General features: G+C 57.7%; 82 protein-coding genes and 26 pseudogenes (1 of these 108 only partly in view). 66 read left to right on the top strand and 42 right to left on the bottom strand.

Annotation, left to right across the window (positions count from 1 at the left end):
* Nucleotides 1-313: 313 nt before the first annotated feature.
* The 4 genes from QEN71_RS40560 to tnpC all read left to right on the top strand — a co-directional run bounded on the left by QEN71_RS40560 (nucleotide 314) and on the right by tnpC (nucleotide 5,060).
* A complete protein-coding gene (locus tag QEN71_RS40560) occupies nucleotides 314-2,002 on the top strand; it encodes an NAD(P)/FAD-dependent oxidoreductase (protein WP_201662560.1) in 1,689 nt (562 codons plus the stop codon).
* A 617-nt stretch (nucleotides 2,003-2,619) separates the two neighbouring features.
* Complete coding sequence (tnpA, locus tag QEN71_RS40555; RefSeq protein ID WP_233472249.1) at nucleotides 2,620-3,102, top strand: IS66-like element accessory protein TnpA; 483 nt, start codon at nucleotides 2,620-2,622, stop codon at nucleotides 3,100-3,102.
* The gene (tnpB, locus tag QEN71_RS40550) at nucleotides 3,099-3,443 is read left to right on the top strand and encodes an IS66 family insertion sequence element accessory protein TnpB (protein ID WP_201662951.1); all 345 of its coding nucleotides are present in this window, start codon (nucleotides 3,099-3,101) and stop codon (nucleotides 3,441-3,443) included. The genes tnpA (QEN71_RS40555) and tnpB overlap by 4 nt, the downstream gene beginning before the upstream one ends.
* A gap of 30 nt (nucleotides 3,444-3,473) precedes the next feature.
* On the top strand, nucleotides 3,474-5,060 hold the full coding sequence (gene tnpC / locus QEN71_RS40545; RefSeq protein ID WP_201662954.1) for an IS66 family transposase: 1,587 nt from the start codon (nucleotides 3,474-3,476) through the stop codon (nucleotides 5,058-5,060).
* On the opposite strand, the gene QEN71_RS40540 is transcribed toward tnpC, so the two are convergent.
* The gene (locus QEN71_RS40540) at nucleotides 4,979-5,332 is read right to left on the bottom strand and encodes a transposase (protein ID WP_290468302.1); all 354 of its coding nucleotides are present in this window, start codon (nucleotides 5,330-5,332) and stop codon (nucleotides 4,979-4,981) included. The genes tnpC and QEN71_RS40540 overlap by 82 nt on opposite strands.
* Nucleotides 5,333-5,363: 31 nt before the next feature.
* Between QEN71_RS40540 and QEN71_RS40535 the strand changes: the two are divergent.
* Nucleotides 5,364-6,150 (top strand): annotated as a pseudogene (locus tag QEN71_RS40535) (transposase); the annotation flags it as partial.
* Between the two features lie 823 nt (nucleotides 6,151-6,973).
* Here QEN71_RS40535 and QEN71_RS40530 read toward each other — a convergent pair.
* The 6 genes and pseudogenes from QEN71_RS40530 to QEN71_RS40505 all read right to left on the bottom strand — a co-directional run.
* Nucleotides 6,974-7,783: pseudogene (locus tag QEN71_RS40530) on the bottom strand (IS5 family transposase).
* A gap of 718 nt (nucleotides 7,784-8,501) precedes the next feature.
* On the bottom strand, nucleotides 8,502-9,536 hold the full coding sequence (locus QEN71_RS40525; protein ID WP_201663012.1) for an IS630 family transposase: 1,035 nt from the start codon (nucleotides 9,534-9,536) through the stop codon (nucleotides 8,502-8,504).
* A gap of 67 nt (nucleotides 9,537-9,603) precedes the next feature.
* A pseudogene (locus tag QEN71_RS40520) lies at nucleotides 9,604-10,877 on the bottom strand (IS5 family transposase).
* Nucleotides 10,878-11,036: 159 nt separating this feature from the next.
* Nucleotides 11,037-12,449 carry an IS1182 family transposase gene (locus tag QEN71_RS40515; protein ID WP_201662893.1) on the bottom strand — a complete coding sequence of 471 codons (1,413 nt, stop codon included), beginning with the start codon at nucleotides 12,447-12,449 and terminating at the stop codon, nucleotides 11,037-11,039.
* A gap of 404 nt (nucleotides 12,450-12,853) precedes the next feature.
* Nucleotides 12,854-13,867: an IS110 family RNA-guided transposase gene (locus QEN71_RS40510; protein ID WP_290468301.1), complete on the bottom strand. Its 1,014-nt coding sequence runs from the start codon at nucleotides 13,865-13,867 to the stop codon at nucleotides 12,854-12,856.
* Nucleotides 13,868-14,105: 238 nt separating this feature from the next.
* Nucleotides 14,106-14,855: pseudogene (locus QEN71_RS40505) on the bottom strand (IS110 family RNA-guided transposase); the annotation flags it as partial.
* 70 nt (nucleotides 14,856-14,925) lie between these two features.
* Between QEN71_RS40505 and QEN71_RS40500 the strand changes: the two are divergent.
* Nucleotides 14,926-15,126: pseudogene (locus QEN71_RS40500) on the top strand (IS5/IS1182 family transposase); the annotation flags it as partial.
* A gap of 331 nt (nucleotides 15,127-15,457) precedes the next feature.
* On the opposite strand, the gene QEN71_RS40495 reads toward QEN71_RS40500, so the two are convergent.
* Nucleotides 15,458-16,471, bottom strand: a complete 1,014-nt coding sequence (locus QEN71_RS40495; RefSeq protein ID WP_201663009.1) for an IS110 family RNA-guided transposase — start codon at nucleotides 16,469-16,471, stop codon at nucleotides 15,458-15,460.
* A 254-nt stretch (nucleotides 16,472-16,725) separates the two neighbouring features.
* Entirely contained in the window at nucleotides 16,726-17,757 is a 1,032-nt protein-coding gene (locus QEN71_RS40490; protein ID WP_201662581.1) for an IS110 family RNA-guided transposase, read from the bottom strand.
* A gap of 154 nt (nucleotides 17,758-17,911) precedes the next feature.
* Here QEN71_RS40490 and QEN71_RS40485 point away from each other — a divergent pair.
* Nucleotides 17,912-18,449: pseudogene (locus QEN71_RS40485) on the top strand (transposase); the annotation flags it as partial.
* Nucleotides 18,450-18,606: 157 nt separating this feature from the next.
* Here the strand turns inward: QEN71_RS40485 and QEN71_RS40480 are convergent.
* The 8 genes and pseudogenes from QEN71_RS40480 to QEN71_RS40445 all read right to left on the bottom strand — a co-directional run.
* Nucleotides 18,607-18,866: pseudogene (locus tag QEN71_RS40480) on the bottom strand (IS110 family transposase); the annotation flags it as partial.
* A 269-nt stretch (nucleotides 18,867-19,135) separates the two neighbouring features.
* Nucleotides 19,136-19,276 carry a hypothetical protein gene (locus QEN71_RS44900; RefSeq protein WP_377792174.1) on the bottom strand — a complete coding sequence of 47 codons (141 nt, stop codon included), beginning with the start codon at nucleotides 19,274-19,276 and terminating at the stop codon, nucleotides 19,136-19,138.
* 258 nt (nucleotides 19,277-19,534) lie between these two features.
* Nucleotides 19,535-19,729 (bottom strand): annotated as a pseudogene (locus tag QEN71_RS40470) (hypothetical protein); the annotation flags it as partial.
* Nucleotides 19,730-19,814: 85 nt separating this feature from the next.
* A complete protein-coding gene (locus tag QEN71_RS40465; RefSeq protein WP_201662583.1) occupies nucleotides 19,815-20,573 on the bottom strand; it encodes a GntR family transcriptional regulator in 759 nt (252 codons plus the stop codon).
* A 739-nt stretch (nucleotides 20,574-21,312) separates the two neighbouring features.
* Entirely contained in the window at nucleotides 21,313-22,938 is a 1,626-nt protein-coding gene (locus QEN71_RS40460; RefSeq protein WP_201662586.1) for a pyridoxal-phosphate dependent enzyme, read from the bottom strand.
* A gap of 337 nt (nucleotides 22,939-23,275) precedes the next feature.
* Nucleotides 23,276-24,211 carry a GHMP family kinase ATP-binding protein gene (locus QEN71_RS40455; RefSeq protein ID WP_201662589.1) on the bottom strand — a complete coding sequence of 312 codons (936 nt, stop codon included), beginning with the start codon at nucleotides 24,209-24,211 and terminating at the stop codon, nucleotides 23,276-23,278.
* Between the two features lie 595 nt (nucleotides 24,212-24,806).
* Nucleotides 24,807-25,630: pseudogene (locus QEN71_RS40450) on the bottom strand (IS110 family RNA-guided transposase); the annotation flags it as partial.
* Between the two features lie 25 nt (nucleotides 25,631-25,655).
* Nucleotides 25,656-26,131, bottom strand: a pseudogene (locus QEN71_RS40445) (ATP-binding protein); the annotation flags it as partial.
* 294 nt (nucleotides 26,132-26,425) lie between these two features.
* Here QEN71_RS40445 and QEN71_RS40440 point away from each other — a divergent pair.
* The 3 genes from QEN71_RS40440 (at nucleotide 26,426) to QEN71_RS40430 (ending at nucleotide 28,631) form a co-directional block, all read left to right on the top strand.
* Nucleotides 26,426-26,593 (top strand): hypothetical protein, encoded by a 168-nt coding sequence (locus QEN71_RS40440; RefSeq protein WP_201662478.1) that lies wholly within the window; start codon nucleotides 26,426-26,428, stop codon nucleotides 26,591-26,593.
* Nucleotides 26,574-27,983, top strand: coding sequence for a recombinase family protein (locus QEN71_RS40435; protein WP_290468300.1), 1,410 nt, complete (start codon nucleotides 26,574-26,576; stop codon nucleotides 27,981-27,983). The genes QEN71_RS40440 and QEN71_RS40435 overlap by 20 nt, the downstream gene beginning before the upstream one ends.
* Nucleotides 27,984-28,187: 204 nt before the next feature.
* Nucleotides 28,188-28,631 carry a helix-turn-helix domain-containing protein gene (locus tag QEN71_RS40430; protein ID WP_290468299.1) on the top strand — a complete coding sequence of 148 codons (444 nt, stop codon included), beginning with the start codon at nucleotides 28,188-28,190 and terminating at the stop codon, nucleotides 28,629-28,631.
* A gap of 31 nt (nucleotides 28,632-28,662) precedes the next feature.
* Here QEN71_RS40430 and QEN71_RS40425 read toward each other — a convergent pair.
* Together QEN71_RS40425 and QEN71_RS40420 are read right to left on the bottom strand one after the other, a co-directional pair.
* A pseudogene (locus QEN71_RS40425) lies at nucleotides 28,663-28,878 on the bottom strand (ATP-binding protein); the annotation flags it as partial.
* Nucleotides 28,868-29,164: pseudogene (locus tag QEN71_RS40420) on the bottom strand (Mu transposase domain-containing protein); the annotation flags it as partial. The pseudogenes QEN71_RS40425 and QEN71_RS40420, both read right to left, overlap by 11 nt.
* A gap of 50 nt (nucleotides 29,165-29,214) precedes the next feature.
* Between QEN71_RS40420 and QEN71_RS40415 the strand changes: the two are divergent.
* The 5 genes and pseudogenes from QEN71_RS40415 (at nucleotide 29,215) to QEN71_RS40395 (ending at nucleotide 31,359) form a co-directional block, all read left to right on the top strand.
* Nucleotides 29,215-29,484 (top strand): DUF5372 family protein, encoded by a 270-nt coding sequence (locus tag QEN71_RS40415; RefSeq protein ID WP_155996125.1) that lies wholly within the window; start codon nucleotides 29,215-29,217, stop codon nucleotides 29,482-29,484.
* A gap of 175 nt (nucleotides 29,485-29,659) precedes the next feature.
* Nucleotides 29,660-29,875, top strand: coding sequence for a hypothetical protein (locus QEN71_RS40410; protein WP_233472209.1), 216 nt, complete (start codon nucleotides 29,660-29,662; stop codon nucleotides 29,873-29,875).
* Nucleotides 29,838-30,101, top strand: a complete 264-nt coding sequence (locus QEN71_RS40405; RefSeq protein ID WP_322791195.1) for a helix-turn-helix domain-containing protein — start codon at nucleotides 29,838-29,840, stop codon at nucleotides 30,099-30,101. Before QEN71_RS40410 ends, QEN71_RS40405 begins: the two co-directional genes overlap by 38 nt.
* A 109-nt stretch (nucleotides 30,102-30,210) precedes the next feature.
* On the top strand, nucleotides 30,211-30,399 hold the full coding sequence (locus QEN71_RS40400) for a hypothetical protein (protein ID WP_201662445.1): 189 nt from the start codon (nucleotides 30,211-30,213) through the stop codon (nucleotides 30,397-30,399).
* Nucleotides 30,389-31,359 (top strand): annotated as a pseudogene (locus tag QEN71_RS40395) (recombinase family protein). The gene QEN71_RS40400 and the pseudogene QEN71_RS40395 overlap by 11 nt, the downstream one beginning before the upstream one ends.
* Before the next feature lie 6 nt (nucleotides 31,360-31,365).
* Here the strand turns inward: QEN71_RS40395 and istA (QEN71_RS40390) are convergent.
* Nucleotides 31,366-32,048 (bottom strand): annotated as a pseudogene (gene istA, locus QEN71_RS40390) (IS21 family transposase); the annotation flags it as partial.
* On the opposite strand from istA (QEN71_RS40390), the pseudogene QEN71_RS40385 reads away from it, so the two are divergent.
* Nucleotides 32,038-32,414: pseudogene (locus QEN71_RS40385) on the top strand (DDE-type integrase/transposase/recombinase); the annotation flags it as partial. The pseudogenes istA (QEN71_RS40390) and QEN71_RS40385 overlap by 11 nt on opposite strands.
* 11 nt (nucleotides 32,415-32,425) lie before the next feature.
* On the opposite strand, the pseudogene QEN71_RS44895 reads toward QEN71_RS40385, so the two are convergent.
* From QEN71_RS44895 to QEN71_RS40360, 3 genes and pseudogenes are all read right to left on the bottom strand, one after another.
* A pseudogene (locus QEN71_RS44895) lies at nucleotides 32,426-34,356 on the bottom strand (recombinase family protein).
* A 301-nt stretch (nucleotides 34,357-34,657) separates the two neighbouring features.
* Nucleotides 34,658-35,119 (bottom strand): helix-turn-helix domain-containing protein, encoded by a 462-nt coding sequence (locus tag QEN71_RS40365; RefSeq protein ID WP_201662447.1) that lies wholly within the window; start codon nucleotides 35,117-35,119, stop codon nucleotides 34,658-34,660.
* Between the two features lie 211 nt (nucleotides 35,120-35,330).
* Nucleotides 35,331-35,567: a DUF5372 family protein gene (locus tag QEN71_RS40360; RefSeq protein ID WP_267909750.1), complete on the bottom strand. Its 237-nt coding sequence runs from the start codon at nucleotides 35,565-35,567 to the stop codon at nucleotides 35,331-35,333.
* On the opposite strand from QEN71_RS40360, the gene QEN71_RS40355 reads away from it, so the two are divergent.
* Complete coding sequence (locus QEN71_RS40355) at nucleotides 35,534-35,839, top strand: IS3 family transposase (RefSeq protein WP_267909751.1); 306 nt, start codon at nucleotides 35,534-35,536, stop codon at nucleotides 35,837-35,839. The genes QEN71_RS40360 and QEN71_RS40355 overlap by 34 nt on opposite strands.
* 176 nt (nucleotides 35,840-36,015) lie before the next feature.
* Here the strand turns inward: QEN71_RS40355 and QEN71_RS40350 are convergent, their stop codons facing one another.
* From QEN71_RS40350 to QEN71_RS40340, 3 genes are all read right to left on the bottom strand, one after another.
* The gene (locus tag QEN71_RS40350) at nucleotides 36,016-37,743 is read right to left on the bottom strand and encodes an MFS transporter (protein WP_201662452.1); all 1,728 of its coding nucleotides are present in this window, start codon (nucleotides 37,741-37,743) and stop codon (nucleotides 36,016-36,018) included.
* Nucleotides 37,744-38,242: 499 nt separating this feature from the next.
* Nucleotides 38,243-39,499, bottom strand: coding sequence for an ATP-grasp domain-containing protein (locus QEN71_RS40345; RefSeq protein WP_201662455.1), 1,257 nt, complete (start codon nucleotides 39,497-39,499; stop codon nucleotides 38,243-38,245).
* The gene (locus QEN71_RS40340; protein ID WP_201662458.1) at nucleotides 39,489-40,574 is read right to left on the bottom strand and encodes a saccharopine dehydrogenase; all 1,086 of its coding nucleotides are present in this window, start codon (nucleotides 40,572-40,574) and stop codon (nucleotides 39,489-39,491) included. Before QEN71_RS40340 ends, QEN71_RS40345 begins: the two co-directional genes overlap by 11 nt.
* A 604-nt stretch (nucleotides 40,575-41,178) precedes the next feature.
* Here QEN71_RS40340 and QEN71_RS40335 point away from each other — a divergent pair.
* Nucleotides 41,179-41,989 (top strand): annotated as a pseudogene (locus tag QEN71_RS40335) (IS5 family transposase).
* A 184-nt stretch (nucleotides 41,990-42,173) separates the two neighbouring features.
* Nucleotides 42,174-42,652, top strand: a pseudogene (locus QEN71_RS40330) (HTH-type transcriptional regulator ArgP); the annotation flags it as partial.
* A 317-nt stretch (nucleotides 42,653-42,969) separates the two neighbouring features.
* Here the strand turns inward: QEN71_RS40330 and ehuB (QEN71_RS40325) are convergent.
* The gene (gene ehuB, locus QEN71_RS40325) at nucleotides 42,970-43,812 is read right to left on the bottom strand and encodes an ectoine/hydroxyectoine ABC transporter substrate-binding protein EhuB (protein WP_290468298.1); all 843 of its coding nucleotides are present in this window, start codon (nucleotides 43,810-43,812) and stop codon (nucleotides 42,970-42,972) included.
* A 681-nt stretch (nucleotides 43,813-44,493) separates the two neighbouring features.
* On the opposite strand from ehuB (QEN71_RS40325), the gene QEN71_RS40320 reads away from it, so the two are divergent.
* Complete coding sequence (locus tag QEN71_RS40320) at nucleotides 44,494-45,255, top strand: GntR family transcriptional regulator (protein WP_201662842.1); 762 nt, start codon at nucleotides 44,494-44,496, stop codon at nucleotides 45,253-45,255.
* A 185-nt stretch (nucleotides 45,256-45,440) separates the two neighbouring features.
* Nucleotides 45,441-45,725, top strand: a complete 285-nt coding sequence (locus QEN71_RS40315; RefSeq protein ID WP_201662845.1) for a hypothetical protein — start codon at nucleotides 45,441-45,443, stop codon at nucleotides 45,723-45,725.
* Between the two features lie 31 nt (nucleotides 45,726-45,756).
* Here QEN71_RS40315 and QEN71_RS40310 read toward each other — a convergent pair whose 3' ends face one another.
* Nucleotides 45,757-46,059 (bottom strand): hypothetical protein, encoded by a 303-nt coding sequence (locus QEN71_RS40310; RefSeq protein WP_201662848.1) that lies wholly within the window; start codon nucleotides 46,057-46,059, stop codon nucleotides 45,757-45,759.
* Nucleotides 46,060-46,390: 331 nt separating this feature from the next.
* On the opposite strand from QEN71_RS40310, the gene QEN71_RS40305 reads away from it, so the two are divergent.
* The 23 genes from QEN71_RS40305 to QEN71_RS40200 all read left to right on the top strand — a co-directional run bounded on the left by QEN71_RS40305 (nucleotide 46,391) and on the right by QEN71_RS40200 (nucleotide 75,486).
* On the top strand, nucleotides 46,391-47,587 hold the full coding sequence (locus QEN71_RS40305) for a M24 family metallopeptidase (protein WP_201662851.1): 1,197 nt from the start codon (nucleotides 46,391-46,393) through the stop codon (nucleotides 47,585-47,587).
* Between the two features lie 20 nt (nucleotides 47,588-47,607).
* Complete coding sequence (locus tag QEN71_RS40300) at nucleotides 47,608-48,624, top strand: succinylglutamate desuccinylase/aspartoacylase family protein (protein ID WP_201662780.1); 1,017 nt, start codon at nucleotides 47,608-47,610, stop codon at nucleotides 48,622-48,624.
* Nucleotides 48,621-49,799 (top strand): threonine synthase, encoded by a 1,179-nt coding sequence (locus QEN71_RS40295; protein ID WP_201662783.1) that lies wholly within the window; start codon nucleotides 48,621-48,623, stop codon nucleotides 49,797-49,799. The genes QEN71_RS40300 and QEN71_RS40295 overlap by 4 nt, the downstream gene beginning before the upstream one ends.
* Nucleotides 49,800-50,468: 669 nt before the next feature.
* Nucleotides 50,469-51,128: an amino acid ABC transporter permease gene (locus QEN71_RS40290; RefSeq protein WP_201662787.1), complete on the top strand. Its 660-nt coding sequence runs from the start codon at nucleotides 50,469-50,471 to the stop codon at nucleotides 51,126-51,128.
* Nucleotides 51,118-51,777 (top strand): ectoine/hydroxyectoine ABC transporter permease subunit EhuD, encoded by a 660-nt coding sequence (gene ehuD, locus QEN71_RS40285; protein WP_201662790.1) that lies wholly within the window; start codon nucleotides 51,118-51,120, stop codon nucleotides 51,775-51,777. The genes QEN71_RS40290 and ehuD (QEN71_RS40285) overlap by 11 nt, the downstream gene beginning before the upstream one ends.
* Nucleotides 51,778-51,796: 19 nt before the next feature.
* Nucleotides 51,797-52,585 carry an amino acid ABC transporter ATP-binding protein gene (locus QEN71_RS40280; protein WP_407675476.1) on the top strand — a complete coding sequence of 263 codons (789 nt, stop codon included), beginning with the start codon at nucleotides 51,797-51,799 and terminating at the stop codon, nucleotides 52,583-52,585.
* 617 nt (nucleotides 52,586-53,202) lie between these two features.
* On the top strand, nucleotides 53,203-54,036 hold the full coding sequence (locus QEN71_RS40275; RefSeq protein ID WP_201662731.1) for a transporter substrate-binding domain-containing protein: 834 nt from the start codon (nucleotides 53,203-53,205) through the stop codon (nucleotides 54,034-54,036).
* A gap of 96 nt (nucleotides 54,037-54,132) precedes the next feature.
* Nucleotides 54,133-54,519, top strand: a complete 387-nt coding sequence (locus QEN71_RS44890) for an FAD-dependent oxidoreductase (protein ID WP_377792055.1) — start codon at nucleotides 54,133-54,135, stop codon at nucleotides 54,517-54,519.
* Between the two features lie 37 nt (nucleotides 54,520-54,556).
* Complete coding sequence (locus QEN71_RS40270; RefSeq protein ID WP_407675477.1) at nucleotides 54,557-55,528, top strand: amino acid ABC transporter permease; 972 nt, start codon at nucleotides 54,557-54,559, stop codon at nucleotides 55,526-55,528.
* 39 nt (nucleotides 55,529-55,567) lie between these two features.
* The gene (locus QEN71_RS40265; protein ID WP_201662738.1) at nucleotides 55,568-56,293 is read left to right on the top strand and encodes an amino acid ABC transporter ATP-binding protein; all 726 of its coding nucleotides are present in this window, start codon (nucleotides 55,568-55,570) and stop codon (nucleotides 56,291-56,293) included.
* Between the two features lie 555 nt (nucleotides 56,294-56,848).
* The gene (locus QEN71_RS40260) at nucleotides 56,849-58,000 is read left to right on the top strand and encodes a porin (protein ID WP_201662740.1); all 1,152 of its coding nucleotides are present in this window, start codon (nucleotides 56,849-56,851) and stop codon (nucleotides 57,998-58,000) included.
* A gap of 439 nt (nucleotides 58,001-58,439) precedes the next feature.
* Entirely contained in the window at nucleotides 58,440-59,282 is an 843-nt protein-coding gene (ehuB, locus tag QEN71_RS40255; RefSeq protein ID WP_290468297.1) for an ectoine/hydroxyectoine ABC transporter substrate-binding protein EhuB, read from the top strand.
* A 91-nt stretch (nucleotides 59,283-59,373) separates the two neighbouring features.
* Nucleotides 59,374-60,390: a succinylglutamate desuccinylase/aspartoacylase family protein gene (locus QEN71_RS40250; protein WP_201662780.1), complete on the top strand. Its 1,017-nt coding sequence runs from the start codon at nucleotides 59,374-59,376 to the stop codon at nucleotides 60,388-60,390.
* Nucleotides 60,387-61,565, top strand: coding sequence for a threonine synthase (locus QEN71_RS40245; protein ID WP_201662783.1), 1,179 nt, complete (start codon nucleotides 60,387-60,389; stop codon nucleotides 61,563-61,565). Before QEN71_RS40250 ends, QEN71_RS40245 begins: the two co-directional genes overlap by 4 nt.
* 669 nt (nucleotides 61,566-62,234) lie before the next feature.
* The gene (locus QEN71_RS40240) at nucleotides 62,235-62,894 is read left to right on the top strand and encodes an amino acid ABC transporter permease (RefSeq protein WP_201662787.1); all 660 of its coding nucleotides are present in this window, start codon (nucleotides 62,235-62,237) and stop codon (nucleotides 62,892-62,894) included.
* Nucleotides 62,884-63,543, top strand: a complete 660-nt coding sequence (gene ehuD / locus QEN71_RS40235; protein WP_201662790.1) for an ectoine/hydroxyectoine ABC transporter permease subunit EhuD — start codon at nucleotides 62,884-62,886, stop codon at nucleotides 63,541-63,543. Before QEN71_RS40240 ends, ehuD (QEN71_RS40235) begins: the two co-directional genes overlap by 11 nt.
* A 19-nt stretch (nucleotides 63,544-63,562) precedes the next feature.
* Nucleotides 63,563-64,351 carry an amino acid ABC transporter ATP-binding protein gene (locus QEN71_RS40230; protein ID WP_407675476.1) on the top strand — a complete coding sequence of 263 codons (789 nt, stop codon included), beginning with the start codon at nucleotides 63,563-63,565 and terminating at the stop codon, nucleotides 64,349-64,351.
* Nucleotides 64,352-64,760: 409 nt separating this feature from the next.
* Nucleotides 64,761-67,475 (top strand): alpha-ketoglutarate dehydrogenase, encoded by a 2,715-nt coding sequence (gene mdeB, locus QEN71_RS40225; protein WP_201661856.1) that lies wholly within the window; start codon nucleotides 64,761-64,763, stop codon nucleotides 67,473-67,475.
* A gap of 26 nt (nucleotides 67,476-67,501) precedes the next feature.
* A complete protein-coding gene (ilvB, locus tag QEN71_RS40220; RefSeq protein ID WP_233472170.1) occupies nucleotides 67,502-69,277 on the top strand; it encodes a biosynthetic-type acetolactate synthase large subunit in 1,776 nt (591 codons plus the stop codon).
* 125 nt (nucleotides 69,278-69,402) lie between these two features.
* Nucleotides 69,403-70,704 (top strand): dihydrolipoyllysine-residue acetyltransferase, encoded by a 1,302-nt coding sequence (gene aceF, locus QEN71_RS40215; protein ID WP_201661854.1) that lies wholly within the window; start codon nucleotides 69,403-69,405, stop codon nucleotides 70,702-70,704.
* A gap of 43 nt (nucleotides 70,705-70,747) precedes the next feature.
* Nucleotides 70,748-72,517, top strand: coding sequence for a dihydrolipoyl dehydrogenase (gene lpdA, locus QEN71_RS40210; protein ID WP_201661852.1), 1,770 nt, complete (start codon nucleotides 70,748-70,750; stop codon nucleotides 72,515-72,517).
* A 30-nt stretch (nucleotides 72,518-72,547) separates the two neighbouring features.
* Entirely contained in the window at nucleotides 72,548-73,897 is a 1,350-nt protein-coding gene (locus QEN71_RS40205) for an NAD(P)/FAD-dependent oxidoreductase (RefSeq protein WP_201661850.1), read from the top strand.
* 326 nt (nucleotides 73,898-74,223) lie between these two features.
* Nucleotides 74,224-75,486 carry an NAD(P)/FAD-dependent oxidoreductase gene (locus QEN71_RS40200; RefSeq protein WP_201661848.1) on the top strand — a complete coding sequence of 421 codons (1,263 nt, stop codon included), beginning with the start codon at nucleotides 74,224-74,226 and terminating at the stop codon, nucleotides 75,484-75,486.
* 604 nt (nucleotides 75,487-76,090) lie between these two features.
* Here QEN71_RS40200 and QEN71_RS40195 read toward each other — a convergent pair.
* Nucleotides 76,091-77,002, bottom strand: a complete 912-nt coding sequence (locus QEN71_RS40195) for a LysR substrate-binding domain-containing protein (RefSeq protein WP_201661846.1) — start codon at nucleotides 77,000-77,002, stop codon at nucleotides 76,091-76,093.
* A gap of 156 nt (nucleotides 77,003-77,158) precedes the next feature.
* On the opposite strand from QEN71_RS40195, the gene QEN71_RS40190 reads away from it, so the two are divergent.
* From QEN71_RS40190 to QEN71_RS40140, 11 genes and pseudogenes are all read left to right on the top strand, one after another.
* Nucleotides 77,159-78,187 carry a DUF1338 domain-containing protein gene (locus QEN71_RS40190; RefSeq protein ID WP_201661844.1) on the top strand — a complete coding sequence of 343 codons (1,029 nt, stop codon included), beginning with the start codon at nucleotides 77,159-77,161 and terminating at the stop codon, nucleotides 78,185-78,187.
* A 1-nt stretch (nucleotide 78,188) separates the two neighbouring features.
* Nucleotides 78,189-81,170 (top strand): FAD-binding and (Fe-S)-binding domain-containing protein, encoded by a 2,982-nt coding sequence (locus QEN71_RS40185; protein WP_233472169.1) that lies wholly within the window; start codon nucleotides 78,189-78,191, stop codon nucleotides 81,168-81,170.
* A 191-nt stretch (nucleotides 81,171-81,361) separates the two neighbouring features.
* Nucleotides 81,362-82,861 (top strand): L-piperidine-6-carboxylate dehydrogenase, encoded by a 1,500-nt coding sequence (gene amaB, locus QEN71_RS40180; protein ID WP_201661864.1) that lies wholly within the window; start codon nucleotides 81,362-81,364, stop codon nucleotides 82,859-82,861.
* 16 nt (nucleotides 82,862-82,877) lie between these two features.
* Nucleotides 82,878-84,098: an aminotransferase-like domain-containing protein gene (locus tag QEN71_RS40175; protein WP_201661840.1), complete on the top strand. Its 1,221-nt coding sequence runs from the start codon at nucleotides 82,878-82,880 to the stop codon at nucleotides 84,096-84,098.
* A gap of 504 nt (nucleotides 84,099-84,602) precedes the next feature.
* Nucleotides 84,603-85,475 (top strand): ectoine/hydroxyectoine ABC transporter substrate-binding protein EhuB, encoded by an 873-nt coding sequence (gene ehuB, locus QEN71_RS40170; RefSeq protein WP_201661838.1) that lies wholly within the window; start codon nucleotides 84,603-84,605, stop codon nucleotides 85,473-85,475.
* A gap of 28 nt (nucleotides 85,476-85,503) precedes the next feature.
* Nucleotides 85,504-86,229 carry an aspartate/glutamate racemase family protein gene (locus QEN71_RS40165; protein WP_201661836.1) on the top strand — a complete coding sequence of 242 codons (726 nt, stop codon included), beginning with the start codon at nucleotides 85,504-85,506 and terminating at the stop codon, nucleotides 86,227-86,229.
* A gap of 62 nt (nucleotides 86,230-86,291) precedes the next feature.
* On the top strand, nucleotides 86,292-87,659 hold the full coding sequence (locus QEN71_RS40160; protein WP_201661834.1) for an MmgE/PrpD family protein: 1,368 nt from the start codon (nucleotides 86,292-86,294) through the stop codon (nucleotides 87,657-87,659).
* A gap of 195 nt (nucleotides 87,660-87,854) precedes the next feature.
* Nucleotides 87,855-88,550 carry an aspartate/glutamate racemase family protein gene (locus QEN71_RS40155; RefSeq protein ID WP_233472168.1) on the top strand — a complete coding sequence of 232 codons (696 nt, stop codon included), beginning with the start codon at nucleotides 87,855-87,857 and terminating at the stop codon, nucleotides 88,548-88,550.
* A 789-nt stretch (nucleotides 88,551-89,339) separates the two neighbouring features.
* Nucleotides 89,340-90,263 carry an HTH-type transcriptional regulator ArgP gene (locus QEN71_RS40145; RefSeq protein WP_201661859.1) on the top strand — a complete coding sequence of 308 codons (924 nt, stop codon included), beginning with the start codon at nucleotides 89,340-89,342 and terminating at the stop codon, nucleotides 90,261-90,263.
* Between the two features lie 812 nt (nucleotides 90,264-91,075).
* A pseudogene (locus tag QEN71_RS44885) lies at nucleotides 91,076-91,182 on the top strand (HTH-type transcriptional regulator ArgP); the annotation flags it as partial.
* 161 nt (nucleotides 91,183-91,343) lie between these two features.
* On the top strand, nucleotides 91,344-92,363 hold the full coding sequence (locus QEN71_RS40140; protein WP_201661832.1) for an IS110 family RNA-guided transposase: 1,020 nt from the start codon (nucleotides 91,344-91,346) through the stop codon (nucleotides 92,361-92,363).
* Between the two features lie 310 nt (nucleotides 92,364-92,673).
* On the opposite strand, the pseudogene QEN71_RS40135 reads toward QEN71_RS40140, so the two are convergent.
* Nucleotides 92,674-92,997: pseudogene (locus QEN71_RS40135) on the bottom strand (ATP-binding protein); the annotation flags it as partial.
* Between the two features lie 182 nt (nucleotides 92,998-93,179).
* Between QEN71_RS40135 and QEN71_RS40130 the strand changes: the two are divergent.
* The 4 genes and pseudogenes from QEN71_RS40130 to QEN71_RS44710 all read left to right on the top strand — a co-directional run.
* Nucleotides 93,180-93,288: pseudogene (locus tag QEN71_RS40130) on the top strand (integrase); the annotation flags it as partial.
* 504 nt (nucleotides 93,289-93,792) lie between these two features.
* A complete protein-coding gene (locus QEN71_RS40125; RefSeq protein WP_201661830.1) occupies nucleotides 93,793-94,881 on the top strand; it encodes a tyrosine-type recombinase/integrase in 1,089 nt (362 codons plus the stop codon).
* Nucleotides 94,882-95,012: 131 nt separating this feature from the next.
* Nucleotides 95,013-95,990: a tyrosine-type recombinase/integrase gene (locus QEN71_RS40120; RefSeq protein WP_290468296.1), complete on the top strand. Its 978-nt coding sequence runs from the start codon at nucleotides 95,013-95,015 to the stop codon at nucleotides 95,988-95,990.
* Entirely contained in the window at nucleotides 95,987-96,151 is a 165-nt protein-coding gene (locus tag QEN71_RS44710; RefSeq protein WP_322791194.1) for a site-specific integrase, read from the top strand. The genes QEN71_RS40120 and QEN71_RS44710 overlap by 4 nt, the downstream gene beginning before the upstream one ends.
* Here the strand turns inward: QEN71_RS44710 and QEN71_RS40110 are convergent.
* Entirely contained in the window at nucleotides 96,126-96,422 is a 297-nt protein-coding gene (locus QEN71_RS40110) for a hypothetical protein (RefSeq protein ID WP_290468295.1), read from the bottom strand. The genes QEN71_RS44710 and QEN71_RS40110 overlap by 26 nt on opposite strands.
* Between QEN71_RS40110 and QEN71_RS40105 the strand changes: the two genes are divergently transcribed.
* Nucleotides 96,338-97,012 carry a tyrosine-type recombinase/integrase gene (locus tag QEN71_RS40105; RefSeq protein WP_322791196.1) on the top strand — a complete coding sequence of 225 codons (675 nt, stop codon included), beginning with the start codon at nucleotides 96,338-96,340 and terminating at the stop codon, nucleotides 97,010-97,012. The genes QEN71_RS40110 and QEN71_RS40105 overlap by 85 nt on opposite strands.
* A gap of 85 nt (nucleotides 97,013-97,097) precedes the next feature.
* On the opposite strand, the pseudogene QEN71_RS40100 reads toward QEN71_RS40105, so the two are convergent.
* A pseudogene (locus tag QEN71_RS40100) lies at nucleotides 97,098-97,283 on the bottom strand (ATP-binding protein); the annotation flags it as partial.
* A 300-nt stretch (nucleotides 97,284-97,583) separates the two neighbouring features.
* Between QEN71_RS40100 and QEN71_RS40095 the strand changes: the two are divergent.
* Nucleotides 97,584-97,751: a hypothetical protein gene (locus QEN71_RS40095; protein WP_201662478.1), complete on the top strand. Its 168-nt coding sequence runs from the start codon at nucleotides 97,584-97,586 to the stop codon at nucleotides 97,749-97,751.
* Nucleotides 97,732-99,789, top strand: a complete 2,058-nt coding sequence (locus QEN71_RS40090; protein WP_290468294.1) for a recombinase family protein — start codon at nucleotides 97,732-97,734, stop codon at nucleotides 99,787-99,789. Before QEN71_RS40095 ends, QEN71_RS40090 begins: the two co-directional genes overlap by 20 nt.
* A 31-nt stretch (nucleotides 99,790-99,820) precedes the next feature.
* Here QEN71_RS40090 and QEN71_RS40085 read toward each other — a convergent pair.
* Both QEN71_RS40085 and istA (QEN71_RS40080) read right to left on the bottom strand, forming a co-directional pair.
* Nucleotides 99,821-100,161, bottom strand: a pseudogene (locus QEN71_RS40085) (ATP-binding protein); the annotation flags it as partial.
* On the bottom strand, nucleotides 100,158-101,609 hold the full coding sequence (istA, locus tag QEN71_RS40080) for an IS21 family transposase (RefSeq protein WP_201662984.1): 1,452 nt from the start codon (nucleotides 101,607-101,609) through the stop codon (nucleotides 100,158-100,160). The gene istA (QEN71_RS40080) and the pseudogene QEN71_RS40085, both read right to left, overlap by 4 nt.
* Nucleotides 101,610-101,867: 258 nt before the next feature.
* Here istA (QEN71_RS40080) and QEN71_RS40075 point away from each other — a divergent pair, with 258 nt between their 5' ends.
* Nucleotides 101,868-103,199: an IS110 family RNA-guided transposase gene (locus QEN71_RS40075; RefSeq protein WP_201663004.1), complete on the top strand. Its 1,332-nt coding sequence runs from the start codon at nucleotides 101,868-101,870 to the stop codon at nucleotides 103,197-103,199.
* A 502-nt stretch (nucleotides 103,200-103,701) separates the two neighbouring features.
* Here QEN71_RS40075 and QEN71_RS40070 read toward each other — a convergent pair.
* Entirely contained in the window at nucleotides 103,702-104,721 is a 1,020-nt protein-coding gene (locus QEN71_RS40070; RefSeq protein ID WP_290468293.1) for an IS110 family RNA-guided transposase, read from the bottom strand.
* Between the two features lie 729 nt (nucleotides 104,722-105,450).
* Here QEN71_RS40070 and QEN71_RS40065 point away from each other — a divergent pair.
* Nucleotides 105,451-106,481 (top strand): annotated as a pseudogene (locus QEN71_RS40065) (IS110 family transposase).
* Nucleotides 106,482-107,395: 914 nt separating this feature from the next.
* On the opposite strand, the gene QEN71_RS40060 reads toward QEN71_RS40065, so the two are convergent.
* The 7 genes and pseudogenes from QEN71_RS40060 to QEN71_RS40035 form a co-directional block, all read right to left on the bottom strand.
* Nucleotides 107,396-107,971, bottom strand: a complete 576-nt coding sequence (locus QEN71_RS40060; RefSeq protein ID WP_201662719.1) for a shikimate kinase — start codon at nucleotides 107,969-107,971, stop codon at nucleotides 107,396-107,398.
* 777 nt (nucleotides 107,972-108,748) lie between these two features.
* A pseudogene (locus QEN71_RS44995) lies at nucleotides 108,749-109,088 on the bottom strand (transposase); the annotation flags it as partial.
* 210 nt (nucleotides 109,089-109,298) lie between these two features.
* Nucleotides 109,299-110,285, bottom strand: coding sequence for an aromatic/alkene monooxygenase hydroxylase subunit beta (locus QEN71_RS40055; RefSeq protein ID WP_201662716.1), 987 nt, complete (start codon nucleotides 110,283-110,285; stop codon nucleotides 109,299-109,301).
* A 12-nt stretch (nucleotides 110,286-110,297) separates the two neighbouring features.
* Nucleotides 110,298-110,612: an MmoB/DmpM family protein gene (locus QEN71_RS40050; protein WP_201662713.1), complete on the bottom strand. Its 315-nt coding sequence runs from the start codon at nucleotides 110,610-110,612 to the stop codon at nucleotides 110,298-110,300.
* A 19-nt stretch (nucleotides 110,613-110,631) separates the two neighbouring features.
* Nucleotides 110,632-110,958 carry a Rieske 2Fe-2S domain-containing protein gene (locus QEN71_RS40045; RefSeq protein WP_201662711.1) on the bottom strand — a complete coding sequence of 109 codons (327 nt, stop codon included), beginning with the start codon at nucleotides 110,956-110,958 and terminating at the stop codon, nucleotides 110,632-110,634.
* A 7-nt stretch (nucleotides 110,959-110,965) separates the two neighbouring features.
* Nucleotides 110,966-111,226: a toluene-4-monooxygenase system B family protein gene (locus QEN71_RS40040; protein WP_015004451.1), complete on the bottom strand. Its 261-nt coding sequence runs from the start codon at nucleotides 111,224-111,226 to the stop codon at nucleotides 110,966-110,968.
* A 24-nt stretch (nucleotides 111,227-111,250) separates the two neighbouring features.
* The gene (locus QEN71_RS40035; protein WP_201662721.1) at nucleotides 111,251-112,753 is read right to left on the bottom strand and encodes a ferritin family protein; all 1,503 of its coding nucleotides are present in this window, start codon (nucleotides 112,751-112,753) and stop codon (nucleotides 111,251-111,253) included.
* Between the two features lie 866 nt (nucleotides 112,754-113,619).
* Between QEN71_RS40035 and QEN71_RS40030 the strand changes: the two are divergent.
* Together QEN71_RS40030 and tnpA (QEN71_RS40025) are read left to right on the top strand one after the other, a co-directional pair.
* Nucleotides 113,620-114,561 (top strand): annotated as a pseudogene (locus tag QEN71_RS40030) (IS5 family transposase).
* A 548-nt stretch (nucleotides 114,562-115,109) separates the two neighbouring features.
* Nucleotides 115,110-115,343, top strand: the 5' portion of a protein-coding gene (gene tnpA, locus QEN71_RS40025) for an IS66-like element accessory protein TnpA (protein WP_290468292.1). It continues 159 nt past the right edge of the window; only the first 234 of its 393 coding nucleotides appear in the window; its start codon is at nucleotides 115,110-115,112; its stop codon lies beyond the right edge, outside the window.

The raw sequence follows: 115,343 nt of genomic DNA, 5'->3' as shown, positions 1-115,343 counted from the left end.
ATCCACGCCTGATTTATGCAACAACGCCGCTTGCATGCCATAGGATAGGCCAACTTACCTTAACGCTGGGCTTTTGCAGAGATTCCTAGTGCTTCTAATCACGCTATACCTCGCATTGGCTTGCTACGAATATCAATTTTATTTGTTTGATATGGCCTCGCCCGGTTTGATAGGGTACGTATTCGGGCTATTCAAGATGAGCATTAGTGTTGCCGACGAGTAATACAGTCATCCATCTCTTCTGTCAACGATCACCACCTATTTACGACGATCTTCCGTTCCAAAGCATACTCAATGCAACAGGAGATAATCCATGCAGGACTGCATCGCATCTTCACAAATCTCATCACCAACTATTGACCTGTTGTATGACTACGCCCCCTTCCTCGATCGTTGCGAGTCTGAAGGGAGCATCGGCTCATTGTCGCCACGCACCTCCTCTCCGCGTGTTGCCATCGTTGGCGCAGGGATCAGCGGTCTAGTGGCTGCCACGGAACTGATGCGGGCAGGTGTGGACGATGTTACGCTATTTGAAGCCCGTGATCGAATTGGAGGAAGAATATGGTCGCAGTCATTCGATCCGCGGAATCCGCATCTTATCGCTGAAATGGGCGCAATGCGTTTTCCCCCGAGTGCGACCGGCCTATTCCATTACCTGAACAAACATCGCATTTCCACGGCAGAGACTTTCCCGGATCCAGGAATAGTCGATACCGATTTACATTATCGCGGTACTCGCCATACGTGGCTCGCAGGCGAGCCCCCGCCGCCATTATTCGCAGTCGTTTACGAAGGCTGGAGAGCATTTTTGCATGAAGGATGCGTGCTCAACGACAGATCCCTTGTTGCGCCGCTAGCGATCACGAGCATGTTGAAGTCACATCGGCTCGAGGAGGCGCGTGCAGCATGGCAGGCGTGGCTAGACGTGTTTCGTGACAGTTCTTTCTACGCATCCATTGTTGCGATCTTCACCGGTTCTCACCCTCCAGGAGGTATCCGTTGGGAGAGGCCCTATGACTTTGAGCTGTTTGGTTCTTTGGGCATCGGATCCGGGGGGTTCCTGCCTGTTTATCAAGCGGGATTCACTGAAATACTGCGCTTGGTCATCAACGGCTACCTGGATGATCAGCGCCTCATTTCCTGCGGAATCTCGACGTTAGCCGAGCGACTTGCCGCACAAAAGATCGGTGAAAGCACCGTCGGTGAACGCGTTCGCTTCAGTAGCGTCGGCCGCATTCACAAAGAAGATGGAAAGATAAAGCTGATAACCGATCAAGACGAATCGTTGGCTTTTGACCGCGTGATCGTCACCAGCAACACGAGGGCAATGCAAATGGTCCACTGCCTGACCGACGACGAAACTTTTCTAAATCGCGACGTGTCACGCGCCGTCAGGGAATCACATCTTACCGGATCATCGAAGTTGTTCATGCTCACGCGCGACAAGTTCTGGATCAAAAATGATCTGCCGGTCACCATTCAGTCAGACGGTTTTGCTCGAGGGGTGTATTGTCTTGATTACGAACCCAACAAGCCGGACGGTCAAGGGGTGGTTCTACTCAGCTACACGTGGGAAGATGACGCCCACAAGCTACTGACCGTCCCTGACAAAAGGCAGCGGTGCGGGTATTTTATCGACGACCTTGCCACATTTCATCCAGAACTTGCGCGCCATCTAGTTCCTGCCGATGGTGACTATGAGCGTAATGTCCTGCACCATGACTGGCTGACTGACCCGCACTCATCGGGTGCCTTTAAGCTCAACTATCCAGGCGAGGATGTTTATTCGCAGCGCCTCTTCTTCCAGTTCAGGACCGCCAATGATCCGGCAACTGATAGCGGCCTCTATCTGGCCGGATGTGGCTGTTCTTTCACTGGCGGGTGGATTGAGGGAGCCGTGCAGACAGCCGTGAACAGCGCCTGTGCCGTAATACGCAGCACGGGAGGAAGGCTTGTGTCGGGCAATCCTCTTGATGAAGTCTGCAGCGCGTATAGCTATTGATATCGCGCCTGATGAATCTTTAGGAGAATCACGTGCATGAAGCGTCAACCGCTAGATGACCCGATCACAACCTTACGCCGTTCTGCAGTCGATAGAACCGTAACCCGATCCCCCACCGGCGTACAAGGCCCAAGACCGCAACTCACAGCCTAACTTGCCCTGCGGATAAAGAGGAATCGCCATTCGGTACCGCGAAAGGTATCGTCCGAATTTCGTTTTGTGGATAAAGCTCTCGTCTGCGCGTGGAAGTTTTATGAAACTTATATTTATCGCTCTCGCAGTTCTCGCAATCGCTGCCTATCTTACTGGACATTTTCCAATTTCGACAAACTCATACTCCCTAAATGGAATCGACATAAACGGAGATCAACTACATGAATAAGCATGACAGATATTCTTAAAACGCGCCTTCCGTGAGCATGTACGCCACACTGACTTAAGTATCGATCTCCCTCCAGCGTCTTGCGGCGCTTACCTCGCGCACCTTAAGCAGCGCCGACGGCGTATGATCTGCCGCCTTAGCGACAATAACATCCACGGGCAACAGCGACGACACCTCCCGTGCCCGCTTCGGCGATGCGCCCTCAGGGTAAGCGTCTCGCAGTGGCCGTTCTGGCGTGCTGATTGAGGTTTTGGGTAGTTTGGTATCCACCAATTTAATGGTGGATACCAAAGTGGACAAGACGTGGGGCGTTGGCGCCGCAGACGGCGCACATAAGCGGCCGAACTTTCCGACCGAGTTCAAACGGCAACTGGTTGAACAATCTTTTGAGCCGGGCGCGTCGGTGGCATTGATCGCGCGCAGCAACGACATCAATGCGAACCTGTTGTTCAAATGGCGACGGCATTATCTGGAAGGAGAGTACGGTTTGCCAACGCTTCCGGAGGGCGTAACGCCGAAGCGCGCATCGGAGGTGCCGTCGCTGTTGCCTGTGGATGTCGTCGCTGAGGCGGCAGAACATAAGCCACCGATGGCAGTCGATATAGCACGGTCGCCAGAGGATCTTTGCGAGATCGAGTTCGACCGTGCACGCTTGAGGGTTCGCGGCAACGTGTCACCGGATATGCTGCGGCTGCTGATCCGGGAGCTATCCCGATGATCGGCCTGCCGGCAGGCACTCGCATCTGGATCGCCGCAGGCGTCACCGACATGCGTAGTGGTTTCCCGGCTCTTGCCGCGAAGGTGCAAGCGGCACTCGAAGAGAATCCGCTCGGCGGCGACGTGTTCATTTTTCGGGGACGTCGCGGCGATCTGGTAAAAATTCTCTGGGCAACCGATGACGGACTATGGCTTCTGGCGAAGCGGATTACCCGTGGGCGTTTTGTCTGGCCCCAGGCTGATGGTGGCAAGATCTATCTCACGTCGGCGCAGCTGTCGATGTTGCTGGAAGGCATCGATTGGCGACAACCCCGTCGTACGGCCGCATTGTCGATGTTGTAAACCGCATCGAAGGCTCGTAAACTGCAGCGCATGCCCGATCATGCGCCACTTCCGGACACCGTTGCCGAGCTCCAGGCCCTGGTGCTCGAGCAGCAGGCGTCGATGGCAAAGATGCTGCAGGAGATTGCCGACCGCGACCGGGAGATTGTCGAACGGGACCAGGAGATCGAGCGCCTGACGGCCCAGATCGACAAGCTCAGGCGTATGCACTTCGGTCGCAAATCCGAGCAACTTGAGCGGCAGATCGATCGGCTCGAAACCCAACTCGAGGATCTGGCAGCGGGCAGCGGCGTCGCCGATGTCCGCCGTGCGCGCGCTCGTGCATCAAGTTCAGGCGTGTCTGCGCCATCCCCGCAGGAAGCCTTGCCGCCCCACCTGCCGCGCGAGGAGCGCGTGCTCGAGCCCGCCTCGATCTGCCCGAAGTGCGACAACGCCATGGAACTGCTCGGCGAGGACGTGTCCGAGCAGCTCGCACGCGTCACGGCGATGTTCAAGGTCATCCGCACGATCCGTCGCAAGCGGATCTGCACCGGTTGTGGACATATCGTGCAACTACCCATGCCGGGGCTGCCGATCGAGCGCAGCATCGCGCATCCGAGCTTGCTGGCTGAGATCATCGTTGCGAAGTATGCGAACCACACGCCGCTGTATCGGCAATCCGAGATCGCGGCGCGCGACGGCGTACGTCTCGATCGGGCCACCATGGCACGCTGGGTCGGGCAATGCGAAGAACTCTGCCGACTGCTGACTGAAGCGCTGCGTCGCTACACAATGGCGAGTGCGAAGCTCCACGCGGACGACACGCCGATCCCGGTGCTCGCACCCGGGAACAAGAAGACCAGGACCGGTCGGTTGTGGGTCTACGTGCGCGATGATCGCCGCTCAGGTTCGAGCGAACCCGCTGCTGTCTGGTTCGCGTATTCGCCGGACCGAAAAGGCATCCACCCCCAGACCCATCTCGCCGGATTCGAAGGCGTCCTTCAAGGGGACGGCTATGCCGGCTTCAACGAACTGACCGAAAGCGGCAAAGTTCGCCTGGCTTCTTGCTGGGATCACGCGCGTCGATATCTCTTCGACGTCCATGAGACAGCGCCGTCGGAAACCACGAAGCAATGGCTCGACATGATTGGCGATCTCTACGAAATCGAGGCTGCTATCCGCGGCAGACCACCTGATGAGCGGCGACGCGTCAGGCGAGAAAAGACCAGCCCGTTGCTCGTGGCTCTCGAGAAGTCGATGAAGGAGAAACTCGCCACTCTCTGGCCAAAGGCACCACTGGTCGAAGCGATCAACTACTCTCTGAACCGATGGGATGGCCTCACACTGTTCTGTGACGACGGCCGTGTCGAAATCAGCAACGTGCTTGCCGAAAATGCCTTGCGCTGTGTGGCCCTTGGTCGGCGCAATTTTATGTTCGCGGGCTCCGACAGCGGTGGTGAGCGAGCCGCCGCCATGTATGGCCTGATCGGCTCGTGCAAGTTGAATGGCATCAACCCACGCTCCTATCTGGAATACGTGCTTACGCACATCGCCGATCACCAGGCCAACCGCATCGACGAATTGTTGCCCTGGAACGTCGCGAAGCATCTCCCCCTATCTACACCTGCCTCGCTTTGATCCCTGCTGGCAGCAGCGCGATACGCCTGCCGCGTCCTTCGACGCTTGTCCAGAGAATTCTCAACGGCTCCCACGCGACGCTTACCCCTCAGGGGGCGTGGCAAACCGTTCTCTCCTGCCAGATAAAGCCGTCTCCATTTGAACAACAGGTTCGCATTGACGTCGTTGCAGCGGGCGATCAACGTCACCGACGCGCCCGGCTCGAACGGCTGTTCAACAAGTTGCCGTCTGAACCCCGGTCCAGCGTGTGTGAAAAAGCGTTGTTCGCCCAAACTGAATCAACGCATTGAGCGCGGGTGACTCATGAAGCGATTCGTTGAAGGCGACGACCGCAAGCAGGTCGCACTACTTCCAGAATGCGTCGATGAATATATCGGAAGGACAACCCGGTCCGGGTCATAGACGCCTTCGTCGACCAACTGGATCTTGCAGAACTCGGTTTCGACGGTGCCACGCCGGCGGTGACGGGCCGCCCGTCCTACCATCCGGGTGTGATGCTGAAGATCTATATCTACAGCCGGCGTCTTGAGCGTGAATGCCAGCGCAACGTCGAGTTGATGTGGCTAACGGGACGTCTGGCTCCGGACTTCAAGGCGATCGCTGACTTTCGCCGTGATAGCGGCGCAGCCATTCGCAATGTATGCCGGCTTTCGTCGAACTGTGTCGTGGGTTGAAACTGCTGTCCAGTGACATGGCGGCCATTGATGGTAGCAAGTTCAAGGCGTCAAACAGCCGCGACAGGAACTACACGGCTAGCAAGATTGACAAGCGTCAGGAGCAGATCGAAGATAGCGTGCAGCGGTATCTCGACCTGATTGCAACCGCAGACCGGACCAGTCCAACAGGTTTCGATGTGAAGACCGTTCGCCTGTACGAGAAGATCGCCCGCTTGCGCCAGCAGATGCGTGAGCTTGCAAAGATCAGAAAGCAATTAGAGAAGCAACCGGACAAACAGCTGTTGATGACGGATCCCGATGCACGCTCCATGGCAACAAGCGGAAGAGGCTCCGGCATAGTGGGCTACAACGTTCAGCCAGCCGTAGACACGAAACATCATCTGCTCGTTGAGCACGAGGTAACCAATGTCGGCATTGCGGGGACGTTGAAGGCCATGAAGATGGTCGGAAGCTAAAGCCCCGAGGAGCTTTGTTGGGCTCGTGATGTTCGATTAGTGCAAACTTGCCGTATCAACCTCGATCAACCTGTCCGGTAATCACCCGCTTAGCGGTAGCAATGGAGTTTCCACACACTCTGGACCGGAAAGTTCCGGCTCGACTAGGTCGTCCTGACAGTCACTTTAATGTCGGGCTCCATGCTACTAACCTCGCCGCGGCACTGCTTCATTCTGACAGAGCTTTCGATAAACTTTCTTTTCGAAGTATTCTTTTGTCGGGCTGGACAGCAACACAGGAAAAGACTTCCTGGTCAGGGAACGGAATGGAACTGCTGATCCAGAGCGCCGGTTCAGTAATAACGCGTAGCGCGACACCTTCAGTAGACGCCGCGATAACGTGTCGACTGTCATTTCTTGCGGATCTTGCCTGTGGTTCGTGAGGGTTTGGTTTCGTGTTCACGCTTCATTACCTTCCGCTTCGATTGCCTCTCGACAGTTGATGCAATAGTTGCGCCAACGCCACGAGACACAGGATAGGTATCTTCCGACACATTGTACATCGGGCTGGTTGATGGCCGTCCACCCTCCGAAACGCGATTGTGGGATCTTCTGCCAAGTATCTTTTGTGGGATTGTTGATGTTGCATATCCGACAATGTTGGATGTGCAACACCTCGGATTGCCGCGACGATGGCGGATTAAGCGGCGAATTTGACTGTGTTGCAACGACCGGTTAGATCCGCCCAATCCGTATCAATTCGATACGCGAGCCGTTTGGTCGAAGCAGGCACTGACAAGCCTTAACAAAATGACGTTTTCAGTCTTCTCCAGCAGATGATGCAGCATGCGATTTTCATGAAGGCATTCATGAATGCAAGACATTCGAAGCGAATGCGCAGCCGTCGGAAGTTGTGAAGCCAGGAGATGTTGCGCTCGACGACCCAGCGGGTTTTGCCCAGTCCGCTGCCGTGAGGTTCGCCTCGTCGGGCGATTTCAGTGTCGATGCCGGGCAGCGTGTAGTGGACGGCGATATTTGTCGTGATCGTAACCTCGGTCGCCTTGAACGATCCGGGGTTTCGAAAGCGGGCGGCCAGGTTTGCCGGCGATGCGCGGGATGGCGTCAACCAGCGCGTGAAGCTGGGTGACATCGTGGTGGTTGGCGCCAGTGAGGATTACCGCGAGCGAGATGCCTTGCGCTTCGGTGATGAGGCGGTGCTTTGAACCTGGTCGCGCACGATCGGTGGGATCGGGTCCCGTTTTTGACCCGCACCAACCGCGCGGATCGAGGAGGAGTCGACGATCACGCGCGACCAGTCTGTGCGGTCAGCTTCGCGTAGCTTTGCAAGAAGCTGTTCGTGCAGTCGGTCCCAGACGCCGGCGGCCTGCCAGTCGCGCAGACGGCGCCAGCAGCTCATGCCGCTGCCGCAACCCATCTCGCGCGGCAACAGGTTCCAGCGCAGGCCAGTCTGCAGGATGAACAGAATGCCGGTGAGCACTGCCCGGTCATCGAGTGGTTTGCGTCCGGGGTAGCGTGAACGGCGTGGTTTGGGTGGGGGCAGCAAGGGTTCAATGAGTGCCCACAACTCATCATCGAGTATCGGCTTGGCCATGTCCTTTCCGTTACCGAAACAACGATGAAGTTAACATCAATCACCGCGAGTTAACAGCCCCGGTTCATGATTAGAGGGTAGCCACGTTCCCTTCCGGAAACGCGGCCCTCGAAGAACCGTACGTGCGAGTTTCCCCGCATACGGGTCAAGCACGGCAAGAAGCATCTCACTGATGCCGGTTGTACCTGCAGCAACACAACCTTTCGCTGACTTCGCATCATCGATTCATCCCGCTGACGCGAGACAAGGGCGCTGAACCGTAGTGCCGCCGGTCTCTCTCAAGCTTCCCTTCGCGAACCTTTGATGCAGGCTGGCGACTGCCGCACCGCGCGCACGTCAGCACCCTTTCAAGTTGGGGCAAATTTTGAACCCCTATGTCACCCATTACAGGCAACCATTCGCTTCTTGCGCATTCTCAATCCCGCGTCCTCGTCAGTGTCCCTTGCGGTTCACCTGCCAGCATCCCATTGAATCGGGCGTTGGCGAAGAATCGGGGTTCCCGCGTTCCCATCTCTACCGACCCGCATACTCCCGGGCCTATCCGTTTAGCACCTGCCTATCCTCCGACGGCGCTTCGACGATGTGCATCCGTAACAAAGAGATGCAACCGGCCGTTCTCCATTTTGGTCAGAGCCTTTCAGCAGCTTTGGCCCAATCGTCATAACGAGGGTTACAACAGTTCACATACTGACCAGTGCATCAAATAGTGCGTAGTTCGTCAGGCAGCGTAACGGACATGTTTTTCCTGGAACAGATTGCGAATCACATGAGGTTCCTTTTGCCTACGATGCAGGTGTCGACGAACGTTGCCAATCAGTTCCGCCTTGCTGGTCGGTCGACTCTTGCCGAGCGCATTGGTCTTCACGTCCTGATTGAGCAGTTCGTCCGGGTTCAGTTCGGGGCAATATCCCGGCAGCCGAATCAGACGCAGGTGTTCGGCATTGTCAGCCACGAAGCGCCTGACGGCCACGGACCGATGTACCGGATGCCCGTCGACGATCAGGTATATCTTGCGGGTAGCCTGTTTGAGCAGGCGTTTCATGAATTCGATGAACGTCGCGTTTTTGAACGTTCCCTCGAACACCATGAAACTCAACGTCCCACGATTGGATATCGCCGAGATCATGTTGCAGCCGAAGCGCTTTCCCGTCGAGCGTACCAGCGGCGTTTGCCCTTTGAGGGCGAAACTCGTTCCGCTGACGTGATCGCTGCGCAGCCCCGTTTCGTCACCCCAGAGGATGGTTGCCTCTTCCTGCTTCGCCTCTTTTGCAATCTTTGGATAATCCTCGTCCAGCCATCGCGCAATCGCCGTGTCGTTCCTCTCATAGGTACGACTCACCGGCTTCTGGGCACTCATACCCCACGCCTTGAGATATCGGCCGGCCGTCGTTGCCGACACCGTGATGCCGTATTCCCGCTCGATCAGTTGCACGACCGATTCGCGTGTCCACAGGTGGAACGGCAATGCCAGTTGATCCGGCATCCGTTCGATGATCAATTTGCGGATTCTCACGGCCTGCGTGTGATTCAGCCGGCCACTTCCCGGCTGGCGACCTCGCTTGCCAGGCTTCAGCGCTCTCCATCCGCCTTCCCGCGACAGCTTCATCCATTTGCTCACCGCTCGCAGGCTGACACTGTAGATGTTTGCCGCCGCAGTCTGCGTCATCCCGCCGCGCACCGCTTGCACGACCATCTTCCTCACGTGCACCTGCGTGGCTCCATCCAACTTTCGGGCATCGTTTTTTCTCTTCATGCTCGCATAACGCATCACGCACTATTTGGTGCACACGTCAGTAACACCTCTTAGTCGGCCACTCAACTCATGCTGTTGGCACGGCGGCGACGATATGGTTTAGCAAGGCGATGAGGACGAGGGCGTAAAAAAGCTTCAGCTTCCTGAGGATCATCCGCAGATTGCGGCCTGCGCCGCACAACACTGCCTGCATCGCGTCACCGAGCGCGCCTTTGAGCCAGTTCCGATCGAGTTTTCCGTCTGTTTTCATGTGACCGGTGGCAGGCTCGATTGCGCTTCGCCGCTTGATCATCGCGCGTAGTCCGCGCGTGATACCGCGCCGCAAACCCGGGTGGTAGATCTTCACGCCGTCGATGGCGACACCCTTGTAGCCGCGATCCACGACGGCGACTTCTGGCGTGACGTCGCTGAGGATCGCCGCCTGCTCCAATGCTTCGGCCAGCGTGTGACCATCGTACGGACTGCCCGGCATCGAGCGCATGCCAACTACCAGTCCTTCCTTGTGCGTCGTCGTGATCGACACTTTCACGCCGAACTCATAGGGCGTACGCGGCTTGCCTTTGGCCAGACATTCAACTTCCGGTGCATGCAGCGCGTAGAGCTTGCTTTTGTCCTTCGGCTTCTGCGAGAGAATCCGCTTCGTGCGGTCAATCAGTTCTTGCAAGGCAACGCGGCCTGACTCTGTCACCTGGGTGACCTGTCGCTCCACATCACGCATCACCCGTCCAACGCGCGAGCGCAGCGTGCGCAACGCCTTCCTCATACGCTTGTACTGCTTCGCGCGAGCGTAGCGGCCAATCTGCAGTCCCAGACGCGGCGCCTCGCGGTTGTAGTTCTGGCGCAGCTTCAGCCCGTTGTGGGCCGCAGCCTTCACCAGATGTTCGCGACACCGTTCGAGCAATCGCGAATCGGTGGGATGGGCAATCGCCTTCGGCATAACCGTCGTGTCTACAATCACGCGCTTCACGCTCGAGGCCTTGATCACACCGGCGCGTCTGGCGGCTTCGATCGTCTCGGCCAGCAGTTCTTCAACGCCGGCTTCGCCCAGCCGCTTGCGCCAGCGCGTCAGGCTCGACGGGTCGATCGGCGGCTCGGTCTGCAAATACGTCTCGCCCGTGAACACCTGCCAATACGGGTTCTCCACCCATTGCCAGACGACCTCTTCGTCCGACAGATCGAACGCGTGCTGCAAATACAGAAGCCCGGCAATCAGACGCGGCGAACTCGCGGGTCGACCTTTGCTGGACACGAAGCTCACGCTCATCAACATGCCCAGCCGTTCCCAGTTGATGAGTTCGCCCAGTCGCACCAACGGATGCTTCAGATTGATCTGTCGCGCAGCGGGTGCCGGAAGAAATCTTATTCTGACACAGGCGTCTTCGGACCCATCTGCACCTCATCAGGAATTGCAGGATTCACGCATCAATATGCCAGGTCCCTGCAATTCCCACAACACCATTTCCGACTCAAAGCCCCACTGTAGAAGGCTCCGCTGATTGTTCAGGGTCGACCAAGTATCTTCATGACGCGCTTCAGGTTATACGCCAATACCTGGAGACTCATTTCGGTGCTCACCCGTCCGAGCGTCCGGGTCAAGAAGTGTGTCGCACCCATCCAGTGTTTGAGGGTACCGAATACATGCTCAACGGTGCTTCTTCGGATTGTCATTGCTTCAGGCTTGCGGTCGAGTCGACGCTGCATGGCTTCGAGTACATGTTCGTGCTCCCATCGTCGGATGGGGCGATAGTCGCTGGGCGAACATCGATCCTTGAGATGACAACGCGGGCATGCGCTGGGCCAGTACACGTTCAGATTCATGCCTTTCTCAACGGTCCTGAATCGAAGAATTGCGCGCTCGCCGGCGGGGCATCGATACTCATCGTTCCTGGCAACGTAGATGAAGTCGCGTTTGGTAAAAAGCCCTTTCTTCCTTGATGCTGAGATGAGTGGTTTCGGGACATATGTGGTGATCCCGGCCAGTTCACACGCGCGGATGTCCGGACCACTGAAGTAGCCGCGGTCAGCCAGCACTTTCAGCTTCTGCTTGCCCATCGCGCTCTTCGCCGACAGAGCCATCCTGCTGAGTTGGCCGTGGTCGCCTCCGATATTCTCCACCTCGTGTTCGACAATCAGATGATGCTTCGTATCCACGGCAGTCTGGACGTTGTAGCCGACGGTGCCGGTTCTCTTGCCACCGCTGGTCATGGACCGGGAGTCCGGATCAGTAAGCGACAACTGTTTGTCCGGCCCCTTCTTCAGTTGCTCCCTGATCTGCTTGAGCTCACGCATCCGCTGACGTAAGAGCGCGATCTTCTCGTACAGACGAACGGTTTTCACATCGAAGCCTGTCGGGCTGATCCGGTCTGCGGTTTCAATCATGTCGAGATAGCGCTGAACGCTTTCTTCGATCTGCTGCTGACGCTTGTCGATCTTGCCTGCCGTGTAGTTCCTGTCACGGCTGTTCACAGCCTTGAACTTGCTGCCGTCGATTGCCACCATATCGCCGGATAGCAGCTTCAGCCCGCGACATAGTTCGACGAAACGACGGCACACGTTGCGAATAGCCGGCCCGTTGTCGCGGCGAAAGTCAGCGATCGTCTTGAAGTCTGGCGCCAGACGTCCTGTTAGCCACATCAACTCCACATTGCGTTGGCATTCACGCTCAAGACGCCTGCTTGACGGCACCCGGTTCAAATACCCGTAGATATAGATCTTGAGCATTACGCCCGGATGATAGGGCGGGCGGCCTGCGAGCGCCGGCGTGGTACCGTTGAAGCCGAGTTCCGCAAGGTTCAGTTCGTCGGCGAAGGCATCTATCGCCCTTACGGGGTTATCCTGCCCGATGTAGTCATCGACGCATTCGGGAAGTGGTGCAACCTGTTTGCGGTCATCGCCTTCAACGAATCGCTTCATGAGTCACCCGCTCTCAATGCGTTGATTCAGTTTAGGCGATAAATGCGTTTTCACACGCCCTTATATGGACACCGCCCGGTTTGCCAAGTTGATTCTTAATGTGATGCCGTAACGAGGTATCGGCTGCGGTCTTATATCCGTACATGGACTCCCGGCTATGAGCAAGATCGGTGTGCATTTTGAAGGTCTCGACTGCGTCCGTGCATTCGGCTTTTTGTGTGCCGGCCATCGGCACGAGCCATCATGGAAGTTTGCGCGCTTGTCCCTCATCGGCCTCCTGGCTTCTTGATGCAGCCGCCGGATATATCAGGATCTACAAGCGCCGGTCCGACCGGTTCGCCATGCTTGCCACTTCTTGCGCAATCGTTGATGGAGTGAAGTTACTTCGATGCGTTACAAGCGAGCTACGCCAGCCTGAAGCTGTCATTGTTCGTCAATATTGCCCACGCAATTCGCGCCGTCTTGTTCGCCAGCGCGATCGCAGCGATGCTCACGTGGCGGCGCTGCATCACAGCTTTGATCCAGCGACTATGTCGGTCGTCACGACGTTCTACAAAGCGCATCACAGCGCGCGCGCCCTGGACCAGCAGGGTGCGGAGATAGGTGTCGCCACGCTTTGCGATGCCGCCCAGCTTTGACTTGCCACCGCTTGATCGCTGCCTGGGCGTCAGACCCAACCACGCTGCGAACTGCCGCCCGTTCCTGAACTGCTGTGGATCTCCGACCCCGCTGAACAATGCGGTTGCTACGAGCGGTCCGATCCCGGGTATGGTAGCGAGGCGCTGGCAGCTTTCATTCCGTTTGAATATCTCAGCAATCTCGGAAGCGAGTTCGTCGATCCATCGCTGTAACGCTGCCAACTGTTCGATGTACATTGAGCCAAGCCGTCGAAGCAGGATCGTGATGCGGGCATCAGCATCACTCACGAGTGCCACGACACCCTGTCTTAAATGAACGATACCCACTGGGAAGATGAACCCCTCTTCGGCAAACATGCTTCGTATCTGGTTTGATTTCGCTGTTCGCTCGTGAACGAGCCGCTCGCGCATACGATGAACCGACTGCAGTGACTGCTGTTCAGCGCTTTTGATCGGGACCGGATGAATGCCAGGTCGTGACACCGCCGCGCAGATGGCCGAAGCGTCATTCGTATCGTTCTTGCCACCGACCAGAAAGGGTTTCACATATTGCGTTGGCAGAAGGCGCACCGTATGCCCCTGTGAGGTCAATTCACGAGCCCAGAAGTGCGAACCGTGACACGCTTCGATGCCGATCACGCTTCGTTCCAGTTTTGAGAAGAACTTCAACACGTCCGCTCGACGGAGCTTCCGTTGTATGACAGGTCTGCCACCGTGATCGACGCCATAAACCTGGAATACGTTCTTCGCAATATCGAGACCAATGGTGAGCGCAGGCATTGATGTTCTCCCGGAAATTGGTGAGATCAGTGTCGCCCCGAAGGGGGCGGGAGTCCATACCATCAGCTTTACGCGAGCCGAAGCCGCGAGCCCTGATGGAATGCGCCAGGAACGTCCTCATCTCGGCCACGTGCTTCAGGCACAAGGGCGTGTTCAGGTTTGCGTTCCTGCGGTCCGACCTGTTTTGCCATCACGAAGAATCAACCATAGCAACCTACCGGTTCAGAGTCTCATACAGTTAAGCTGGTCTTACGCTGACGTGGTGCGCTTCGTAACTGCTGTCATGGGCCAGTATTGCCCAGGCCGTTCGAGCAATCTTGTTCGCCAGAGCAACGGCTGCCACGTTGGCGGGCCGCCGCTCCTGAATTCCTTTCTGCCATGCCGTTGGTAACTTCGTGTGACACAGGACTGAGCGGGCTCCATGAATCAGCAGTGTGCGCAGGTACGGGTCACCTCGCTTCGAGATGGAGCCCAATCGAACCTTGCCGCCCGTACCGGTTTGTCGGGGAACTAAGCCGAGGAATGCAGCGAACTCCCGACCTGACCTGAAGGTCTTCGCATCTCCGATTGTTGCTACCAGGGCCGTTGCAGTCAGTCTGCCGATGCCGGGCACCTCGGAAATGGCGCGACATGCCGCTTCCTCTTTCTGCCAAGCACCAATGCGCTTCTCGAGCTGGTCGATATCATCTTCGAACGCGTTGATACGACGCAACTGGTCCTGGAGATTGCGCATGATCGACGCTGGAATTGCATCTTCTAGTTCCGCCATGCGCTGCCTTACTTCCGCAAGCCCTGCCGCACGTCCGGTACGAAATGTCACGCCAAATTCGTAGAGAAACCCGCGGAGCTGGTTCACCTGCATCGTTCGAAACTTGATGAGTTGCGAGCGCATGCGGTGCAAGCTCAGCATCGCTTGTTGGTCTTCTGTCTTCGCTGCGACAGTCCGCATTCCAGGTTGATGAACGGCAGTCCATATTGCCTTGGAATCTCTGCAAAAGTCCTGGCACTGACGTGAGCGTGAACTATCCTGGGATGGGGATACTTCAAGGAGCGGCGAGATGACACAGCTTGGTCTTGGTCTGGATCTGTCGACGAAGCGCACGCGCAAGCGCGAGTTTCTAGATGAGATGACCCGTGTGGTGCCGTGGCAGCAACTGATCGCGCTCATCGAGCCGCACTACCCCAAGGGCAGGACAGGCCGCCCACCGTTTCCGGTCGCGACGATGCTGCGCATTCACTTCATGCAGCAGTTATATGGACGCCTCCTGTTTGCCAAGGGCCGGCATCGATGCTGTCAAACGTGATCAGATTGCGGTTTTATATCCGTACATGGACTCCCGCCTATGAGCAAGATCGGTGTGCATTTTGAAGGTCTCGACTGCGTCCGTACATTCGGCTTTTTATGTGCCGGCCATCGGCACGAGCCATCATGGACGTTTGCGCGCTTGTCCCTCATCGGCCTCCTGGCTTCTTGATGCAGCCGCCGGATATATCAGGATCTACAAGCGCCGGTCCGACCGGTTCGCCATGCTTGCCGCTTCTTGCGCAATCGTGGATGGAGTGAAATTACTTCGATGCGTTACAAGCGAGCTACGCCAGCCTGAAGCTGTCATTGCTCGTCAGTATTGCCCACGCAATTCGCGCCGTCTTGTTCGCGAGCGCGATTGCAGCGATGCTCACGTGGCGGCGCTGCATCACAGCTTTGATCCAGCGACTATGTCGGTCGTCACGACGGTCTACAAAGCGCATTACAGCGCGCGCGCCCTGGACCAGCAGGGTGCGGAGATAGGTGTCGCCATGCTTTGTGATGCTGCCCAGCTTTGACTTGCCACCGCTTGATCGCTGCCTGGGCGTCAGACCCAACCACGCTGCGAACTGCCGCCCGTTCCTGAACTGCTGTGGATCTCCGACGCCGCTGAACAATGCGGTTGCTACGAGCGGTCCAATCCCGGGTACCGTAGCGAGACGCTGGCAGCTTTCATTGCGTTTGAATATCTCGGCAATCTCGGAAGCGAGTTCGTCGATCCATCGCTGTAACGCTGCCAACTGTTCGATGTACATTGAGCCAAGCCGTCGAAGCAGGATCGTGATGCGGGCATCAGCATCATTCACGAGTGCCACGACACCCTGTCTTAAATGAACGATACCCATTGGAAAGATGAACCCCTCTTCGGCAAACATGCTTCGTATCTGGTTTGATTTCGCTGTTCGCTCGTGAACGAGCCGCTCACGCATACGATGAACCGACTGCAGTGACTGCTGTTCAGCGCTTTTGATCGGTACCGGATGAATGCCAGGTCGTGACACCGCCGCGCAGATGGCCGAAGCGTCATTCGCATCGTTCTTGCCACCGACCAGAAAGGGTTTCACATATTGCGTTGGCAGAAGGCGCACCGTATGCCCTTGCGAGCTCAGTTCACGGGCCCAGAAGTGCGAACCATGACACGCTTCGATGCCGATCAGGCTTCGTTCCAGTTTCGAGAAGAACTTCAACACATCTGCTCGACGGAGCTTCCGCTGTATGACAGGTCTGCCACCACGATCGACGCCATAAACCTGGAATACGTTCTTCGCAATATCGAGACCAATGGTGAGCGCAGGCATAGATGTTCTCCCGGAAATTGGTGAGATCAGTGTCGCCCCGAAGGGGGCGGGAGTCCATACCATCAGCCTGTTGTCGAGGCATATGCCTGTTGGCCCTGATGGGATTCGCTGACTCGCGCCTCATTTGGTTCATGGACTCGGAGTCCTCTGCTGCATGCAGGCTTGGCGTGTCACGGTCTGACCTGTTTGCCATCATTCGTTGTCGTACCTTGCGCAACTGTTGAGATTGAATACGGATACCGAATCGGGTTTATTTAGGGAACGGTCGGCTTACTGACAAAGTCCCGTTGATACCTTCGCTCGTGTGCCAGCAGTGCCCAGATCGTACGGGCCATCTTGTTGGCCAGCGCAACAATCGCGACATTCTGTGGTCGGCGTTGCGCCAGTTTCGTTGCCCACGTGGGTGGCGCCTTGCTATGGGTGAGTACCGACCTCGCGCCGTGGATTAACAGAGTTCGCAAGTAGGTGTCGCCATGCTTGCTGATGCCTAGCAAGCGTAGCCGACCGCCTGTTCCACTTTGCCGTGGAACAAGGCCCAGCCATGCTGCAAGTTCGCGGCCGGAGTTGAACGCCCTGGGATCACCGATCGATGCAATGGCGGCAGTCGCCGTCAGTAATCCGACGCCGGGAATCTCGGCGATGCGACGACTTGATGCGTCATTTCTATGCCACACCTGAAGTCGTCGTTCAATTTCGTTGATCTGGTCGTCGAGCGTCGCGATGCGTGACCACTGCTCGCGGAAGGTGTCGATTAACACTGCGGGGAGTCGCTCGGCGATCCGCTCGAAGGCGGCAACCACACCCTTCGCCAAAGCGGCCCGGCCGAGCGGCATGATTTCACCGTACTCAGTAAGCAAGCCTCGAAGCCCATTTATCTGGGCTGTACGAAACTTGACCAGCTGTTGACGGATGCGGTGAAGCGCCAGCACTGCCTGCTGCGCCTCAGTTTTTACCGCGACAGTCTTGGCTCCGGGCTGCTGTACCGCGGACCAGATCGCTCGCGCATCCTGCGCATCACTTTTGTTGCTGCCACAGAATGGTTTCACCCAGCAGGCGGGCATCAACTTGACTTCGTGACCGAGCGCCGTGAGCTGCCTCGCCCAGTGCTGCGACCCTCCGCAAGCTTCCATACCGATCAGACACGGGGATCGGTTGGTGAAGTATTCCAGGAATCTATCGCGTTTGAGCTGGCGGCTTACGACTTCTCCAGTGTCGGGCTCGACCCAGTGCAGTTGAAAGACGCGCTTCGCGATGTCAACACCAACAACGGTTTTGCTGGAAATCATCGCAATCTCCTCGTTGTCTTCGATGAACCCCTTGATCTTCCGCCTTTCATGACCAGGCCGTCGTGCTTCACGAAATCCATGGAGCTGGATTGAGAAAGTCGGGCATTCGACCTTCCCTGGTCAACGGCCGTCAGGGGGAGGCGTCCATACCATTTGGTTCATTCTGTCGGACCCGGCGATGGAGGAGGCGCTACACGACATACCGCTGTATCGGGAGTTCGCCCTGCTGGGCACGGGCATGACGCGGCTGCCTGACGAGAGCACGCCCAATTCGACGAAGAAGCCCGGCACGCGAGACCCCGAGATGCGCATCAGCCCCTTCGCCTGCGGCCAACGTGCACGACATCACGGTGGCGCATGAGCTGCTGCATGGCAAGGAGCAGGTTGCGTTTGCCGATGCGGGCTATGTGGGCATCGAGAAACGGGGCGAAACGGGTGCGGTCCAATGGCACGTCGCGATGCGCCCGAGCAAGCGACGCAAGCTGGACAGAAGCAAACGGATCGACAGGATCTACGACGAGATCGAGCGGCTCAAGGCGGGCGTGAGAGCGAAGGTTGAGCACCCGTTTCGGGTGCTCAAATGTCAGTTTGGATATCTGAAAGCACGGTATCGGGGATTGGCGAAAAACATGGCGCAGATCGAAACGCAATTCGCGCTGGCCAATCTCTGGATGGCGCGCCGGAAGCTGTGAGATGCAGTGAATGAGGAAAAAGCCGCGTACGGATGTCGAGCCGCTGGGCAAAAGACGCGACCAGTAGCGGCCCGACGCCGTGCCAGTGATGCCGCGATCCCTGTCTCGGGCGCTCGGCAGAAGTCCGATGCAAAAAACGGGTTGTTCAGACCTTTCCCTTCGCATCCGCCGCATCGGTCTTGTTCGTTTGCACAAACGGTCGGATAAACTGTGCATGCAATAACACGACCTCGTGTCCCAGCGCCTGAATTTGCGCGCCCACCAGTGAGCGCTTCCACACGCTTCAAGAGCGACACGTCCGGCCGGACGCTGAGCCAGAAACGCGATCAGATCGTCGCGGGCAAACCGCCGATTTGCAATCTCGCCGGTTTCGGCATCGACCCAGTACAACTGGAACACCCGCTTTGCAACATCCAGTCCGTATGTCTAGCATTCATTTGGGGCCTCCGTTCCTCAAGTGGTTGTGTCTCTGGGCCTGGACGAATTGGTGCGACACGGAGCGCGGCAAGTGATTCAGCAGGCAATCGAAGCGGAGCTGTCGGCGCTGCTGGAGCGATTCGAGAACGTTAAGACCTTGCATGGACAACGCGCCGTGGTACGCAACGGCTATCTGCCGGAGCGAGAAGTGTTGACGGCAGCCGGGGCAATTCCAGGAAGGTCCCCACGCCGGGCTGCGCAGCGAGAACTCAGACGGCCAGTGCCTGCTGGTGATCATCGGCGTGAGGCTCGATGGGCGCGAGGAACGAGTCGCAATCGGCGACGGTTATCGCGAATCGAAGGCGTGCTGGCAGCAGTTGCTGCTCGTTCTCAGGCCAGCTTTTGGCCATGCCATGCAGCTGTGGCTGTTGAGCTCGGTCGTGACGTCGTTAGACATGACGATCCTCCGGTGGGTTGGTGCGCAAGCTCTCGTAGCGATCCACATCAGCGGCAGGTTCCTCGACGAGTTGGAGCTTCGTTGCTGCGATGTTATGGTTCGCGACTGGCCCCTGAGCCGGCTCAGTACGTTGAACACATGGTCAATACTTTGACGGCCCGGATCCAGCGCGGCCTGCACGGCGATTCGACATTGCTTGATAAGGTTCCGGCTATTCCGGGCTCACGAGTTGCCGCGCGAGCGCAACTTCGAAGCTCTCTCCGCGCTGATTGAGCATGTCCTGACCGGATTCGGGCAAATCGCCGAGGTGCACTGAGAGACGGCGAGCGATCTCCTGTGCCATTAGCTTCTGACATTGCATCTGGGTGGATCTCTCGTACCCGAGAAAACGCACCGTGACGTGAAGAAGCTACGGTATAGCAAATCATTGCGTTTCTGAAGCAAGTTCAGTTCGGGAATAGTCTTGGTTCGGGATGATGTTCGCAAAGGGCTTATTTTTTTTTATTCATCTTCGAAATTCGCCCGCTGCCGGGACGGACCGAGCAAGCTAGCCGATCGAAGGGCGATTCAATTATTCCAACAATCGACATAGTCGGAGCGCTTGTTTTTAGGTTATAGAGTCGGCGCAGCGTTGGATAGCTATTGGGAACTGAGAACACCCGCTGAGCTTCCTGCGAGGCCGGCGCTGCATCAATGATAAACGACATCTCCTTGACTGCAACCTTATATCGCTTGAGAGCATCGATGATGAAACGCTTCCCGAACTCGTCGACGATTTTGTCGGACATATTGGTGGGAACAAATGACGACTCGTACACGATGGGCACCTCGTCGGCATAAATCACCTTGCGAACGCAGAGTAGCAATCGGTCTGGCGGATTGAAGACACTTAAGGTCACGTCTTCGATTCTTTCCTTCGTAACCGAAATTCGCTGCACCTTTGGCTGAAAGCCAAGCGACCGGATATTGCCTAATGCGGACATGCCAACATCCAATTCGCAAACCAAGCGAAACCGATCTTTCACATATATCCCCTTGCCTGGTATGGATGTCAGCAGCCCAGTTGACTGGAGGTCACTCAGGGCTCGTTTTACGGTAATGGAACTCACGCCGAATTCTTCGGCAAGTCGGGCGATCGACGTTATCGCATCACCGGGTTTATACATTCCTGTGGTAATACGTCTTGAGATCTCAGCGCGCACAATCTCGTGAAGAGTTGAGCCATTACTTGTCGAGGCACTGTTATTCATCGTATCCGAGCTTTCTAAGATAACTGGGCTCGTGGCAGAACCACGACTTGGCTAACCACGATGCGCCCGCCGCGTAGAGGGTCGCGGCCGGTCCGTGCTTCTCGATCGGGGGACATAGAGCGCAGACCTCGTGCTCAGCGACTCACGGTTTCGGAAGCGATAGGGAAGCCGTCATAACACCGCCGCCGATTGCGCTATGCAACTGCCACCGTGCCGCATTTCTAAGAAAGTTACTTCGTTTTACGGATAATGAGTCGATGCAAGTGGCTTGACTGCATCTACCACAGAAGCGAGGAATGTTCCGGAGGACGTAAGTACGATCCCGCGCATAGTCGGCCTGTTTGGAAGGTGAGAAAGCTGATTAGGATATTTATAAAAATTCGTCAACGAATTCGAAAGATGCACGAAATGATATTGACTGACATGCTCATGGGTGCCTCTTTGGGACCGGTTGCGTCGAACTACGGTTGATCCTTCGCGAGCGTATGCGCGCGGCGTTAGTTCAGGCGACTTTGATACGCCCCGAAAAAAATACTGTGACATGTCGTTTTGTCAGATCAGGTTGATCTTGGCTGTGCATGCCATCCACTCAAACGGGGATTCCGTGACGAAAAAAACTGACCGCGAACGATGACCAGTGGTATGCTTCCGCGAAGCAGCAGCGTTTTTTCTGGTAACAATTGATGCTCTATTGGCCAGTTCAAGATCTCAGATCAGAAGTACGGCGCAAACGCGGAAGTCACATTAGTTTATATTCCAAAATATCTTGATATCCTGTAGCTCCACAATAATTGATGCCGGTTTCGTAAAAGCCAGAACTCAGATAGGTTTGCTTGGCTATAACATTGCTTCGATTGACGGCGAGCATAAGACGATTAACATGGCGTCGATTCGACAGAACCCAATCAGCTATTAATCCAGCTGCCGCCTTACCATATCCATTGCCCTGATATAGTTGATCAATCCGGAAGCTATGCACCGTAACAGAGTCTGACGGCGCCCAGTCCGGCAAGGCGGCCTTTTCACGCAAGACAAAGAAGCCGACGATCTTATCGCCGACTGCAACCGAGCAGGGGTGCTCGTTCTCGTCAAGAGAACTAGTTTGAAGCTCGCGAAACACCGTATACAGCGAATCCACGAAGTGTGTCTGTTCGGCCTTCAGCTGAAGGTGGGCAACCGATGCGCTATCAAAGCGCGTCAAGAATATCAGCTTTGCGTCTTGCCTTTCTGCGATAAGGGGGTGACTCTTGCGTGGTGCGTTCAAGTTGCGCTCAGGCGAGGCTGGGTCAGACATCTGTTGTTGAGACGTATGCAAAATAATAGGGGGCTTATGGATTAGGCTAGATAGGACCTGGTCGAGCGTTCGCCTGCGCCAAGCGTAGGTAGACCATGCGGTCATCTCTTGGTCAGGCGCATCTACAACCACAGGTTCGCGGGACCCCGATGTAGGCCATCCAGGTAAGGAGGAAAGCCAGTTCTCGTCATAGACCGTCTCGACGTAACGATGGCCCTCATCGGGAAAGATTGCGACGACTTTTTTCCCGGGGTTTTTTCTTGACCACCAGTCGGCCACTTTGTACGCCGCACCGCTAGTGGGACCCAAAAACAATCCGTGATGCAGATGCAATTGATGAGTTGCGTGGAACACCTCCACAGGCGTTAGCCAGTGAATTTCATCAAACTGAGTGTGATCAACATTGGATGGAACAACCGCGCCGCCAAGTCCGCTAAGGGGAACCGATTTTCCGATAGGTTGCCCAAACAGAACAGAGGTCGGAGTGTCAACACCAACCGCGTGCAACTCAGGAAACAGCGTCCGAAGAAACGTGGTCGTACCGGACATCGAGCCACCTGATCCAACAGGGCCCACTAAGCAATCGACCTTTCCGAATCTTTGAATCAGGAACTCTGCAAATTTGCCGTACGCCAACGGATTATCGGTATTGGAATATTGTGAAGGCCAATAGCTGCCAGTTATTTCATTCAGATATTTGGCGAGCCTGTTTAACCGCGCTTGCTGAAGTCCGCCGGTGCGGGCGGGTTTCTCCACAATTTCGATTTGCACTCCCAACTCTAAAAGTCTTTTATGAAGGTGCCTGTCGATCGACCAGTCGCTCACTAGTATTAATTTGTATCCATATTGTACGGAAAGCATAGCCAAAGCAAGACCAAAAGTGCCGGATGACGACTCGCAGATAGTCGCCCCGGGCCTTAATAACCCTTCTTCTGTAGCCCGCTCTAACATGAATCTGGCTGGTAGGAGCTTCATGAGAAAGAAGCTGGCGCCATATAAATCATCAGTCAGTCTGACGATTCGAGGATTTTCAAAATCCTCTAAATTTCGCATTTGAATTCGATCAAACATCAGTTCTTCCACCAAGTAGTGTTTGGTTCTGTCGTTAGGGAAAGTCCACAAAAATGATTTTCAGTTCGATAACGAGACCGTACGTGCGACCTGCAAGCGACTGAACATTGCACTGTACCGTCGACAATTACGGTAGTCGCAAGCATCTGGAGGTCAGTTGTTTGGCTGCGAATGCTTTTTCTCGTTGACCACTGGTAAAACAATCGGCGGAGACTCTGTCAAGTCAAGCAACTGATAGAGCGAATTCATCGATGTGTCTCCTCACAAAAAGAAAAGTGCAAACTGTTCGAGCGGACCGCATCGATCTGGAAAATCTACCCAAGTCCTTATTCGAGAATCAACGGCACGAAACACTGGTTGTGTGTAAGATAGACTGCTCAAAACCTGAACGCCTCAGATCACGCGTAGCCAGTTCCATATGAGCTGCGTTCTTCTCGTCCTCCGGGTCGAACATCAAACCAACGACGGTTCCGCTGTGTGCAACTTGCATACCGATCGCGCCATGTCGAACACCGATTTCTTCGATGCGATCCAAGTGCGGTTTTGGCAAAAATCTTTGATTGATTCGGGCGCTCGCCGTCGCAACACGGCCGAGCAATTTGAGATTCGAAGTCTTAATCGCGTGGCGCAGGAGAGCCAGTAATGAACGAAACGTTTCGATCTCTATGTGGCTATACTCAGCCGGTTTAAACGTGACGGTATCTACGGACTGCGCCGGAGCTGCATCGATGCTAATGATGTCAACGTTGGGCAGTGAGTTTGTGAACGCTTCAATTACAAGCCCCTCGCGTTGTGCAAAGAGCACGGCATGCTGAGAAAACAGCGTGGAATCACATGCCGTCTCGGCCTCCACGGCAATCTGCATTACACGATCAATTGAGGTTTGGACGTTCAAGTAGTCTAGCACCGCTAAGATTGTGGCCACAACGTCGGCAGTAGATGACCCCATACCGCGGCCGATGGCGATATTGCTATTAATCGTCACATTTCCGCCGATTCCTGTTTGTGCGAACGTATTGAGCGTAAGCGCGGCTGCGCGCTTCGCCTTTTCGCAACTCTGTGGGCTAACGGATACCTGCATTTCGCCATTGGCTAAAAATCTTGCTTTTGACCTTAGGTTAGGGCAAGGCAGCGAAACCAAGCCCCGACGCAAGCGACCTCCGTCGCTCTCAAAGACACCCTGTAGAAGCTCACCATGATGCCCAATCGCTTCACCAAATCCTTCTCTGCAGTGCATAAACGAACCTACCGGTGCGAGTTTCAGCTCTTTCATGAGCGGAGAGCGGGCGTCTCACTACTCGGCCGCGAAGAGGAGAGCGGTCCTCCGTTAGCCAACCGCGACGAAGCTGTAGCCGGTCTTAGGAGCGGAATCCCGTCGTGTCTCAGTGTTAGGTATTGCGAGATTCATGCCGGCTTGCTTGAAGTCCGTCAGTACGCCAGTTCGGGTAGGTCGGGGGTGATATTTTTCCTTGGTGGACGGGCAATCAATGCCGACAACCCCGCCAATTTGTGTCGCGGTTGCGACAAGCTTGCGTACACCCCTCGACGATGCGCAGGTATATTACCTTGCTAGATGCTGATATGACTTCCGTGTCAGTGCGGGATCGGTTTTATTAGTTTCTCTGAAGACATGTTGCTTGAATTTCCTGAGGGCGACGTAGCAGTAAATCTCGACGGTGGAGCACGCTGATATTCGCGGGCTGGGTACCGCATTACAGGGGTCCGTCCAACGAGCCTGCCGCTACCTATGGTCGCACATTGGATGACATTCCTTGCGTAGTATCTTCGGGGGTTACTCGCGTGCCCGCGCTACGCCGCCCTCAGGAAGCTCCTGCAGGTGGGTTATAGCTGGTTGATGAAGTGCTGTGTTACACCGCGTGCGCCTCTGCCGGTACGGCCAGCGACATGGCCAGCCGGCTGATGTCCCAAATGAAGCCGCTGAGTTCGCGAGCGACTGCGACCACTGCGATGTTCTTCTCCTTGCCGCGCGCGGTGAGTTTCCGATAGCGACGGCACAAGCGCACCTGCGCGTCCCAGGCACGGTCCACGATGGGCTTCGGGATGCCTTCGTGCCTGCGCTGGATCTCAGGACTTAAGCGGGCCGGGTGCCGGTAGCTCCACGCCGCTTCGGCGAGCAGCTTCCTTCCATAGCTGTTGCCGGTCTTGGTGATACTGCCCTGCCCAGACGGCGCTTGTCTCCCGAGGAGTGTTCGGATGGCGTTACGCCGAGCCAGGCCATCAGCTGGCGTGGATGCACGAAGCGCGACAGATCACTGAGCTCGGCCAGCATGCCCACCGCCGTGGTGAACTGCACACCGCGCATCGTCTGTAGGCCGAGGACGGCCGGATAAAAGTGCCAGTCGACGACCGCCTCGCGTAGCGCGACCTCGAGTCGCTCACATTGTGCGAGCCGGTCCTCGATCATGCGCCGAAGCTCCTCGAAGGCGAGCTGCTGCCACGCGCTGTCGAACGCGTACGCGCTCAGCCAGCGCCGGTGCGCCTTTCCCCAATCGGCTCGGCCCGTATAGCACACCCCGTGCGAGAGCAGACAACCCTTCAGCCGTTGCCGCGCACGCTTCAGATCGTCCTCGGCGCGCGCCAGGTCCCGAAATGCTTCATCCTCCACGCTGGGTGTCACGGATCGGCATAATCGAGCCGGGGATGATCGGTGTAATGAGGCCGCCTGGAGTGGCCCCGAAACGCGATTTCGAAGGGACTCAAGAATGCGTTTTTTTGCCTGATTTTGCAACGGCGTTTTCGCCGTTTTCGGGCATCGGTTTCGGCTTGCGGAAGCTCTCACCCTCAATGACGACACGGTAGGCGCTATGCCGTAGCCCATCGAGCGTGGCAGCACCGAGGATGCGGTTGTCGGGGAACGCGTCGCCCCATTCGCTGAAGTGGAGATCTGACTTCAGGATCGTCGCCGCGCGCTCATACCTGGCGGCGATCAGGCCGTGGAAGTCTTCGCCGTGGGGCGCACGCAGGGGTTTGAGTGCGAAGTCATCGACGATCAGCACCGGAACGCGCACGAACTGCTGCGACTTGCGTTCATAGAGCTCAGTCGCCCGTGCTGCATGCAGCTTCTTGAGCAATTCGGTTTGCGCGATGAACAGGACATTGCGGCCCTGGCGTGCGGCGCAGTGGCCAAGGCCTGCGCGAGATGCGACTTGCCCACACCGGACGAACCCGCTACACACTGCCCATCGTCATTGCGATGATGTGATCATCCGCTATCCGTTTCACCCTCGCTGCGGTGAACGGATAACCGTCATCGGGATGAACAATTACCGGGGCGAGTCGTATCTGACTATCCGGCAGCCCGATGGCACCCTGACGCATCTTCCGCCGTGGATGACAGGCGAGGATGCTGCCCGCATGTCTGTCGTCGTCCAGCCGGAATTGCCTCATGCGGTGCTGATTGAACTTCTGCGCCTGGTCGACACGGCGTTATCGTGCTTTGCGGCGGTAACACCTGAGGGAGGCAAAGATGCGCAACCAGATGACGAGGCAGAAGGATCTGTTCGAGGAAACCGTGCCGGAGGCGTTAGTATCAGAGGAGATTCAAGCCGAGCTGGTGACGCAACTGGCGCTGCTGATGTTCGCGTTGATCGACGTCATCGAAGCGGAGGCGCGTGATGAGCAAGATCGGCGCTGAACACCTTTCCCGTCGTGCATACGTGTACGTCCGTCAGTCAACGCTGGATCAGGTCCACCACAATCGCGAGAGCCAGTTGCGCCAATACGGGCTTGCCGATCGCGCACGCGGACTTGGCTGGCCAGATGCGACGGTTATCGATGACGACCTGGGTCGCTCCGGCTCTGGCAATCATCGTCCTGGATTCGAGCGCCTGTTGGTGGCACTGTGCAGCGGCGAAGTGGGTGCCGTATTCTGCATCGAAGCGTCACGTCTCGCGCGCAATGGTCGTGACTGGCACACGCTTCTGGAATTCTGTCGTCTTGTAGGATGCCTGCTGATTGACGAAGATGGAATTTACGATCCGAGACAGCCTAACGATCGCCTTCTATTAGGCATGAAGGGCACGCTTTCCGAGATGGAGCTTTCGACGTTTCGCCAACGCTCACAGGCGGCTCTTGATCAGAAAGCCAAACGCGGTGAACTGTTCACGTCGGTGCCAATCGGTTATGTGCGTGCACAAGGAAACCGTATCGAGATGGATCCTGACGCCCGCGTCCGGGAAGCGCTCGATCTGGCGTTCCGGAAGTTTCGCGAGTTTGGTAGCGTCAGGCAGGTGCTTCTATGGATTCGACAGGAATGCATTGAGCTGCCCGCGGTGAACTACGGCCCGGACGGGCGCCACATTGTATGGAAGCTTCCCGTCTATAACACCCTTCTGCACATCCTGACGAATCCGACGTATGGCGGCGCATACGCGTTTGGCAAGACCCGGACTATTGCTCGCATTGTGAACGGACGCAAGCGAGTGTTTGCGGGCAACCCCCTCCAGCGCGAGGAATGGCAGGCCTTGATCATCGAGCACCACGCGGGCTACATTAGCTGGGACGAGTATGAGGCGAATCGCAAATTGATTACCCATAACGCGAACATGAAGGGCAACATGGTCCGCGGCGCTGTCAAGCGCGGGAGCTCGCTTCTGGCGGGACTGCTTCGTTGCGGTCACTGCGGGCGCAAGCTGCACGTTGCGTATTCCGGCACCAAAGGCACCGTCGCGCGGTACAACTGTCAGGGCAGCATGATCAACCATGGTGGCCCGCGCTGCATTTCGTTTGGTGCGGTTCGTGTTGATCAACGCGTTACTGAAGAAGTTTTGCGCCAGCTTCAACCGTTAGGTATTCGTGCATCACTCGAGGCCATCGAGCGTGCGCGAACAGAGCAGGACGAACGCGTGCGGCACAAGGAGCTGGCGCTTGAACAGGCACGATATGAAGCTGCGCGAGCACGTCGGCAATACGATGCGATTGATCCTGAGAACCGGCTGGTTGCGGCGGAACTTGAGCGACGGTGGAATGAAACGCTGAAGACACAGGCACAAATACAGACCGAGCTGGACCTCCTGCGCGAATAGTCATCGAGGGCGCTGAGTGTAGGCGCGCGCGATGAACTTCTGCGACTCGGTGAAGACCTGCCCCGGCTATGGCATCACCCGGCCAGTTCGGTCGAGATCAAGAAACGCATTCTTAGGACGGTCGTCAAGGAGATCGTTGCCACAAAGCAGGACGACACGATTCGTGCACTCGTGCATTGGCAAGGAGGCGATCACACCGAGATCGTGTTCGAGAAGAGCCACACAGGTGAGCATCGCTGGGCCACCGATGTCGCAACGATAGACATTGTTCGCGCGTTGGCGAGAACGTTGGCAGATCAAGGCGTAGCGGCGGTCATCAATCGACTGGGCAAACGGACGGCGAAGGGCCACACCTGGACCGCTGCGCGAATCTGCACGCTGCGGAAAGACCGTCGCATCCCTGCATATCGCGAGGGCGAACGGCAGGAGCGCCGCGAACTGACGGTTACAGAAGTAGCGACCCTGCTGGGTATCAGTGCGCCAACCGTCATCCGCCTGATTCGAGTCGGGAGGTTGCCGGCGTCACAGGCTTGTCTGGGCGCGCCATGGATCACCCAGCAGGTGGACGTCGACAATTATCTGGTGCGACGGGCTGCGGACCATCCGCAATCAGATAACTCAAATCAGTTATCCATTGATCTTCAATGACATAGGGAGGTGAGCATTATGTCTCGTGCACGGTTTGGCCGACCATCAGGACGGAGACCTTCTCGTCGATGTAGCGGCCGGTGGCGAGATCATGGATGTGAGCGCGGTTGAGTTTGGGCACGCGGTCGAAGTCGAAGTTCTCGAGCGTTTTGCCCAGGGAGAAGCCAGCGCGGGCGAGCCGCACGCCGAGCTTCTTCTGCTCTCGCCGCGCGACCTCGTCGTGCAGAAGCGTGGCGAGGAACGCTGTAGCGATGTTTATCGATCTCGATGTGGTAGTCGATGTGGACCGTCATTGCCTTGAACCGCGCGAGCTCATACGGCTGCACCGGCAGTGGCTGTAGGGCCGGCGCGTTTAATTCGGTGAGCGCGCTGGCGCGGCATCCAGGCAGCTTCTGAAACGGGCGCTCGTTCAAGTTCTTCAGTAGCGGGCGGATCGCGTCGTCCACCGACTGGACCGACTCGAACGGGCGATGAGGCAGGCGCGCCATGATCCAACGTTCGACCACCTGAACCGCCACTTCAACCTTCGGCTTCCCGTAAGTCCACAAATGCAGATCGTACAGGTGCTCAAGCGCGTGTAGAGATCGAGGTCACTCACCCGTTCCATCCATGGCGGGGCAGGCGCTTTGTGCTGGCCACCCGCAAGCAGAACTGGGGCGAGGACCGTGTGATGTTTTATGACGCACATGGGCGGCTGCGTTCATTGCTTGCGTCTTGGACGAATGTCGACGAGCAGGACGTGTTCGCTCAGGTCGCGGGCGGCAAGTCGTTCCTGCGCCCCGATGACCTCGCGGATCTTGCGGTCCTAATTGACGAGATTAGGAGCCGCCATCGCCGCGCGCGCGTAAAGTAAACTATGCCGCGCGGATTAGGCAAATTTCGCCGCAACGTTTTGGCTGAGCGCACGTCTCGTCGCGCGTTCGTGTCAATTAACGCTGCTTATTCGGCTTTGTTCACGTGGCGAATTCGCCTTGACACGTTACCATTTGCGGCATATTTGTATTTACACAGTCAAACGATGGATCACGATGCCCAAGAACGCCAAGCTTGATCGCCTGCGCCAGTTCGGCGTGCTGAACCCAAGGCCCGAACCCGTGCGCGCGCCGCGGTTCCAGAACTCGCCGTTCTTCGATCCCAACGATCTCGTGCAGGTGAAGGCTGCGCCACGCCCGCCAGGACGGCATCAACAAGGCCGAGGCAGCCGCCTTGTTTGGTTTGTCGCGGCCGACGTACTACCAGGCTGAAGCTGCCTTCGAGCGTGAAGGCCTCGCCGGTCTGTTACCCCGCGCACGCGGTCCGAAGTCAGCACACAAGGTCACCGACGAAGTTATGCGATTCATCGAGCAGCACCGACACGCTGGTAGTCCCCTTCAAGCGCATGCACTGGCTGCGCTAGTGCAGACCAATCTCGGCGTCAGCGTCCACCCACGCAGTATCGAACGCGCGATGGCGCGTAAAAAAAAACGATGAGTCATGTGTTCGCGTCGATGCCGGTGAGGCAATGTTGCCTGGCGATGCGCTTGAGCTCTATGAAGGCTTGCGCGTCGCAGCGCCTTGTGCGCGTCGGGGCATGGACGGTATGGGCGCGATCGTCTTCCACGGCATGTGGCGCGGGCTTGTTGTGTTGACCACGACCCGGACCGCGCCAACAGTGAAGGTGCAGCCGGCATCGACCGCGCTGCCTGCGGTGGCGCACGATCGCCAGCTCGTGCGCCTGCTCGCCAACATGGTGCTGGCAGCTGAATCACAGGTGCGCCATGCCTACTGACGTTGCTATGAAGGTCTGCGCCGATCGTTTGCGGCGCGACGCCTTTCTCTACGTACGACAGTCGTCGCTGCGACAGGTGTTCGAGAACACCGAGAGCACGAAGCGACAGTACGCATTGCGTGATCGCGCGGTGGCCTTGGGTTGGCCAATTGAGCGAGTCCACGTTATCGACAGTGACCTCGGGATCTCAGGCGCACAGTCGCAAGACCGTGATGGCTTCCAGCACCTCGTGACCGAGGTGGCAATGGGGCATGCCGGAATCGTGCTCGGGCTCGAAGTATCGCGGCTGGCACGCAACAATGCTGACTGGCACCGTCTCATCGAACTGGCGGCACTATCTCACACGCTCATTCTCGACGAGGATGGTATCTACGATCCGGCACACTTCAACGACCGCCTGCTGCTCGGCCTGAAAGGTACGGATTACTCATCGAAGACGTGACGCTCATCGTCGGTCAGCGGGTCGATGTCCATGTACGTTGGCGCGGTGGACGTACACAGAGCCTGGCCGTCGAACGGCCACAGCCGATGTCCAGGGTGCGCAAGACACGACCCGAAGTTGTTTCCCTTATCGACGAGCTGTTGGAGACTTCCACGGACCGGCAGATCGCAGGACGACTGAACGAACTTGACCATCGGAATTGGCGTGGAGAGTGCTCCACGACGAAGAAGGTCATCCTCATTCGCCAGACTTACTCCTTGAAGAGTCGGTTTGACCGGTTGCGCCAGCGCGGTATGCTCACCGGCGAGGAGGTGGCCAAGCTACTCGACGTATCAACGACAACCATCCACCAACTCGGTCGTCAAGGTGTTCTCAAGCGGCATCTATACGGCAACAACTGCCGGTTCCTGTACGAGCCGCCCGGTGATGTCAAACTGATCAAAGGCGCAGGCAGTCGATACGGCGGCAGGCCGCCCCGTCTAATTCCCGCTCAACAAACCGAACAAGGTGCATTATGAAGTCAACGCCTTATCCTGCGGGCGATAAACGCGTGCAGGTAGAAATGAGGTGCCGTAGTGACGCGCGAAGTCCAGCACGGTGTCGCCGGCGCGAGGCTCATAGCGATCGGGATCGGCGATCATCGCGCGCGGATTGTCTATGACGATCAGCTGGGGAACGCCGCCGTAGAAGGTCAGCGCGCGGGCGATACCACTCAGCCAGTCCTCCATCGTCTCGGCCGGCGTGGCGCATATGAATGTATAGCTCGATGCGCCCATGGCGGCCACGAAGATGTGCGCGCGGCGCCCTGTGGTCAACGGCAACGTGGGACCGGCGAAGTCGACGAATAGCTTCTCGCCAGCACGGTGGATCTGCCGCATGGAACGCTTCAGCCGTTTCGCGAACGCACTTATAGTGCTCGCAGAACTGCGTGTAACGGTAAGTCTTCCGATTCGCGAACTCCGCCTGATATTCCTCCCACAACAACGTCAGCGTCACCTCCTTGCGGCGCAGTTCCTTGATGAATGCGACCGTAGTCGGGCTGTGCATAGGCCGCGGGTCCGGTCGGCTTGCCAAGAAGCCGTCGCTCGAGCTCGCCTTCGTCCATATCACAGGCGATCGCCCAATCCAGCCCGGCGGCACCCGCCAGTCCGACGTACTTCGTGACCACGCCCTTGGAAATGCCCAGCGACGCGGCGATCCGGACGATTCATGCCGAGTTCAAAGGCGCCTACGGCTCGCCGCGCATGACCGAAGAGGTTCGTTCTCGCGGCTTTCCGGCCAGCAAAGCACGGGTGGAGCGGTAGATGAGCGCCAATTGTATCCGCGCCCGCCATAAGCGCCGGTATCGCGTGACAACGGATTCAGGCACAAGTTGCCGGTGGCGCCGACCGTGTTGAACCGCAACTTCACGCCGGCCGAGCCCAATCAGGTGCTCACCTCGGACATCACGTACATCTGGACCGACGAAGGCTGGCTGTATCTGGCGGTCACGCTGGACCTGTTCAATCGGGAGGTCGTGGGCTGGTCGGTCAAGCCGCGTATGACTGCAGACCTCGTAACCGATGCGTTGACTTGCGTTTCATACTACACCTCCTTGCGGCGATCGGAAACGACGTCGGGATGGCGACGTCGGCAGGATAGCTTGATGCCCATCGCCTTTCGGGGCGCGTCATTGCCCGGCGGGTCGTACAGGCACTCGTTCTTGTCGCTGTAGGCGTGACCGCGGATGAGTCCGCGACGGTTCCATATCTTCACGCTCGTCGGCGTGACGTGCAGCGCGTCGGCCATCTCCTGCAGCGTCAGGAGGCCCGCTTCGCGCAACCGATCATAGCGTGGCTTCAGACAGTAATTGCGCTGCAGGCGTGCGACCATTTTGGCATGGAAGGGTCTACCCGTGCCCGACGGAAAGCCACGTTCGTTCAGGATATTGGCGATCTGCGGGACAGTATGGTGATTGAGCAGCGCGTCGATCTCCTCAATCACTGCGGCGTGGGTGACCCATCGCTGCCACGATTTCAGCGGCATGGGCAGCTTGAGGGTCCGGTGAGTGCCGCCCTTGAAGCGAATGTGTGCGGTAACCTGCTGGTCGCGGTTCAGGGTGACGTCTTCCAAAAGAGCCTCATCATGCGTTTGCGTGCCCGGTCGGGCGTGGCGGGATCGCGCCATAACCGGGGGAAGTTGGACGCCAGCGAGATGGTGACGGCGCGCTGCTCGTCCGTCAGAATGCGTGCGTCCTGCTCGCGGCGCCGCTGTTATTCCTCGCTGGCCTCAGTCAGCGCTCGAAGCTTATGGTTCCAGTCTGCTTCGAGTGAGTCGACAACCAGCCGGTTCTCCGGATCGACGCGCATGTAGCGACGCTGCGCCAGATCGGCTTCATACCGGACGCGTTCTACCTGCTTGTGACGCAGACAGTCGGCTTCTTCGATACGTGACTGGAGTTCATGCTGAACCGCCAGGCTCACCTCAATGGCAAGCGGATTGAGCGCTTCGACGAGCAGTTCGCCTATGGCCTCGTCGATGGCCGCGCCGTGGATGCGCTGGCAGACCGGTTCGGCCTGCTCGATACCTTCGCGCTGGCAGATGTACTCGGGACACAATCCGCCCTGGCGGCTGTGGTAATGAACCGTCATGCGGCTACCGCACCGGCCACAGGCCACGAGTCCCTGAAGAAGTGCTGGACCCTCACGTGGCGCGCCACGACGCCGGTCAGCCCCGATCACCTGTGCGCTCTCATGCAAACGCTTCTGGTTCTGCTCGTACTCTTCCCAGGACAGGTAACCGGCATGGGCACCCGGAATCAGCGTATCCCACTGGTCCCAAGGGGCGCGAATCACACGGGTGCGTCCGTCGACCGTCCTGCGCGTATGAGTGCGACCGTAGACAAACGCGCCGGCATACCTCGGAAGGTGTCGAACAGCCACCTCAGGCAGTGCTGGACCTGCTGGTCCGGATCGAGAACGACCGCGCCCGCGGCGTTGTACACGAAGCCGACGGGCAGGCGCATCTGCAGTTCACCGCGCTTCGCTTTGCTTACGATTCCTCCTTGAAGGCGTGCCCGCAGCACGTGCAATTCGGACTCGCTCATTGGTGCCCTTGAGCCCCAATAACAGGCGGTCGTTGAAGTGAGCAGGATCGTATACGCCCTCCTCATCAAGGATCAATGTGTCGGTAATTGCGCAGATCTCGAGCAGCCGATGCCAGTCGGTAGAGTTGCGCGCCAGGCGCGACACCTCCAGGCCGAGCACGATGCCGGCATGACCCACGCCAACCTCGGCGACCAGGCGCTGGAATCCTTCGCGGTCCGATGACGCGCCGGACTGGCCGAGGTCGCTATCGATCGCAATAATGCGGTCCTCGGACCAACCCAGGGCGACCGCCCGTTGGCGCAGCGCATATTGACGCTTGGTGCTCTCGGTGTTCTCGAACACCTGACGCAATGTGGATTGCCGGATATACAAAAAGGCGTTGCTCTTCAGGTGACTCGCCTGGACCTTCTGATGAGGATCGCTCTTCATGCTGTTGCCTCCTGACGCCGGTGTAAAAGCATTGAAGCCAGAATCAACGTCGCCTCCTGATGCAGAGTGAAGGGAACGATCTCTGCCTCACCAGGCGGCGGCTGCCGCCGTATAACCGTGGTCGCGCACTGGGCCCATGCCTGCATCCAAGCTCTCATGCCGCTCCGCATCAATAGCATGAGGCCCTGACCGCGAGGAATCTCGCACGGCAGTCCAAGTGCCTGTTGTCTCAGAACTTCATAACGCGAGAGAAGTCCGCCATTGCTCAGCGCGCGGTCAGGCATGGACACGGGCGGTTTCGTTACGGTTTTTTTTGGCGCAGAAGCTGCCGTTCGATACTGCGGGGATGAACCTGTACGCCAAAGTTCTGGTGCACCAGGCCGGCCAGTCGCTCCGCTCGCACAGTCGGCTCGGCAACCCGCGCCTGGTTCAGAAACTCCATCACCTCCGGCGTCAATTTGTGACCGCTGCGCGGCCCTGTCTTCTGTGGAATCAAAGCGGCCAGTCCGCGCTGCTTGAAGGCCGCCTGGGCCTGATAGAACGACGGCCGGGAGAAACCAAATGATTTGGCCGCTTCGCTGATCGGTCGCTTGTCCACGCGCACCGCGCGCAGCAACTCGTACTTGACCTGCAGCAAATCATAGGGATCGAAGAACTCTTCGTCCCGAAACAGCGGATGCGTCACGGCATCGGGGCGCGGATTGAGGCTTGCCTGCTGCCGCAGCGCGCGGCGCTTGTCCTCTTTGCGTCGGTCTGTCGCCATGCACGAGCTCCAGAGAAACTGGCCAATTCGTGTAAGTATACTTATGTACCATATTTCCGAATATGCAAGTCATAACTATGTGAATATCGCGAAAAGCGCGCCGCGCTGTTAACAGCGGTCAACTTATAACGCAGGGTGAACGCGGAAATGAAATAAGACATATTTAGCTTTACATTATTGGCGTATTTGGCTTTACACGGAATTGCCCTGTTCACGGCTCCAGCGCGGCGACCAAACGCCCCAGTTCAAGCAACTCTTCCACGCGGAATAAGGCGCGCCCGGCAGCGACGACGTTGAATGGGTCCTCGGCCACGACGCTCGTCCAGTTGGCGGGCAGCGCCCGCAGTCGGCCATTCGCGTCGTGAAACCAGGCCCTGTCCTCATGCCAGTTCCGGGCGTGAAGGACCAGTTCGAATTCCTGCAAATGAAGGGGGTGGTACGGATGAATTACCTGAAAACGTCGGCGTCCAGCGTCACTTACGGGCGCAGTTGTCTGCGCATTCCAACGCGCAGACGGAAAGCTTCTTCAACAGCCTGAAGAACGAGCGGGTACACGGCACGAGATATCGCACGCATCACGAAGCCGTCGCGGACTTGTTCGAATACATCGAGGTGTTTTATAACCGCAGTCGTCGTCATTCATCGCTTGGCTTCATGTCGCCAACTCAGTTCATGCAACACTGGCTTGCGTCTCAGCAGACAAAGGATACGGCTGCATAACGCGAGGCCTCTGGAAGGCGAGAAATCGAGGGAACCTCAGGACATGTCGTTCACGACATGTCTCACAATGCGTACCTTTCTGCCATCAGTGGAGAGGTTGGTTCACTGCATCAAGTCTTGAACTCTCAACATCGGTTGTGCTAACTTCGCGTCTCACGATGTCAATAGATCCCTTGTCAATCGTATGCATCAGGTTTCGTTATGTCCGTCGGCGGCGTCTCGTTTGACATCGGCTGCACCGAGGCACCTGTGACAAGGTCGCGAGAGGCAATGATCGGCATCGATTGATCGAGCGGTCCGCGCGCGTTTGTCGGTTGCTCAACTGAGAATTTCATCTGCGGCGGAAGTTCACCTCCGTGTAACTTGAGAACGCGCTCGCCAAGCTCCAGATCTTCTGAGGGAAGGCGATGGTGCAAGCGAAGGTAATCTGCCCAGGTTGGCGTGCGAAAAGATTCAGTCCACTTCGCAGGCTGACGAAGATCGCGCGCGAGCGTCCAGTACCGAGCGCCGAAACGACTGCGTATCTGTCGTCGTTCATGCATCACGGCCACGAAAGCCTTAATGTTTTCCTCAGGTATCAGATAGTCGATACGGACAATGATCGGGCCACGTCGCAGTTGCAGTTTGACGTTAACCGCCGGCGCGCATAGCTCTTCGGGCTCCTCTTGGTCGCATGCACGTTGTTCGCGAACGGGGAACAGGAAGCCGGCGAGGGCGACGAGCAATAGTGCACCTGAGGAGGACACAAGCGCAATTGTTACGGAGCAGTTCTCAGCCACGGTGCCCCATAGCCAACTTCCCGCCGCAATGCCGCCGTATGTAAATGCGTAGTAGATAGACAGGGTGCGACCGACAATCCAACGTGGGCTCGCCAATTGGACGATAACGCCGAACCCCGACCATGCGATCACCCAACCGGCGCCCCCGATCGCGAGAATGACGGTCGCTACTCGGAGGGCAGGAGCCGTTGCGAGCAGTACGCAGCATGCGGCGCACGCCAGACAGGCTAGGATGACCAGACGTTCCGGTGACAGAACGCGTCTTAAGACGCTGGTTGATATGCCGCCAAGGAAAGCACCTGCGCCGAAGCCACCCATCAAGACGCCATAAGCGACTGGTCCGGCGCCCAATCGGTCCCGAACAACCAAGGGCAGCAGTGCGAGGATGGAGATGCTCGCCACTCCAAAAAGTGCTCCTCTCGCAATTGCTGCCTTGATTTCTGCTGACATAGCTGTGAAACGCAATCCGTCGAAGATTGACGTGACCATTGATTCGCGCGGTAGATACGAATGACGTATTTCCCATCTGCAGCGCCGGGTTGCGTCGAGTGGTAGCAGGTAGCTAAGCGTATTGAAAACGAAAGCGGCCAGCGGTCCGAAGACAGCCACGATGACACCGCCCAGCGCCGGGCCTATGCTTCGCATGGTGTTGAAGCCGGCGGAACCAAGAGTAACCGCTGCCGGGAGGTCTAATGTCCCCACAATATCGCCGACTGACGCCTGCCAAGCCGGATTGTAGAAAGCCGAACCGCAACCAACCAAAAAAGTAAAGCCGAGGATGAGCCACGGATCGGTACAACCCAGTGCGATGAGAACCGTCATCATCGCAGACGCTAGCGTCATCAGCCACAGTGAAGCAAGCATGACCACGCGACGATCGAAATTATCAGCGACGGACCCGGCAAAGATCGATAGAGCAAACACCGGCAGCGTCGACGACGCCTGGACAAGTGCAACCATCAGGTCGGAACTTGAGATCGTGGTCATTAACCAGCCAATGGCCACCGTTTGCATCAGAGAACCGAGGCTCGACATCTGCGTCGCTACCCAGATTCGACGAAAGGCTGTATTCCTGAGTGGAGCAAGCAGTGTTTGGAGATTTGCATCCGTGTCTGGCCGCGCCATGTTTCCTTCTCTGATGTCGTTGCTCTTCGTTCAGCGGCGCCGAGGAAAGCTAGGTTCGCCCAAAAGGAGTCGCCAGCAATTGTGCGTTTCAATATTCCACGCAGTTCCGACGCGTGGTCCTTACGGCGCCTTTTCTCTTGATCCTGCCAAAGCGCTGAGCAAGCATATGATAACGCTATCCGAGGTGGTTTAATGCAGAATAGAGAGGAACCACAAATGCGGCTCATGCGAAAATGCACCGCGACGCGAATCGCTCGTGTAGGGGCCGACTCGTTGAATCGTCCCTGGGTTGGGAAAGGCTCAAACAGATTCAGAGAATAAGGTCAGGTGTGGAACTGACAAGGCTTGCCGCATAGTTTGACCGTCCTCGACTCATGGAACCGTTCGGCTATATTCAGCCCGCTGCAGCTGAGGCAAACTAATGCCGGTAACTCCGTAATGCCGTTGCGGAGCTGATGTCAATTTAAACCAACCACCTTTCACAATTTCAGATGGTCGTCTATGCATCGAGTGCATCTTGAAACATCTTCGACTCCAGTTCTCGGAAGCGCAAGTAATCCATATCCAATGCTTGATTATCGTCAGATAAGAGAAACGCATAGCCAGGTCGCCCTACAGTGTCGTGTGTTTTCGGCAGATACTCACCAATCCTCGGGAATACGATCATCCTCTCCAGTGTCGCTAGTTGGTCAAACTGACTAAGATCGAGGTCATTAACTAGATATCCATCTGACTTGGAACACATGTAGACAAACCGTAGGTTTCTTTGGTTTGACTTACGCAATGCGTCCGCTCGAATTCGAAACTGTCCAGGATTCAATACAGTTTCAACTGTCATCGAAAGCTGACTGTATCCCTGTGCCTCCTCTACAGCCGCGAAGAGTTGGGCGCCAGTAAGGCGTGCGCCACACTCAATAAGCCGCGGCCCATTGACCGTGAGCATTACTTCGCTGTGTGCTGCGCCGTTGCGAACTCCGATCGCATCAAGCATATCAATGACATATCTTTCCACGGTTTCGAAAATTTCCGTCCCTCGCATTATCAATTCTGCATACTCGTCTGTCGAGATCCTATTCTTTATGCCACCGACACCTATCCACATATCAGTGACAAAATGATCGCCGCCGCAACTGACACTATTGACCATCAGCTCGATACCTTCCAGACGTTCTTGGATTACAAATTCCGTATTGACAACCCCCATCACATTCAATTTCCCGTGGTTACTAACTAAGGTGCTTTCTATCTCCGCGGCGTTCGAACAAAGTGCGACACCATCGGACCTACACCCCATCGTTGGCTTGACTATGACCGTTTTCAACTCCGATGCAGTGTACCAGGCGAGGATCTCGCTAATAGATTCTGAAGCAAACTGTTTCATACTAGACACCCCAGCTTTCCGGAGCGCCTCAATCATGTGATACTTGTTCCTGCGAGCCTGCGTTGTTGTGGCGTCATTTCGCGGGACATCAAAATTATTTGCTAATAAGTCAGCGAGAACAACGCCCGATTCGCAGCCGGGCACGATTGCTTTGATCGAATATCCACGCAGCCTTTCCAATATTGCTGACGGCGTGCTCGATTCAAGTTCAAAATTATCAATGTAATCGCTCTTCCTGTAACCAGCGTGTGATGTTTTATCAGTTGAGCTAACATGTATACAATCATACCCACGGCCGACAAAAGCAGGCGCTAAATATCGCCCAGACGCCCAGCCGTCAACAATCACAATAACGTTCTTGCTTCTAGTTTGCATTTTTTGGTCTCGCAAGGTTATCAACGAAGTTTTGATAAGCAACTCCCCACGCGGAGTCTGCCAAGCAGCCACTACTTATAAAAAGTTCACAAAGAAAGGGGAATAATTCGCTGCTTATAGCTGAACTAGCTTCCACCGGTAGAAGAGACGCAACATTGTCTATGGCAACCACGTCAATGGCGTTTAATCCTGAACCGCACCTATGTACGGGTTTAGAGAAATCCGTCGATTCCTGATAAATAGGTAACGGGTTGAATGGGCTGGCAGCATCGCAACTTATGTCACCAATTATGGAAAGTCGATGTGGAATTTCAAGCATTTTTGAGTTAATCAGTACCGGTGTCGCATCGTCTGATCGAATGCAGTTAAAAAGAACATCGAAATCTAATATCTGGCTACGTAAGTTTGACGAAGTCTCGGCTCTTCCCCAACATTCGCTGTGCAGGCCGAGCACATTCAGTAGATGACGCACTCCTGAGCCGGTCATTCCTCGTGCGCCAGCTATGAGAATCCTCACATTGCGAATCTTTTCGATCTTCATTTCCAGAATCTCGACGAGATCTGCAAAGCGATTGTAGAACTGTTTTTTGAGTGACACCCTTTCGTCACCACTCGTCTTTCCTTGCATAATTTCGAGCGTTACGGCTGCACCACACACGCCCGCCCAGAAGCTCAGTCCTGGGCTGACGAGCTCCCTACCGCGAAAATTGCGAAGGTACTCAAGATCGAGCAGAACGCCACCACCTCGTCGGAATCGATCAAGAACCGCAGTCGCGCCCATCTGTTGTTTGAAAGCGTGAGCGAAGTAAACGTGGGTGTGGCGGAGTTCCTCGACATCCTCGGTTAGCTCCTTCAATCCCAGAATGTAGGTATCCGGGGGCGCGTGTTGCCAAGAATGTGGCCCGGTGATTTCACAGCCGACTGCCTTGTATTGTTCATCCTGGATGCACCGCATAGGCGAACGCTCAACAGTCACTCTAACCCCTTTCTTGAGTAACATCGCGGCATGGACCGGCATAAGCGGCGTGCGGCGCTCAAAAGCTTTTGTTTCCGATCGTAGCCAGATGTGATTCATAGTTCACTCTTCAGTCAGTAGTAAACATACGGCTACAGTGCCGGTGTCAATCGATTGACGACTCTCGCGCCATCCCGTTGAAGACTGCCACCGACCTATTGAGATGCAAGGAGCAGAGCAGTACCGTTTCAATGGACCAATGCCTTCGTAAACGAAGACATCAAGCGGCAGACATGGGAGGTCTTCCGCAAATAGCGCAAAACGCTTGACTGAAGGACATGGGATGTTTACTTGGTTTCTTCAGTACCGTTTCTCACTATCGCAACATCCACGCCAACCCTTTCCAGTGGCGGGCGGAAACACGCTCCTGTGTAAGACGAAACAATATGGAGGCCACAATCCTGACAATTGCTACAAACGCTTCAGTCCATAGATCGTTGGGAGTGGAGTCATCCAAAGGTTGACCTGTCCCCAGAAAACGGGGTTGGTGAGAGTCGTGCGCGCGCCAGTTTTCGACCCCACTGAGGTTGACCCGGTTCGACGGACCGATTTGCGGTCAGCGATTTGATGCGATCTAAGAGACGGAATCAAAAAGACCCATTGGGGGCTGTTAACCTTTTCGGCAAGCTGTTAACCTTGGCCATCTGAACAACTGGAACCAAGGATGGGTGCGCCAACTGTTGATGACGAACTGTGGACACTGGTCGAGCCATTACTACCGACGCCAAAACCACGGCGCAAGAAGTATCCAGGTCGGTTGCCGGTTGCGAACCGAGCCGCACTGAACGGCATCCTGTTCGTACTCAAGACCGGTATTCGCTGACGCGACCTATCGACAAAGTTGGGATTTGGCTCAGGTTCAACCTGCTGGAGACGGTTGCGCGACTGGCAGAAGGCCAGCGTGTGGAAGCGATTGCACGAGCTACTTCTGGCAAAGTTACGCGAGGCAGGCGAACTAGATTTCTCACGAGCAGCCGTCGACTCTTCATCTGTGCGAGCCGTTGGGGCGGGCGAAAAACTGGTCCGAACCCCACGGATCGCGCGCGACCGGGTTCCAAGCACCACATCCTCGTAGACGCCAACGGCGTTCCTGTCAGTGCGATCCTGACAGGCGCGAATCGCAACGACGCGTCACCCAACTGCTGCCACTGGTCGACGCCATTCCACCGATTCGCGGCGTACGTGGCCGGCCGCTTCAAAAACCCAAGGTTATCTACGCAGACCGTGGCTATGACTCCGAGGCGCATCGCCAGAAACTTCGCGAGCGCGGCATCAAGCCGGTGATTGCCAGGCGCCGGACAGAACACGGCAGTGGTCTGGGAAAATTCCGCTGGGTTGTCGAACGTACTCATGCGTGGCTTCACAACTTCCGTCGTCTTCGCATTCGCTTCGAACGTCGGGCCGACATTCACGAAGCATTTCTCAAACTCGGTTTCTCCCTCGTCTGCTGGAACATCTTCAGACGGACCGAGTAGCCTTTTTGAATCCGTCTCTTACAACGAAGGTCTAGCAAACCACGTTGTCCCCGAGTCATGCGCAGTAAAGCGGCTACGATGTCAACAACGGAAAACTCGCGCAGGGGGGCTTGATGTTCGGGCGGCAGGCCTACGTTGGCGTCGCCAGTGATAGCGAGGGTGAAAGTGGACGATGCTGAACACGCCGGACCATACGCTTGAGGCGCTCGCGCGCCGCGACGTCAAGGGCTTTCTGTCCACGCAACCGGAGCCGGTTGTCGACCGTTTCGTGGCGGCGCCGGTCGGGCAGATGCGCTGCGCACTGGAGGCTACGGCTATCCTGTTTGACCGGAAGGACGCGCTGCACGATGCGTTTTTCGCCTCGCATTTCGGTGCGACGGGCGGCCGGTACCCGAGGCACCATTTTCCTACGCCGGTGGCGTTGCTCAATGCGATCCTGGACGATCTCGGCTACGGGCTGGTGCCTGCGATGCAGGCTGAGCCGCTGATCGGCAGCGGCCGGGCTGGTCGCACTCGCGTCTCAGAGTGATCTGTTGATCGGATCTGTACTGGCATCACTGGGAGCAGGAGCTCGAACCGCTCGCGACGATCAGCGCACTGGTCATCGCTGCGGCGCGGCGGAGCCGGTTTCACCGGGTGCCGACGGGCGAAAGCGAGAGCTGATGCTCGCGCGCCGCGCCGCGGTGATGCCTGGGCGTCGAACGCGTTATTGTGCCAATTGCAGGCACACTCAACACGCTTCGATCGCCTAACGGCGCAAAAAAGATGTATGCGCGACTATTTAAAGCATTGAAACTGGAAAGTAAGGTGGCAGCGATTTCAATCGGGCGTGATACAACCTTGCGGGACTTGCCGCAGGGTGCGACTGCCGTCGGGTGAAAAAACGAGGCCTGGGTCGTCTGAGGAACCCTTGTTCGAGGTGAACCTTTGGCAGGCAGTCGTCAATCTGTCACCTGCGTTAGAAAAAGTGCGAGCGCAGATCACCGGTAATAATCGGGAGAGCACAATTCCTTGGCCGTCAGATCGGCCGGCGCTTCCGTAAAACCGTACTTGGCAAGGATGCCTTTTATCGTCCCGCCCGCTCTTAGCTTTTCAAAGCTCGCGTTATAGGCATCCCTGAGCTGCGTATCGTCAGGTCGGAATACCATGGCACCATAAGTAGCCGCTTCCCGGCCATTCTTCAGTACCCGTCCTTTGAAGGGCGTTGCACGCTCGAGCCGATCGCCAAGCATCGGTTGACCGAGCAGTCTGTCGACGGTCGAGGCACTAAGCGTGAGGGCGTCGACGCGTCCGGCCACGAGTGCACTGACACCAGAGTCGAGATCCTGGAACAACTGCATCTGCCCCTGGGGTATCCCTGCTGCTAGCGCGTTATCGGTATTTGCGCTGCCGCGATTGCCGGACATCCGGATCGCCGGATTCTTGACCACATCTTCATAACTGTGAATTTTTAGCGGATTGCCTTTTTTCACCAGCACGGCATCGACGCTTGCAAGATCGGGATCGCCGAATATCACCTGCCTGCAGCGGGCTGGCGTAATCCCCATACCGGACGCGACGACATCAACGCGCTTCACAAGCAGGCTGGGGATCAGCGCAGGGAAATCGAGAACAACAAAATCAAACTGCTTGATTCCAAGCGGCCGCAAAACCGCCTTGATCAGGTCCGGGTGAACGCCGGAGACGCTGCCGTCTGCGGCCTTGAACGCCCAGGGCGCAGCGTTGCTTATGCCGATCGTGATACGACCTTCGCGCAGGACGCGATCCCTGGCTTGCTCAGCCGATGCCGGTGCGGTGGCAACGAAACCGGCAGCCACGACCATGCACGCAAATATTTTCCGAAATGAAAGCAGAATTTGTCTCCTTTATCTTGATAGCGCTTTCCGCACGTGCGCGCGGTGGCCGATGGAAATCATGCCCGCCGCTACACTCTACTACCTAGAAAAACATGATATGTCAACAGGGCTCGGCGCGGCATTTGCATGAAGTGCTTCACTACCCCGCGCGGCTCTTAACCGGACCAAGCAGTTAGGGGTTCTCCCAACTAAAACGTTTGGATATACCTAGTATTATTTGCAGTGTGCAGGCGAATGTCTCGCCGGCACGGGAGCCGGCAAATTCAGGCGACGTTTCATCTGCCGGACATAGGCAGCCGCCGCAGGAAATCGCACTCCATCGACTCAGATTGACCTACGGCCATCCAGCGAACGGTCGCAGTCTGTCAAGGCGGCGACGAGTGGAGTGAATCACGATCGATGGTGTACTTGGGATCTTCGCTTTTCAGGACGTTGGTGCCCCCATCCACAAGCTCTGTTCGACGCACCGATTCTCGATGTGCGCGAGGGCCTCAACATCAAGCAGGGCAAGGCCGCGCTTGGCCATCATGGGATACGGACGGTAAGTATGGTGCTATTATACCAGGTCTTACGGAAATCGAGTGCGCAACTCACTGTCGCTCGGAGCGGCTCGAGCCCGGCCTTCAGCAACGAATATTGAGTTCCTAGATGAACAAACGCGCTTTGGGCCAAAACGGCTCGCCCCTTCACGAATCCGTGCGTGCCGAGATCTCGCGACGGATTGCCGATGGAATATACAAGCCGGGCGATGTGATCATGTCGACGGCGCAACTTGGCGAAGAGTTCGGCGTCAGTTCCATTACTGTAAAGCGCGCCTTGCGGGATCTTCAGTCCGAGGGCGTACTGACTTCAATTCCCGGCAAGGGAACCTTCGTGAAGGATCGACGCCGCTTTATCCGCGAGGTGGACGTATGTATGTCTTCGCAGGACGACGCGCGACGGCATGGCTTCGATACGAAGATCGAGCTGATATCGATCACGAAAGAGAGAATTACTGATCCAGCCTTGAGCGTATTCGAGCTTCCGAACAAGGTCTTGCTTTGCGTTCGCAAGGTGATCTATGCGGACGGTGTGCCTATCATGTACGACTCGGCGTATGTGCCTACGAATATCGCAGACGAAATCGTTGATGAATTTGGAGAGCGCTACATTGTTGATGCGCTTCGACGACATAACGTCGACATCAAGGATATGTCTATTATCATAGACGCGTCGCCCGCATCGGTGGAGGCACAGCGAATATTTTCCATTCCCAATGGCTATCCAACCTTGCGCCGACTTTACGACCTCAAAACGAAGGATCCGGCGACGTTTGTCATTGGCATTGTCGAATCACCGTTCGATCGTTTGGCCTGTTCGGTCAGGCTCAATTCTCTGCAGCTTTCGAAGATGGTGAAGACGAAGAAATAAATCTCAGTGATGCTAGCTTGAGGAGATCGGGAATCGCTTTTGTTATCGGTTGGCACCTGCACCCACCGGGCCGCGGATGTGGCCCGATTCGTTTCGCAACGGGTCGGTGCTCGCATCGCGGTATGGTGGCTATCATTGATCGGCTCGTGGCAACAAATTAGCTTCGCGCGATATCGCGCATACAGTTGAAGCAGCGACCGCTATGCGGTTCATCACGGCGATCGGAGGAATCGCGTCAAAAACCGCAGGTTTTTGAGAATCATGCTCAGGTGGGCGGCGCTGAACAGCACGGCCTGAATCTCATCAACGAACGCGCCTTTAAGCCATTTTTCGCTCGAATTTCCCACCCACTGCATGTGACCGATGGCGGCGGCGATCTCGCTAGACTGCTAATCATTGCGTGCAGCCCACCGCTTCTTCTGCGCCGCATTCCTGCGGTAGTGGTTCTGTTCTTCCGCCGGAAACTGTAACCCCTTGTTGCCACGATCGGCGACGGGAACTTCAGGTTTCACGTCGCCCAAGATTGCTGCTTGTTCCCCCCATCAGCGTGTGGCAGTCGTGCGGATTACCTGGCAGCGCGCCGCCATCACGAGGCTTTCCTTGTAGATTGTCGTGGTGGGCGCCCTTGACACCGAATTTGTAGGTGCGCGCCTTGCCTTTCTCCAGGCATTCCACTCCTGCGCGCAGCTTGTCTTTGCCTTCCTGCTTTGACGTCTTCCATTTGCGCGGCCAACCAGAACCTGCAGCACACTGCGCTTCCCGGGTGCCGGCGATTTGGTCGAGCTGACGCTTGGCGTTACGCATGATCATCCCACTGCGCGAGCGCAACGTCTTCCCCGTGCGCCTGTTTTTGTTTGACGTATGCGTAGCCGCGCCAAGCGCGGGCGTCGCGAGTGTAGTTCTGCCGCAGTTTCAAACCCGTGCCGCGCCGCGGCTTTCATCAGATGTACGCGACTTCGCATGAGCAAGCGTGCTGAGGTAAATGCGCGATTGGCTATTGAGTGGCCGTTGTATCCTGCTCAGTCGCTTCGCGCGCTGCGTCCGCAAGTTGACATGTCATAGCCGTAATAGCATACTGGGTATATTAGCTATGCGGCTATACCAGTACCTGGCCGAATCGGTGAGGGAGCATCCCATGTGTGAGAAAAAAGTGAATCTGATTGCACGGCCCCGTCCTCCGGCCCCAAAAGTTCCGGCACGCGAACTCGAAACCCGCTTGAAAAGAATCCGGCAGGAGATGGAGCGGGATGGGCTGGACGTCATTGTTCTCTCCGACAAGAAGAACATCGAGTACTTCACCGATTACCACACATTGGGATGGATGTATAAGGCGCGTCCCGTATTCGTCCTCGTTACCGCGAAAGAACTACTGTTGGTCGCAAGCATCATCGAAACAAAGGGCGTGGGACTCGAGCCCAGGAATTTCACCGCACAGTTCTATGACGGGTATCTGGCAGAGGGTGTGGTTTTAGCCGCCAAGATCATCCGAAAAATCTTCACGGGTGTCACGCCTCGGGTCGCGATCGATTACGGCCAGGATTTTTTCGGTCTTGGCTCGCTTCAGCTCGTCGACGCGCTGCGTAGTCTATCGGCAGATGGAACGGTGGGAAGCGCCGGGCCGGCGTTGTGGCGTGTCCGCCTCATCAAAAGCCGGTTTGAAGCGGATATGAAGCGCACTGCGTTTGCGATCGTCAACGATGCTTTCGATGTCGCTATCGCCCAAGCGTACATTGGCATTCCTGAGTATGAGCTGTACCAGCTCATGCAAGCACAGATCTTTCTCAATGGCGCCGAGACCGGGGACCAGATCGCGATGCTATTCAGTAAAGGCGACTTCACTTATGGGCGCCCCGCAGGCACGCGACGTCTGGAGCCTGGGCACTATGTATGGACCGACTTCCGGGCGACGTATGGCGGCTACCCGGCGGATCGGAACCGCATTGCGCGAGCGGGCGAGCCCGCGCAATGGGAACGCGACACTTATACCGCGGTGCGGAGCTTGACGCACGAACTTTGTCGTTCGGTGCGTGCTGGCATGACGTGCGCCGATGTCTTTGGAAAATTTAGAAGCCGTTGGAGTGAATTGCTACTCGGAAACATCTACGCGGGTGTCACGCGAATCGGACACGGCGGTGGCCTTGACGTCACTGAGCCTCCATCGCTGTCGGCCGTGGACCAACAGGTAATTCATCTAGGGATGATTCTTCATATCGAGCCCAAGCTTGAAAAAGACGGTGCGGTATTCCAGTTCGAAGAAGTTGTCTATGTCACCGACGAAGGGGTTGAATTCCTGAGTGCGCTGTCGCCGGAAGCACTTCCGATCATCCGTTAAATCTTGTTTCAACTGAAGCCATGTCAACACCCACACGCATATGGACGCCCGTCGATTTTGATCGCGACGGGAAACAGACGGGTTCGCTCCGGCTGCCGATTTCCAGCGATCTTTCGGCCTACGGCTGGATTCCCATTCCGGTCGTTTGCATCAGGAACGGGAATGGTCCCACCGCCGTGCTTATCGCAGGCACCCATGGCGATGAATACGAAGGGCAGGTTGCACTGCTGGAACTTGCCCGGTCGATCGAGGCATCGACGATCACGGGGCGAATCCTCATCCTTCCTGCGCTCAATTTCCCGGCAGTCGAGGCGGGCCGCCGGGTCTCGCCGATTGATGAAGGCAATCTGAATCGCCTGTATCCGGGAGAGGCACACGGGACGGCCACACAAATGATCGCCCATTACGTGACGACGGTCCTGCTGCCGATGGCGGATCTCGTGGTCGATCTGCATTCGGGTGGCCGTTCACTCGACTACGTTTCCTGCGCGCTGGTTCGCCCTTGCGCCGACAGGCAACTGGACGAGCGGCAAATGGAAATGTTGCGTGTGTTTGGCGCACCGATCGGTTATGTCACTGATGGCAAGGGCGGCGGTGGTAACACCACGCTGCCTGCCGCCGCGGAGCCGCTCGGTGTACCGGTGATCACTGCGGAACTCGGCGGCGGTGCGATGCTGCGCGCCGATGGGAAGGAACTGGCGCGTTTGGCGGTCCTGCGTTTGCTGGACCACATGGGAATTCGCACTGACCGTACGCTTCCGCAACCGGAAGAGACTCGCGTAATGGTGAGTCAGAGTGGTTCACTCTACGCGGAATCCGATGGATTGTTCGAGCCGGCGGCGATGCCGGGCGACGAGGTGACGGCAGGGCAGCATGCCGGTTACCTGCATTCGATCGAGCGTCCGACCGATTCACCGATCAACCTGACCTTTGGTACGTCGGGGCTGGTTGCATGCCGCCGCTTTCCGACACTGACGAAACGGGGCGACTGCCTCTATACGTTCATGCGGGATATCGAGGGGGGAGTTCAAAAATGACGCCGTGCACTGCACATCGCAATCCGTACATGACCGGTATGCGTTGCATTCGATGCAACAGCCTCTTTCCGGTTGATGATTATTTCGAGGGATGTCCAGATTGCCGGTCCGCTGGCTGGCCAGCCAGCGTCGCGCCGGCATACGACGATGCAGTGTTCAACTCCAAGCAATGGGAAAACTGGCTTGCCTATTCAGGCGGGTCGGTCCTCGGTGAGGGAGAAACTCCACTGGTCCGATTGCGTGCGCTCGCGCAGCGTATTGGCGTTGGCAGTTTGTCGGCGAAACACGAGGGCGCTAATCCGACGGGCTCCCACAAGGACCGGATGAGCGCGTTCGTCGTGCATCGCGCGAGGGAAGTCGGTGCGACTACGCTTGCGGCTGCATCAAGCGGCAATGCCGGGGTATCGCTGGCCGCTTATGCTGCGAGTGCCGGTCTGGGATGCGTGATCGTCACGACGCCGGACATGAGCGCGAATTGGCGCCGTGCCGCTGAGATGCACGGAGCGCAAATCATCGCGACCGCGACCAGCGCCGAGCGGTGGCTGCTCGTGTCCGAGAAGGCGCGGTCGGGGGCGTGGTATCCGGTGACGAACTACGTGACCCCTCCGGTCGGAAGTAATCCGTTCGGCGTCGATGGATATCGGGCGATCGCATACGAGCTGTTTGCACAGTCGGGTGCCCATCAGCCGACGGACATTGTCGTGCCAACCTCCCGCGGAGACATCATCTGGGGCATTGCACAGGGCTATGCCGACCTGCGCAGCGCGGGGCTGCTCAAGGTGCTGCCGAAGGTGCATGCGGTGGAGCCTTTCCCTCGCATTACGCGTGTGCTTGCGGGCGCCGACATGCGTGAGACGTTCGCCGGCAGTTCGGCGGTCGTTTCGATCGACGGGGCTACGGTCACATTCCAGGCGGTGGAAGCGTTGCGGATGACGGGCGGCACGGCTGTCGCGGTCGGCGACAAGCAGGTGCAGGCGGACCAGATCGAACTGGCTCGCGCGGGCCTGTACCTCGAACTCTCGAGCGTGGCGGCGCTCAGCGGTCTGAAGCAGTTGCTGCATGCAGGTGCCGTGTCACGCGAAGCGAACGCGGTCATTGTTGTAACCTCCCACGGTTACAAGGAGGACGCACACTACGAGCGCCCGCTTGAGCCGGTCTCGCTTCGATCGATGTAGTCGGCAACCAGGAGACGGAAGCCAAATGCGCGGACGCCCATATCCGGTCTCCTCGGCGATATGGACGTTCTGTTCCCGCAAGCTTCGGCCAAATGCGGGATCATTGCGCGCTTCCTCGGCGCTGAGGGCACCGCTTCGGCGATCCGGGCGCGACCTTCATTCCTGTTTCGCTCGTCGGGCGGAATTTGTATGCCACGCCGGCGCCGTGGGCCGCCAGAAGTGCGGTCACGGGTGCATGACGTGACGCTTGCTAGTCGGGACGTATGCAAACGGGTCGCCGCCTATCTCACTCCGTTTGTCCACGCATACGTGATTGCCCTAGGGCTAACGATATACCAGGTATTCTATACTTCCATGTGTTCGAGTGTTCAAGCAGGGGATTATTATGATTTCAGAGCCGGACTTCGGGGCGTCGGTGATCAAGCAGTGCGAACCAGCCTTTTGCAGCTCCGGGTTGGCGCTGTTGCCGGCAGCCGTTGAACGACAGGGCAGCCGTTTTCCGGGCGGTCGCGTATGGCGTGAAGCGCCCGTTACAGAAACGAAGCGTAACGGTGACGGAACACGGCGGCGGTCGGTGACGTACTCCCGTGTGACGCCTTACCGGGGAAGCGCCGTGGCGGGATCGCCCGGTGTGCCGGTTGTCACGGCGCCCAACGACGGAGTACGGACATGAGTCTTCTTGCGATCGTGCTGGGCATCTTCGAAGGGTTTCGCGTTACTGCGGTTGTAACGGTGCTCGGGCTTCTCTATGCGATCCCGTTTGCCTTCGTATTCGGGATTCTGCAGCACATGACTGATGGCTGGGCACGTCGGCTCGTCACGGCCGTAATCGAGTTCTGGCGCAGTTCGCCAACCATCGTGCTGCTCTACGCCTTCTACTACTCGTTGCCGTCGTTCGGGGTAGATCTGTCGGCCATCACCGTGGGTTCGATGGTGCTGGGTCTGAATATCGGAGGCTACGGGAGCCAGTCGGTTCGGGCGGCGCTGCAGTCTATCGAAAGGGGGCAAACGGAGGCTGGACTTGCGCTTGGACTCAACCGCATAAATGTTTTGTGCTTCGTCGAGTTGCCGCAGGCGATAACGGCCACCGTGCCGAACTTCGTCAGCCTCGCCATCCAGCTCGTGAAGGGGACCGCCCTGGTTTCGTTGATCACATTGACGGATATGACATTCAGGGCCAAGGAGATCGGGCAACTGGCGTACAACCCGATTGGTGTCTATACCGCGCTGGTCGTTGCCTACTGCGTCATTTGCTATCCGATGGCGATTATTGGGCGACGGCTCGAAGCGAGAATCGGAAAGTATCGGGGGACAAAACATGAACTTTGATATGGCGTTCGCGATGAGGATCGTGCCCCAGGTGCTGCACGGCATCGGCACGACGATTCTGGTGGCGATACTGAGTTCTGTCGGCGCGGCGGCAATGGGATTCACCTGGGAGATGCTGCGTCGCTCGGGTAAGCCGATGCGTTACGCGATGGGCGTATTTGTTGACTTGATCCGGTCGACGCCATCGCTGGTCCAGCTCTATTTCGCTTTCTTTGTTTTGCCATTCTACGGAATCGTTTTGCCCGCGATGGTGGTCGGGGTACTCGGACTGAGTTTCTATTTTTCGAGCTATCTCGCTGAAGTTTTCAAATCGGGCATTGATTCGATTCCGCGAGGCCAGTACGAGGCTGCGCAATCGCTGCACCTGAGCAAGCTCGACACGGTGCGTTTTGTTGTCACGCCGCAGATGCTGAGAAACATCGCCGCGCCGATGGGTAGCTACTTCGTGTCGATACTGAAGTCGACCCCGGTCCTGGCCGTCCTTGCGGTGCCGGAAATGCTTGGCAGCGCACTGGACATCGCTTCGGATACCTACCGGTATGCGGAGCCCATGCTGGTGGCCGGTGTGCTGTTTTTGACCCTGGCTCTGGTGGTGACATACCTCGTCAAGCGCCTCGAGGTGAGGCTGATGGCCTCTACGCGGCGGTAATTCTTCCCGGACTGAAGCGATGAACACAATGTTGAAAATGATCAGCGACACCACACCGTCGCCGGCCGTACAGGCCGAGCGGGTTGTCGAAATCGAGCAGCTGTCGAAATGGTACGGAGCATTCCAGGTGTTGAAAGACATCAATTTGTCGATCAGGGACGGCGAGCGGATCGTGATTTGCGGGCCGTCCGGATCGGGCAAGTCGACGCTCATCCGCTGTATCAATCATCTGGAGGCATATCAGAAAGGTCGCGTGATCGTCAGCGGTGAGCAAATAGCGGCTGGCCGGAAGAGCCTGCCTTCGCTGCGACGTGAGGTTGGCATGGTCTTCCAGCAATTCAATCTCTTTCCACACCTGAGCGTGCTGCAAAACTGCATCCTTGCTCCGGTTCGTGCAAAGAAGATGAGCAAAGCCCAGGCGACAGAACTCGCGATGATGAATCTGGAGAAGGTCAGGATTGGCGAACAGGCGGGAAAGTATCCTGCACAACTTTCCGGCGGGCAGCAGCAGCGCGTTGCGATCGCACGGGCGCTTTGCATGACGCCGAAAGTCATGCTTTTCGACGAGCCGACTTCTGCGCTTGATCCTGAAATGGTCAACGAGGTGCTTGACGTGATGACAGGGCTCGCAGTTGAAGGTATGACGATGGTGTGCGTCACTCATGAAATGAACTTTGCACGCAGGGTGGCCGACCGGGTCATCTTTATGGACAAAGGTGAAATCGTGGAAGAGGCGCCGCCCGACCGTTTCTTCGGTGCACCGAAAACAGAACGCGCACGTCGCTTCCTGGAGCAGATACTGCACTGATTCTTCGTTTGCGGTCCAACCGTTCACGCGCAAACCAGAGCACGGAGAGGGTGGCGATGTGTGACGCTGCCAAATCCATGGGGCGCTGCATGGTCGTCGTAAGCGTTTCGACAAATCGACAGTTGGAATGGAAAAACATTTGCGCACGCTGGCATAGACAAGGTGAGAACACATCTATCGACAGCGATATTACTGTAGACGGTTGTAACTGGCTGGTGGAATGGCCGGCATCACTGCGACGTGGCCTTATTGGGCTGAGAGTGCGGTAACGCTCTGCTCAAGTTTGGAAGGCAACAAACCTTCATCCGAAATTGATCGAAGGCGTCGACGCCGTTGTAGAGAATATCTGGTGACCCCGAGCCGGCCGATCCGCAGCGTTATGCAACTGTCTCGCTACGAGAACGGCGAACAGTCTTAGTCTCTGGCGGGCACTGTATTCAAGTACAAAGATCACATTTTTCTTGTGTCGTTTGGTCAACGCATCATCAACATAATGAGTTTACCTAACTAAGGTGAGACTTTTTGTCAGTATCCCGAAAATGCGATGGCGGGTATATTTTGAATGGAACTGGAAATTAACAATAGATATGTGCATCAGGTCTGAAAGGAGACAGCCAATGAGAATCGGCAAGCTGGTCAAGCATACGATGTGTATCGCAGCGATGGTTGGCATGGCGGGAGCTGCATACGCAGGTCAGACGCTCGAGCGGGTCAAGTCGCGCGGTACCATGGTCGTCGTCACTGCCGCAAAATGGCCTCCCCAGGCATACCTCAATGACAAGCATGAATTCGACGGTTTCGATGTCGACGTTGCGAAGGAGATCGGCCGGCGCCTTGGCGTCAAGGTTTCGTTCGAGACGCCACAATTTAGCCTGATGACTGGCGGTCATTGGCACGGCAGATGGGATCTTTGCGTATTGTCGGTGACGCCGACCAAGGAGCGTGAGCGGCTCCTAGACTTCCCAGCTGTGTACTACTACAGCCCCTATGTTTTTGCCGTCTATAAAAACTCCAAAATCGCTTCGCGCGACGATCTGAACGATAAGGTCATCGGCGTGGAGGCGGGCACGACGTCCGAAGATTATGTCAATCGTCAATTGAATATCGGCGGTCCCGATGTGCCGGCGTTCAAATACCTCCCGCACGATCCAAAGCAGGTGAAGACCTACGGGACAACCATGCTTCCATACGAGGACTTGCGCCTTGGTGACGGCAAGCGGCTCGATGCAATCGTCACGCCCGAGCAGACCGCGCTTGCTGCCATCAAAAGTGGCTATCCAATCAAGATTCTGCCGGGCGACTACGCGTATCGGGAGCCTCTTGCGGTCGTGACCGATAAGGGCGATCCAGAATGGGACAAAGCAGTCGGCGGCGCTGTGGCGCAAATGAAGCACGACGGCACGCTGACAAAGCTCAGCGAACGCTGGTTTGGAAAGGATTACACCAAATAACCACGAAACTTGCGCGCTGCAGACGCCCAGTCGTTTGCAGCGTGCGCTCATCCAACTCATCGCGACACTGACGCTGTGTGCCACGCAACTCCATGAATGAAAAGTCTAGGGAAATCAACGATTGCGGATTACGTGGACAGCTATTATTCGCGCACGCTCCGTCGCGATAACGCAAGACCGTCCGTCAATACAGAGGTCAACGTGGACGTCTGCATCGTAGGTGCGGGCATGGCGGGTATCACTGCCGCTCTTGAGTTACTCCACCGAGGCCGCAGCGTCGCTCTGCTCGGGGCCAAACCTGAACACGACGGCGATTGGCGGTCGTGTGATTGCCGAGGCCATTACACGGGCGTCCGCACGCTACCAGTCGTTCGCGGCACTTGGGCTGTGCCATGGAACGGTAGCTACGTTGGGCTCGCGGTCGCGCAGCTCACGTACTGGAGCTACCAGATGATGGACTTTATGCGTGAGCCGGCCGCGTGAGCGACCATCACGAATGGACTTATTGGGGAGGAGCAATATGTTTGTCCAGCGAGCGGAGTGCGCCCGGAAGGGTTGGCGGGCGACCGCATTGTCGGCAGTGATCGTAGTGGTGGCAGTCTCCGCGATGCTCTCGCATGGTGCGCCGCAATGGTTGCCGGCCGTGGACCTGCCGTGGTTCGCAAAATTCGGCGACATGCCGGGCGGGCTCCATAAGACTCTGGTTTTCGCCGGAGGAGTCGTCACGCTTACTGCAAATGGATATCTGTTGACACGCTTGCCATCGCGCGCGCAGATCGGCATCGTATGGTGCGAGTTGCTCCTGTTGCTCGTGGGGCTTCTTTCGACGTTCGACCTGAGCTTCGAATTCATTCATCGCAAAATCGGCTACCTGATCACGCAGGGTGCGACGACTACGCTGTTCGTCTCGGCCATTTCCATCGCAATCGCCTTTGTGCTCGCGTTGATAGGCGCGCTCGCGAAGCTCTCATCCAACAGCATTGCAGTCGGCATTGCAACGTTTTATACGTCGCTCTTTCGTGGTCTCCCATTGCTCATGCAGATCTTTATTCTGTACCTCGGGTTACCTCAATTGGGCTACGTCGTCGATCCCATTCCAGCAGGAGTGGCGGCACTGTCGCTGTGCTACGGCGCTTATATGACAGAAATATTCCGAGCGGGCATTCAAAGCATTCCACACGGCCAATGGAATGCCGCGCGCGCGCTCGGATTCACGCCCAATCAAATGATGCGGCTCATCATTTTGCCGCAAGCGATGCGCGTGATCATCCCGCCCACCGGTAACCAGTTTATCGCAATGCTCAAGGACAGCTCGCTGGTGTCGGTCGTGGGCGTGTGGGAGCTCACGTACGTTGCCACTACGGAAGGTCAGAAGGAGTTCCGGCACATGGAGATGCTGATTAGTGCTGCGGTCGTTTACTGGGTGATGTCGCTTGTGCTCGAATTGGTGCAGTCGCGTATCGAGTGGAGATTTCGAAAGGCCGTGCGGTGAGGTGCTCGTGTGGCAGCAAGGTAGTGAATGGGAGCGAAGATGATCGAGATAAAGAATGTTTCAAAATCGTACGGACAATTTCAGGTACTGACCGATTGCACGGCGCATGTGAAAAAAGGTGAAGTGGTCGTCATATGCGGGCCGTCCGGATCAGGAAAGTCCACGCTTATCAAAACGGTCAATGGGCTGGAACCGTTCCAGAAAGGTGAGATTCGTGTCGATGGACAGTCGGTTGGCGCCAAGAGAACCAATCTCTCAAAGCTGCGCGCGAAGATCGGAATGGTGTTTCAGCACTTCGAGCTTTTCCCCCATTTGTCGATCACCGAGAATCTGACACTCGCGCAGATCAAGGTGCTTGGTCGCTCGAAAGATGAGGCGGCCGCAAAGGGGCTCAGTCTGCTCGATCGCGTTGGCCTGCGATCGCACGCCGACAAGTATCCCGGTCAGCTCTCGGGTGGGCAACAACAGCGCGTGGCCATCGCGCGTGCGCTATCAATGAATCCTGGCGCGATGCTCTTCGACGAACCCACGTCGGCGCTGGACCCCGAGATGATCAACGAGGTTCTCGACGTCATTGTGGAACTCGCCCAGGAGGGCATGACTATGGTATGCGTGACCCATGAAATGGGCTTTGCGAAGAAAGTCGCCAATCGCGTGATCTTCATGGATAAGGGTTTGATCGTTGAAGACGACAGCAAGGAGGCATTTTTCTCCAATCCACGTTCTGACCGCGCCAGAGAGTTTTTGCGGAAAATCCTTCACTGATTAGCTTGCCTACAATACACCACAACTGTGCCAACGACACTCTCGATCGTGGCGTTGGATTTACGGCGTTAAGGGGGAAGTGGCTATTCGCCGTTTCATATCGCAACAACAGTGCGCTGCCCTGCGGGTTGACATGTCGCCGTATTGATGGTGCTTTGCAACTGCAGTGGGTCGCAAAGATCGGGCGGCCGTCTATGGTTTTCGGCTTCTGCATGAACCACTAGGTACTGAGCATTCGTCTTAATAACACTTGCGATTACCTTTTTAAAACAAGATGCCGCACTCAGCGATAGTGTGAAACCAAATATCACTTTGGAACGGGGGCGATTTTTGTGCTCTGACGCAATGTCGACAAACGAAGTGTCACATTTTCAATATCGAGAATGCGCTCGTTGACCGTAGCCAAGATGCCGTCTTTGACACACCTGAAGTACTTGTCCTCACAGGGCGATAAATAGGCTAAATAAGGAGGTCCCCGGCACTGCGTCAAGCAAGAACAAGAAAATTTACATACGTAATTTGTTTGCGAGATTTTAACAAGGTTTGGAGACTTTGATGAAAGCAACAAGTATTATCGCAGCGTCGATCTTGTCGGCATCTGCCATCCCTGCAATGGCACAAAGTTCGGTGACGCTTTACGGCCTGATCGACGAGGGATTCAACTTCACCAACAACGCACATGGTGAGAAGGCCTACCAGCTGCAGAGCGGCTACTTACAAGGGAGCCGATGGGGCCTGAAGGGCGCCGAGGATCTCGGCGGTGGTGTGAAGGCCATATTTCAGCTTGAAAACGGCTTCAACGTGAACAACGGAAAGCTCGGCCAGGGCGGTTTGATGTTCGGAAGACAGGCCTACGTCGGCGTTGCCAGCGACACCTATGGCAAGATGACGCTTGGGCGTCAGTACGACTCGCTGGTCGATTTTCTCGCGCAGACAACCGTGAACGGAAACTGGGGTGGCTACATCTTCGCGCACCCGTATGACAACGATAATACGGATAATACCTTCCGCGTCAACAACACCGCTAAATATACGAGCCCAAATCTGGCTGGTTTCCAGTTCGGCGGTACGTACAGCTTCAGCAACGACACAAACTTTGCCAACAACCGCCAGTACAGCGTTGGCGCGCAGTACACGAACGGCAGCTTGTTGATCGCGGCGGCGTACCTGCAGGCCAACAATCCCTCTTCAACAGCCACGGGTGCAATCACCAACGGCGGCGACCAAAACTTTCTGGCCACGCGCCTGCGCATCTTCGGTGCCGGGATCAATTATACGGTCGGTTCGGCGACACTGGGCTTTGCCTACACGAACACGAATCTCACCCAACCGCTTAGCTCTACGTACGTTGGTGTGATTACGCCTCCCGTTGGCTCAAACTTGTCGTCGCTGCGCTTCCAGAACTTCGAAGTGAACGCGAAATATCAGTTCACTCCCGCGTTCTTCGCAGGTGCGATGTACACGTACACCCATACGGATTTCAACGCGACCAGCGGAAAGCTGCATCCCAACTATCAGATGGTCGGACTGATGGCTGACTACTATCTATCAAAACGCACTGACCTTTATCTGCAGGGTGCCTACCAGCACGTCAGCGGCGACAAGACTCAAACAGTGCTTGATGTCGCCTATGTTCCGGGTGCAGCAGGCGTCTCTTCGAATTCGAACCAGTTCGTAATTCGCGCGGCAATGCGGCACAAGTTCTGAGGGCTGCATGCGAGACTGACGGCGTGCCGGGCGCGGCACGCTGTTTAACCAGCAGTTGCTCTAGCGCTGGCCTGAACTCGCGCCGACTGCAGGTCGGTCCGTTTTCATTCTGAGTGGCTACAGACAAGAAGCTCGGCTGCGGCGCGGCTCGCGAAGCTGATTCCAGGCGTCGCGCGGAAATCTGAGCGGCTAACACAACGGGCATCAGGCCACCAGATGGTGAGAAAGGACAACATCTTATGTTGACTTCTCTTGACCATCGAGTCTGTTGAATTTAAAGTTGGAATATTAGGTATGCCGGTATACTAGGTAGTGTGGCGTGTCGTAGAGCCGGTCTGCGATATGGGTAGCTTTGATCAGCCGTCGGACGAATGTGCAAAGACCGCTATCAAGATAAAGGAGACAAATTCTGCTTTCATTTCGGAAAATATTTGCGTGCATGGTCGTGGCTGCCGGTTTCGCTGTCGCCGCACCGGCATCTGCTGAGCAAACCGGGGATCGCGTCCTGCGCGAAGGTCGTATCACGATCGGCATAAGCAACGCTGCGCCCTGGGCGTTCAAGGCCGCAGACGGCAGCGTCTCCGGCGTTCACCCGGACCTGATCAGGGCGGTTTTGCGGCCGCTTGGAATCAAGCAGTTTGATTTTGTTGTTCTCGATTTCCCTGCGCTGATCCCCAGCCTGCTTGCGAAGCGCGTTGATGTCGTCGCGTCCGGTATGGGGATTACGCCAGCCCGCTGCAGGCAGGTGATATTCGGCGATCCCGATCTTGCAAGCGTCGATGCCGTGCTGGTGAAAAAAGGCAATCCGCTAAAAATTCACAGTTATGAAGATGTGGTCAAGAATCCGGCGATCCGGATGTCCGGCAATCGCGGCAGCGCAAATACCGATAACGCGCTAGCAGCAGGGATACCCCAGGGGCAGATGCAGTTGTTCCAGGATCTCGACTCTGGTGTCAGTGCACTCGTGGCCGGACGCGTCGACGCCCTCACGCTTAGTGCCTCGACCGTCGACAGACTGCTCGGTCAACCGATGCTTGGCGATCGGCTCGAGCGTGCAACGCCCTTCAAAGGACGGGTACTGAAGAATGGCCGGGAAGCGGCTACTTATGGTGCCATGGTATTCCGACCTGACGATACGCAGCTCAGGGATGCCTATAACGCGAGCTTTGAAAAGCTAAGAGCGGGCGGGACGATAAAAGGCATCCTTGCCAAGTACGGTTTTACGGAAGCGCCGGCCGATCTGACGGCCAAGGAATTGTGCTCTCCCGATTATTACCGGTGATGCGCGTCACCGACGAAGGGGTTGAATTCCTGAGTGCGCTGTCGCCGGAAGCACTTCCGATCATCCGTTAAATCTTGTTTCAACTGAAGCCATGTCAACACCCACACGCATATGGACGCCCGTCGATTTTGATCGCGACGGGAAACAGACGGGTTCGCTCCGGCTGCCGATTTCCAGCGATCTTTCGGCCTACGGCTGGATTCCCATTCCGGTCGTTTGCATCAGGAACGGGAATGGTCCCACCGCCGTGCTTATCGCAGGCACCCATGGCGATGAATACGAAGGGCAGGTTGCACTGCTGGAACTTGCCCGGTCGATCGAGGCATCGACGATCACGGGGCGAATCCTCATCCTTCCTGCGCTCAATTTCCCGGCAGTCGAGGCGGGCCGCCGGGTCTCGCCGATTGATGAAGGCAATCTGAATCGCCTGTATCCGGGAGAGGCACACGGGACGGCCACACAAATGATCGCCCATTACGTGACGACGGTCCTGCTGCCGATGGCGGATCTCGTGGTCGATCTGCATTCGGGTGGCCGTTCACTCGACTACGTTTCCTGCGCGCTGGTTCGCCCTTGCGCCGACAGGCAACTGGACGAGCGGCAAATGGAAATGTTGCGTGTGTTTGGCGCACCGATCGGTTATGTCACTGATGGCAAGGGCGGCGGTGGTAACACCACGCTGCCTGCCGCCGCGGAGCCGCTCGGTGTACCGGTGATCACTGCGGAACTCGGCGGCGGTGCGATGCTGCGCGCCGATGGGAAGGAACTGGCGCGTTTGGCGGTCCTGCGTTTGCTGGACCACATGGGAATTCGCACTGACCGTACGCTTCCGCAACCGGAAGAGACTCGCGTAATGGTGAGTCAGAGTGGTTCACTCTACGCGGAATCCGATGGATTGTTCGAGCCGGCGGCGATGCCGGGCGACGAGGTGACGGCAGGGCAGCATGCCGGTTACCTGCATTCGATCGAGCGTCCGACCGATTCACCGATCAACCTGACCTTTGGTACGTCGGGGCTGGTTGCATGCCGCCGCTTTCCGACACTGACGAAACGGGGCGACTGCCTCTATACGTTCATGCGGGATATCGAGGGGGGAGTTCAAAAATGACGCCGTGCACTGCACATCGCAATCCGTACATGACCGGTATGCGTTGCATTCGATGCAACAGCCTCTTTCCGGTTGATGATTATTTCGAGGGATGTCCAGATTGCCGGTCCGCTGGCTGGCCAGCCAGCGTCGCGCCGGCATACGACGATGCAGTGTTCAACTCCAAGCAATGGGAAAACTGGCTTGCCTATTCAGGCGGGTCGGTCCTCGGTGAGGGAGAAACTCCACTGGTCCGATTGCGTGCGCTCGCGCAGCGTATTGGCGTTGGCAGTTTGTCGGCGAAACACGAGGGCGCTAATCCGACGGGCTCCCACAAGGACCGGATGAGCGCGTTCGTCGTGCATCGCGCGAGGGAAGTCGGTGCGACTACGCTTGCGGCTGCATCAAGCGGCAATGCCGGGGTATCGCTGGCCGCTTATGCTGCGAGTGCCGGTCTGGGATGCGTGATCGTCACGACGCCGGACATGAGCGCGAATTGGCGCCGTGCCGCTGAGATGCACGGAGCGCAAATCATCGCGACCGCGACCAGCGCCGAGCGGTGGCTGCTCGTGTCCGAGAAGGCGCGGTCGGGGGCGTGGTATCCGGTGACGAACTACGTGACCCCTCCGGTCGGAAGTAATCCGTTCGGCGTCGATGGATATCGGGCGATCGCATACGAGCTGTTTGCACAGTCGGGTGCCCATCAGCCGACGGACATTGTCGTGCCAACCTCCCGCGGAGACATCATCTGGGGCATTGCACAGGGCTATGCCGACCTGCGCAGCGCGGGGCTGCTCAAGGTGCTGCCGAAGGTGCATGCGGTGGAGCCTTTCCCTCGCATTACGCGTGTGCTTGCGGGCGCCGACATGCGTGAGACGTTCGCCGGCAGTTCGGCGGTCGTTTCGATCGACGGGGCTACGGTCACATTCCAGGCGGTGGAAGCGTTGCGGATGACGGGCGGCACGGCTGTCGCGGTCGGCGACAAGCAGGTGCAGGCGGACCAGATCGAACTGGCTCGCGCGGGCCTGTACCTCGAACTCTCGAGCGTGGCGGCGCTCAGCGGTCTGAAGCAGTTGCTGCATGCAGGTGCCGTGTCACGCGAAGCGAACGCGGTCATTGTTGTAACCTCCCACGGTTACAAGGAGGACGCACACTACGAGCGCCCGCTTGAGCCGGTCTCGCTTCGATCGATGTAGTCGGCAACCAGGAGACGGAAGCCAAATGCGCGGACGCCCATATCCGGTCTCCTCGGCGATATGGACGTTCTGTTCCCGCAAGCTTCGGCCAAATGCGGGATCATTGCGCGCTTCCTCGGCGCTGAGGGCACCGCTTCGGCGATCCGGGCGCGACCTTCATTCCTGTTTCGCTCGTCGGGCGGAATTTGTATGCCACGCCGGCGCCGTGGGCCGCCAGAAGTGCGGTCACGGGTGCATGACGTGACGCTTGCTAGTCGGGACGTATGCAAACGGGTCGCCGCCTATCTCACTCCGTTTGTCCACGCATACGTGATTGCCCTAGGGCTAACGATATACCAGGTATTCTATACTTCCATGTGTTCGAGTGTTCAAGCAGGGGATTATTATGATTTCAGAGCCGGACTTCGGGGCGTCGGTGATCAAGCAGTGCGAACCAGCCTTTTGCAGCTCCGGGTTGGCGCTGTTGCCGGCAGCCGTTGAACGACAGGGCAGCCGTTTTCCGGGCGGTCGCGTATGGCGTGAAGCGCCCGTTACAGAAACGAAGCGTAACGGTGACGGAACACGGCGGCGGTCGGTGACGTACTCCCGTGTGACGCCTTACCGGGGAAGCGCCGTGGCGGGATCGCCCGGTGTGCCGGTTGTCACGGCGCCCAACGACGGAGTACGGACATGAGTCTTCTTGCGATCGTGCTGGGCATCTTCGAAGGGTTTCGCGTTACTGCGGTTGTAACGGTGCTCGGGCTTCTCTATGCGATCCCGTTTGCCTTCGTATTCGGGATTCTGCAGCACATGACTGATGGCTGGGCACGTCGGCTCGTCACGGCCGTAATCGAGTTCTGGCGCAGTTCGCCAACCATCGTGCTGCTCTACGCCTTCTACTACTCGTTGCCGTCGTTCGGGGTAGATCTGTCGGCCATCACCGTGGGTTCGATGGTGCTGGGTCTGAATATCGGAGGCTACGGGAGCCAGTCGGTTCGGGCGGCGCTGCAGTCTATCGAAAGGGGGCAAACGGAGGCTGGACTTGCGCTTGGACTCAACCGCATAAATGTTTTGTGCTTCGTCGAGTTGCCGCAGGCGATAACGGCCACCGTGCCGAACTTCGTCAGCCTCGCCATCCAGCTCGTGAAGGGGACCGCCCTGGTTTCGTTGATCACATTGACGGATATGACATTCAGGGCCAAGGAGATCGGGCAACTGGCGTACAACCCGATTGGTGTCTATACCGCGCTGGTCGTTGCCTACTGCGTCATTTGCTATCCGATGGCGATTATTGGGCGACGGCTCGAAGCGAGAATCGGAAAGTATCGGGGGACAAAACATGAACTTTGATATGGCGTTCGCGATGAGGATCGTGCCCCAGGTGCTGCACGGCATCGGCACGACGATTCTGGTGGCGATACTGAGTTCTGTCGGCGCGGCGGCAATGGGATTCACCTGGGAGATGCTGCGTCGCTCGGGTAAGCCGATGCGTTACGCGATGGGCGTATTTGTTGACTTGATCCGGTCGACGCCATCGCTGGTCCAGCTCTATTTCGCTTTCTTTGTTTTGCCATTCTACGGAATCGTTTTGCCCGCGATGGTGGTCGGGGTACTCGGACTGAGTTTCTATTTTTCGAGCTATCTCGCTGAAGTTTTCAAATCGGGCATTGATTCGATTCCGCGAGGCCAGTACGAGGCTGCGCAATCGCTGCACCTGAGCAAGCTCGACACGGTGCGTTTTGTTGTCACGCCGCAGATGCTGAGAAACATCGCCGCGCCGATGGGTAGCTACTTCGTGTCGATACTGAAGTCGACCCCGGTCCTGGCCGTCCTTGCGGTGCCGGAAATGCTTGGCAGCGCACTGGACATCGCTTCGGATACCTACCGGTATGCGGAGCCCATGCTGGTGGCCGGTGTGCTGTTTTTGACCCTGGCTCTGGTGGTGACATACCTCGTCAAGCGCCTCGAGGTGAGGCTGATGGCCTCTACGCGGCGGTAATTCTTCCCGGACTGAAGCGATGAACACAATGTTGAAAATGATCAGCGACACCACACCGTCGCCGGCCGTACAGGCCGAGCGGGTTGTCGAAATCGAGCAGCTGTCGAAATGGTACGGAGCATTCCAGGTGTTGAAAGACATCAATTTGTCGATCAGGGACGGCGAGCGGATCGTGATTTGCGGGCCGTCCGGATCGGGCAAGTCGACGCTCATCCGCTGTATCAATCATCTGGAGGCATATCAGAAAGGTCGCGTGATCGTCAGCGGTGAGCAAATAGCGGCTGGCCGGAAGAGCCTGCCTTCGCTGCGACGTGAGGTTGGCATGGTCTTCCAGCAATTCAATCTCTTTCCACACCTGAGCGTGCTGCAAAACTGCATCCTTGCTCCGGTTCGTGCAAAGAAGATGAGCAAAGCCCAGGCGACAGAACTCGCGATGATGAATCTGGAGAAGGTCAGGATTGGCGAACAGGCGGGAAAGTATCCTGCACAACTTTCCGGCGGGCAGCAGCAGCGCGTTGCGATCGCACGGGCGCTTTGCATGACGCCGAAAGTCATGCTTTTCGACGAGCCGACTTCTGCGCTTGATCCTGAAATGGTCAACGAGGTGCTTGACGTGATGACAGGGCTCGCAGTTGAAGGTATGACGATGGTGTGCGTCACTCATGAAATGAACTTTGCACGCAGGGTGGCCGACCGGGTCATCTTTATGGACAAAGGTGAAATCGTGGAAGAGGCGCCGCCCGACCGTTTCTTCGGTGCACCGAAAACAGAACGCGCACGTCGCTTCCTGGAGCAGATACTGCACTGATTCTTCGTTTGCGGTCCAACCGTTCACGCGCAAACCAGAGCACGGAGAGGGTGGCGATGTGTGACGCTGCCAAATTCCAGGTGCGCTGCACCCGACATATGTATTGCGGCTGCAGTGGGTCACGGTGTGCAGCATCATGGTGACCACTCAAGCGGAAGGAGGCGCTCGGCAGAATCGCGGATATTGGCGCTCGGCGGTTTGGGAGCTTTGTTTCGGACGTCATAGTATGGGAATCTCATGCGAGGCCTCGAACCCAGAATTTATACCCTATCTGAACTGAAAACTAGCCGCAAAAGAGACGCACATTTTGTGAAGAGATAGCTAAGCTCTTCCCATGTCGTCGAACTCGACAGTCCGACCCGCACGAGTCTCGAAGCTCACAAATCTCACTGTTCTGCCTGGAGTCGCCATGACCGATTTATCGAGCGGTGCCAAACCCGTTCTTGCCCTTACCCAGACCCGCATCGACAGCGACCCGCAGGAGACTGCCGAGTGGCTCACCGCACTTGACGGCGTCGTCGAGCATGTCGGGCTCGAGCGCGCCCAGTATGTTTTCGACCGCCTGGCCGCCCATGCATTGTCGAGCGGCATCGCAACGGCGCGAGCGAATGTCACGCCCTATACGAACACCATTCCGGTCGACCAGCAGCCGCCATTTCCAGGTGACGTTGACGCCGAAGAGCGACTTGCCGCCGCGTTGCGCTGGAATGCGCTCGCGATGGTGGTGCGGGCGAACCGGGCCTATGGCGAACTCGGGGGGCATATTGCGAGCTACGCATCGGCGGCGGATCTTTTCGAAGCCGGATTCAACCACTTCTTTCGCGGTGCGAACGATACAAATGGCGGTGACCTCGTCTATTTTCAGCCCCACTCGTCACCGGGCGTGTATGCGCGCGCATTCCTCGAAGGTTTCCTGAGCGAGCAGCATCTGGAGCACTACCGTCGTGAGATCGCGGGTCCGGGCTTGTGTTCGTATCCGCATCCGTGGCTGATGCCTGACTTCTGGCAGTTTCCAACGGGATCGATGGGCATCGGCCCAATCAACTCGATCTACCAGGCGCGCTTCATGCGCTACCTGCAGAACCGTGGGTTGCTCAGGACGGAAGGCCGGAAGGTCTGGGGATTCTTCGGTGACGGCGAGATGGACGAGCCCGAGTCGATTGGTGCATTGTCGCTCGCCGCCCGCGAGGGGCTCGACAATCTCGTTTTCGTGATCAACTGCAATCTGCAGCGGCTCGATGGCCCTGTGCGAAGTAACGGCCGAATCATTGACGAGCTTGAGGCGCAATTCACGGGCGCAGGCTGGAACGTCATCAAGGTCGTGTGGGGCTCCGATTGGGATGCCCTTTTCGCACGCGATCGCACCGGCGCGTTGTTGCGCGCATTTGCACACACTGTTGATGGACAGTTTCAGACTTTCTCGGCCAACGATGGCGCCTACAACCGCGAGCGCTTCTTCGGACAGAACGAGGAACTGGCTGCGCTTGCCGCGCATCTGAGCAACGACGACATCGACCGTCTGCGCCGGGGTGGCCATGACGTACGCAAGCTGTATGCGGCGTACGACAAGGCATTGAAGCATGGCGGTCAGCCCACGGTCATTCTCGCGAAGACAATGAAGGGCTTTGGCATGGGCTCGATCGGCCAGGGCCGGATGACCACGCATCAGCAGAAGAAGCTCGACGTCGAGCAACTGAAGGCATTCCGCGACAGGTTCCGTTTGCCCCTTTCCGACGAGGACGTCGAGCAGCTGCGGTTCTACAGGCCGGCGGAGAGCAGTCCGGAAATGCGGTACCTGCATGCCCGGCGCGAAGCGCTCGGCGGCTATCTGCCGCGCAGAAGGACGGTCGCGTCGCAGACGCTGCCCGTGCCGGCAATGTCGGCGTGGGGGCAATTCGCGCTGGAAGCCAGCGGCAAGGAGATGTCGACCACGATGGCGTTCGTGCGGATGCTCGGGAGCCTTCTGAAAGACGCGTCGCTCGGCCCTCGCGTTGTTCCCGTGGTCGCCGATGAGGCACGCACGTTCGGTATGGCGAACTTGTTCCGGCAGGTTGGGATCTATTCACCGCTCGGGCAGCTGTACGAGCCCGAAGACATGGGCTCGATGCTGTACTACCGGGAAGACACTGGCGGACAGATACTCGAAGAGGGCATTTCGGAGGCCGGCGCTGTGTCCTCGTGGGTTGCGGCGGCAACTTCGTATAGCGTGCACGATCTGCCGATGCTGCCGTTTTACATCTACTACTCGATGTTCGGTTTCCAGCGCATCGGCGATCTCATCTGGGCTGCGGCCGACCAGCGTGCGCGCGGCTTCTTGATCGGTGCGACGGCGGGCAAGACGACCCTCGGTGGCGAGGGTTTGCAGCATCAGGATGGCACGAGCCATCTGGCGGCTTCGACGGTACCGAACTGCCGTGCGTATGATCCGGCATTCGCGTACGAGGTGGCCATGATCGTCGACGAGGGTATGCGCGAGATGATCGAACGTCAGCGCGATGTCTTCTATTACCTGACGGTGACGAACGAGAACTACGCACAGCCTTCGCTTCCGGTTGCACCCATCGAGAGTGTGCGTGAAGGTGTGCTCAAGGGTATGTATTCGCTTGACGCGACATCGCTCGATCGGGCACAGGTCCAGTTGTTCGGTTCGGGGGCGATACTGGGCGAAGTGCAGGCGGCCGCGCGCCTGCTGAAGGAAGACTGGAACATTGACGCTTCAGTGTGGAGCGTCACCAGCTTCACCGAGCTGCACCGGGACGGTGTCGCGTCGGAACGCACCGATCGTTTGTTCGAAGCGGATCGTGGTCCCGTTCCGTATGTGACGTCTGCGTTGTCTCCCACTCGCGGGCCTGTGGTCGCTGCCACAGACTATGTGCGTGCCGTTCCCGAACTCATTCGTGCCTATGTGCCGCGTCGCTATGTGACGCTTGGCACCGATGGCTTCGGACGCAGTGACACCCGCGCGGCATTGCGAGCCTTCTTCGAAGTCGACCGGCATTCGATCGCGATTGCTGCATTGAAAGCGCTCGCGGACGACGGTGCAGTGGCGGTCGAGGTCGTCAGGCGAGCCGTTGATCGCTATGGCAAGCATGACGCGAACCGGGCCGCGCCGTGGCAACGGTGACGGGCAGGCACTCCCGGGAGCTAACAATGAAGATTGCGGGTGCTGAGATCCAACAGGTTGCGAAAGCCGGCTCTGAGGCTTCGGGCAAGAACGGCCATGCATCGGGAGCGCAGATTGTCCTGTCCGTCCTGCGCGGGGAGGGCGTGGATACGGTTTGGGGATACCCAGGTGGCGCCGTCCTGCCGCTTTACGACGCGCTCCAGGAATCCGTCGATATCACCCATTTGCTGGTTCGCCATGAACAGGCCGCCGTGCACGCGGCGGATGGTTTCGCTCGCGCAACGGGAAAGGTCGGCGTAGCGCTGGTGACATCGGGGCCGGGTGTGACGAACGCGGTGACGGGCATTGCGACCGCCTATTTCGATTCCATCCCGATGGTGGTGATCTCCGGCAACGTGCCGACACAGTCCATCGGAACCGATGCCTTCCAGGAGTGCGACGCTGTCGGAATTACCCGGTCGATCGTTAAGCATAACTTTCTGGTTCTGGACATCTCGCAACTGGCGAAGACGCTGAAAAGCGCGTTTCATATCGCCCGCACCGGGCGCCCGGGACCTGTACTGGTGGATATTCCCAAAGACGTGCTTCAGGCGAAGACGCCCTTGCGCATACCTGACTCCGTTACGCTGCGATCCTATCGTCCGCGCACGGATCCTCATACGGGACAGGTGCGGCGGGCCGCCGAGGCGCTTGCGCGCTCGGAACGGCCGTGCATTCTCGTTGGTGGCGGAGCGGTCGCATCGGCTGCAAGCGAAGAGATTGCGGAGCTCGCGCGGCGACTCGATGCCCCGGTGACGAACACGTTGATGGCGCTCGGCGCCTTTCCCGCCTCAGACCGACGGTGCCTGGGAATGCCAGGATTGCATGGAACGTACGAAGCCAACATGGCGATGCAGCATTGCGACGTACTGATTGCGCTCGGTGCGAGATTCGATGATCGGGTCATCGGGAACACACGAGAGTTCCAGTCAGATCGAAGGACGATTATTCATGTTGATATCGACCCCGCGACAATCGACAAGCGGGTGCAGGTTGACATTCCGATCGTGGGAGACGTCAAGACCGCGGCGCGCGCGATACTGGAGCAGCTCCGGGCGCAGCGTATCAACGATGGGAATCGCAACGGCTGGTGGAAAGAGATAGAGAACTGGCGTGAGAAGCGCTGCCTCGCGTATGAACCGGACGCTGATGTGATCAAGCCACAGTTCGTCATTCAACGGCTTTGGGAAGTCACCGGTGGCGATGCCTATATCTGTTCTGACGTCGGACAGCACCAGATGTGGGCTGCGCAGCTGTATGGATTCGACAAGCCTCGTCGATGGATCAACTCGGGCGGCCTCGGGACGATGGGTGTCGGACTGCCCTATGCAATGGGCGTCAAACGCGCACTTCCTGACGCGGATGTGGTCGCAGTGACCGGGGACGGCTCGATCCAGATGTGCATCCAGGAGCTGTCGACCTGCAGGCAGTACGACCTCGGCGTGAAAATTGTCTCCCTTAACAACGGCTACCTCGGCATGGTAAGGCAGCTGCAGCACGTGAACTATCGCGACCGTTACTCCCACTCGTACATGGACGCGTTGCCTGACTTTGTCGCGCTCGCCCGCGCTTACGGGCACGTCGGCTTTCGCATTGAGCGACCGTGCGATGTCGAGCCGGTCCTTCGCGAAGCACTTTCCATGAAGCACCGTACCGTATTCATGGACTTTGCCATCGATCCGTCCGAGAACGTCTGGCCTATGGTTCGAGCGGGCGCGGGACTGACGGACATGCTGATGAATTCGTGCGATGTCGACCGCTAGTTCAACAAGGCCAGAATTTCTGGCACCGCGGTGCCTGCTGCCTGTTCCGGCCTTGAGGCATTCATGAGACACACGACGAATCGATCGCTGCTCTCGCTTTGGAACGCGATTGGGAGATTACAGAAGTGCATGTAACAGAGATCAAGGTGCCTGACATCGGCGACTACAAGGGCGTCCCCGTCATCGAGGTGCTGGTTGCGCCGGGTGATGTAGTACGGGAAGAGCAATCGCTGGTTACGCTGGAGTCGGACAAGGCCACCATGGATGTGCCGAGTCCTTTTGGCGGCGTCGTTCGTGAAATCAAGCTCAGGGTTGGAGATGCCGTGTCGGAAGGCTCGGTCATCCTGCTCATGGAGCCGCACGGCGCGGCGGCCGAGGTGGTGACCAGTGAGGCGGCCTCCCGGGCGAACACCGGGCTCCATGGCCGTCCACAGATTGTTAATGAACTGCCTGAACCGGCAGGCCGTCCTTCCACGCCTGGGCCAGCGGCTGTAATCGCGGAGAAGGACGCTGGGCCGAGCGGATCAAGCCATGCTTCGCCGTCGGTGCGCAAGCTGGCGCGGGATCTTGGCGTGGACGTTGCCCGCGTCACGGGTACGGGTCCGAAGGGCCGTATCACCCAGGACGACGTCACCGCGTTCGTGAAAGGCGTGATGACGGACCAGCTCGCCGCGCCGGCTGCGGGCGGCTCGGGCCTGAACCTGCTGCCCTGGCCGAAGGTCGATTTCACGAAGTTCGGCCCGATCGATACGCAGCCGCTCTCGCGCATCAAGAAGATATCCGGCGCGAATCTGCACCGCAACTGGGTCATGATTCCGCACGTTACGAACAACGACGAAGCGGATATCACGGATCTCGAAGCGCTGCGCGTGCAGCTCAACAAGGAAAACGAGAAGTCCGGCGTGAAGTTCACGATGCTCGCGTTCGTGATCAAGGCGGTGATCTCGGCCCTGAAGAAATTCCCGACCTTTAATGCGAGCCTCGACGGCGATAACCTCGTCTTCAAGCAGTACTACCACATCGGTTTTGCCGCGGACACGCCGAACGGCCTCGTGGTTCCGGTGATTCGCGACTCGGACAAGAAGGGTCTCGTCGACATTGCCAGGGAAATGGCCGAGCTCTCCAAGCTTGCGCGCGAAGGCAAGCTCAAGCCGGACCAGATGCAAGGCGGCTGCTTCTCGATCTCGTCGCTCGGCGGCATCGGCGGCACGCATTTCACGCCGATCATCAATGCGCCGGAAGTCGCGATCCTCGGCCTGTCGAAGAGCGCGATGAAGCCGGTGTGGGACGGCAAGCAGTTTGTGCCTCGCCTCATCCTGCCCCTGTCGCTCTCATGGGATCACCGCGTCATTGATGGCGCAGAAGCCGGCCGCTTCAATGCGTATCTCGCCACGATTCTGACCGACTATCGACGGGTATCGCTTTGACCCGCGACACGCCCCGGTACAACCGCAGGGAAGAAACTAATAAATGACGCTTATCAAAGCAAAAGTGCCAGACATCGGCGACTTCAGGGACATTGAGGTCATCGAAGTCAACATCAAGGCGGGTGACGTCATCGAGAAGGAGCAGACGCTGCTCTCGCTCGAGTCCGACAAGGCTACGATGGAAGTGCCCAGCGACGTCGCGGGCACCGTCAAGGAAGTGAAGATCAAGGCCGGCGACAAGGCTTCGCAGGGCACGGTGATCGCCCTGGTCGAAGCGTCCGGGGGGGCAACTGCGGGCGCAGCGGCGCCGGCTCCGAAGGCTGAAGCGCCCAAGGCTGAAGCGCCGAAGGCAGCAGCGCCGGCGCCGCAAGCCGGCAGCTGCAGCGGCAGCGCCGACGTCGAATGCGACATGCTCGTGCTCGGCGCGGGCCCCGGCGGCTACTCGGCGGCGTTCCGCTCCGCCGATCTCGGCATGAAGACCGTGCTGGTCGAGCGTTATTCGACGCTCGGCGGCGTGTGCCTGAATGTTGGCTGCATTCCGTCAAAGGCGCTGCTGCACACGGCGCTCGTGATCGACGAAGCCGAAGCGCTCGGCTCGCACGGCATCACGTTCGGCAAGCCGCAGATCGATCTCGACAAGTTGCGCGACTTCAAGTCGGGCGTCGTCAAGAAGCTCACGGGCGGCCTGGCCGGCATGGCGAAGGCGCGCAAGGTCGAAGTCGTGACGGGCGTGGGCACGTTCCTCGATCCGAACCATATGGAAGTGGCGGGCGAGAACGGCAAGAAGATCGTCAGGTTCAAGCAGGCGATCATCGCTTCGGGCTCGCAGGCCGTGAAGCTGCCGTTCATGCCGGAAGATCCGCGCGTGGTCGATTCGACCGGCGCGCTGGAACTGCGCCAGATTCCGCAGAAGATGCTCGTCATCGGCGGCGGCATTATCGGTCTGGAAATGGCCACCGTCTACGCGACGCTCGGCGCGCAGATCGACGTCGTGGAAATGCTCGACGGCCTGATGGCCGGCGCGGACCGCGACCTCGTGAAGGTCTGGGAGAAGTACAACGCGAAGCGCTTCGCGAACGTCATGCTCAAGACCAAAACCACGAAGGCCGACGCGAAGGACGACGGCATCTACGTGTCGTTCGAAGGCGAGAAGGCACCGGCCGAGCCGCAGCGCTACGATCTCGTGCTGGTCGCCGTGGGCCGCTCGCCCAACGGCAAGACGATCGGCGCGGACAAGGCCGGTGTGGTGGTGACGGATCGCGGCTTCATCGAAGTCGACAAGCAGATGCGCACCAATGTGCCGCACATCTTCGCGATCGCCGACGTGGTTGGCCAGCCGATGCTCGCGCACAAGGCCGTGCATGAAGGTCACGTGGCGGCGGAAGCGGCGCACGGCGAGAAGGCGTACTTCGACGCATTGCAGATTCCGTCGGTGGCCTACACCGATCCGGAAGTGGCGTGGGCCGGCAAGACCGAAGACCAGTGCAAGGCCGAAGGCATCAAGTACGGCAAGGCGGTGTTCCCATGGGCCGCTTCGGGCCGCGCAATCGCCAACGGCCGCGACGAGGGCTTCACGAAGCTGATCTTCGACGAAGAGACGCATCGCGTGATCGGCGGCGGCATCGTCGGCCTGAACGCGGGCGACCTCATCAGCGAAGTCTGCCTCGCGGTGGAAATGGGCGCGGATGCGACCGACATCGGCAAGACGATCCACCCGCACCCGACGCTGGGCGAGTCGATCGGCATGGCCGCCGAGCTGTACGAAGGTGTCTGTACCGATCTGCCGACGACGCGCGTCAAGACAAGCTTGTAGTGAACGGTGTGAAATGGAAAGGGTTGTGAAATGAAAAATTCCGAATCAACGATTTCAGAATACGTCGATAGCTACTATTCGCGCACCCTCCGCAGTGACAAGGCGAGAACTCCTGTAGACAGCGACATTACTGTCGACGTTTGTATAGTGGGTGCTGGAATGGCAGGAATTACCGCAGCGCTGGAATTGCTGCGTCGGGGTCGCAGTGTTGTCCTGCTCGAGTCCAATCGTGTCGCGTGGGGCGCCTCCGGACGCAACGGTGGTGTCGTGAGCCCGGGTTATTCGACAGGCGTTGACAACATCGCGCGATACGTGGGAATGCAGAAGGCAACAGACCTTTATCGGATGTCGATTGAAGGCGTTGACATCGTTGCAGAGAACATCCGACAGCTCGGAATCGAAGAGGCCGAGCCAATTCACGGCATTATGAAACTGTTGCGCCATGACAATGACGAAGAGCTTACCGCCCGTCAACGCTGGCTGGTGCGCGAGTTTGGTTACAAAGTCAACGTTCTTTCGACTTCGGATGTGAGGCAGCTTGTTGTTTCGAATAAGTATCGACAGGGCATCCTCGATGAAAACGCCTTCCATTTCCATCCTTTGAACTATGCTCGCGGGCTCGTCAACGAGGTCGAGCGCCTGGGAGGGCGTGTATTCGAGGGAGCGGAGGTTACGTCGATCAAAGATCACGGCGCCAGCAAGCGCATTTTGACCAAGGGTGGTACGGTGACAGCGCGAGATGTGCTGCTCACCTGTGGCGGCTACACGGGGAGATTAATACCAAGGCTTGCGCGCAGTTATTTGCCGATCTCCACTTACATGATGCTCACGGAGCAGGCTGGAAGTGTGATTGCGTCGGCGATTCGCACCAGAGCCGCGGTTAGCGATAGTCGCCGCGCAAGCGACTATTACCGCCTCGTCGACGGCGGCGAACGCGTGCTCTGGGGCGGCCTTATCACGACACGGCGCTCAGATCCGCGTCGTCTCGCCGACACACTTCGTAATCGGATGGTCGATGTATACCCTCAGTTGAAAGGTCTCGACGTTCAAATTGCGTGGTCTGGAAAGATGGCTTACGCGCGACACCTCATGCCATTGATCGGCCGTCTCGATCCGGGCCTCTGGTATTGCATGGGGTTTGGCGGCCATGGCATGAATACGACAGCTGTCGGGGGCCGGGTAATAGCCGAGGGAATTACAGAGGAATCCGGTCGATACAAAATGTTCTCGGAACTCGGACTACCCTGGAACGGGGGCTATGCCGGACTTGCTGTCGCCCAGCTTACGTATTGGAGCTACCAGGTGATGGACTTTATGCGCGAGCGGGGGGGCGTAGGTGGGAACCGGGGGCAGCATTCTCGGCGGTCGACGGTCTGCTGAACAAGAAATTAGGATGGCGAATCGTTAATCGTTCGGTCGATGATGTTGGGTTGCCCGAGTTCGTGGACTTTATGCGGTCCGCTGGGAGTCTATTCCCTGCGCCGACGCTTCTGGTTGGATCGACTCTCTGAAAATTCGGGAGTCGATTCCTGGCTCAAGATTCGATTGCGCCAGACTGGTGACGCGTGAAAGCGATCTCAATTCGAGACCGAAAAAATCTGGAGATATAGACGCTCCCACAGTCTGTGTTAACCTTGGCATTTCTGACTGGCCAACTGGCCGGTGAAGATCTTGTCATTTTCACGGTACGTTCGACCGCTATCTAGATGCAACAGATACCCAAAAGTACATCGGTAGCGATCATTGGCGGCGGAATTATCGGCATCAGCGCCGCACTGGCTTTAGCGCGCAGAGGCGTCGACGTGGTCGTATTTGAGAAGGGCGTTGTAGCTGGGGAACAGTCCTCTCGTAACTGGGGTTGGATCCGGAGTGTTGGGCGAAATCCTGCAGAACTGCCGCTCTCCGCGATGGCGAATGACATGTGGCAAGACATCCAGTCGGGTGTCGACGTCGGCTATCGCCGAACAGGCCTAGCTTATTTGGCCGCCTCGGAAAGCGCACTGGCTGCGCATCAAGCATGGCTCGATATCGCCAGGGAGTCTGGAGCGAATGCGCGGATCCTGTCAAAGGGCGAATCGGCCAGGTTGATACCCTCGTCGCGACGCACTTGGGCCGGCGCCCTCTACAGCTCGACGGATGGTGTGGCGGAGCCAACGTTGGCGACTCAAGGCATCGCCGCGCTTGCAGTGAGTTTAGGAGCAAAGATACTCGAGGGATGCGCGGCGCGCGGATTGGACGTATCGGCCGGACGCGTGTCGGGAGTGGTGACTGAGCATGGGCTCGTGAAGTGCTCAAGTGTAGTGCTCGCTGGCGGCGCTTGGTCCCGTCTCCTTTGCGGCAACCACGGAATCGAATTTCCACAGTTAAAAGTGCATGCATCGGGTTTGCAAACCACGCCCGTGAACGCTGGACTTGATCTCGCCATCAATGGGGGAGACTTCACAGTTCGGAAGAGATCCGATGGAGGCTACACCGTCAGCAAGCTCGGCGCATCGGTTGCAGAGCTAACGCCCGACAGCATCCGGCTCAGCACAAAGTTTATGGGTGCGTGGGTGAAAGAGCGGAAGTACCTCAGACTGAGGATCGGGCGCAGATTTTTTGACGAGCTAAAGACGCCGCGTCGGTTTGGCCTGGACCGACCGACACCCTTCGAGGCATGCCGAACGCTTGATCCAGAGCCCAATGTTCGCATGCTGGACGAGGCACTCAAACAGCTCAAAAGTGCGTTTGCAGGATTTTCTGATGCATTACCAGTTCGAGCTTGGGCAGGAATGATTGACGTAACGCCCGATGCGTTGCCTGTCATCTCAGAAGTAAGTGAGATTCCCGGGTTCTTCCTCGGTTCGGGGTTCTCCGGGCATGGATTCGGGATCGGACCTGCTGCTGGTTCTGTGCTCGCGAATCTCGTTACAGGTGACAGGCCGGTTGTAGAAGTGAGAGACTTTTCGCTGACGAGATTCTCTTCCTAGGATGATAAGGCGGAAGGGCATCATCATTTGACAAACTGGGGAATATCTGGCGCTCTGAATCATTCCGTGCGTGAGCAGGCAGGCAAAGCAGGCACGCTATACGCTCGGATTTACGCTGGAAGCGATTCCGCAGCGATTCCGCTGATAAAGAGCAGCCAAGAGCGTGGCGGCGGTGGAGGCGCTTGACACGCCGGTCCAATCGATTTTCCAACCAGTCACGAAGGAACGCATTTGTTGCGGTGTGGTTGCCGCCCGATGGCGGACAGCGAACATGTCGACTAACGGAACGGCCTCGTCGCGATATTCTTGCAGGGATTGAGCACCGCAAGTATCCGGTCGAGACGAGTCCTAGCGGCTCAAGGAGGCAAGCGAATGCGCCGGGCGTGGGTCCGCCAGCACCGGCCTTGTTGCTTTCCGGCGCCGTCACGGCTGACGTCCGTCGTGCCGGACGACTGGACGCCATAGCAGGCGCCGGTCTTATATGAACTGGCCCTACCGTATCAACAGGAAGGGGTCATCACAGCCTATTTATTGCCGACGCTGTCGCCATTTATATGCGGTTCAGTTCAGCCCTCAGCAGCATTCGTTTAGTGACGCCACACTTTCATGCCAGACTCTGAATTGCAGTGTACGCGCTGGCCTGTTCGAGCAGCCATACCCTGAAGAGTTCTAGCGGCTTGCCATGGCTGAGTTCAGTCGGATAGACAAGGTAGTAGGCTGAATCAACCGCGGAGGCCACTTCGAATGGGATCTCAAGGCCCTGTTGTTTCAGGTGCCTATCGACAAAAAATTTCGGAACCAGTGCGATGCCCAGTCCCGCCGCTGCAGCGGCAATCAGCATCGTGTGCAACTCGTAGCGCACGCCTTGCATCGTCGAATTGTCCTCGACGCCCAGATCGAAAAACCAGCGCGTCCATGCGTCGGGGCGAGTCGTCGAGTGAAGAAGCGGATAGTTGAGCAACTCGTGTGCGTTTTTTATCGGTCTGGATAGCAGCGACGACGCGCAGATGGGAACGACTTCCTCTCCAAACAGATAATCCGCGGATGTGCCGGGCCAGGTGGGTTTGCCGTAGTGGATGGCCGCCTCGAAGTGCGATTCCTCGAAGTCGAACATGCCAGTCTGCACACCCATGTTGACCCGCACGTCGGGCGTTCGATCGTTGAAGTCCTTCAGGCGGGGAATCAGCCAGTGCGAGGCAAATGTCGGAAGCACGGCAAGTTCGAGATAGCCGCCGCCGCTGCCGTGTGCAATGATCGAAAGCGTATCGCGATCCAGATTTTCCAGCGCCCGACGTACCTGCGTGCCGTAGAGCCGCCCGGCCCGCGTAAGAACGACGCGCTGTTTCGCCCGAACGAAGAGGCGCACGCCGAGATTCGATTCCAGCGTCGCTATTTGCCGCGACACCGCACTCTCAGTCAGAAACAGTTCCCTGGCCGCATGCGTGAAGCTCTCATGCCGCGCTGCGGCTTCAAAGGCGATCAGCGCACCCATGTTCGGAATCTTGAACTTGCGCATCTCGGTTCCAAAAACTCATCAAGTGACAATTTTATATCGCTTTACGCAATACGCAAGGGTTCCAATAATGCGAATCACGTCAGGATCGCCTTCAACTGGAAGGCAGAAGGATGACCCATTCCCGCCTTCGCGGCGGTCTGCTCTGAGAGATAAGCGATGCGCAATGCGAACGTAGAACGGCTGTTGACGAAGCTGCTCGGCCACGAAAAGACTCAATTCCTGTTTTCGACGCTGAATGTCCCGGCCATCCTGCAGGACTGGGAGGACGGTACCGTCACGCGTGCCGAACTGGCGCAAGCCATGAACATGGCGCTTTTCGAAGATCTGCTACAGCGCTCGCCGAACGGACGCACGTACACGCATGACGCCATCGCCAGCGGTGGCTCGGTGTACTTCGACCATGGGGCGCTGCGTACTGTCCGCTGGCCCCATAACGGAGCGCTGCCTCCGGGCGAAGGTGCTTTCACCCGAATCCTGCGTCCGCTGGGCTTCAAGCTGAATGGGCGCTACCCGTTGGAGAAGCTCGGCATGACGGGCCGCGCCTACGCGCACGAAGACGCGCCAGACGAAATCGCGCAGTTCTTTCTCAGTGAACTGCACCCCGAGCGCTTTTCGAAAGAATTTCAAACTGCCGTGACCAACGTCGTGAAGTCGTCGAAGGACCCGTTGACGCCGCTCGCGATTTCGCAACTGTCGGACCTTGAACGCGACGGCTCGCTGCCATTCGAGGCGGCTCACGAATTGCTGCCCGTCATCGTTGGCGCCTTCGCCCGTCAGCACGACATTCCAAGTGAAGCAGACTATGAAACGCTGCTGCTGGAGTCTGCTGAGATGGCGTGGATCTCAACAGAAGGCAATGCTTTCAATCATGCAACGGACCGCGTAGCCGATGTGTTCACATTGTCGGATGCCGAGAAGGCGAAAGGCCGGCCCATGAAGCCCGAAGTCGAGTGTTCGCGTTCGGGCCGCGTTTTCCAGACGGCGTACCGTGCCGATACGGTCAGGCGTGAGTTCAGGTCCGCCGACGGCAGGACCGTGACGCGTGAAGTGCCGGGCTCGTTCTATGAATTCATTACGCGCAAGCGCGCGTTCGATCAAAAGGAGCGCCGCTGGCAGACCGACCTGCGCTTCGACGCTGGCAACGCCACGGGAATCTTCAAGATGACCGCCAATGCAGCGAAGTAACGTGAAAGCCGCCACACCGTTCCAGGCCAGCAAGAGTCTGCTTCAGGAAGTCGAAGCGGAGCTTCGGAGGTCGATTCGAGGTGAAGTCCGCTTCGATTCCAGTTCGAAGGCCCTCTATGCTTCCGATGCGTCGAACTATCGGCAGATACCGCTAGGCGTTGTCGTGCCCGCCGACGTCAATGATCTCGTTGCAGCACTGGGCGCGTGCCGTCGCAAGGACGTTCCGTTTTTGACCCGCGGCGGTGGCACGTCGCAGAACGGGCAGTGCGTGAACGTGGCGGTGGTGGCTGACGCAAGCAAGTATGTGAACCGGGTCGTTTCAGTCGATCCGGAAAGCAGAACGGCAATCGTCGAGCCGGGCGTCGTGTGCGATACATTGCGCGACGCTGCGGAAAAGCACGGTCTCACGTTTGCGCCGGACCCGGCGACTCACAGCCGCTGCACGCTTGGGGGCATGATTGCCAACAACTCGTGCGGCGCGCATAGCGTCATGGCGGGCAAGACCGTCGAAAACGTCGAGGCGCTCGAAATCGTCACGTACGATGGCGCGCGCTTCTGGGTCGGGCCGACCACCGACGCCGAACTCGAAGACATCATCGTGCAAGGTGGTCGTCGCGGCGAGATCTACCGCAAGCTGCGCGATCTCCGCGATCGTTACGCGGACCGCATTCGGCACGAGTTCCCGCAAATCAGGCGGCGCGTATCGGGCTTCAACCTGGATCAGCTGCTGCCGGAGAACGGGTTCAACGTGGCACGTGCGCTGGTTGGAACGGAAGGAACTTGCGCCGTTACGCTTCAGGCGAAGGTCCGTCTCGTCCACAGCCCGTCATGCCGCGTGCTGCTTGTTCTCGGCTTTTGCGACATCTATACGGCAGCCGATGCGGTTCCTCATTTCAACCGCTTTTCGCCGATAGCGATCGAAGGTCTGGATCGCGGCATCATCCGGGGATTGCAGGTGCGCGGGTTGAAGGCCGAGGAGATCGCGTTGCTGCCCGCTGGCGATGCGTGGGTCGTGCTCGAATTCGGTGCGGACACCGTTGCCGACGCTATCCAGCAGGCCAACGATGCGCACGCCTGGTTTGCGGCGGGCGAGGGCGGTGCTGGTGTCACTGGCCTAGTCGTCGAAGATAAGGCGAAGCAGCAGAAAGTATGGTCGATCCGGGAGACAGGCGCCTCTGCTGTATCGCTATCAATCGATTCTTCAAAGCCTGACCCGATGGTTGGCTGGGAAGATGCGGCTGTCGATCCGCTGCGTCTCGGGGATTATCTGCGTAAATTTCAGGCACTCGTCGACCGCTATGGTTACGAGACGTGTCTCTACGGTCACTTCGGCGACGGCTGCGTTCACGCCCGTATCACCTTCGACGTCCGTACCGCTGAAGGCGTGCTGACGTGGCGAGACTTCCTGCGCGAGGCGGCGCAACTGGTTGTCGATTTCGGCGGTTCGCTCTCGGGCGAACACGGTGACGGTCAGGCGAAGGCGGAATTCCTGCCCATCATGTACGGCCCCGAAATCATGCAGGCGATGGAGGCTTTCAAGGCCATCTGGGACCCGGCGAACCGGTTGAATCCAGGCAAGGTCGTGAACGCCTATCGTGCGGATGAAAATCTGCGTATGGGGCTGTCGTACAAGCCGGTCAAGCTGACGACCCGATTGACGTTCGCGAGCCCTGAAGGGGATGGGCTGCAGCGCGCAGTCGAGCGCTGCATCGGGATGGGAAAGTGCCGGTCACTCGAAGGCGGCACGATGTGCCCGAGCTTCCGAGCCACGAGAGAAGAGAAGTACTCGACGCGTGGGCGTGCTCATCTGTTCTGGGAAATGCTTCAGGGCGAAGTCATCACGAATGGCTGGAGCAGCCATGAAGTGAAGGAAGCGCTGGACGCCTGTCTTGCCTGCAAGGGCTGCAAATCGGATTGCCCGACGCACACGGACATGGCGTCGTATAAGGCAGAGTTTCTTTCACACTATTACGAGAATCATCGTCGGCCGAGGCAGGCGATGTTCATGGGGAGGATCGGACAATGGGCGCCCGTGGCGAGTCGTTTTCCGTCGCTTACGAATTTCTTGATTTCTTCTCGTCCCTTGGCTCGTATCAGCAAATGGGTAGCGGGACTCGCGCCGCAGCGCAGGCTCCCGGTGTTCGCAGCGAAGGCGTTCCGGAGGATTGCGAAGGAGCGGCCGACGCAGACGCGCATCGCTTCGACGAGTAAGCCGCTCGGGAAGGTCATCCTCTGGGTCGATACGTTTAATGATCATTTTTCGCCTGATGTTGCGACCGCTGCATTTGAGGTGCTAAGTTGCATCGGCTACGAAGTGGTTTTGCCGCGAAAGCGGCTTTGCTGCGGTCGACCGTTGTACGACTTTGGTTTCCTCGATGAAGCGCGTGGGTTGCTCAAAACTGCTGTTGGTGAACTCGCAGAGGACATCTTGCACGGAGTTCCGGTTGTCGGACTTGAACCGGGTTGTCTCTCCGTCTTCAAGGACGAACTTTTAAAGCAGTTGCCAGATGAGCCGATGGCAAAGAAGCTCTCGGCCCAGACTTTCCTGTTCTCTGATTTTCTCGCGCTTACGGAATTCAAATGGCCGCGTCTCGATGCAGACGTCATTGTGCACGGACACTGTCATCAGAAGTCAATCTTTGGCATGAAGGGGGAGGCTGCGCTTCTCGATAAGCTCGGTGTCCGCTGGAAGCTACTCGATACTGGATGCTGCGGCATGGCAGGTGCATTTGGCTTTGATTCAAAGCACTACGAACTTTCTATTTTGATCGGGGAAGAAAAGCTTCTTCCGATCGTTCGCGAGGTGCCGGATTCAACGATTGTTGTGAGCAACGGGTTCAGCTGTCGTGAGCAGATTGTACAAGGTACGGGCAGGAAGTCTCTTCACATCGCTCAGCTCGCGCTAAATTCTTTGAGGCAGGAGGAGTCCGGTCGCCTCGGATCGCGTACGTCGAATCGCGGCAATCCGATGCGTGTTGCATAGCCAGACCTATTGCTCTGTTTCGTTGCTCGTCGGAACGCTAAGAATGCTTACAGGTGATCTTTCCCGTTTGATTACAGGTGATCGATGGAGAAGGCTAAGTGGGATTCGTGATGTCGTTGTCACTGAATCCGTCAGTGCTAAATGTGCTCAGCGTAAAATTATTTCGTATCAGAAACTTCAAAGGTATCGCCGTGAATGCATCGTACATCCTATCGGAACTCGCTATCTCGCATGCTGCTGAGGATGGTGACCTCGTTGTTCAATCTCCAATCGATGGTGAAATCATTGGTCGTGTGGCGAGCCAGACCATCGCTGATGTCGATGCTGCTCTGAGCAAAGCGCAGGAGGCATTTAAGATTTGGCGCAACACCCCGGCGCCTCGTCGCGGGGAATTGCTTCGACTGCTCGGCAATAAGTTGCGCGAGCAGAAACGCGCATTGGGTAGCATCATTACGCTTGAGACGGGAAAAATCCAGCAGGAAGCTCTGGGTGAAGTGCAAGAGATGATTGACATCTGCGACTTTGCCGTTGGGCTCTCCCGTCAATTGTATGGCCTCACGATCGCATCAGAACGCCCTGGTCACCGAATGGCTGAAAATTGGCACCCAATGGGCGTGTGCACCGTAATTTCCGCGTTCAACTTCCCTGCCGCGGTCTGGTCCTGGAACGCCGCTTTGGCCCTCGTCTGCGGTAACGCTGTTGTCTGGAAACCATCAGAAAAAACTCCAATCACGGCGATGGCAGTCGACCGGATACTGCAGGACGCGTTGAAAGAGTTCGGCGATGCACCGGCCGGCCTGACGGCGCTCATCAACGGCGGCCGCGATCTTGGTGCAAAACTAGTGTCCGATCCGCGGTCAAACATCGTCAGTGCGACTGGCAGTACCGAGATGGGCCGCGCCGTTGGCGTAGAAGTCGCTCGTCGATTCGGCCGTTCAATCCTAGAGTTGGGCGGAAATAATGCAGGAATTGTATCCAGAACTGCAAACATGGAACTGGCTCTGCGCGGCATCGTTTTCTCTGCAGTCGGTACCGCAGGGCAGCGTTGCACGACCTTGCGCCGCCTGTTCGTGAATGAGAATGTGTACGACAATGTAGTGCAACGGCTGAAAATACTTTATAGCAAAGTTGCGGTCGGCGACCCGCTCGAGCAAGGTACCCTTATTGGTCCGCTGATCGATGAGGCGTCGTTCATTCGCATGCAGGCTGCTCTCGAACAAGCGAAGCGTGAAGGCGGCAAGATCTTCGGCGGGGAGCGGGTCGCGGTCGCGGGTAAGGAAAACGGTTTTTACGTTCGTCCGGCCATTGTCGAGATGCCATCCCAGACCGAAGTTGTCCTAAAGGAGACATTTGCGCCGATTCTTTATGTCCTCAAGTACAGCGCGTTCGATGAGGCTATTGAATCGAACAACGCTGCCGTTCATGGGCTTTCGTCGTGTGTGTTTACCGGCGATCTGCATGAGAGCGAGCGATTCATGTCCGCGTCGGGCAGTGATTGTGGTATCGCCAACGTGAACATCGGACCGAGCGGGGCCGAAATTGGCGGCGCGTTTGGCGGAGAAAAGGAAACCGGTGGAGGACGTGAATCGGGCTCTGATGCATGGAAGGCCTACATGCGCCGTACCACGAACACGGTTAACTATTCGTCCGCGTTACCGCTTGCTCAAGGCGTCGACTTTTCCATCGAATAATCTCAGGCGGCGCACCATGTATCCTTTCACCGCTCCTTACGCTAGTCCCACGGGCTCGCCGATCCGCGAGTTGTTCAGGTATCTCGGCGAGCCTGGCATGATCTCGTTGGCAGGTGGTTATCCTGCAGTTGAGCAGTTTGACGCCGATGGCTTAAAGCGTGCGATGGACAGCGCTTGGAGCATGCCTGAGCGATGTTTGCAATATGGCCCGACAGACGGCTTGTGTGAACTCAAGGACGAGGTAATCGCGTTGATGCGCCGACGGGGCGCAATATGCTCGGCTGACGAGCTCCTCGTGACCACGGGTTCCCAGCAAGGCTTTGACTTGCTGTTGCGGATCCTGGTTGCGCCGGGCGACACTGTCCTGACAGAGCAACCAGCGTATCCGGCAACGTTGCAAGCCTTGCGCCTGCAGCAGGCGAACATTGTAACCGTGCCGGTCGATGAGTTCGGAATTGACACAGAACATCTCGCAAGTCTGCTCGATTCCGGCTCTGTGAAGGCGCCAAAGCTCCTCTATACAGTACCGACGTTCGCCAATCCGACGGGCGCCACGCTTTCACAGGAACGGCGTCTCGCCCTATTGCAACTATCGGCGAAGTATCGGTTCATCCTCATTGAAGATGAACCCTATGGCGACTTGCGCTTCACCGGTGAAGCGGTACCATCGCTGCTCTCCCTAAGCCAGGAGGTACCTGGTGCTCGCGAATGGGTCGTGTATTTTGGTAGCTTGTCGAAGATTGTCGCGCCAGGCCTGCGCATCGGATGGACTATCGGATCGAAGGAAATCGTGCGGCGTTGTATCGTAGCAAAGCAGACTATCGACCTTTGTAGTTCGCCGATGACACAAGCAATCGCCGCGGCATATCTTGCCCAAGGTTCGCTCGAAAACCACCTTCCACGAATTACGGCAGCGTATCAACGGAAATGTGAAGTGCTGTGTGATGAAATGAGTCGTTCACTAAAAGGTCTGATTTCGTATCATCGACCTCAAGGCGGCATGTTTGTTTGGGCTCGATGTGAGACGGGAAACTCGTCAATCCTTCTGCAGCACGCGATCGAGAGGAGGGTTTTGTTTGTACCGGGTCGTGCATTCTACGCGGATCGTATCGACAACGCGACCCTGAGATTGTCTTATACCGCGCCCACGATTTCAGAAATCAGGACGGGGATCCATCGCTTAGCGATGGCTATGGAAGCTTTGTCTGCCGGAGCCCCCAATAGAGAAAACGAATAGCCGACAAAGCGTTGTCACTGTTTGTCGCTTGGCATGCGCACCTCGCTGAATCAGTGCGCGGTGAGCGTTTGGGTAAACCGCTTCGCCGGCGTGGTTCCTAAACCGTTAGTTATAATTCGGACGCCGAATGAAATGGTTAGGCGAGGCGCGCTATTCTGCAATCGTGCTGCGGCGGGCCGTCGCCGTTGTCCGTTTCCCCGATCTGCGTTGCGCCCATACGGTGAATTTAGCGACACGGCGCTTCGGACCTTTGCGCGCGCTATCCAGCGATTGAACCGGTGAAGTTGCTGGCAGATCATATGGTGTGGGACATCGAGGCGCGTTTCGTAGTCAGTTCTGAAAGCACCTGCTTAGTGTCTGGGTCGGGGTAAAAATTTATTGACATATCTGGTATGCCAGGTAGCATAAGTATTGTGCGCCGGAAAGTTCGGCGTACGGCTTGATCGGTCCTCTTGGGCTCGAAAGCATACTGAAGATGGCTACCAATACAGAAGGAGACAGCATATGGCACCTCGGTGGAAAAAATTGCTTCTGTCCGTGACAGCGGCCGTTGGCTTGATCGCGTCGGCGTCGGCGCCGGCTGAGCAAATCAAGGATCGCGTTCTGCAGGAAGGTCGTATCACGATTGGTATGGAGAATTCTGCGCCGTGGGCGTATAAGACCGCGGATGGTACTGTTACCGGCGTCCACCCGGATCTGATCAGAGCGGTTTTGGAGCCGTTGGGAATTAAGCAATTCGACTTTGTTATCATTGATTTTGGTGCGCTGATCCCCAGTCTGCTTGCCAAGAAGATAGACGTCGTGGCGTCCGGTATGGGAATCACGCCAGCCCGTTGCAAGCAGGTTATATTCAGTGATCCTGATCTTGCTAGTACTGATGCGATTCTGGTGAAAAAAGGAAATCCGTTAAATATTCACAGCTACGAAGACATTGTCAAGAATCCAGGGATCCGGATGGGGGGCTATCGCGGTAGTTCCAATACGGAAAATGCCCTGGCCGCTGGCATCCCACAAGGGCAAATGCAATTGTTCCAGGACGTTGACGGTCTCAGTGCAATCCAGGCAGGCCGTATCGATGCCTTAACGCTTGGTGTGGCCACTGCCGAGCGAATGCTCAAACAGCCTTTGGTAAGTGAGCGCCTCGAACGTGCTACTCCTTTCAAAGGACACATATTAAAGAATGGGCGTGAGGCGGCCAATTATGGTGCCATGGTATTTCGACCTGAAGATACGCAATTGCGGGACGCCTACAATGCGAGCTTTGAAAAGCTAAGAGCGAATGGTACGGTAAAAAGAATTTTGGCGAAATATGGTTTTCAGGAGGCTCCGGATGGTTTGACCGCCAAGGATCTGTGCTCTCCTGATTACTATAAGTAAGAACCCCAAAATCAAGGAGGACGTTGAGGTGTCAAGTCAGAAAATGCCGGTACTGGGAATAGTGAAGTTGGATCGTCCGGAAATCGCTGGTAGTAAGTCGTCGCCGGATCTCTGCGAGCCGGAGGGAATGATGCCATTCTCAGTGGACGACCCAACGATGTGGCAGCAACCTCTACAGAAGGTGGTTGCTGAAGGCACCGGCGGCGGAGGCCTGGACGGGCCTACTGAAGATGCTGTGCGCGGCATCCTTGAAGCCGCGCAACGACTAGACGGCCGCAGCCAACTCATCATTGGGAACTGTGGATACATGTGGAGCGCACGTGGGCATCTCTACCGGAAACTGTCAACACCGGTAGTGACAAGTGCACTCGAGTTTGTTGACCTGGCCTTAAAGATTACCACCGCACCGGTCGGGATCATCACCTGGAACGCGGCAACACTTAAGCCCTTAATGCATGGGGTGAATGAGCTCGAGCGTCTTCGTTTCCTGACGGTGCGTGATCTCCCCGACTGGGCAAATTGGCCGCAAGATCCCTTCGCCTCGGCTACGCCCCGTCGCTGGACCAAAGAGCGGATGGCCCAACAACTCCAACAACGTGTCGCGGATGCGTTTCGGGAAGGCGGCAATTTCGAACAGGTTGGCATCATTGTGATCGAGTGTACGCTGGTGCCGGACTTCCGTGACGCGATTCGGGCGGTGACATCGGTCCCAATCATCGATCTGCTTTCGTTCGCTAAGGCGGCATTGGACTAGGCCGCACTGACTGTCTTGGTTGTGCGAGCCTTTTAACGTTCAATTTTACTGGAATCAATGCGATGGCTAGTCCTTCGACTTCAACAGTCAGTGTGCTTGCGCGCTATGTGTGTGATCTAAAGTCCACTGACATTTCCGACAAGACCAAGCGACATGCCGCCATGTGTGTGCTCGATACGCTTGCGGCAGCTGCGGCCGGGCTCCATGTATCCAGCGTCGTAGCGGCCCGCGAGGCCAGTATGACCTTATTCGGGAAGGGGGAGGTCCCGCTTTGGTTTGACGGGAGGCAAACGACGGCGGCAGGCGCCATTTTTGCTAATAGCTGCGCCGCCGCGGTGCTCGATATGGACGATGGTCATAGTGAGGCACGCGGACATCCGGCCGCGGCCGTCATTCCCGCGGTGCTTAATCTTGCCGCGGAAATCGGAGCGTCTGCGGACGAGGTGCTGAGCGCGATCGCGATCGGCTACGAGGTCGGGATCAGAATTAAAGCGGCGCGCGGCGACCACGGCCAAAAGGGATGGAATGGCCAGTCCGGAGTGTGGACCGGATTTTGTGTAGCTGTCGCGACGGGGTGGCTACTCAGGGCTTCGGAAGAACAAATCGCAAACAGCATCGCATTGGCCGGTGTCTACAGTCCCAATCTGGTTGCAACGTCATATACCAAGGAGCTCGGGGCAGATGTGAAGGAAGGCATTCCCTGGAGCGCCGTCGCGGGCTACAGTTCGATGATCCTCGCCAAGCTGGGACATGCTGGTTTCCGCGATACCCTCGATCATTCGCCGTTTTATGACTCGTCCGTCATCCTTCACGAGTTGGGGGCGGGTGAGATGAAGATTGTTGGAAACTATTTCAAGCCCTATGCAAACTGCCGCCATTTCCATGCGGCGCTCAAGGCGCTTGAAACGGTGATGGCGGAGCATGCCATCAAGCCGAGCGATATTACTTCGGTAAAGGTCTATATCTATGACTATGCGATGAGGCTGTCTAATGCGACGCAGCCCGAGAATCTGACAGATATCCAATATAGTATTCCTTACTGCATGGCTATTATGGCGATTTTGGGTGCTGATTCGTTGATGCCAATCGATGAGTCTTTGCTCGGTCGCCCGGAGCTTGTCTCTTTCGCAGAGAAGGTCGAAATCGTTCCCGATCCAGAATACAGCGCGATTTATCCGCGAATGACGCTCAACCGCATCGATGTCTTCACTGCGAACGGAACGTATTCATCACCGACGACGCGGCCGCCATGCGGCCCTTACGCACCGATGTCGATGCAGGAACTGGAGCGCAAGTTTCGAAACGCATCAAGCAAGGTTCTGGACGAGCGGCAGCAAGAAGACTTGCTTCGTGCGTTCAATCGGCTACTGAATGGTGAAATCGCACCCTTGCTCGAGGCAATTGCAAGACCAGCAGCGATCGGTGCATAGAGGTTAGCATCATAGATGCCGTAGACGGATAGGCGGCACCCTCGAATCTACCCGTGGGTCGCCGCCGCACCGGTCCGCTCCTTTTCGGGGTAACTTAGATCTTTGAATCAGCGAGTTGAATGTATGACAATGTCAGAAACTGGGCGAGCGCAAACGGTCGCGGCCGCGGCAAAGACCCTTGAGAGGCGCCCGTCGTTGGGTGTCATCAAGCTGGATAGCGATGGCTCAACGGAGCAGTCACCAGAGGTGATCGACGAGCGTACGGTGATGCCGTTCGCGGTAGATGATCCCGCCTGCTGGACCGTGCCATTGTGTAAGACGGTTGCCAAGGGCGCCGACGCAGTCGCGAATAAGGTACCGACTCCGGAGGCATCACGCGGCATCCTGGACGCGGCTCAGCGGCTCGATGGCCAAACCGACCTGATCATCGGCGGCTGCGGATATATGTGGGCCTCTCGCGAACATCTTTACGAGCAGACGTCGACCCCCGTGCTGACGAGCGCGCTCGAGTTTCTCGACCTCGCCCTGCGCATGACCAAGCTTCCGGTCGGAATCATCACTTGGGACGCTGTGCCGCTCATGCCTTTGCTGAAAGATCATCGCGGCTTCGAACGGCTTCGTTTCGTGAGCATCCGCGATTTGCCCGACTTTCAGAAATGGGTCTTGGACCCATGCGGTAGACAAGTGCCATGCGGATGGAGCAAGGAGTTGATTGCGCAACAATTGAGCGAGCGTTTGGGGGAGGCCTTCGGCAAGAATGGAGTCTTCAACGATGTCGGCGTGTTGGTGCTCGAATGTACTTTGATGCCCGACTTCCGGGACACCATCCGTGGGCTAACACGCATTCCAATACTCGACCTTTTGAGTTTCGCCAAAGCGGTGCTTCAATAGTCGAGCGCGCGAGACATTGCGTGATCGACAGTGATAAGGAGACGTACCTGAGAAGCACCGACCGAGATTGCGTTGAGGGCGGTAGCTACACGCAGGTAGCAGGAGCTGCTTGGTGCGACGTGCGCGTGCGCGAGGACCGTGCGCATTGGCATAAATGTGTGTACGTTGGGAAGACTGACATAAATTCAGGAATGCTGATTGCGTGGGAACCAGTTTTGGAGAAGCGAATTTCGTGACGGTCGAAGACTCGCCGCCATCATCGAATTGTATAGAGGGTCGCGGGTGATTGACGCACTTGAACGTGATAGCTCAATGAAGGATCGGTATGGCCGACGAAGCTTACAAAAGGCGTCTGTACGGATCTGCCGCTGAAGTGTGAAGTCCTCTGAAGTGCGAAGTCTCCGCGAGATTGAATCGGATCCTGAAGGCTGCCCGCTCAGTGTCGCTACGAGCGGGCCACTAGGCCTTCGAGATGGTTGAGCCGGAAAGTTCTAATACTATCGAGGAATTTGTGGCGACTGTAGGAGCGAGGTTGCGAAGTATGGTTGAAGATTGGCTGGCCCCTGATCCCGAAAGAGGGATCCGAGTCAGCCATTTTGGACGATCCGCTACGAGACGTTATGTTCGCGTAGTCGCGGACAACCGAACCGGGCCTAGAGGGATGTTCTTCTTTCGTCACTCAGACGGGAAATGGTGCATCTTTCCACCCGATCCGGAGCGACCGGCTATGCACGCATCGAGAGCACCGGAATTTTGTCTCTTTGCGGCAAGCGTCGGCCAGGTAGGCTGATGGACGGCCGCTTGAATATGATCGAGTTGGAGACATTTGCTGCGGTGGTCGAATATCGCAGCTTCGCTCAAGCGGCGGCGGCGCTGAATATATCCTCTGCAGCAGTGACACGCCGGGTCAAGCGGCTCGAACAGTCGATCGGGGCGATGCTCCTGTTGCGCGAACCGGCCGTGCCGCCGACGAAAGCGGGCGAAGAAGTCTCTCGTCATTTCATGACTGTCCGGCTGCACGAGGATGACCTGCTTCGGCGTGTTACGCCGGGGAGAGCGACGACAACAGCGCTTGCGCTTGCCGTCAATGCTGATTCACTTGCCACCTGGTTCGAGCCGGTGACGCGCGAGCTGGCGCAACACCATGTGGCGCTCCAGATCGTCGTGGACGATCAGGACCATACGCTCGAGGCACTCGCGCGCGGCGACGTCAAGGGCTTTCTGTCCACGCTGCCGGAACCGGTGGTCGATCGTTTCGTGGCCGCGCCGGTTGGACAGATGCGCTATCAGTGTGTCGCCACACCGGGATTCGCGCGCGAACATTTTGCGGGTGGCCTGACCTTGCCGGGCGCGCTCGAGGCCACCGCCATCCTGTTTGACCGGAAGGATGCCCTGCACGATGCATTTTTCGCGTCGCATTTCGGCGTGACGGTCGGCCGGTACCCGCGGCACTATTTTCCTTCGCCGGTGGCGTTGCTCAATGCGATCCTGGACAATCTCGGCTATGGGCTGGTGCCCGCGTTGCAGGCGGAGCCGCTGATCGGCAGCGGCAGACTGGTTGCGCTCGCGCCCGGACATGATCTGCTGATCGATCTGTACTGGCATCACTGGGAGCATGAGCCCGAGCCGCTCGCGACGATTAGCGCACTGGTCATGGCGGCGGCGCGGCGAAGCCTGGTTCAGCGGGTCCAGAGGGATGAGGAAACCCGTTGAAGGGGACTTGTGGCGCTACGGTGATGTGTTCGCCGGTCGGACGCGAATGCTCAGCCGGCAGGCATCCTGGGGTTCTGGTCCGAAAGGGTGCATCACAAAGGGACGACATTACGGCTTCGCGAAAGGTGCGATGACAAGCCAGTGCGCGGTGCCGGGAAGCCGCTGCCGCGTCGACGAGTTGCGCACTCGATCTGCTGCCATGGCCGATGGTCGACTGGAAGTTCGGCCCCGTCGAGCCGAAGCCGCTGTCGCGCGTCGAGATATTCTCGGGCGCGAACCTTCACAAAGGAGGAGGACGTTTTATGGCGATTTCAGGCATGTCGTTGAGAAGCATGGTCGACGACTGGTTGGCACCCGACCCGGAGAGAGGATTTCGGGTCAGCCATTACGGGCGATCCGGGGCGGGACGTTATGTTTGCGTCGTCGCAGACAATGGGAGCGGATCGAAGGCGATGTTCTTTTTTCGGCACCGGGACGGCAGATGGTGCATTTATCCACCCGGTCCAGAGCGGCCATGCAGGTAAAGTCTCGTGTACGGAAGCTAGTGGTGCAGGCGTCCAGGTCTGAAAAGGTACCGGCAGGCCTGTGAAGGAAATCAGCCCGTGGCTATCCCCATCCGCTGGATACCAATTACGGTTTTCTGTCACGGTGAGTTCTGCAACGGATTACGCGCCGGTCTTGACCACCGAGCGCCCGGACAGGACGACCATTGACCCGCGCCAATGCCGGACGGCTGCGTGGCGTTGATGTTCCCGTGTCAGACGCGCTCGAAGAGCAGGGGGAAAGTGGACGATGCTCGAGGCACTCGCGCGTCCACGCAACCGGAACCGGTGGTCGACTGTTTTGTGGCCGCGCCGTTCGGGCAGATGCGCTGTCAGTGTGTCGCCACGCGCGCGAATATTTCGCTGGTGGCCTGACTAGACGGCGTCAAGCAGCACGGCCGGTCAGCGACAAATGGAATGAACGCCCCCACCTACCAGGTGGGTGACGCCGAAGAGGCGGACCCTCACGGGCCGACGGCATCAAAGTGCCCAAATGGAAGATCATTGAGGTCTTCACAGGCTAACCGGAGGGTCCGAAATGAAGTATACGACGGTCGGGGTGGACATCGCGAAGAACGTCTTCCAGCTTCACTGGGTGGATGCCGGCACAGGCGAGATTGTGAACAAGCAACTGAAGCGCGCCGCATTCCTCGAGCATTTTGCGAATCGCGAGCCTTGCGTCATCGGAATGGAGGCCTGCGGCGGTGCCCAGCATTGGGCACGGCGATTGATGGAGATGGGCCATCAGGTCAAGCTGATGCCGGCGAAGTTCGTCAAGGCTTTCAATATCGGCAACAAGAACGATCCTGCAGATGCTCGTGCGATCTGGATGGCCACGCAGATGCCGAGCAAGCCCGTCGCTGTGAAGACCGAAGCCCAGCAGGCTGTATTGGCGCTGCATCGGTTGCGGCAGCAGAAGATCAAGTTCCGCACGATGCAGATGAACAGTCTGCGAGGCTTGCTGACAGAGTACGGTGAGGTGATGGCCAAGAGTCGCGCCGCGCTGGATAAAGCGATTCCCGGGGTGCTGGCGAGGCTGGCCGAGCGTCTACCGGCGATGCTGATCGACTCGTTACGCGAACTTTGGAATGACCTTGATCGACTCGACAAACAGATCGCTGACATTGAGCGAAGTTTGCACACATGGATGAAAGAGGACAAGGCATGCAAGGCGATTGCCGCGATCCCCGGCGTTGGCCTGCTGACGGCGACGGCCACTGTCGCCACGATGGGTGACGCCAAGGCGTTCAGGTCCGGACGGGAGTTTGCCGCGTGGCTCGGTCTCGTACCAAAGCAGATCGGCACTGGCGGGAAGATCCAGCTATTGGGTATCAGCCGGCGCGGCGACACGTATGTGCGGACGTTACTGATCCACGGAGCACGCAGCGTGCTCTTCCACGGCAAGCACGCCGGGTCGTGGGCTGAGCAGTTGCAGAAACGGCGACCATCCAACGTGGTGACTGTAGCACTTGCCAACAAGATGGCCCGAACAATCTGGGCGGTTCTCGCACATGGCACGCCATACAACCAGGGGCACGTCAGTGCACAACCGGCTTGATCAGTTGAACCATATGGAAGATTGAAGCTTGCAGGATGACGTCGAAAGGTTGCGTTGGCAATCGAGCGTGATGACAAGACAGGTCGGACCTGAACTCGCTAAGCCTGAAAGATAATTTGAGCGCGTAGCTCGTGCGACAAATGAGGAGCGAGTCAGCGGATTTCATCGAGGCCCGCAGCGTATGAGGCTGCAATGAGGCCGCATATAAAGCTGCAACCTATCCTGTCGATGCAAAGCGCAAGAAAACCTGGCGCATCGGGGGCGTTCATATAAACTACCTTGGCCGGTCGACGGGTGTAGTTGTCGCTGGTTAAGAGGCCATAGTTGTCGCTCCTTCGTCGTAGTTGTCGCTGGGTAATTGTCGTCGGCGCACGTTCTGTTTGTCGCTGGCCTTACGGCGGCGATAGCTCTCAACGTTGAGCTCGAAGATCGTCGAGTGATGCACGAGCCGGTCGATTGCGGCGATGGTCATGCCGGGGTCGGGGAAGACATCGTTCCAGCCCGAGAATGGCTGGTTGGCTGTGATCAGAAGGCTTTTGCGCTCATACCGCTCGGCGATCAGTTCGAACAGCACGCTGGTTTCGGCCTGGTCCTTGCGCGCGTACGACAGATCATCAAGTAACGTTGTGCAAAACGTTACTGGACTTGTACTAAACCGCTGACGCGGTAGTGGGAGGTGGGCACAGGTCTATGACTGACGTTTCATGAAGTGGGTCGTCTGGCGCTGAACCCCAGCGAGGCGGTGACCGGTATCACCAGGAGCAGTATGTGAACGCCCGGTTGGGCATTCCACCCACTGCTTCCAGGAGGCTCGCCATGACGCCACTGCGCCAACGCATGCTGCATGACATGCAGATCCGCAACCTTGCAGATAATACCCAGAAGTCCTATCTGATTCAGGTATCCAGTTTCGCCCGACACTTCCGCCCCATGCGCGCTAGTTGCCACCGCACCTGTTTCCGTACACGTTCGCCTTTCCTGACGAGGCCAACGCGGCTGCACTCGTGCCTTCGACCCACTGGCGCACCAGCGTACTCCAGAATGGCGGGTGATTTGCCGGTTCACGCGCACATTCCCGCTTTCTTTACAGGTGATGCTTCCCACTCTCGCCAGAAGTCCCGGTCTGATCGCCCCTGCAAGACATCACAAATTACCGCGGCGGTCATTCAATGCCCATAGCGGCCACCGCCTGTGGAGCGGTTCAGCACAAACATTTTTTTGATTACCGGTCGCGGATCAGGTCCGACGACATGGTGATGCGCTGGTTGCCGCGACCGCCAACCAAAAAAATCTCTGCCCTATGTGCAGCACCTCGTTATGTGGACTCAAGTTCCGTGACCCTTGACGAGCGGGACTTTGAGGCCGGAGAACTACACATAACTGGAACGAGCTATTGTGATTCTTCCGTTCACTTGAATGGGAGATTCACATGCTCGAATTTCTCTTTTCCCGCGATTGGCCGCACTATGCTGCAAGCCCGCAAGGGCCGTTGGTCAGCAATTTTGCGGCTTGGATCGTCGAGCGCGGTTATACCCGCATTTGCGCACAGCGCCATGTACACCGGTTCCGTGAGGTTCTTGCCTATAACCATGTAGCGGCCGGCACCTGCCTGACGATTACTTCGACTGCGCTGTCACACTGGTTCGCACCGTGGTCGCACGAGACGTCATACCGTGCCACGCAGCGAGCGACAGTGCGGTTTTTATGTGATCGAGGTCTCTTCATTCCGGCAGCTAAACCGAGCCGGTTTGACCCGCTTATTTCGCAATACCGATCCCACCTCATTGATCTGCGCGGACTTGCTCCTGCAACAGTCGAACAACACCTGAGGACGGTTACTGGCTTCCTGTCGAGCGCCTGTTCGAAGCGCCGCCTTGCCAGCGTCACACCGAACGATGTTGAGCGCTTTGTTGAGCAGACCAGCAAGCGTCTTTGCCGCCAGACACTTCAGCATACGATTGCGCACTTGCGTGCCTTTCTGCGGTTCTGCGCCAATCAATGCTACACAAGGAATCGGCTCGATGTTATCGACACGCCGCGTACATATCGCGGAGAACTGCCACCGCGGGCGTTGGATTGGAGCACGGTAAGCAAGCTTCTGCATTCGATCGACCGTTCTAGCGTTGAGGGTTGCCGTGACCACGCGATTCTGTACCTGATGGCCTACTATGGGCTGCGCCCTTCAGAAGTCACCAGCTTGACGCTCGACTCGATAGACTGGGAGAACGATATCCTGCATGTGGACCCGCGCAAGACCCGGTCGGTATTAGTTATGCCGCTTAACGGCCGAACGCGACATGTACTCGAGCGCTATCTACGCCGCCGACCATCCCTGACGAGCACGCGCCGGTTATTCCTGAGAATGCGCTGCCCGGCCGGTCCGATCAAGGCGGCAACGATCGAACACATCTATACCAAGCGTGCACGACTCAGTGGCCTGCCCGTTCTTCAAACTAGTCCCTGCTGCCTAAGACATAGCTTCGCCATGCGCTTGCTCGAGCGAGGTGTCGGAGTATAGATGATCGGCGATCTGCTCGGTCACCATTCCCTCGAGAGCACGTGTGTCTATCTTCGCCTGCATGTGGAGGCGCTGCGCCAGGTTGCGCTACCGGTACCTAGATGTGGTCGCGTCTCAATGAAGGGGGCATCATGAAACACCAACTCGACACAACCGCACTTGATCCCGTCATCAGTCGATATCTTGCGCACCGCCGGACGCTAGGGCGTCAATACAGCAACCAGGAGCGTACCCTGATTTCGATGAGGGACTTCCTCGTCCGAACTGGTGAATCGGACCTGAACAACACGCTGTTCGAATCGTGGTGCAAGACCTTCGACTCCCTCATCTCGAACGTGCGCCGCGCCCGTCAGGTTGCCGTGCGCAATTTCTGCCTCTACCGGCAACGTACCGAGCCCCGGTGTTTCGTGCCGGACATCATCCGCTTTGCCCGCCGACAACCACATGCTACACCGATTATCCTGACTCCAGCGCAGGTTGGGCGGGTACTCGAGCTTGCCGGCACGCGTCAGGCCACGGCGACATCGCCACTAAGACCGTATGTCCTCCGCTTGGCGGTTGTCCTGTTGTACACCGCCGGGCTGAGGCGAAGGGAATTGCTACGATTAACGTTGGCCGATGTAGACGCGCACGCTGGAGTCCTGCACGTACGCGAATCCAAGTTTCACAAATCGAGGTGGGTTCCGCTTTCGGGGGGTGCCCGGCTGGAGCTGCGCCGCTACCTCATGCGCCGCCTCGCTCCCCCGCTCGACACTACGCCGTTGCCACCGTTACTGTGCAATATGCACCATGGTCTGCGAGGCTACACTGGAACAGGATTGCATGAAGGTATCGCGGGATTACTGCAAGACGCAGGCCTCCGGGATGCCGATGGACGGGTTCCTCGTATTCACGACTTTAGGCATTCCTTTGCAATTGAGGCCCTGATGCGATGGTATCGACAGGGCGCGGACGTCCAGTCCAACCTCCCAAAGCTCGCACTCTACATGGGTCACGTATCAATCGTATCGACGGCCTACTATTTGCGCTGGATTCCGGAACTCCAGGAGCTTGCGAGCAAGCGGTTCGCGAAACGGTTTGGCTATCTTGTTCAGGGAGAGCAATTATGAAACGGCATCCTTACTCCGATGAGCTCGGACGGAGTCTCGTCCGATTCTTCCAAGATTATCTGCCTACGTTGCGAGGGATGAGCCGGCACACGATCCATAGCTATCGCGACACGCTGGTGCTTCTGCTGCGATTTCTTAGCGAAGCGACACCGCGGGATTGAACGTCTGGATCTTGCGGCGATCAACGCTGAATCGGTCGGACAGTTCCTGACATCTCTTGAGCAAGACCGCCACAACGGCATTGCCACGCGTAATGCCCGGCTTGCCGCGATTCATACGTTCGCGCGGTTCCTGGCAACTGAAGGTCCTGAACATCTGGCGGCGGCGCAGGCAATCCTTGGCATTCCATTCAAACGCGGCGACGGTCAGCGCCGATCGAATATCTTGAGCAGGACGAGGTCGAGGCGCTGCTGAATGCGGTCGATCGGACAACAGTTCCCGGTCGGCGTGACTACGCGTTGTTCTCACTGATGTTCAATACCGGCGCGAGGGTGCAGGAGGTACCTGACCTTCGTTTATGCGACCTACGGTTACAACGGCCGTGCCAGGTAAGGCTCCAAGGCAAGGGAAACAAAGTCCGCGTCTGTCCGATCTGGCCACAGACTGCCAGGTTGTTGCAGCGCCTCGTCGAAGAACGGCCGTACGCGCTTGATGCAACCACAGCATTGTTTGTCAATAATCGCGGCGACAAGCTCACTCGTTTCGGGGTGTACTACCTGCTTCGCAGGCATCTTGCAACCGCCGAAGCGAACGTACCTACCCTCCGGGAGAAACGCATCCACCCTCATTCTCTGAGGCATACGACAGCGCTCTCCTTGCTAAAGTCAGGTGTAGACTTCCCAACGATTAGCCAGTGGCTTGGCCACGCGAGTCTCGATACAACGATGCGCTATGCGAAATCAGACATCGACATGAAGCGCCAGGCACTCCTTCAAGTGTTTACGGACATATTGACCAAAGTATCGTCCGACCGGGGAACATTCGGACGCTTGCCGATTATCGACTGGTTGAAGCGGCTCTGATACTTATGTGGAGTCCGCGTCATCGCGACCGGCCGTCACTATGCCTCGTCCGGCCGAACTCCACATAACGGAGCACTGCACATAGATCAAGGATGATGAGATCGAAGCGATCGAGCTTCGCAAGTGCGGACGGCAATTGCAGGCTTTGACGCGCAGCCTGCAACTTCTGGACGAGTTCGCTCGTGCGCGTGAACAGAACCCGGTAACCGGCGTCAATCAACGCATGGCCGATGGCCGATCCCAGATGACTCTTGCCGGCGCCAGACGAACCCGCTACACACTGCCCATCGTCATTGCGATGATGTGATCATCCGCTATCCGTTTCACCCTCGCTGCGGTGAACGGATAACCGTCATCGGGATGAACAATTACCGGGGCGAGTCGTATCTGACTATCAGGCAGCCCGATGGCACCCTGACGCATCTTCCGCCGTGGATGACAGGCGAGGATGCTGCCCGCATGTCTGTCGTCGTCCAGCCGGAATTGCCTCATGCGGTGCTGATTGAACTTCTGCGCCTGGTCGACACGGCGTTATCGTGCTTTGCGGCGGTAACACCTGAGGGAGGCAAAGATGCGCAACCAGATGACGAGGCAGAAGGATCTGTTCGAGGAAACCGTGCCGGAGGCGTTAGTATCAGAGGAGATTCAAGCCGAGCTGGTGACGCAACTGGCGCTGCTGATGTTCGCGTTGATCGACGTCATCGAAGCGGAGGCGCGTGATGAGCAAGATCGGCGCTGAACACCTTTCCCGTCGTGCATACGTGTACGTCCGTCAGTCAACGCTGGATCAGGTCCACCACAATCGCGAGAGCCAGTTGCGCCAATACGGGCTTGCCGATCGCGCACGCGGACTTGGCTGGCCAGATGCGACGGTTATCGATGACGACCTGGGTCGCTCCGGCTCTGGCAATCATCGTCCTGGGTTCGAGCGCCTGTTGGTGGCGCTCTGCAGCGGCGAAGTGGGTGCCGTATTCTGCATCGAAGCGTCGCGTCTCGTGCGCAATGGTCGTGACTGGCACACGCTTCTGGAATTCTGCCGTCTTGTAGGATGCCTGCTGATTGACGAAGATGGAATTTACGATCCGAGACAGCCTAACGATCGCCTCCTGTTAGGCATGAAGGGCACGCTTTCCGAGATGGAGCTTTCGACGTTTCGCCAACGCTCACAGGCGGCTCTTGATCAGAAAGCCAAACGCGGTGAACTGTTCACTTCGGTGCCAATCGGTTATGTGCGTGCACAAGGAAACCGTATCGAGAAGGATCCTGACGCCCGCGTTCGGGAAGCGCTCGATCTGGCGTTCCGGAAGTTTCGCGAGTTTGGTAGCGTCAGGCAGGTGCTTCTATGGATTCGACAGGAATGCATTGAGCTACCCGCGGTGAACTACGGCCCGGACGGGCGCCACATTGTATGGAAGCTTCCCGTCTATAACACCCTTCTGCACATCCTGACGAATCCGACGTATGGCGGCGCATACGCGTTTGGCAAGACCCGGACTATTGCTCGCATTGTGAACGGACGCAAGCGAGTGTTTGCGGGCAACCCCCTCCAGCGCGAGAAATGGCAGGCCTTGATCATCGAGCACCACGCGGGCTACATTAGCTGGGACGAGTATGAGGCGAATCGCAAATTGATTACCAATAACGCGAACATGAAGGGCAACATGGTCCGCGGCGCTGTCAAGCGCGGGAGCTCGCTTCTGGCGGGACTGCTTCGTTGCGGTCACTGCGGGCGCAAGCTGCACGTTGCGTATTCCGGCACCAAAGGCACCGTCGCGCGGTACAACTGTCAGGGCAGCATGATCAATCATGGTGGCCCTCGCTGCATTTCGTTTGGTGCGGTTCGTGTTGATCAACGCGTTACTGAAGAAGTTTTGCGCCAGCTTCAACCGTTAGGTATTCGTGCATCACTCGAGGCCATCGAGCGTGCGCGAACAGAGCAGGACGAACGCGTGCGGCACAAGGAGCTGGCGCTTGAACAGGCGCGATATGAAGCTGCGCGAGCACGTCGGCAATACGATGCGATTGATCCTGAGAACCGGCTGGTTGCGGCGGAACTTGAGCGACGGTGGAATGAAACGCTGAAGACGCAGGCGCAAATACAGACCGAGCTGGACCTCCTGCGCGAACAGTCATCGAGGGCGCTGAGTGTAGGCGCGCGTGATGAACTTCTGCGACTCGGTGAAGACCTGCCCCGGCTATGGCATCACCCGGCCAGTTCGGTCGAGATCAAGAAACGCATTCTTAGGACGGTCGTCAAGGAGATCGTTGCCACAAAGCAGGACGACACGATTCGTGCACTCGTGCATTGGCAAGGAGGCGATCACACCGAGATCGTGTTCGAGAAGAGCCACACAGGTGAGCATCGCTGGGCCACCGATGTCGCAACGATAGACATTGTTCGCGCGTTGGCGAGAACGTTGGCAGATCAAGGCGTAGCGGCGGTCATCAATCGACTGGGCAAACGGACGGCGAAGGGCCACACCTGGACCGCTGCGCGAATCTGCACGCTGCGGAAAGACCGTCGCATCCCTGCATATCGCGAGGGCGAACGGCAGGAGCGCCGCGAACTGACGGTTACAGAAGTAGCGACCCTGCTGGGTATCAGTGCGCCAACCGTCATCCGCCTGATTCGAGTCGGGAGGTTGCCGGCGTCACAGGCTTGTCTGGGCGCGCCATGGATCACCCAGCAGGTGGACGTCGACAATTATCTGGTGCGACGGGCTGCGGACCATCCGCAATCAGATAACTCAAATCAGTTATCCATTGATCTTCAATGACATAGGGAGGTGAGCATTATGTCTCGTGCACGGGCGGCCCGAACAGGAGAATTGTGGCGCCTTTCTCCAGCCAGGAATCCCCAGTTGCCAGCGCCGTAACATGTGCTTTCGAGACCATCGGCACCATACCGAAGTCGAAGGTGGCGAGCGTTTTGGTCGGATCCAGATGCGACTCAGCCCTGTGCCGCTCAATGCGTCGTTTGGCACGTTCGGCCAGTTCGTGCTCGAGCAGCGCGCCGAGCAGGCGCGCTGCCTGCCAGCCTTCCCTGTCTGAACGTTCGACGAACTCGGGCCACAACCTGCCGATTGTTGGCAAACGCAATCGTTGAGCATCAGGGCCATGCGGCCGTTGTCATTGGCGGGTGCGTTCATGCCGCCACCTTGTCGAGCAACGCGTCATAGACTGCGACGGGTGGCATGTGAACCACCACCTCGGGACACAAGGTCTGACGTGGCGCGAATTCGTCGCGCAACTGCTTGAGGTCGGGCAGTTCGTCTGCGTCGAACAACGTGTCGAGCCGCTCGGCGAGTACGGCCTCGACGCCGTGGAGGCCCGCGAGTTCAAGCAGGCCAACCATGATCTTGCAGGCCTGGCGTTGCGTCAGTTGTGCCTCCAGCCGCTCCCAGGTTCGACGGTAAGCCTCGCGAGGAAACAGCGCGTCACGAAACGCGAGTCCCTTGAACGCCTGAGGTTTGCGCCTGAGCGAGTCGATGAAGTGGCGGTAATCAAGTGCGTGACGGTTGTCGGCAGAACGGGAGCCTCGCGGCGTGCTGTGCACCAGTGCGCCAGACAGGTAGCAGTCGAGCCGGTCACCATAGATCCGCACCTTCAGCCGGTGGCCGATCAGGCGCGACGGCGCACTGTAGAGGATGCCGCGCACGGTAAATGTGCTGCAGCGGGTCACAAGTGCTTCGTCTTCGACGAAGTCAGTGGTGCGACGTTCAGGCAGATCCCGCAGTTGTTCGCGCTCAATGCGAAACGCAGCGGCGTTGCGCCGGTTTCGACGCATTACCACCTCACGTACGAATTCATCGTAGGCGGGCCGGTCAGCGAAGTCGCGATGGCCTCGAAGCATCAAGGCTTGGTCGACGGCTTCCTTCAGATACCGATGCGAGGATTCCACACTCCCGTTCTCGTGACCCAGACCGCGATTGTTACGCGTGCCCTCCATGCCGTAATGATCGAGCAGAGCTGCGTAACGCGTCGTGAAGTCCTCCTGCTTGGTCAGATTCCTGAAGGCGGCCGACAGGCTGTCAGTGCGATGTTCACGCGGGCAGCCTCCCGCCTGCCATAGCGCGTTCTGCAATCCGGTCGCGAGGGCTTCGAAACTCTCACCGCCCTCGACTACGTTTGCGTACTCCCAACGTGAGAACGCCAGCACGAAGTGATACAGCCGGTGACCAAACGGGGCGCCGCCGATCGTCACGCACAGCTTGCTCATATCGGTGAAGTCCGATAGTCCGCGCACGCCGGGCTGATGCTCCTGAGGGAAGAACACTTCTTGGGTAGGGCCCTCAAGAGCCCGCCACTGGCGAATACGCCGTTCTAGCGTACGTCGCATGCTATCGGGATAACGATCCGGGTGATCATCCTGCAGCTTGCGCAGGATTGTGATGCCCATCAGGTGGGGCGCGTTGCGCAGCAACGGCACGACTTCGCTATCCCAGACCTCGGTGAACGGATCGGGACGGGTCCGCCACGAATGTCGTGGCTTCTGGGATGGCAAGGTTGCATCACGTTCGATGCGGCGTGCCGTACGCACACTGATGCCGGTCTTGGCGGCCGCCACTTCCTGCGAATGATGTTTGCGCTTGTTCATGTAGAGCGAGGTAATCGGCGCGGTGGCCGCAAGGCGTTTGCAAGAAACATACGGTGAACGCTATTGCGGTAAGGTGGAATCCCGCGCGGGAGAAGACCGATTCGCCAATGGTGCGTTTCTGCCCGCTGTAGAGCGTGGTCCTGGGTCACGTCGGCGACATTGGTGAGACCGTGATGAACGGCCATCCCGTTTGAGAGAGTGAGTACAACGACGTACCCGAACCTGTGCGGCACACCTCGAACCGAAAGGACGATCATCATGGCAACGCGCACAAGAAGAACGCTAGATATAGCCTACCCGAACGCTGCGGGCATCGATATCGGCTCGGCAAGTCATTATGTGGCGGTGCCAGCTGATCGTGACGATGAACCTGTGCGCGAGTTCAAGAGTTTCACGTGTGAGTTGGATAACCTGGTCACTTGGCTCACGGCCTGCAACGTCGATATTGTCGCGATGGAGTCGACGGGCGTCTACTGGATACCCGTATACGAGTTGCTGGAATCGCGGGGTTTCACGGTCCATCTGGTCAATGCCCGGCATGTGAAGAACGTTTCGGGCCGGAAGAGCGATGTGCTCGACTGCCAATGGTTGCAGCAACTGATGAGTTACGGCTTGCTGTCCGGCGCGTTTCGCCCAACAGACGAAATTTGCGCCTTGCGGGCGGTGTCCCGACAACGCGATATGCTGCTGCGCTACCAGGCACGGCACGTCCAGCATATACAGAAAGCCTTATCGCAAATGAACGTTCAACTCGCCAATGTGATCTCTGACATCATGGGCGAGACGGGACAGAAGATCGTGCGCGCCATCATCGCCGGCGAACGCAATGCCACAACCTTGGCCAAGCTGAAGCACGCTCGAATCCGCGCCAGTGAAGAGGAAATCGTCAAGTCGTTGCAGGGCAATTGGCGCAGCGAGCATCTCTTCACACTAAAGCAGGCCATGTCGCTGTATGACGCATACGGCGTGGAATTAATGGCGTGTGACCAACAGCTTGAGGCCATGCTCGCCGTGCTGCAAAAGCACGCTGGAGCTCAGGATAAGCCCCAGCGTCCTTCTCGCGGGAAGAACGCTCCACGCTTCGATTTGCGTACATACCTGATCGGCCTGTGCGGTGTTGATCTGACACGTATCAACGGCATCGACACGGCAACCGCACTGAAGGTCATTTCCGAAACCGGCCCGGACCTCTCCCGCTTCAGGAGCGCCAAGCAATTCGTAGCATGGCTTGGTTTGTGTCCTGGAACGAAGATCTCGGGAGGCAAGATACTATCCAGCGCGAGCAAGCGGACTACCAACCGTGCTGCACAGGCCTTACGTCTCGCTGCGGCAGCACTACGCACGAGCCAGTCCGCACTGGGCGCCTACTACCGGCGTATGTGTGCCAGACTCGACCGGCCCAAAGCAATCACGGCAACCGCGCACAAGCTGGCGCGTCTCATTTATGCGATGTTGACCAAGGGCGGCGAGTATATCGATCAAGGACAAGACTACTACGAAGAACGTTACCGTCAACGTGTCATGCATCATCTTGCCCGTCGAGCAGAAAAACTGGGGTTCAAGCTCACCCCTGTTTCGGAGGCTGCATAAAACCACTCACAAAATCAAGACCTTGGGGTATGTTTCTTGAGAGACGAACCTGTTGGTCGGTGATGCGGGTTCCAGACATGAGCTGACCGCTTCTTATTTAAGCTTCGATCAGCCCATCCTAAAGCCCCGCCGACACAGCGCTGCCGGTGGTTCGTCGTCTCCGGCGGCTACGCCGCCTGCGACTCCTCACCACCGGCCAAAACAATCGTCAACGACCGGCCAAGGTAGTTTATATGAACGCCCCCGATGCGCCAGGTTTTCTTGCGCTTTGCATCGACAGGATAGGTTGCAGCTTTATATGCGGCCTCATTGCAGCCTCATACGCTGCGGGCCTCGATGAAATCCGCTGACTCGCTCCTCATTTGTCGCACGAGCTACGCGCTCAAATTATCTTTCAGGCTTAGCGAGTTCAGGTCCGACCTGTCTTGTCATCACGCTCGATTGCCAACGCAACCTTTCGACGTCATCCTGCAAGCTTCAATCTTCCATATGGTTCAACTGATCAAGCCGGTTGTGCACTGACGTGCCCCTGGTTGTATGGCGTGCCATGTGCGAGAACCGCCCAGATTGTTCGGGCCATCTTGTTGGCAAGTGCTACAGTCACCACGTTGGATGGTCGCCGTTTCTGCAACTGCTCAGCCCACGACCCGGCGTGCTTGCCGTGGAAGAGCACGCTGCGTGCTCCGTGGATCAGTAACGTCCGCACATACGTGTCGCCGCGCCGGCTGATACCCAATAGCTGGATCTTCCCGCCAGTGCCGATCTGCTTTGGTACGAGACCGAGCCACGCGGCAAACTCCCGTCCGGACCTGAACGCCTTGGCGTCACCCATCGTGGCGACAGTGGCCGTCGCCGTCAGCAGGCCAACGCCGGGGATCGCGGCAATCGCCTTGCATGCCTTGTCCTCTTTCATCCATGTGTGCAAACTTCGCTCAATGTCAGCGATCTGTTTGTCGAGTCGATCAAGGTCATTCCAAAGTTCGCGTAACGAGTCGATCAGCATCGCCGGTAGACGCTCGGCCAGCCTCGCCAGCACCCCGGGAATCGCTTTATCCAGCGCGGCGCGACTCTTGGCCATCACCTCACCGTACTCTGCCACCAAGCCTCGCAGACTGTTCATCTGCATCGTGCGGAACTTGATCTTTTGTTGCCGCAACCGATGCAGCGCCAATACAGCCTGCTGGGCTTCGGTCTTCACAGCGACGGGCTTGCTCGGCATCTGCGTGGCCATCCAGATCGCACGAGCATCTGCAGGATCGTTCTTGTTGCCGATATTGAAAGCCTTGACGAACTTCGCCGGCATCAGCTTGACCTGATGGCCCATCTCCATCAATCGCCGTGCCCAATGCTGGGCACCGCCGCAGGCCTCCATTCCGATGAGGCAAGGCTCGCGATTCGCAAAATGCTCGAGGAATGCGGCGCGCTTCAGTTGCTTGTTCACAATCTCGCCTGTGCCGGCATCCACCCAGTGAAGCTGGAAGACGTTCTTCGCGATGTCCACCCCGACCGTCGTATACTTCATTTCGGACCCTCCGGTTAGCCTGTGAAGACCTCAATGATCTTCCATTTGGGCACTTTGATGCCGTCGGCCCGTGAGGGTCCGCCTCTTCGGCGTCACCCACCTGGTAGGTGGGAGCGTTCATTCCATTTGTCGCCGCCCAGGCAACCATTCGCTTCTTGCGCATTCTCAATCCCGCTTCCTCAGCAGTGTCCCTTGCGGTTCACCTGCCAGCATCCCATTGAATCACATTAAATCGGGCGTTGGCGAAGAATCGGGGTTCCCGCGTTCCCGTCTCTACCGACCCGAATACTCCCGGGCCTATCCGTTTAGCACCTGCCTATCCCCGACGGCGCTTCGACGACGTGCATCCATAACAAAGAGATGCAACCGGCCGTTCACCATTTTGGTCAGAGCCTTTCAGCAGCTTTGGCCCAATCGTCATAACGAGGGTTACAACAGTTCACCTATGTTGCGCATGCGGAACTTGCCTGGCCCCCACGCCGCACGGCTGCTGGCAGTGTCGACTCATCTCCGGTCGCCCGGTGAGTCGCCCATAAGGAGGGTACGTTGTCCCCGAAGCTTCGAACCCGACCGTTACCGGTCGCGCATGTTCAGGTAGATCCTATGTACGGTAAGGCGGCGGCGACCGGGGGGCCATATCGGTAAAATCTAGCGTGTCGTGGAGTTCCTCACAGGAGGGCGTCATGCATACACAGGAAACGCAAGGCAACGTAACAGAAGTAGTGCTGGCTGGCCGTATCGCTTGAACTGGCGGCGGCAAAGTGGAAAGTCGCGCTGCATGACGGGCATCGAGAAAGCCCGTCGATTCACACGGTGGCACAAGCCGACCCTGCCGCCCGTCTGCAGGCCGTGCTTACGCTGATTGCCACCCAGAAACAGGCATGGGCACTGCCCGACAACACGCGCATCGTCGTGAGCTACGAAGCCGGCCAGGATGCATTCTGGATCTTCAGGGCTCTGCAGGCTCGCGGCATCGAATGTTACGTCGTCGATCCCGCGAGCATTCCAGTCCAACGCCAAAAGCGCCGCGCAAAGACCGACCGGCTTGACGTGACGAAGCTGGTCATCAACTTGCGGGCCTGGCTCGGCGGCGAACGCGACCAAATACGCGCGGTGCACGTCCCCTCTGCGCAAGACGAAGCTTCGCGCCACCTGATGCGTGATCGCGGCCAACTGCAGAAGGAAGTGCTGCAACGCCGTGACCGCATGCGCAAGCTGCTGGCCACAGTCGGCTGCTGGGAGAATGTCATCAGCCGTAAATTCGCCACCCGCCTCGCATGCCGTGAAGTGTGTTGTCACGATGGTGCCCCGCTGCCCGACGAACTCCACGAACGCCTGCTGCGCGAGTGCGAGCGGCTGGCGCTGGTCGAGAAGCAGGCGGCCGCCCTGGAAAAGGCCTACCACCTCCACCTTCCCGAACGTGCGCGCGAGCGTATTGATCATCTCACACGCCGCCAGGTGGGTACGGGCCCGGTCCCGCAACCCTATGACAGCGGCGAGACCCAGATAGATCAGGGGATCAGCAAACAGGGCAACCGGCGCGTGCGCGCCTTACTGATTGAAACGGCATGACATGGATACGGTATCAGCCCGGCAGCCTGCTCACCCGCTGGTTCAACGAGCGCACGAAGGGCACTGGCCCCAACCGACGCGCTCGACGTATTGCTATCGTCGCGGTGGCGCGACGCCTGGTCATCGCGCTATGGCGCTACCTCAAGGACGGTGTGATTCCCGAAGGCGCTGAACTCAAAATGCGATAAGGATACCTATCAGATCAGGTAGCGCAGCAACGGATCAAATGAAACAGATACTCGCCGGTCTGAATGGAATATGCCCGAGCAGTTGCCGGGTTGCTCAATAGCAACCGAACGATATAGATGGGGCATACTCCTGGTGAACCTTCCAGCGTAACGCGCATAGGATGCGGCCGGCTGTCCGCCGGCGGATAGAAGGCGGTGAGACGTGAAGGTCTCACGTGCGCAACGCGCTTCAGACACTTGCGAGATAGTTTCGTCCCCCAACGCGCCTGCATGACGAGGACCTAAGATGGTAGAAAATGTACTGATCCCTTGAAGAGACCAGGAACCAAAAAAGCCTTGACTATTTTCTCCTGGGTGGCAAATCTCTTCTCTGCCTTGTCACATTCAACCACCTGAACCTTCCACTCTTGAAGGTGCGCCGCAGTAACGGGGCTGCGGTGATTCACCCCGCATTTGTGAAGTCACACAATGCCGAAAACTAAGAAGGCACTGCAGGGCGTCGTTACGGTGCTCGAACGCTTGCATTACGCGGTGGATGTGCCCGTGCGCTCCACGGCAATCTGAAGATTTCTCGCCGCAGCCGCAAGAGAAGGCTTTGTCAACTTGAGACAGACAATTCGATCTATGTAGAGAAAGTACGGATTCGCTGTTAATGTGCCTGTGAGCCGTTTTTCACGTCCGCCTAGTCCTGTTGTCCGAGCAGACGCCTTCAGCGCACGAAACGCCGCGTCGATCGGACCACCGGGCACGAACGTCTACCAGACCACCGCGCTGCGACGTTTAATTCCTGTACCAAGCCCTTCACTAGGCTTACGTGCCTAGTTGCAGCGTAGGCAAACAAGCAATCGAGCGGATAAGCAAGTTCCAACACCTCTTGGCCATGCAATACCTCTCTCCGTCCGCTGCCGACGGGCCTACGGTACGGGGTGAACGTTCAAATGGGACATCAACGCCTGCATCGTTTCCGCTGCCGCCACTTCGTGCGAGCCGTCGGTGGAAACCACGGTCACGTCGGCCAGAGCATAAAGTGGGTAGCGGTCGTCGATCAATCTACGCAGAGCGTCATCCGGATCGGGCGTTTGCAGCAGCGGCCGGTTGGCTCGCGAACGCACGCGGCGGACCAATACGTCGAAGTCGGCTTTCAGCCAGATCGACAATCCCTTCTCCGCAATCCGCGCGCGGGTTTCGGCACTCATGAAAGCGCCACCGCCCGTCGCCACCACTCGCGGCCCCTCGGCAAAGAGCCGTGCGAGCACCCGCTGCTCAATGTGACGAAAATAGGGCTCGCCATGCTGGGCAAAGATTTCCGGGATTGTCATGCAGTACGCCGCTTCGATTTCGGCATCGGCGTCGACAAAATCGAGCCCGAGCCGCCTGGCAAGCGGTCGGCCGACCGACGTCTTGCCCGAGCCCATCATGCCGATGAGCACAATGCAGCGCCCACCTAGAGCGGCGAGAAGAGCTGCTTCCGGCTGAGAATTGAGAGGCATGGTCACGACAACCTGATAACCCGGCGGCGGGGCAGAAGAAATTGAGTCATGGCGGACGTTGTTCGAAATTCTGCTATGGCGGCTCTGCCTTTCTGGAGGGAATCGCAAGGAGGATACCATTTCCTATATCGTTATTTTCAGTGGCATGTTGGAAACCCGTAAAGAGAGAAGCGTTGATGTTCCGCGGCGCACTCGCGTTGGGCTGTCTCGATTTCTCTGCATCCCTGGTTGACGCCGATTTGCGCGGAACTCCATTCGAAAGTGGCGTAGCTGGCCAAGGCTCGAGGTGGGCAGACGGGTGATGGCGGACCGGTCTAATACCATCTCGAAATGGAGTCTGGAAGGCTCGGGGCGCGATTCGACGTCATATTCCGATGGCTCAGGAAACCAGCGCGCGCATGACGACGGCCAGTGAGGATAGCGCCGCGATGGACAGCAAGATCGGCTGCCGCAACCTTGGCCACTCAAGCCGGCCGCGAGTAGAGCGAGATGCGTCGCGCTCGCGAAAGCCCTGCATCTGGCGTTCGCGCCTGCTCGTGGGCTGATGGTAAGCGGCCGGGCAACTCATCTTGAAGTCCGGTAAAGCACTCGGGACTATCGTGTCCGCCTAAACGTTACCGGCGCCCCATTTTTTGCGCCGCTCACCATGGTATGGTGGCCTGCGGACATTGCGGGCGCGTCGACCTTTGATCATCACGTGCTCCTTGCGGGCCAGGCGAACCGTACTGCCCTGGAACTTCACCGAGCCGCAGGCCTAGGCGAGGCCCGAGCTGGAATCTAGCCGTGCTTTAGATAGAGCCCGTAGCGCGATGGCGAGACGCCGCGCCAACGCGACGACGCCCACCCGTCGCATGCGCTTGCCGTTGCCGGCAAAGCGCCGGTTATACGGTTGCACCACTGGGTCAGAAGGCTGTCGGGCTGCAGGCGCAGCCAAGGCCACGCCAGTTCGACGAGCATCGTACGCGCTCGCGGGGTTGCCGGCCTCGCTGATGCCCTGTTCGATATCCCTGTCCCCGCTGCGGTACGGCGTGGCTGTGAGGCAGAGCCTCCCGGCCACCTCGCGTCGGTTGGCGAAACGTCGCCAGCCAAACACTTCCTTGAACAGCACCCAAGCGCCATTGGGACGATCGACGAATGCACTGTTCGATTACGGCGATCCCGAAATGGCCTGAATACGCCGGTCGGTGATCGAAAGCACATAGCGAAACAGCAAATGACGATCAGGGGCGGTGGTGGGTTTCTGTTGCAGTAAGGCGGTCTGTTATGCTCAAAGATTGAGGAAGAAGGCTCGATAGGGTCTGTTTCATGGGCCGGCTTGTGCCAACACTCATATACCGATGGCGCGCCTGAACTCACGCGCGGCCGCTTTCGCGCGCGTGCTGGCATCCGGTGCGTCGGGGAGGGCGGCACACCAGGCCGCGATAGCATCGTCGGCGAGCGATTCCCACTTGCTCACCCAGGCCGTCAGCACGGTGCGGTTGCTTTCCTGCTCGAGCGCCATGCGAACGAGCTCGGCGGCCCAATGCCGATGCCGCTGGGCGTCGATCAGCTGCGCATCGGTGATGAGGCCGAGCAGCGTATCGCCGTTGTGTCGCGCCGCCACGCCGAGGCTTCGCAAGACCGTCTCTTCCACGGCCGGACGCGCGACGAGGTTCAGCGCGACGAAGCTCTCCGCCCAGTCCCATGCGGTAAGCGCGTGCTCGACTAGTTTGCGCCAGCCCTGCCATGCCGGATCATTTTCCCAGTAGTGCCGCTCGGCGGTGCCGAAGCCGAGGTCGTCGAACGCCTGCGACAGCTCCCTGGTGCGATACGCCGTGTGCGTGAGCCAGCGCAGCGAGTCCGCTGTCTGGTAAGCGGCGCAGTTCGAGATCGTGGAGGCGGGCGCCATCTGGGTCAGGTAAGCCGAGCTCATTTGCAGTGCATGGAACAGGAAGCGCGCGGGCGTGTAGTGGCGCGCGAGCGTACCCGCCCAGGTCCGTGCGAGCATGGTATCGTGCCCGCGTGCGGAGAAGTGGTCCAGCAGCCCGAAGACATACGTTTCCTGCCCGTCCTGGAGCAGGTTGTAGGTGCGGTAGACGAGTTCGTCCGGATCGCGGAACGCATTCCAGTCCGGATGAGTCAGCGGCGATGCATTTCGGTTTCGCTTGAACCATTGCGCCATTTCGAAGTTCGGGTCCAGCTCGAACGGCGCATCGGGATTGTCGGTCGTGTAGTGCAGATTGGTCGAGACGATCTCGTACTCGCTTGGCTTACGCCGTCGGGCCGCCAGATGGCTCCAAGTTTTCAGTGGCTTGAGGACTACGGGTTGCGTCATGTTCGTCTCCAGCTAAAGTGTCTTTTCGTAGTAAAAGCGCACATAGTCGTCGGTCGTCTCGATGCGGCCCGCAAACGCGCTGAGATTGACTTCGAGCTCGGACATCCTGAACGGCCGGCCCAGCGTTTCCTGGAGCGTCGCGCGGCGCAGGATCAGTTCGCCGTCCGAGTCGATGCGCACATAGGCGAGCTTGTCGTCCACGCGAATTGTCCTGCCGGGGTTGTCCACATGTGCGGCTTCGATGACGCCGGCTGTAATGCTGCTCGCGCGAAGCACGGGACCCACGCGGTTGTTGCGGTACGCTTCGGCGGTGTTGTCGATGGTCACGTTATGTTCCCCTGCGGACTCAGGAATGGGCAAAGAATGGTTCGACGGCAATCAGAACATCGTCGCCTTCGAGTCTCACGGCGTATTCGGCGAGACGGCAGTCACCCGGATTGATGCCTTTGCCGGTGCTTGCGTCAAAGGTCCACTGATGCGCGCGGCACATCAGTACGCGGCCCTCGAATTTTCCTTCGACGAGCGGAATGTCCTGGTGCGGGCAAATGCCCTGAAAGGCGCGCGGCTCGCCGCCTTCGGGACGTACCAGCACGATCACGTGGCCATCCACTTCCACTTCGGTCATCTCGCCTTCCCACAGGTCGTCGAGGGTGCAAGCTTTCTGGAACGACATGCTGGCCTCAGTCGTCGCAAAAGATGAATTCGAGCGTTTCCATCGGCTTGATATCGGTCTCGGCGAGTTTCGCGTCGCGCGGATAGAATTGCTCACCGTCTTGGCGGCGCACGCGGATCACCTTGTCCGGTCGAGGCGCTACTCGCCGGCCCACCGAATGGTGAGCCGCTGCGGCAGCGACCTCGTCCATCGAATTGTCCGTATCCACGGCCACGAGCTGCAATACGAAGTCGTACTGAAAATTGGAAATCACAGGAAAAAGAGCCATGTCGTCCTCCATTGATTCGCCGCTTCACGGCGTTTTTTCGTAACGCTTGTCGCGGTACGTTTCGACCCACGCGTAGTGGTGCGCGTCGTCGCCGATTTCGCCCGGTGCGAGCCCCATGTACTTCAACGCGCCCGTCAGGTCAGGCGGCTGGATCTGCCCGGCCAAGAAGCGATCGACGAGCGTGAGGTGATCGCGGTAGCGAACGGGGTCCTGCTGGAACACCCAGCGATCGATTTCCGAGTTGAAGTGATATGTGCGGCCGTTGTAGACGAGTGGATAGTCCTTCACATTCCAGCCATTGCCAGGGATCGCGCAAATGGGCAGCTGGCTCATGTTGCAGATGATCGGCAGCGCCTCCGGAACAGTGAGTTCGGGCTTGCCGTCGAGCAGGTTATCGATGATGACGTCCCACGCCTTGCCGAACGTGTCGTTCCAGCCGGGATATTTTTCTTCGAGCCAGTCGCGGCACTCGGGCGTCATGCCGGCAGCAGGATTCCACCAGACAGTGGACCGCCAGAACCAGATACTCAATTGATAGGCGTGGTGCTGGTAGTCGACCTCGTTGATCATCTGCGCCCAGTACCACGGCAGGTCGAGTCCGAGGTCGATTAGCGTGCGTTCAAACTGGCCTACGATCCACTCCCGCATGAATTCCTTGAACGACTGCTTGCGGTGCACGGGCGGCGTGGCGTAATCCATCGACGAGCCCGTGAGCAGGCAGAACAGACGCCAAGCGCGCGCGATGGCAATGTCAACGAGCTTTTGGGCCTGCTCTTTGCGGCCGTTGGCGATCAGAATCTGCAATGCGGGGCCGCCGATTTGCGCATGGCGCGACTCGTCAGTCTGAATGCTGGAGATCAGGCTTGCAAAGGTGAAGTCGCCCGCTTCGGCAGCATCGGCCGCGAGGCCGAGAAACTGTATGTTGGTAAAACCCGTTTCGAACGCGAAGGTGAGCATGACCGCGATTTCGATTGCACTGCGCGACATGAACAGATCATCGAACGCGCTGCGCGCGGCAATCGCACCCCACTCGTTAGTGTGGCACGCCTTGTGAGCCCAATCGAACTGGCGATCCTTGGGACAGTAGTCGTGAGGAAAGTAGAGCTGCAACTGGCCATGACGGTTCTCGTCGAGCATGCCGAAGGTGGCCATGTTGCGCATGCCGGGCGCACGGCCGAAACGTGCCATTCTGGCCTCCGCGCTCATCGCCGCATATTCCCCGAGCGCAATTGCACCGTAGTGCGCCTTCAGAATGGACAGCCAGCCCGGATCGGCGTCCTCGAACATGCGGCTGCGCTCAAGCGCGCCCTTCACGGAGTAGGCGCCGGCGTCTTTCTCGCGCTGCACGCGCACATACTCGGGATATGAAGTCTTGTATGGCTCGTCGTAGGTTTCCCAGCTCACCATGGGAATGCCTTGTGCCCCAGACATGAGATCGGGAAAAAGCTCCGACTCCGCCACGTAGCTTGAAGTCCAGTTGGTGGCACGTGCAATGTCATACCATGCCGCTCGTTCCAGTAACGCCATCGTGATGTCTCCCTGCTGGAATGTACAATGTGTCGCCCGGCACGATATGCACTGCGCCGGGCCACCCTTGAACGCAAGGTCAATGCCAATGCGCGGTGTTTCTTTCTTGGCGGCTGCGGCGAAAAATCTATGAATCGAGGCGAAGCGAACGTGGAACACAAGATTGCGCAGGCTTGGCGAGTAGGACGCGCAGCGCCCCACGCACAGCAGGGCCGCATCCGCTGGGTAATGACAGCGTTTGAACACAGTAGCGACGCTCGGGGGCAGTATCTTCTTCGGTTTCGCTGCTGTTTCATCGTCAAATGCGGGTGTGAATCTTACCGCAGCGCCTTACTGTTACACGAGCTTCGAGATGGTAAACATGATAGTTTTCGCTGTTTCACGAAATGAGTGACTTCGGCCGTAAAGGCCGTTAATCGTTTCGCCGAGCGCGGCCCCACGCTGCCCGCCAAGTGCTCAATGAGCATCGAGTTCATATGCGTTGGGCGGAGCTAGGCAGCTTGCAGCATAAGCTAAATCCGTCTCCTTAACTCGCCTTGTCACAGCAAGTGCAGTGTTGCATATCCGACATTGTCGGATATGCAACATTTCCCCGGCGCACGAACGTGATACTTAGAACCTCTAACAAGTGCGACGCGTGTCGCCGTCCGCCGGACGTAAATCGGCAACGTAGTGGGTGGCAAAGCTCTTCTCTGCCTTGTCACATTCAACCACCTGAACATCGGAGAGTGAAGACGTGACCTGCTGTACGACCAGCAGTTGCCTTCTATGAGGAGAAAATAGTCAAGGGGAATCTCTGCAAAAGGTCCTGGCATTGCCGTGAGGGTTGACTATCCTGGAAGCAGGATAGTTAAAGGAGTGGCGTGATGACACAGCTTGGCCTTGGTCTGGATCTGTCAACGTAGCGCACGCGCAAGCGCGAGTTTCTCGATGAGATGACGCGCGTGGTGCCGTGGCAGAAACTGATCGCGCTCATCGAGCCACACTATCCCAAAGGCAAGACTGGGCGCCCGCCGTTTCCGATCCAGACGATGCTGCGCATTCACTTCCTGCAACAGTGGTTCAGTCTCTCGGACCCGGCGATGGAGGAGGCGTTACACGACATCCCGCTGTATCGGGAGTTCGCGCTGCTGGGCACGGGCATGACACGTCTGCCAGACGAAAGCACGATCCTGCGATTCCGCCATTTGCTTGAGGCCCATGAACTGTCAACCAGAATACTGGCGACGGTCAACGAGATCCTGCAGGCGAAAGGCCTGATGCTCAAGGCGGGCTCAGCAGTCGATGCAACATTGATTTCGGCACCCAATTCGACGAAGAAGCCCGGCACGCGAGACCCGGAGATGCGTCAGACGCAAAAAGGTGGCAGCTGGTACTTCGGCATGAAGGCGCATATCGGAGTCGATGTGGAGTCGGGGCTGGTGCATACCGTGAAGTGCACGCCGGCGAACGTTCATGACATCACGGTGGCACATGAACTGTTGCATGGCAAAGAGAAGGTTGCGTTTGCCGATGCGGGCTATGTGGGCATTGAGAAGCGAGGCGAAACGGGGGCGGTCCAATGGTACGTCGCGATGAGACCGAGCAAGCGAAACAAGCTGGACAAGAGAAAGCGGCTGGACAGTATCTACAACAAGATCGAGCGGCTCAAGGCGGGCGTGAGAGCGAAGGTGGAGCACCCGTTTCGCGTACTGGAATGCCAGTTTGGATATCTGAAGGCGAGATATCGGGGGCTGGCCAAGAATACAGCGCACATCGAAACGCAGTTCGCCCTGGCCAATCTGTGGATGGCGCGCAAGATGCTGTGAAGCGGTGGAACGAAGCGCGAAAATGCGCCGTCTGAGCATGACGCCGGTCAGCAAAGATGCGAGTGGTAGCGACTCAGCGCCGTGCGAATGACGGCGCGATATTCACCCCAGATGCTCGGATAGAAGTGCAACGGAAAAAGTGGGTTATTCAGACCTTCCAAGGCTTTTTTGGTTCCTGGTCTCTTCAAGGGATCAGTACATTTTCTACCATCTTAGGTCCTCGTCATGCAGGCGCGTTGGGGGACGAAACTATCTCGCAAGTGTCTGAAGCGCGTTGCGCACGTGAGACCTTCACGTCTCACCGCCTTCTATCCGCCGGCGGACAGCCGGCCGCATCCTATGCGCGTTACGCTGGAAGGTTCACCAGGAGTATGCCCCATCTATATCGTTCGGTTGCTATTGAGCAACCCGGCAACTGCTCGGGCATATTCCGTTCAGACCGGCGAGTATCTGTTTCATTAGTAAGGGTCCGGTGAAGTCAGGTTGAGGTTCGCGGCCTGCGCATAGGAGCATCGTGTCCATCATAAAGTGATGGAGACGTGTACACGATGGCGGACGACGATCGGATTGATGATGGAGTGGTGCCGGTAATAGAGCGTCGCAAACACAGCCGGGAATTCAAGGAGATGGTGGTGCGCGCGGCGATGCAACCGCACGTGTCGATTGCGGCGGTGGCACTGCATTACCGCCTGAACGCAAACCTGCTGCGCCGATGGGTGGTGGCAGCGCGACAGCATGTGGGTGCCCATCCGGCGCCGGACGAAGCGCAGCCGCCACCGACG

This window comes from Paraburkholderia sabiae (assembly GCF_030412785.1).
Classification (GTDB): domain Bacteria; phylum Pseudomonadota; class Gammaproteobacteria; order Burkholderiales; family Burkholderiaceae; genus Paraburkholderia; species Paraburkholderia sabiae.
The sequence above is the reverse complement of the archived record's forward strand: the minus strand, read 5'-3'. Positions and strand labels throughout refer to the sequence as shown.

Bases quoted from the DNA above. Each gene is read 5' to 3' on its own strand.
- QEN71_RS40295 (WP_201662783.1), top strand. From the start codon at position 48,621: ATGACGCCGTGCACTGCACATCGCAATCCGTACATGACCGGTATGCGT.
- QEN71_RS40525 (WP_201663012.1), bottom strand. From the start codon at position 9,536: ATGAAGAGAAAAAACGATGCCCGAAAGTTGGATGGAGCCACGCAGGTG.
- QEN71_RS40300 (WP_201662780.1), top strand. From the start codon at position 47,608: ATGTCAACACCCACACGCATATGGACGCCCGTCGATTTTGATCGCGAC.
- QEN71_RS40125 (WP_201661830.1), top strand. From the start codon at position 93,793: ATGCTCGAATTTCTCTTTTCCCGCGATTGGCCGCACTATGCTGCAAGC.
- mdeB (WP_201661856.1), top strand. From the start codon at position 64,761: ATGACCGATTTATCGAGCGGTGCCAAACCCGTTCTTGCCCTTACCCAG.
- QEN71_RS40230 (WP_407675476.1), top strand. From the start codon at position 63,563: ATGAACACAATGTTGAAAATGATCAGCGACACCACACCGTCGCCGGCC.
- QEN71_RS40205 (WP_201661850.1), top strand. From the start codon at position 72,548: ATGAAAAATTCCGAATCAACGATTTCAGAATACGTCGATAGCTACTAT.
- QEN71_RS40035 (WP_201662721.1), bottom strand. From the start codon at position 112,753: ATGGCGTTACTGGAACGAGCGGCATGGTATGACATTGCACGTGCCACC.
- istA (WP_201662984.1), bottom strand. From the start codon at position 101,609: ATGAACAAGCGCAAACATCATTCGCAGGAAGTGGCGGCCGCCAAGACC.
- QEN71_RS40410 (WP_233472209.1), top strand. From the start codon at position 29,660: ATGCCCAAGAACGCCAAGCTTGATCGCCTGCGCCAGTTCGGCGTGCTG.
- QEN71_RS40120 (WP_290468296.1), top strand. From the start codon at position 95,013: ATGAAACACCAACTCGACACAACCGCACTTGATCCCGTCATCAGTCGA.
- ilvB (WP_233472170.1), top strand. From the start codon at position 67,502: ATGAAGATTGCGGGTGCTGAGATCCAACAGGTTGCGAAAGCCGGCTCT.
- QEN71_RS40440 (WP_201662478.1), top strand. From the start codon at position 26,426: ATGCGCAACCAGATGACGAGGCAGAAGGATCTGTTCGAGGAAACCGTG.
- QEN71_RS40275 (WP_201662731.1), top strand. From the start codon at position 53,203: ATGAGAATCGGCAAGCTGGTCAAGCATACGATGTGTATCGCAGCGATG.
- QEN71_RS40270 (WP_407675477.1), top strand. From the start codon at position 54,557: ATGTTTGTCCAGCGAGCGGAGTGCGCCCGGAAGGGTTGGCGGGCGACC.
- QEN71_RS40195 (WP_201661846.1), bottom strand. From the start codon at position 77,002: ATGCGCAAGTTCAAGATTCCGAACATGGGTGCGCTGATCGCCTTTGAA.
- QEN71_RS40160 (WP_201661834.1), top strand. From the start codon at position 86,292: ATGGCTAGTCCTTCGACTTCAACAGTCAGTGTGCTTGCGCGCTATGTG.
- QEN71_RS40265 (WP_201662738.1), top strand. From the start codon at position 55,568: ATGATCGAGATAAAGAATGTTTCAAAATCGTACGGACAATTTCAGGTA.
- ehuD (WP_201662790.1), top strand. From the start codon at position 62,884: ATGAACTTTGATATGGCGTTCGCGATGAGGATCGTGCCCCAGGTGCTG.
- QEN71_RS40340 (WP_201662458.1), bottom strand. From the start codon at position 40,574: ATGAATCACATCTGGCTACGATCGGAAACAAAAGCTTTTGAGCGCCGC.
- QEN71_RS40310 (WP_201662848.1), bottom strand. From the start codon at position 46,059: ATGCGTAACGCCAAGCGTCAGCTCGACCAAATCGCCGGCACCCGGGAA.
- QEN71_RS40260 (WP_201662740.1), top strand. From the start codon at position 56,849: ATGAAAGCAACAAGTATTATCGCAGCGTCGATCTTGTCGGCATCTGCC.
- QEN71_RS40560 (WP_201662560.1), top strand. From the start codon at position 314: ATGCAGGACTGCATCGCATCTTCACAAATCTCATCACCAACTATTGAC.
- QEN71_RS40245 (WP_201662783.1), top strand. From the start codon at position 60,387: ATGACGCCGTGCACTGCACATCGCAATCCGTACATGACCGGTATGCGT.
- QEN71_RS40250 (WP_201662780.1), top strand. From the start codon at position 59,374: ATGTCAACACCCACACGCATATGGACGCCCGTCGATTTTGATCGCGAC.
- QEN71_RS44890 (WP_377792055.1), top strand. From the start codon at position 54,133: ATGAAAAGTCTAGGGAAATCAACGATTGCGGATTACGTGGACAGCTAT.
- ehuB (WP_201661838.1), top strand. From the start codon at position 84,603: ATGGCACCTCGGTGGAAAAAATTGCTTCTGTCCGTGACAGCGGCCGTT.
- QEN71_RS40075 (WP_201663004.1), top strand. From the start codon at position 101,868: ATGGCAACGCGCACAAGAAGAACGCTAGATATAGCCTACCCGAACGCT.
- QEN71_RS40495 (WP_201663009.1), bottom strand. From the start codon at position 16,471: ATGCCTGCGCTCACCATTGGTCTCGATATTGCGAAGAACGTATTCCAG.
- QEN71_RS40200 (WP_201661848.1), top strand. From the start codon at position 74,224: ATGCAACAGATACCCAAAAGTACATCGGTAGCGATCATTGGCGGCGGA.
- QEN71_RS40060 (WP_201662719.1), bottom strand. From the start codon at position 107,971: ATGCCTCTCAATTCTCAGCCGGAAGCAGCTCTTCTCGCCGCTCTAGGT.
- QEN71_RS40090 (WP_290468294.1), top strand. From the start codon at position 97,732: ATGAGCAAGATCGGCGCTGAACACCTTTCCCGTCGTGCATACGTGTAC.
- QEN71_RS40095 (WP_201662478.1), top strand. From the start codon at position 97,584: ATGCGCAACCAGATGACGAGGCAGAAGGATCTGTTCGAGGAAACCGTG.
- QEN71_RS40465 (WP_201662583.1), bottom strand. From the start codon at position 20,573: ATGAATAACAGTGCCTCGACAAGTAATGGCTCAACTCTTCACGAGATT.
- QEN71_RS40490 (WP_201662581.1), bottom strand. From the start codon at position 17,757: ATGATTTCCAGCAAAACCGTTGTTGGTGTTGACATCGCGAAGCGCGTC.
- ehuB (WP_290468297.1), top strand. From the start codon at position 58,440: ATGGTCGTGGCTGCCGGTTTCGCTGTCGCCGCACCGGCATCTGCTGAG.
- ehuB (WP_290468298.1), bottom strand. From the start codon at position 43,812: ATGGTCGTGGCTGCCGGTTTCGTTGCCACCGCACCGGCATCGGCTGAG.
- QEN71_RS40305 (WP_201662851.1), top strand. From the start codon at position 46,391: ATGTGTGAGAAAAAAGTGAATCTGATTGCACGGCCCCGTCCTCCGGCC.
- QEN71_RS40045 (WP_201662711.1), bottom strand. From the start codon at position 110,958: ATGTCGTTCCAGAAAGCTTGCACCCTCGACGACCTGTGGGAAGGCGAG.
- tnpB (WP_201662951.1), top strand. From the start codon at position 3,099: ATGATCGGCCTGCCGGCAGGCACTCGCATCTGGATCGCCGCAGGCGTC.
- QEN71_RS40365 (WP_201662447.1), bottom strand. From the start codon at position 35,119: ATGGCGACAGACCGACGCAAAGAGGACAAGCGCCGCGCGCTGCGGCAG.
- lpdA (WP_201661852.1), top strand. From the start codon at position 70,748: ATGACGCTTATCAAAGCAAAAGTGCCAGACATCGGCGACTTCAGGGAC.
- QEN71_RS40350 (WP_201662452.1), bottom strand. From the start codon at position 37,743: ATGGCGCGGCCAGACACGGATGCAAATCTCCAAACACTGCTTGCTCCA.
- QEN71_RS44710 (WP_322791194.1), top strand. From the start codon at position 95,987: ATGAAACGGCATCCTTACTCCGATGAGCTCGGACGGAGTCTCGTCCGA.
- QEN71_RS44900 (WP_377792174.1), bottom strand. From the start codon at position 19,276: ATGGCCAAAAGCTGGCCTGAGAACGAGCAGCAACTGCTGCCAGCACGC.
- tnpC (WP_201662954.1), top strand. From the start codon at position 3,474: ATGCCCGATCATGCGCCACTTCCGGACACCGTTGCCGAGCTCCAGGCC.
- QEN71_RS40400 (WP_201662445.1), top strand. From the start codon at position 30,211: ATGGGCGCGATCGTCTTCCACGGCATGTGGCGCGGGCTTGTTGTGTTG.
- QEN71_RS40040 (WP_015004451.1), bottom strand. From the start codon at position 111,226: ATGGCTCTTTTTCCTGTGATTTCCAATTTTCAGTACGACTTCGTATTG.
- QEN71_RS40055 (WP_201662716.1), bottom strand. From the start codon at position 110,285: ATGACGCAACCCGTAGTCCTCAAGCCACTGAAAACTTGGAGCCATCTG.
- QEN71_RS40145 (WP_201661859.1), top strand. From the start codon at position 89,340: ATGGACGGCCGCTTGAATATGATCGAGTTGGAGACATTTGCTGCGGTG.
- QEN71_RS40140 (WP_201661832.1), top strand. From the start codon at position 91,344: ATGAAGTATACGACGGTCGGGGTGGACATCGCGAAGAACGTCTTCCAG.
- QEN71_RS40510 (WP_290468301.1), bottom strand. From the start codon at position 13,867: ATGCCTGCGCTCACCATTGGTCTCGATATTGCGAAGAACGTATTCCAG.
- QEN71_RS40280 (WP_407675476.1), top strand. From the start codon at position 51,797: ATGAACACAATGTTGAAAATGATCAGCGACACCACACCGTCGCCGGCC.
- QEN71_RS40460 (WP_201662586.1), bottom strand. From the start codon at position 22,938: ATGTTTGATCGAATTCAAATGCGAAATTTAGAGGATTTTGAAAATCCT.
- QEN71_RS40240 (WP_201662787.1), top strand. From the start codon at position 62,235: ATGAGTCTTCTTGCGATCGTGCTGGGCATCTTCGAAGGGTTTCGCGTT.
- QEN71_RS40190 (WP_201661844.1), top strand. From the start codon at position 77,159: ATGCGCAATGCGAACGTAGAACGGCTGTTGACGAAGCTGCTCGGCCAC.
- QEN71_RS40345 (WP_201662455.1), bottom strand. From the start codon at position 39,499: ATGCAAACTAGAAGCAAGAACGTTATTGTGATTGTTGACGGCTGGGCG.
- QEN71_RS40070 (WP_290468293.1), bottom strand. From the start codon at position 104,721: ATGAAGTATACGACGGTCGGGGTGGACATCGCGAAGAACGTCTTCCAG.
- ehuD (WP_201662790.1), top strand. From the start codon at position 51,118: ATGAACTTTGATATGGCGTTCGCGATGAGGATCGTGCCCCAGGTGCTG.
- QEN71_RS40175 (WP_201661840.1), top strand. From the start codon at position 82,878: ATGTATCCTTTCACCGCTCCTTACGCTAGTCCCACGGGCTCGCCGATC.
- QEN71_RS40320 (WP_201662842.1), top strand. From the start codon at position 44,494: ATGAACAAACGCGCTTTGGGCCAAAACGGCTCGCCCCTTCACGAATCC.
- QEN71_RS40435 (WP_290468300.1), top strand. From the start codon at position 26,574: ATGAGCAAGATCGGCGCTGAACACCTTTCCCGTCGTGCATACGTGTAC.
- QEN71_RS40515 (WP_201662893.1), bottom strand. From the start codon at position 12,449: ATGAAGCGATTCGTTGAAGGCGATGACCGCAAACAGGTTGCACCACTT.
- QEN71_RS40290 (WP_201662787.1), top strand. From the start codon at position 50,469: ATGAGTCTTCTTGCGATCGTGCTGGGCATCTTCGAAGGGTTTCGCGTT.
- QEN71_RS40455 (WP_201662589.1), bottom strand. From the start codon at position 24,211: ATGAAAGAGCTGAAACTCGCACCGGTAGGTTCGTTTATGCACTGCAGA.